Origin of the sequence: Microbacterium meiriae, assembly GCF_040685015.1 — a bacterium.
Taxonomy (GTDB): domain Bacteria; phylum Actinomycetota; class Actinomycetes; order Actinomycetales; family Microbacteriaceae; genus Microbacterium; species Microbacterium meiriae.
Genome location: NZ_JBFBHD010000002.1, coordinates 341,238 through 453,290, shown reverse-complemented (window position 1 = coordinate 453,290; position 112,053 = coordinate 341,238). Strand labels below are relative to the sequence as shown.

Annotated in this window: 105 protein-coding genes, 1 tRNA gene and 1 other RNA gene (1 of these 107 cut by a window edge); 51 read left to right on the top strand and 56 right to left on the bottom strand. The window is 69.8% G+C overall.

The genetic code is table 11. The annotated features are described in order from the left end of the window. The 4 genes from AB0N68_RS10665 to zapE form a co-directional block, all read right to left on the bottom strand. Positions 1 to 48: the beginning of an SPW repeat domain-containing protein gene (locus tag AB0N68_RS10665; protein WP_187661546.1), read on the bottom strand. 339 nt of this gene lie to the left of the window's left edge; the window shows 48 of its 387 coding nt (coding positions 1–48); it begins with the start codon at positions 46 to 48; the stop codon falls past the left edge of the window. 82 nt (positions 49 to 130) lie between these two features. Then, a complete protein-coding gene (locus AB0N68_RS10660) occupies positions 131 to 730 on the bottom strand; it encodes a type II toxin-antitoxin system PemK/MazF family toxin (protein ID WP_187661547.1) in 600 nt (199 codons plus the stop codon). A gap of 19 nt (positions 731 to 749) precedes the next feature. Further along, the gene (locus tag AB0N68_RS10655) at positions 750 to 1,988 is read right to left on the bottom strand and encodes an ammonium transporter (protein WP_025103552.1); all 1,239 of its coding nucleotides are present in this window, start codon (positions 1,986 to 1,988) and stop codon (positions 750 to 752) included. Between the two features lie 134 nt (positions 1,989 to 2,122). Then, positions 2,123 to 3,160 carry a cell division protein ZapE gene (gene zapE / locus AB0N68_RS10650; RefSeq protein ID WP_280565329.1) on the bottom strand — a complete coding sequence of 346 codons (1,038 nt, stop codon included), beginning with the start codon at positions 3,158 to 3,160 and terminating at the stop codon, positions 2,123 to 2,125. Positions 3,161 to 3,304: 144 nt separating this feature from the next. Here zapE and AB0N68_RS10645 point away from each other — a divergent pair, with 144 nt between their 5' ends. Both AB0N68_RS10645 and AB0N68_RS10640 read left to right on the top strand, forming a co-directional pair. Beyond that, positions 3,305 to 4,198: a sulfurtransferase gene (locus AB0N68_RS10645; RefSeq protein WP_187661549.1), complete on the top strand. Its 894-nt coding sequence runs from the start codon at positions 3,305 to 3,307 to the stop codon at positions 4,196 to 4,198. Between the two features lie 18 nt (positions 4,199 to 4,216). Beyond that, positions 4,217 to 4,648: a SufE family protein gene (locus AB0N68_RS10640; protein WP_187661550.1), complete on the top strand. Its 432-nt coding sequence runs from the start codon at positions 4,217 to 4,219 to the stop codon at positions 4,646 to 4,648. Here AB0N68_RS10640 and AB0N68_RS10635 read toward each other — a convergent pair. Next, the gene (locus AB0N68_RS10635; protein ID WP_187661551.1) at positions 4,632 to 5,789 is read right to left on the bottom strand and encodes an alpha/beta hydrolase family protein; all 1,158 of its coding nucleotides are present in this window, start codon (positions 5,787 to 5,789) and stop codon (positions 4,632 to 4,634) included. The two genes, AB0N68_RS10640 and AB0N68_RS10635, sit on opposite strands and share 17 nt — an antisense overlap. A 25-nt stretch (positions 5,790 to 5,814) precedes the next feature. Between AB0N68_RS10635 and AB0N68_RS10630 the strand changes: the two genes are divergently transcribed. From AB0N68_RS10630 to AB0N68_RS10615, 4 genes are all read left to right on the top strand, one after another. Then, a complete protein-coding gene (locus tag AB0N68_RS10630) occupies positions 5,815 to 6,396 on the top strand; it encodes a DUF3000 domain-containing protein (RefSeq protein ID WP_187661552.1) in 582 nt (193 codons plus the stop codon). Beyond that, positions 6,389 to 7,582, top strand: a complete 1,194-nt coding sequence (locus tag AB0N68_RS10625; RefSeq protein ID WP_268776272.1) for a ribonuclease D — start codon at positions 6,389 to 6,391, stop codon at positions 7,580 to 7,582. The genes AB0N68_RS10630 and AB0N68_RS10625 overlap by 8 nt, the downstream gene beginning before the upstream one ends. Positions 7,583 to 7,655: 73 nt before the next feature. Continuing rightward, positions 7,656 to 8,861 (top strand): thiolase family protein, encoded by a 1,206-nt coding sequence (locus AB0N68_RS10620; RefSeq protein WP_280565323.1) that lies wholly within the window; start codon positions 7,656 to 7,658, stop codon positions 8,859 to 8,861. Next, a complete protein-coding gene (locus tag AB0N68_RS10615; RefSeq protein ID WP_280565320.1) occupies positions 8,858 to 10,999 on the top strand; it encodes a 3-hydroxyacyl-CoA dehydrogenase NAD-binding domain-containing protein in 2,142 nt (713 codons plus the stop codon). Before AB0N68_RS10620 ends, AB0N68_RS10615 begins: the two co-directional genes overlap by 4 nt. Here AB0N68_RS10615 and AB0N68_RS10610 read toward each other — a convergent pair whose 3' ends face one another. From AB0N68_RS10610 to AB0N68_RS10600, 3 genes are read right to left on the bottom strand one after another with little or no spacing between them, the layout of a single operon-like run. Continuing rightward, complete coding sequence (locus AB0N68_RS10610) at positions 11,000 to 12,664, bottom strand: GMC oxidoreductase (protein WP_259954895.1); 1,665 nt, start codon at positions 12,662 to 12,664, stop codon at positions 11,000 to 11,002. It abuts the gene before it with no gap. Further along, entirely contained in the window at positions 12,654 to 13,568 is a 915-nt protein-coding gene (locus tag AB0N68_RS10605) for a YegS/Rv2252/BmrU family lipid kinase (RefSeq protein WP_280565314.1), read from the bottom strand. The genes AB0N68_RS10610 and AB0N68_RS10605 overlap by 11 nt, the downstream gene beginning before the upstream one ends. A gap of 1 nt (position 13,569) precedes the next feature. Beyond that, positions 13,570 to 15,201 (bottom strand): FAD-binding oxidoreductase, encoded by a 1,632-nt coding sequence (locus AB0N68_RS10600; RefSeq protein ID WP_280565312.1) that lies wholly within the window; start codon positions 15,199 to 15,201, stop codon positions 13,570 to 13,572. Between the two features lie 20 nt (positions 15,202 to 15,221). Here AB0N68_RS10600 and AB0N68_RS10595 point away from each other — a divergent pair, with 20 nt between their 5' ends. Together AB0N68_RS10595 and AB0N68_RS10590 are read left to right on the top strand one after the other, a co-directional pair. Next, complete coding sequence (locus AB0N68_RS10595) at positions 15,222 to 15,830, top strand: TetR/AcrR family transcriptional regulator (RefSeq protein ID WP_280565309.1); 609 nt, start codon at positions 15,222 to 15,224, stop codon at positions 15,828 to 15,830. Next, positions 15,827 to 17,284: a glycerol-3-phosphate dehydrogenase/oxidase gene (locus AB0N68_RS10590; RefSeq protein ID WP_280565306.1), complete on the top strand. Its 1,458-nt coding sequence runs from the start codon at positions 15,827 to 15,829 to the stop codon at positions 17,282 to 17,284. Before AB0N68_RS10595 ends, AB0N68_RS10590 begins: the two co-directional genes overlap by 4 nt. Positions 17,285 to 17,314: 30 nt before the next feature. On the opposite strand, the gene dxs is transcribed toward AB0N68_RS10590, so the two are convergent. From dxs to dut, 5 genes are all read right to left on the bottom strand, one after another. Further along, the gene (gene dxs / locus AB0N68_RS10585) at positions 17,315 to 19,255 is read right to left on the bottom strand and encodes a 1-deoxy-D-xylulose-5-phosphate synthase (RefSeq protein WP_187661560.1); all 1,941 of its coding nucleotides are present in this window, start codon (positions 19,253 to 19,255) and stop codon (positions 17,315 to 17,317) included. Between the two features lie 155 nt (positions 19,256 to 19,410). Then, the gene (locus AB0N68_RS10580) at positions 19,411 to 22,290 is read right to left on the bottom strand and encodes an aconitate hydratase (RefSeq protein ID WP_280565303.1); all 2,880 of its coding nucleotides are present in this window, start codon (positions 22,288 to 22,290) and stop codon (positions 19,411 to 19,413) included. Positions 22,291 to 22,398: 108 nt separating this feature from the next. After that, positions 22,399 to 23,133 (bottom strand): DUF3159 domain-containing protein, encoded by a 735-nt coding sequence (locus AB0N68_RS10575; protein WP_268776263.1) that lies wholly within the window; start codon positions 23,131 to 23,133, stop codon positions 22,399 to 22,401. Continuing rightward, the gene (locus AB0N68_RS10570) at positions 23,130 to 23,717 is read right to left on the bottom strand and encodes a DUF3710 domain-containing protein (protein WP_060921813.1); all 588 of its coding nucleotides are present in this window, start codon (positions 23,715 to 23,717) and stop codon (positions 23,130 to 23,132) included. Before AB0N68_RS10570 ends, AB0N68_RS10575 begins: the two co-directional genes overlap by 4 nt. After that, positions 23,714 to 24,184 (bottom strand): dUTP diphosphatase, encoded by a 471-nt coding sequence (dut, locus tag AB0N68_RS10565; protein ID WP_060921812.1) that lies wholly within the window; start codon positions 24,182 to 24,184, stop codon positions 23,714 to 23,716. Before dut ends, AB0N68_RS10570 begins: the two co-directional genes overlap by 4 nt. 3 nt (positions 24,185 to 24,187) lie before the next feature. Here dut and AB0N68_RS10560 point away from each other — a divergent pair, with 3 nt between their 5' ends. Further along, positions 24,188 to 24,661, top strand: a complete 474-nt coding sequence (locus AB0N68_RS10560) for a DUF3093 family protein (protein ID WP_363332669.1) — start codon at positions 24,188 to 24,190, stop codon at positions 24,659 to 24,661. A gap of 73 nt (positions 24,662 to 24,734) precedes the next feature. Here AB0N68_RS10560 and AB0N68_RS10555 read toward each other — a convergent pair whose 3' ends face one another. Continuing rightward, positions 24,735 to 25,028: a DUF4193 domain-containing protein gene (locus tag AB0N68_RS10555; RefSeq protein ID WP_060921810.1), complete on the bottom strand. Its 294-nt coding sequence runs from the start codon at positions 25,026 to 25,028 to the stop codon at positions 24,735 to 24,737. 199 nt (positions 25,029 to 25,227) lie between these two features. On the opposite strand from AB0N68_RS10555, the gene sepH reads away from it, so the two are divergent. Continuing rightward, positions 25,228 to 26,274, top strand: coding sequence for a septation protein SepH (gene sepH / locus AB0N68_RS10550; RefSeq protein ID WP_187661566.1), 1,047 nt, complete (start codon positions 25,228 to 25,230; stop codon positions 26,272 to 26,274). 16 nt (positions 26,275 to 26,290) lie between these two features. Here sepH and AB0N68_RS10545 read toward each other — a convergent pair whose 3' ends face one another. Beyond that, the gene (locus AB0N68_RS10545) at positions 26,291 to 27,412 is read right to left on the bottom strand and encodes an alkaline phosphatase family protein (protein ID WP_187661567.1); all 1,122 of its coding nucleotides are present in this window, start codon (positions 27,410 to 27,412) and stop codon (positions 26,291 to 26,293) included. A gap of 44 nt (positions 27,413 to 27,456) precedes the next feature. On the opposite strand from AB0N68_RS10545, the gene AB0N68_RS10540 reads away from it, so the two are divergent. Beyond that, positions 27,457 to 29,898 carry a DNA gyrase/topoisomerase IV subunit A gene (locus AB0N68_RS10540; RefSeq protein ID WP_280565293.1) on the top strand — a complete coding sequence of 814 codons (2,442 nt, stop codon included), beginning with the start codon at positions 27,457 to 27,459 and terminating at the stop codon, positions 29,896 to 29,898. A 60-nt stretch (positions 29,899 to 29,958) separates the two neighbouring features. Here AB0N68_RS10540 and AB0N68_RS10535 read toward each other — a convergent pair whose 3' ends face one another. Beyond that, a complete protein-coding gene (locus AB0N68_RS10535; protein ID WP_396654781.1) occupies positions 29,959 to 32,070 on the bottom strand; it encodes a DNA gyrase/topoisomerase IV subunit B in 2,112 nt (703 codons plus the stop codon). 181 nt (positions 32,071 to 32,251) lie between these two features. Here AB0N68_RS10535 and AB0N68_RS10530 point away from each other — a divergent pair, with 181 nt between their 5' ends. Further along, a complete protein-coding gene (locus AB0N68_RS10530; protein ID WP_025103577.1) occupies positions 32,252 to 32,470 on the top strand; it encodes a DUF7455 domain-containing protein in 219 nt (72 codons plus the stop codon). Between the two features lie 26 nt (positions 32,471 to 32,496). Here AB0N68_RS10530 and AB0N68_RS10525 read toward each other — a convergent pair whose 3' ends face one another. Further along, positions 32,497 to 33,534 carry an alanine racemase gene (locus AB0N68_RS10525; RefSeq protein WP_280565287.1) on the bottom strand — a complete coding sequence of 346 codons (1,038 nt, stop codon included), beginning with the start codon at positions 33,532 to 33,534 and terminating at the stop codon, positions 32,497 to 32,499. Positions 33,535 to 33,545: 11 nt separating this feature from the next. Then, positions 33,546 to 34,250: an alanine racemase gene (locus tag AB0N68_RS10520; protein ID WP_232089028.1), complete on the bottom strand. Its 705-nt coding sequence runs from the start codon at positions 34,248 to 34,250 to the stop codon at positions 33,546 to 33,548. A gap of 84 nt (positions 34,251 to 34,334) precedes the next feature. Here AB0N68_RS10520 and AB0N68_RS10515 point away from each other — a divergent pair, with 84 nt between their 5' ends. Further along, positions 34,335 to 35,351 (top strand): sugar-transfer associated ATP-grasp domain-containing protein, encoded by a 1,017-nt coding sequence (locus AB0N68_RS10515; protein WP_313362694.1) that lies wholly within the window; start codon positions 34,335 to 34,337, stop codon positions 35,349 to 35,351. Between the two features lie 151 nt (positions 35,352 to 35,502). On the opposite strand, the gene AB0N68_RS10510 is transcribed toward AB0N68_RS10515, so the two are convergent. The 3 genes from AB0N68_RS10510 to AB0N68_RS10500 all read right to left on the bottom strand — a co-directional run bounded on the left by AB0N68_RS10510 (position 35,503) and on the right by AB0N68_RS10500 (position 38,545). Next, positions 35,503 to 36,195: a coenzyme F420-0:L-glutamate ligase gene (locus AB0N68_RS10510; protein ID WP_280565282.1), complete on the bottom strand. Its 693-nt coding sequence runs from the start codon at positions 36,193 to 36,195 to the stop codon at positions 35,503 to 35,505. Then, positions 36,195 to 37,436, bottom strand: a complete 1,242-nt coding sequence (locus tag AB0N68_RS10505; RefSeq protein ID WP_187661572.1) for an RNA polymerase sigma factor — start codon at positions 37,434 to 37,436, stop codon at positions 36,195 to 36,197. The genes AB0N68_RS10510 and AB0N68_RS10505 overlap by 1 nt, the downstream gene beginning before the upstream one ends. A 167-nt stretch (positions 37,437 to 37,603) precedes the next feature. Continuing rightward, positions 37,604 to 38,545, bottom strand: a complete 942-nt coding sequence (locus AB0N68_RS10500; protein ID WP_187661573.1) for a proteasome assembly chaperone family protein — start codon at positions 38,543 to 38,545, stop codon at positions 37,604 to 37,606. Between the two features lie 114 nt (positions 38,546 to 38,659). On the opposite strand from AB0N68_RS10500, the gene AB0N68_RS10495 reads away from it, so the two are divergent. The 3 genes from AB0N68_RS10495 to sucB all read left to right on the top strand — a co-directional run bounded on the left by AB0N68_RS10495 (position 38,660) and on the right by sucB (position 43,365). Next, complete coding sequence (locus AB0N68_RS10495; RefSeq protein WP_187661574.1) at positions 38,660 to 40,138, top strand: leucyl aminopeptidase; 1,479 nt, start codon at positions 38,660 to 38,662, stop codon at positions 40,136 to 40,138. Between the two features lie 5 nt (positions 40,139 to 40,143). Beyond that, on the top strand, positions 40,144 to 41,517 hold the full coding sequence (gene lpdA / locus AB0N68_RS10490) for a dihydrolipoyl dehydrogenase (RefSeq protein WP_187661575.1): 1,374 nt from the start codon (positions 40,144 to 40,146) through the stop codon (positions 41,515 to 41,517). Positions 41,518 to 41,583: 66 nt separating this feature from the next. Then, positions 41,584 to 43,365, top strand: a complete 1,782-nt coding sequence (gene sucB, locus AB0N68_RS10485) for a 2-oxoglutarate dehydrogenase, E2 component, dihydrolipoamide succinyltransferase (protein WP_280615237.1) — start codon at positions 41,584 to 41,586, stop codon at positions 43,363 to 43,365. 13 nt (positions 43,366 to 43,378) lie between these two features. On the opposite strand, the gene AB0N68_RS10480 is transcribed toward sucB, so the two are convergent. Next, complete coding sequence (locus tag AB0N68_RS10480; protein ID WP_280565275.1) at positions 43,379 to 44,800, bottom strand: hypothetical protein; 1,422 nt, start codon at positions 44,798 to 44,800, stop codon at positions 43,379 to 43,381. 162 nt (positions 44,801 to 44,962) lie between these two features. Between AB0N68_RS10480 and AB0N68_RS10475 the strand changes: the two genes are divergently transcribed. Then, positions 44,963 to 45,673 carry a DUF4191 family protein gene (locus AB0N68_RS10475; RefSeq protein WP_187661578.1) on the top strand — a complete coding sequence of 237 codons (711 nt, stop codon included), beginning with the start codon at positions 44,963 to 44,965 and terminating at the stop codon, positions 45,671 to 45,673. A gap of 57 nt (positions 45,674 to 45,730) precedes the next feature. Here AB0N68_RS10475 and AB0N68_RS10470 read toward each other — a convergent pair whose 3' ends face one another. After that, positions 45,731 to 46,918 (bottom strand): RimK family alpha-L-glutamate ligase, encoded by a 1,188-nt coding sequence (locus AB0N68_RS10470; RefSeq protein ID WP_060923121.1) that lies wholly within the window; start codon positions 46,916 to 46,918, stop codon positions 45,731 to 45,733. An 18-nt stretch (positions 46,919 to 46,936) separates the two neighbouring features. Between AB0N68_RS10470 and AB0N68_RS10465 the strand changes: the two genes are divergently transcribed. Next, a complete protein-coding gene (locus tag AB0N68_RS10465; protein ID WP_187661579.1) occupies positions 46,937 to 47,425 on the top strand; it encodes an ATP-dependent zinc protease family protein in 489 nt (162 codons plus the stop codon). A 3-nt stretch (positions 47,426 to 47,428) separates the two neighbouring features. On the opposite strand, the gene AB0N68_RS10460 is transcribed toward AB0N68_RS10465, so the two are convergent. Continuing rightward, entirely contained in the window at positions 47,429 to 47,824 is a 396-nt protein-coding gene (locus AB0N68_RS10460) for an RDD family protein (RefSeq protein WP_232089029.1), read from the bottom strand. 147 nt (positions 47,825 to 47,971) lie between these two features. Here AB0N68_RS10460 and glnA (AB0N68_RS10455) point away from each other — a divergent pair, with 147 nt between their 5' ends. From glnA (AB0N68_RS10455) to AB0N68_RS10430, 6 genes are all read left to right on the top strand, one after another. Beyond that, positions 47,972 to 49,396 (top strand): type I glutamate--ammonia ligase, encoded by a 1,425-nt coding sequence (gene glnA / locus AB0N68_RS10455; protein WP_187661580.1) that lies wholly within the window; start codon positions 47,972 to 47,974, stop codon positions 49,394 to 49,396. 218 nt (positions 49,397 to 49,614) lie between these two features. Beyond that, on the top strand, positions 49,615 to 49,905 hold the full coding sequence (locus tag AB0N68_RS10450; protein WP_259952459.1) for a hypothetical protein: 291 nt from the start codon (positions 49,615 to 49,617) through the stop codon (positions 49,903 to 49,905). Then, positions 49,902 to 51,194, top strand: a complete 1,293-nt coding sequence (locus AB0N68_RS10445; RefSeq protein ID WP_348528104.1) for a putative T7SS-secreted protein — start codon at positions 49,902 to 49,904, stop codon at positions 51,192 to 51,194. The genes AB0N68_RS10450 and AB0N68_RS10445 overlap by 4 nt, the downstream gene beginning before the upstream one ends. Then, the gene (locus tag AB0N68_RS10440) at positions 51,191 to 51,688 is read left to right on the top strand and encodes a hypothetical protein (protein ID WP_280565266.1); all 498 of its coding nucleotides are present in this window, start codon (positions 51,191 to 51,193) and stop codon (positions 51,686 to 51,688) included. Before AB0N68_RS10445 ends, AB0N68_RS10440 begins: the two co-directional genes overlap by 4 nt. 307 nt (positions 51,689 to 51,995) lie before the next feature. Beyond that, positions 51,996 to 52,250 (top strand): hypothetical protein, encoded by a 255-nt coding sequence (locus tag AB0N68_RS10435; RefSeq protein ID WP_280571601.1) that lies wholly within the window; start codon positions 51,996 to 51,998, stop codon positions 52,248 to 52,250. Beyond that, positions 52,247 to 52,531 (top strand): WXG100 family type VII secretion target, encoded by a 285-nt coding sequence (locus tag AB0N68_RS10430; protein WP_280565262.1) that lies wholly within the window; start codon positions 52,247 to 52,249, stop codon positions 52,529 to 52,531. Before AB0N68_RS10435 ends, AB0N68_RS10430 begins: the two co-directional genes overlap by 4 nt. A 21-nt stretch (positions 52,532 to 52,552) precedes the next feature. Here the strand turns inward: AB0N68_RS10430 and AB0N68_RS10425 are convergent, their stop codons facing one another. Continuing rightward, complete coding sequence (locus tag AB0N68_RS10425; RefSeq protein WP_259952454.1) at positions 52,553 to 52,945, bottom strand: VOC family protein; 393 nt, start codon at positions 52,943 to 52,945, stop codon at positions 52,553 to 52,555. A gap of 136 nt (positions 52,946 to 53,081) precedes the next feature. On the opposite strand from AB0N68_RS10425, the gene AB0N68_RS10420 reads away from it, so the two are divergent. Then, a complete protein-coding gene (locus tag AB0N68_RS10420; RefSeq protein WP_280571603.1) occupies positions 53,082 to 54,443 on the top strand; it encodes a serine/threonine-protein kinase in 1,362 nt (453 codons plus the stop codon). Between the two features lie 103 nt (positions 54,444 to 54,546). After that, positions 54,547 to 55,695 carry an AI-2E family transporter gene (locus AB0N68_RS10415; RefSeq protein WP_280564427.1) on the top strand — a complete coding sequence of 383 codons (1,149 nt, stop codon included), beginning with the start codon at positions 54,547 to 54,549 and terminating at the stop codon, positions 55,693 to 55,695. Here AB0N68_RS10415 and AB0N68_RS10410 read toward each other — a convergent pair whose 3' ends face one another. The 4 genes from AB0N68_RS10410 to AB0N68_RS10395 are packed head-to-tail and all read right to left on the bottom strand — an operon-like array spanning position 55,696 to position 61,227. Next, positions 55,696 to 56,616 carry a diacylglycerol/lipid kinase family protein gene (locus tag AB0N68_RS10410; protein ID WP_187661590.1) on the bottom strand — a complete coding sequence of 307 codons (921 nt, stop codon included), beginning with the start codon at positions 56,614 to 56,616 and terminating at the stop codon, positions 55,696 to 55,698. A gap of 48 nt (positions 56,617 to 56,664) precedes the next feature. Continuing rightward, positions 56,665 to 59,640, bottom strand: coding sequence for a bifunctional [glutamine synthetase] adenylyltransferase/[glutamine synthetase]-adenylyl-L-tyrosine phosphorylase (locus AB0N68_RS10405; RefSeq protein ID WP_280564425.1), 2,976 nt, complete (start codon positions 59,638 to 59,640; stop codon positions 56,665 to 56,667). Between the two features lie 7 nt (positions 59,641 to 59,647). After that, positions 59,648 to 60,985, bottom strand: coding sequence for a type I glutamate--ammonia ligase (glnA, locus tag AB0N68_RS10400; RefSeq protein ID WP_071329447.1), 1,338 nt, complete (start codon positions 60,983 to 60,985; stop codon positions 59,648 to 59,650). Positions 60,986 to 60,987: 2 nt separating this feature from the next. Further along, on the bottom strand, positions 60,988 to 61,227 hold the full coding sequence (locus AB0N68_RS10395) for an SPOR domain-containing protein (protein WP_187661592.1): 240 nt from the start codon (positions 61,225 to 61,227) through the stop codon (positions 60,988 to 60,990). Between the two features lie 81 nt (positions 61,228 to 61,308). Here AB0N68_RS10395 and ppgK point away from each other — a divergent pair, with 81 nt between their 5' ends. Beyond that, positions 61,309 to 62,055, top strand: a complete 747-nt coding sequence (gene ppgK, locus AB0N68_RS10390; protein WP_025103605.1) for a polyphosphate--glucose phosphotransferase — start codon at positions 61,309 to 61,311, stop codon at positions 62,053 to 62,055. A 133-nt stretch (positions 62,056 to 62,188) separates the two neighbouring features. On the opposite strand, the gene rnpB is transcribed toward ppgK, so the two are convergent. The 4 genes from rnpB to AB0N68_RS10370 form a co-directional block, all read right to left on the bottom strand. Then, an RNA gene (rnpB, locus tag AB0N68_RS10385) (RNase P RNA component class A) lies at positions 62,189 to 62,545 on the bottom strand. A gap of 24 nt (positions 62,546 to 62,569) precedes the next feature. Then, positions 62,570 to 64,270, bottom strand: coding sequence for a bifunctional 3'-5' exonuclease/DNA polymerase (locus tag AB0N68_RS10380; RefSeq protein WP_187661593.1), 1,701 nt, complete (start codon positions 64,268 to 64,270; stop codon positions 62,570 to 62,572). 22 nt (positions 64,271 to 64,292) lie between these two features. Further along, complete coding sequence (locus AB0N68_RS10375; RefSeq protein WP_187661594.1) at positions 64,293 to 65,030, bottom strand: zinc ribbon domain-containing protein; 738 nt, start codon at positions 65,028 to 65,030, stop codon at positions 64,293 to 64,295. Between the two features lie 37 nt (positions 65,031 to 65,067). After that, on the bottom strand, positions 65,068 to 65,451 hold the full coding sequence (locus AB0N68_RS10370; RefSeq protein ID WP_280564418.1) for a YchJ family protein: 384 nt from the start codon (positions 65,449 to 65,451) through the stop codon (positions 65,068 to 65,070). A gap of 99 nt (positions 65,452 to 65,550) precedes the next feature. On the opposite strand from AB0N68_RS10370, the gene AB0N68_RS10365 reads away from it, so the two are divergent. After that, positions 65,551 to 66,390, top strand: coding sequence for an aldo/keto reductase (locus tag AB0N68_RS10365; protein WP_187661596.1), 840 nt, complete (start codon positions 65,551 to 65,553; stop codon positions 66,388 to 66,390). An 11-nt stretch (positions 66,391 to 66,401) separates the two neighbouring features. Here AB0N68_RS10365 and AB0N68_RS10360 read toward each other — a convergent pair whose 3' ends face one another. Beyond that, a complete protein-coding gene (locus AB0N68_RS10360; protein WP_187661597.1) occupies positions 66,402 to 67,238 on the bottom strand; it encodes a helix-turn-helix transcriptional regulator in 837 nt (278 codons plus the stop codon). A gap of 100 nt (positions 67,239 to 67,338) precedes the next feature. Here AB0N68_RS10360 and AB0N68_RS10355 point away from each other — a divergent pair, with 100 nt between their 5' ends. Continuing rightward, complete coding sequence (locus AB0N68_RS10355) at positions 67,339 to 68,103, top strand: SDR family oxidoreductase (RefSeq protein WP_280564413.1); 765 nt, start codon at positions 67,339 to 67,341, stop codon at positions 68,101 to 68,103. A 31-nt stretch (positions 68,104 to 68,134) separates the two neighbouring features. On the opposite strand, the gene AB0N68_RS10350 is transcribed toward AB0N68_RS10355, so the two are convergent. The 3 genes from AB0N68_RS10350 to AB0N68_RS10340 form a co-directional block, all read right to left on the bottom strand. Further along, positions 68,135 to 69,088: an L-lactate dehydrogenase gene (locus AB0N68_RS10350; RefSeq protein WP_280564412.1), complete on the bottom strand. Its 954-nt coding sequence runs from the start codon at positions 69,086 to 69,088 to the stop codon at positions 68,135 to 68,137. 64 nt (positions 69,089 to 69,152) lie between these two features. Then, positions 69,153 to 70,040 carry a TIGR01777 family oxidoreductase gene (locus AB0N68_RS10345; RefSeq protein WP_280564411.1) on the bottom strand — a complete coding sequence of 296 codons (888 nt, stop codon included), beginning with the start codon at positions 70,038 to 70,040 and terminating at the stop codon, positions 69,153 to 69,155. Between the two features lie 28 nt (positions 70,041 to 70,068). Beyond that, a tRNA-Val gene (locus AB0N68_RS10340) sits at positions 70,069 to 70,141 on the bottom strand. 153 nt (positions 70,142 to 70,294) lie between these two features. Between AB0N68_RS10340 and aceE the strand changes: the two genes are divergently transcribed. The 6 genes from aceE to AB0N68_RS10310 all read left to right on the top strand — a co-directional run bounded on the left by aceE (position 70,295) and on the right by AB0N68_RS10310 (position 77,917). Continuing rightward, positions 70,295 to 73,021, top strand: a complete 2,727-nt coding sequence (gene aceE / locus AB0N68_RS10335; protein ID WP_280564410.1) for a pyruvate dehydrogenase (acetyl-transferring), homodimeric type — start codon at positions 70,295 to 70,297, stop codon at positions 73,019 to 73,021. Positions 73,022 to 73,052: 31 nt separating this feature from the next. Next, the gene (locus AB0N68_RS10330; protein ID WP_187664166.1) at positions 73,053 to 74,249 is read left to right on the top strand and encodes a PucR family transcriptional regulator; all 1,197 of its coding nucleotides are present in this window, start codon (positions 73,053 to 73,055) and stop codon (positions 74,247 to 74,249) included. 96 nt (positions 74,250 to 74,345) lie between these two features. Further along, on the top strand, positions 74,346 to 75,266 hold the full coding sequence (locus AB0N68_RS10325) for an ACP S-malonyltransferase (RefSeq protein ID WP_280564408.1): 921 nt from the start codon (positions 74,346 to 74,348) through the stop codon (positions 75,264 to 75,266). Further along, positions 75,263 to 76,264 carry a beta-ketoacyl-ACP synthase III gene (locus AB0N68_RS10320; RefSeq protein WP_259952297.1) on the top strand — a complete coding sequence of 334 codons (1,002 nt, stop codon included), beginning with the start codon at positions 75,263 to 75,265 and terminating at the stop codon, positions 76,262 to 76,264. The genes AB0N68_RS10325 and AB0N68_RS10320 overlap by 4 nt, the downstream gene beginning before the upstream one ends. Before the next feature lie 69 nt (positions 76,265 to 76,333). After that, positions 76,334 to 76,582: an acyl carrier protein gene (locus AB0N68_RS10315; protein WP_017202249.1), complete on the top strand. Its 249-nt coding sequence runs from the start codon at positions 76,334 to 76,336 to the stop codon at positions 76,580 to 76,582. Positions 76,583 to 76,678: 96 nt separating this feature from the next. Then, positions 76,679 to 77,917 (top strand): beta-ketoacyl-[acyl-carrier-protein] synthase family protein, encoded by a 1,239-nt coding sequence (locus tag AB0N68_RS10310; protein WP_280564385.1) that lies wholly within the window; start codon positions 76,679 to 76,681, stop codon positions 77,915 to 77,917. Between the two features lie 85 nt (positions 77,918 to 78,002). Here AB0N68_RS10310 and yczE read toward each other — a convergent pair whose 3' ends face one another. Then, entirely contained in the window at positions 78,003 to 78,680 is a 678-nt protein-coding gene (gene yczE / locus AB0N68_RS10305; RefSeq protein WP_280564382.1) for a membrane protein YczE, read from the bottom strand. Between the two features lie 94 nt (positions 78,681 to 78,774). Between yczE and yczR the strand changes: the two genes are divergently transcribed. Beyond that, positions 78,775 to 80,178, top strand: coding sequence for a MocR-like transcription factor YczR (yczR, locus tag AB0N68_RS10300; protein WP_280564381.1), 1,404 nt, complete (start codon positions 78,775 to 78,777; stop codon positions 80,176 to 80,178). Positions 80,179 to 80,317: 139 nt separating this feature from the next. Here yczR and AB0N68_RS10295 read toward each other — a convergent pair whose 3' ends face one another. Continuing rightward, positions 80,318 to 80,821: a DUF3145 domain-containing protein gene (locus AB0N68_RS10295; RefSeq protein ID WP_187661607.1), complete on the bottom strand. Its 504-nt coding sequence runs from the start codon at positions 80,819 to 80,821 to the stop codon at positions 80,318 to 80,320. Between the two features lie 261 nt (positions 80,822 to 81,082). Then, positions 81,083 to 81,856 carry a hypothetical protein gene (locus tag AB0N68_RS10290; protein WP_025103622.1) on the bottom strand — a complete coding sequence of 258 codons (774 nt, stop codon included), beginning with the start codon at positions 81,854 to 81,856 and terminating at the stop codon, positions 81,083 to 81,085. A gap of 176 nt (positions 81,857 to 82,032) precedes the next feature. Here AB0N68_RS10290 and AB0N68_RS10285 point away from each other — a divergent pair, with 176 nt between their 5' ends. From AB0N68_RS10285 to AB0N68_RS10275, 3 genes are read left to right on the top strand one after another with little or no spacing between them, the layout of a single operon-like run. After that, entirely contained in the window at positions 82,033 to 84,036 is a 2,004-nt protein-coding gene (locus AB0N68_RS10285) for a DUF262 domain-containing protein (RefSeq protein WP_187661608.1), read from the top strand. Next, positions 84,033 to 85,289, top strand: a complete 1,257-nt coding sequence (locus AB0N68_RS10280; RefSeq protein WP_259952285.1) for an alpha/beta fold hydrolase — start codon at positions 84,033 to 84,035, stop codon at positions 85,287 to 85,289. Before AB0N68_RS10285 ends, AB0N68_RS10280 begins: the two co-directional genes overlap by 4 nt. 53 nt (positions 85,290 to 85,342) lie before the next feature. Beyond that, positions 85,343 to 85,627, top strand: coding sequence for a hypothetical protein (locus AB0N68_RS10275; RefSeq protein WP_187661610.1), 285 nt, complete (start codon positions 85,343 to 85,345; stop codon positions 85,625 to 85,627). Between the two features lie 65 nt (positions 85,628 to 85,692). On the opposite strand, the gene AB0N68_RS10270 is transcribed toward AB0N68_RS10275, so the two are convergent. The 3 genes from AB0N68_RS10270 to glgA all read right to left on the bottom strand — a co-directional run bounded on the left by AB0N68_RS10270 (position 85,693) and on the right by glgA (position 88,146). Next, the gene (locus AB0N68_RS10270) at positions 85,693 to 85,947 is read right to left on the bottom strand and encodes a type B 50S ribosomal protein L31 (protein WP_187661611.1); all 255 of its coding nucleotides are present in this window, start codon (positions 85,945 to 85,947) and stop codon (positions 85,693 to 85,695) included. 211 nt (positions 85,948 to 86,158) lie between these two features. Continuing rightward, a complete protein-coding gene (locus AB0N68_RS10265) occupies positions 86,159 to 86,944 on the bottom strand; it encodes an ABC transporter ATP-binding protein (RefSeq protein WP_187661612.1) in 786 nt (261 codons plus the stop codon). A gap of 17 nt (positions 86,945 to 86,961) precedes the next feature. Further along, positions 86,962 to 88,146, bottom strand: coding sequence for a glycogen synthase (glgA, locus tag AB0N68_RS10260; protein WP_187661613.1), 1,185 nt, complete (start codon positions 88,144 to 88,146; stop codon positions 86,962 to 86,964). A 69-nt stretch (positions 88,147 to 88,215) separates the two neighbouring features. On the opposite strand from glgA, the gene AB0N68_RS10255 reads away from it, so the two are divergent. From AB0N68_RS10255 to AB0N68_RS10245, 3 genes are read left to right on the top strand one after another with little or no spacing between them, the layout of a single operon-like run. Beyond that, on the top strand, positions 88,216 to 89,457 hold the full coding sequence (locus AB0N68_RS10255) for a glucose-1-phosphate adenylyltransferase (RefSeq protein ID WP_062634342.1): 1,242 nt from the start codon (positions 88,216 to 88,218) through the stop codon (positions 89,455 to 89,457). A gap of 49 nt (positions 89,458 to 89,506) precedes the next feature. Beyond that, positions 89,507 to 90,142 (top strand): phosphoserine phosphatase SerB, encoded by a 636-nt coding sequence (gene serB, locus AB0N68_RS10250; protein WP_280564373.1) that lies wholly within the window; start codon positions 89,507 to 89,509, stop codon positions 90,140 to 90,142. 38 nt (positions 90,143 to 90,180) lie between these two features. Then, entirely contained in the window at positions 90,181 to 90,876 is a 696-nt protein-coding gene (locus tag AB0N68_RS10245) for an alpha/beta fold hydrolase (protein WP_187661616.1), read from the top strand. 16 nt (positions 90,877 to 90,892) lie between these two features. Here AB0N68_RS10245 and AB0N68_RS10240 read toward each other — a convergent pair whose 3' ends face one another. After that, entirely contained in the window at positions 90,893 to 91,603 is a 711-nt protein-coding gene (locus tag AB0N68_RS10240; protein ID WP_187661617.1) for a beta-ketoacyl-ACP reductase, read from the bottom strand. A gap of 140 nt (positions 91,604 to 91,743) precedes the next feature. On the opposite strand from AB0N68_RS10240, the gene AB0N68_RS10235 reads away from it, so the two are divergent. From AB0N68_RS10235 to AB0N68_RS10220, 4 genes are read left to right on the top strand one after another with little or no spacing between them, the layout of a single operon-like run. Further along, the gene (locus tag AB0N68_RS10235) at positions 91,744 to 92,244 is read left to right on the top strand and encodes a DUF4190 domain-containing protein (RefSeq protein ID WP_280564371.1); all 501 of its coding nucleotides are present in this window, start codon (positions 91,744 to 91,746) and stop codon (positions 92,242 to 92,244) included. 52 nt (positions 92,245 to 92,296) lie between these two features. Beyond that, positions 92,297 to 92,644 (top strand): DUF3099 domain-containing protein, encoded by a 348-nt coding sequence (locus AB0N68_RS10230; protein WP_187661618.1) that lies wholly within the window; start codon positions 92,297 to 92,299, stop codon positions 92,642 to 92,644. Continuing rightward, the gene (locus AB0N68_RS10225) at positions 92,641 to 92,835 is read left to right on the top strand and encodes a hypothetical protein (RefSeq protein WP_187661619.1); all 195 of its coding nucleotides are present in this window, start codon (positions 92,641 to 92,643) and stop codon (positions 92,833 to 92,835) included. The genes AB0N68_RS10230 and AB0N68_RS10225 overlap by 4 nt, the downstream gene beginning before the upstream one ends. Then, a complete protein-coding gene (locus tag AB0N68_RS10220; protein WP_187661620.1) occupies positions 92,832 to 93,641 on the top strand; it encodes an SURF1 family cytochrome oxidase biogenesis protein in 810 nt (269 codons plus the stop codon). Before AB0N68_RS10225 ends, AB0N68_RS10220 begins: the two co-directional genes overlap by 4 nt. A 14-nt stretch (positions 93,642 to 93,655) precedes the next feature. On the opposite strand, the gene AB0N68_RS10215 is transcribed toward AB0N68_RS10220, so the two are convergent. The 3 genes from AB0N68_RS10215 to AB0N68_RS10205 form a co-directional block, all read right to left on the bottom strand. Continuing rightward, complete coding sequence (locus AB0N68_RS10215; RefSeq protein ID WP_313366742.1) at positions 93,656 to 96,808, bottom strand: InlB B-repeat-containing protein; 3,153 nt, start codon at positions 96,806 to 96,808, stop codon at positions 93,656 to 93,658. 281 nt (positions 96,809 to 97,089) lie between these two features. Next, positions 97,090 to 97,692: a pyridoxine/pyridoxamine 5'-phosphate oxidase gene (locus AB0N68_RS10210; RefSeq protein ID WP_259952267.1), complete on the bottom strand. Its 603-nt coding sequence runs from the start codon at positions 97,690 to 97,692 to the stop codon at positions 97,090 to 97,092. 22 nt (positions 97,693 to 97,714) lie between these two features. Then, positions 97,715 to 99,313 carry an ABC-F family ATP-binding cassette domain-containing protein gene (locus tag AB0N68_RS10205; RefSeq protein ID WP_210677646.1) on the bottom strand — a complete coding sequence of 533 codons (1,599 nt, stop codon included), beginning with the start codon at positions 99,311 to 99,313 and terminating at the stop codon, positions 97,715 to 97,717. Positions 99,314 to 99,441: 128 nt separating this feature from the next. On the opposite strand from AB0N68_RS10205, the gene AB0N68_RS10200 reads away from it, so the two are divergent. From AB0N68_RS10200 to AB0N68_RS10185, 4 genes are all read left to right on the top strand, one after another. Next, on the top strand, positions 99,442 to 100,095 hold the full coding sequence (locus AB0N68_RS10200) for a DedA family protein (RefSeq protein WP_232089031.1): 654 nt from the start codon (positions 99,442 to 99,444) through the stop codon (positions 100,093 to 100,095). 5 nt (positions 100,096 to 100,100) lie between these two features. Then, positions 100,101 to 101,369, top strand: coding sequence for a sensor histidine kinase (locus AB0N68_RS10195; RefSeq protein WP_268776219.1), 1,269 nt, complete (start codon positions 100,101 to 100,103; stop codon positions 101,367 to 101,369). Next, the gene (locus AB0N68_RS10190; RefSeq protein WP_062634324.1) at positions 101,366 to 102,037 is read left to right on the top strand and encodes a response regulator; all 672 of its coding nucleotides are present in this window, start codon (positions 101,366 to 101,368) and stop codon (positions 102,035 to 102,037) included. Before AB0N68_RS10195 ends, AB0N68_RS10190 begins: the two co-directional genes overlap by 4 nt. Before the next feature lie 96 nt (positions 102,038 to 102,133). Next, positions 102,134 to 103,444 (top strand): acyltransferase family protein, encoded by a 1,311-nt coding sequence (locus tag AB0N68_RS10185; RefSeq protein WP_268776218.1) that lies wholly within the window; start codon positions 102,134 to 102,136, stop codon positions 103,442 to 103,444. A gap of 3 nt (positions 103,445 to 103,447) precedes the next feature. Here AB0N68_RS10185 and AB0N68_RS10180 read toward each other — a convergent pair whose 3' ends face one another. Next, complete coding sequence (locus AB0N68_RS10180) at positions 103,448 to 104,041, bottom strand: CbiQ family ECF transporter T component (protein ID WP_259952261.1); 594 nt, start codon at positions 104,039 to 104,041, stop codon at positions 103,448 to 103,450. Beyond that, positions 104,038 to 104,754: an energy-coupling factor ABC transporter ATP-binding protein gene (locus AB0N68_RS10175; RefSeq protein WP_280564352.1), complete on the bottom strand. Its 717-nt coding sequence runs from the start codon at positions 104,752 to 104,754 to the stop codon at positions 104,038 to 104,040. Before AB0N68_RS10175 ends, AB0N68_RS10180 begins: the two co-directional genes overlap by 4 nt. Before the next feature lie 50 nt (positions 104,755 to 104,804). Here AB0N68_RS10175 and AB0N68_RS10170 point away from each other — a divergent pair, with 50 nt between their 5' ends. Next, positions 104,805 to 105,389, top strand: a complete 585-nt coding sequence (locus tag AB0N68_RS10170) for a TetR family transcriptional regulator (protein ID WP_187661628.1) — start codon at positions 104,805 to 104,807, stop codon at positions 105,387 to 105,389. Here the strand turns inward: AB0N68_RS10170 and AB0N68_RS10165 are convergent. The 7 genes from AB0N68_RS10165 to sufB form a co-directional block, all read right to left on the bottom strand. Further along, positions 105,352 to 106,722, bottom strand: coding sequence for an MFS transporter (locus AB0N68_RS10165; RefSeq protein ID WP_280564349.1), 1,371 nt, complete (start codon positions 106,720 to 106,722; stop codon positions 105,352 to 105,354). The two genes, AB0N68_RS10170 and AB0N68_RS10165, sit on opposite strands and share 38 nt — an antisense overlap. Beyond that, on the bottom strand, positions 106,719 to 107,873 hold the full coding sequence (locus AB0N68_RS10160) for a MalY/PatB family protein (protein WP_268776214.1): 1,155 nt from the start codon (positions 107,871 to 107,873) through the stop codon (positions 106,719 to 106,721). The genes AB0N68_RS10165 and AB0N68_RS10160 overlap by 4 nt, the downstream gene beginning before the upstream one ends. Positions 107,874 to 107,967: 94 nt before the next feature. Continuing rightward, on the bottom strand, positions 107,968 to 108,297 hold the full coding sequence (locus AB0N68_RS10155) for a metal-sulfur cluster assembly factor (RefSeq protein ID WP_017202280.1): 330 nt from the start codon (positions 108,295 to 108,297) through the stop codon (positions 107,968 to 107,970). 9 nt (positions 108,298 to 108,306) lie between these two features. After that, positions 108,307 to 109,077, bottom strand: coding sequence for a Fe-S cluster assembly ATPase SufC (gene sufC, locus AB0N68_RS10150; RefSeq protein WP_025103648.1), 771 nt, complete (start codon positions 109,075 to 109,077; stop codon positions 108,307 to 108,309). 3 nt (positions 109,078 to 109,080) lie between these two features. Continuing rightward, positions 109,081 to 109,407 carry a non-heme iron oxygenase ferredoxin subunit gene (locus AB0N68_RS10145; RefSeq protein ID WP_025103649.1) on the bottom strand — a complete coding sequence of 109 codons (327 nt, stop codon included), beginning with the start codon at positions 109,405 to 109,407 and terminating at the stop codon, positions 109,081 to 109,083. Then, complete coding sequence (gene sufD / locus AB0N68_RS10140) at positions 109,404 to 110,609, bottom strand: Fe-S cluster assembly protein SufD (RefSeq protein ID WP_187661631.1); 1,206 nt, start codon at positions 110,607 to 110,609, stop codon at positions 109,404 to 109,406. The genes AB0N68_RS10145 and sufD overlap by 4 nt, the downstream gene beginning before the upstream one ends. Continuing rightward, positions 110,610 to 112,028 (bottom strand): Fe-S cluster assembly protein SufB, encoded by a 1,419-nt coding sequence (gene sufB / locus AB0N68_RS10135; protein ID WP_136052486.1) that lies wholly within the window; start codon positions 112,026 to 112,028, stop codon positions 110,610 to 110,612. Positions 112,029 to 112,053: the final 25 nt, after the last annotated feature.

Sequence of the window (112,053 nt, the reverse complement as noted above, 5' to 3'; positions counted from 1 at the left end):
GACGACGTAGTCGAGAATTCCGTGGACCTTGGTCGGGATGAAACGCATGATTCCTCCTTGGGTGCCGCCGGCGGCGACTCATCAGAAGGTTCGGAGCCCTGCGCCCATCGGATGGGAGGCGGCTGCCGGGTCAGCTCTGCGCCCATCCGTACCGCCGCTGGAGCGCTGCCGCGACCCGTGCGTACCGGCCACGATCCAGGGCCGCCGCCTCACGGCGCAGACCACGCTCATGGACGCTGTAGAGCTGTTCGATGTCCACCCACGATTCGCGGCCCTGCCCGTCCCACTCGCCGCTCCCGATCGAGAGGTAGTCGCGCTCGCCGTCGTGGGGCCTGCTGGTCATCCGTACCGCGTAGACCCGCTCGGAGGACTGCCGCCCGATCACCAGCACCGGCCGGTCCTTGCCTCGGCCGTCGTTCTCCTCGTACGGCACCCAGGTCCAGACGACCTCGCCGGCGTCGGGAGCGCCGTCCCGGTGCGGCGCGTAGGCCACGCGGACGGCCGGCATACGCCCGGGGTCGAGCCGCACGGTCTCGGTACCGCGGACCTGCCCCGGCTCGACTCCGGCGTCCGGCGTTTTCGCGGATCGCCGCTCGCGCTCCTCGGCCGTCCGCAGACGCGCGTCCGGGCGCCGCGGACCGGGAGAGGTCCGCGGCGCCCGGGGGGAGCCCACTGCTCGGCGCAGCAGGTCCGCGAGTGCCTTCAGGATGCCGTTGCTGGTCGTGCCCACACGGTCACCCTAACCGTCGTCACGCGTTCGCGAGAGCGTAGCCCTCCTCGCCGTGCACGACCTGGTCGACACCGGCGATCTCGTCCTCGTTCGTGATGCGGAACCCGATCGTCTTCTGGATCACGAAGCCGATGACCCACGCGACCACGAAGGAGTAGATCAGCACGCCGGCGGCGGCGATCACCTGCACGGCGAGCTGACGGGCGTCGCCACCGACGAAGAGGCCGGTGCCGGTGGCGAAGAAGCCGAGGTACACGGTGCCGATGAGTCCGCCGACGAGGTGGATGCCGACCACGTCGAGCGAGTCGTCGAAGCCGAGGCGGAACTTCAGCTCCACCGCGAGGGCGCAGACGATGCCGGCCACCGCGCCGAGCAGGAGGGACCATCCGGGGGTGAGGTTGGCGCATGCAGGGGTGATCGCCACGAGACCCGCCACCGCGCCGGAGGCGGCGCCGACGGACGTGGGCTTGCCGTCCTTGATGCGCTCGATGAGGATCCAGCCGAGGATCGCGGCCGCGGTCGCACCGAGCGTGTTCAGGCCGATGAGGCCGACGCCGCCCATGTCCTCGGCGAGCCACTCCGCACCGGCGTTGAAGCCGAACCAGCCGAACCACAGCAGTGCGGCGCCGAGCAGCGTCAGCGGCACGTTGTGCGGCTTGAGGATGCCCTTCTGGAAGCCGATGCGCTTGCCGAGCACGAGGGCGAGGGCCAGCGCCGCGGCACCCGCGTTGATGTGCACCGCCGTGCCGCCCGCATAGTCGATCACGCCGATGCCGCTGTCCTCGCCGAACAGGGTCGTGCCGAGGTTCATGATCCAACCGCCGCCCCAGACCCAGGCCGCGACCGGGAAGTAGCCGACCGTGGCGAAGACGCCGGCGAAGATCAGCCAGCTGCCGAACTTCGCCCGATCGGCGATCGCCCCGGAAATCAGGGCGACGGTGATGATCGCGAAGGTGGCGCCGTACGCGACGCTGAGCAGGGCGACGTTCGAGCCCTCACCCGAGGCGAGGCTGGACAGCCCGATGTCCGCGAACGGGTTGCCCGCGAAGGCCGTGGGGCTGTCGACGGCGCTCATGGAGAAGCCGAAGAGAATCCACAGCACGGCGACGAGTCCGATCGAGCCGAAGCTCATCATCATCATGCTGACGACGCTCTTCGCCTTGACGAGACCGCCGTAGAAGAAGGCGACGCCGGGCGTCATGAGCAGCACCAGTGCCGTCGCGGTGATCGCCCACGAGATGTTGCCGGGAGCATCCATAGGAAAACCTCACATCCGAAGTAATTGAGAGCTTCAGTGTGACCATGGGCGATTTCGCCCATGCGTGAGGTTTGTTTCTCCGCTGTTACAGCACGGCTCCGGGTGTGAACATCGCGTTACGCAGGCCTGCAGGCTTACGCAGAATGCGTGAGCGCGTTCAGCCGGGAGATGGCGCGCAGGTACTTCTTGCGGTAGCCACCGGCGAGCATCTCGTCGGAGAACACGGCGTCGAGCCCGACACCCGTCGCGAGGATCGGGATCTGCGCGTCGTAGACCCGGTCGACGAAGGCCACGAACCGCAACGCCTCCGACTGGTCGGTGAGCTGACGCACGCCGCGCAGCCCCACGCGGTGCAGCCCGTCGATGAGCCTGATGTAGCGCGAGGGGTGCACCTGGGCGAGATGCCGGATGAGGTCGTCGAACGCATCGTCCGACACAGCGCCGTCCGCCGCGGCCGCCTCGACCGCCGCGTTGTACGCCGCGTCCTCCAGCGCCACGGCGTGACCGTCGATCGCCCGCTGCCGGAAGTCGACGCCGTCGATGCGCAGCGTCTGGAAGCTGTCCGACATCGCGTGGATCTCGCGGAGGAAGTCCTGCGCGGCGAAGCGCCCCTCGCCGAGCGCGTTCGGCGGCGTGTTCGAGGTGGCCGCGAGCCGGGTGCCGGTGGGCACGAGTTCACCCAGAAGGCGCGTCATGACCATCGTGTCGCCCGGATCGTCGAGCTCGAACTCGTCGATGCAGAGCAGATCGGCGCCCTTGAGGAGGTCCACGGTGTTCTTGTAGCCGAGTGCCCCCACCAGAGCGGTGTACTCGATGAACGAGCCGAAGTACTTCCGCCGGGCGGGCATCGCGTGGTAGATCGACGCGAGCAGGTGGGTCTTGCCCACGCCGAAGCCGCCGTCGAGGTAGACCCCGGGCTTCAGTTCCGGCTCCTTCTTCGCCCGACTGAACAGACCGCCCCGCTTGACGGGAGCACCGCGTCCGGCGAAACGCAGCAGCGTCTGCTTCGCCTCCTCCTGCGACGGGTAGGCGGGATCCGCCCGGTAGCTGTCGAACGTGGCGTCGTCGAACTGCGGCGGCGGCACCAGGCTCGCGAGCATCTCGGGTCCGCTGACCGTCGGCGTGCGCTCGGTGAGGTGGACGGTTCCGGTGCGGGTGGTCGGGTCGGTCATCACGGTCCTGAATCAGGCAAGGGCCTGTGTCGAAGTCTTACGGATCGGGTCCCGGGGGCGCGCGGAGGATCTATCGTCGAAGGGACGGATCCACACTACGCCGTCCGCACCGCCCGCTCGCCCGCTCACCGCTACGGAGACCCCATGGCCATCGAGTTCGACTCCTCCTCCCCCAAGTTCGCCGAGTACGCCGAGCCCGGCCGCCTGGTGACGACCGAGTGGCTCGCCGCCCACCTGGGAGAGCCCGGCCTCGTGGTCGTCGAGTCGGACGAGGACGTGCTCCTCTACGAGACGGGCCACATTCCCGGAGCGGTGAAGGTGGACTGGCACACGGAGCTCAACGACCCGGTCGTGCGGGACTACGTCGACGGCGAGGGCTTCGCCGAGCTGCTGAGCCGCAAGGGCATCGCCCGCGACGACACGGTCGTGATCTACGGCGACAAGAACAACTGGTGGGCGGCGTACGCGCTGTGGGTCTTCTCCCTCTTCGGTCACGAGGACGTCCGCCTCCTCGACGGCGGCCGTGATCGCTGGATCGCGGAGGGCCGCGAGCTGACCCGCGAGGCGACGAACCGTCCCGCCACGGAGTACCCGGTAGTGGAGCGGGACGACACGGCCATCCGCGCGTACAAGGAAGACGTGCTCGCGCACCTCGGCAACCCGCTCATCGACGTCCGTTCCCCGGAGGAGTACAGCGGAGAGCGGACCACCGCTCCCGCCTACCCGGAGGAGGGGACTCTACGAGCCGGCCACATCCCCACCGCGCAGAGCGTGCCGTGGGCGAAGGCGGTCGCCGAGGACGGCGGCTTCAAGAGCCGCGCCGAGCTCGACGCCATCTACCGGGACGGCGCCGGGCTGCAGGACGGTGACGACGTCGTGGCCTACTGCCGCATCGGGGAGCGCTCGAGCCACACGTGGTTCGTGCTCAAGCACCTCCTCGGCTTCGAGGACGTCCGCAACTACGACGGCTCGTGGACGGAGTGGGGCAGCGCGGTGCGCGTCCCGATCGTCACGGGCACGGAGCCCGGCACCGTCTGAGGTGGGAGAATGGCGGGGATGAACGCCTCCGCCCTGCCCGAGACCCTCGCCGAGATCCGCGACGGATTCCTGGAGACCCCGGAATCTGATCGCCTGCTGCTGCTCCTGGAGTACGCCGACGAGCTACCCGCCGTTTCCGATGAGGTCGCGGCGCATCCGGAGATGGGCGAGCGCGTCGCGGAATGCCAGTCGCCGGTCTACATCTACGTGGAAGTCCACGACGACGTCGTGACCATGCACGCCACGGCCCCTGAGGAGGCACCGACGACCCGGGGCTTCGCGAGCATCCTCGTCCAGGGCCTCACCGGGCTGACGGCGGACGAGGTGCTGGCGATCCCCGAGGACTACCCGCAGTCGATCGGGCTCACCAAGGCCGTGTCACCGCTGCGGATCGGCGGCATGACCGGCATGCTGATGCGGGCCAAGAACCAGGTCAGGCAGAAGCGCTGAGCCCCTGTGCCGCGAGCCATTCCGAGATGGCCGTGGTCCAGCCCTTCTCGTCGTAGTTCCAGAGCTTGGTGTGCCGGGCGACGGTGAAGCGCGGCATGGTGACCAGGTCCGGCCGCGCCTCCTGCAGTGCGTGCGAGGCGTCCGCCGGGACGAAGCCGTCGTCGTCGCTGTGCAGGATGAGAATCGGCGCCCGTAGCTCATCAGCCCGAGCGACCATGTCCAGACGGTCGAACAGGATGGGCTCGTCCGCACCGCTGAGCTTCGCCGTGAGCGGCAGCTGCAGCGCTCCCATCGCCAGCGCGGGCAGCGGTGCGCGCACCCGGGCGACCTGAGCCTGGAAACGGAGGACCGTGCGCCAGTCGACGACCGGCGACTCCAGGATGATGCCAGCGATGCGATCCCGATGGCCGGAGTTGACCGCAGCCTGCAAGGATACCGCCCCGCCCATGGACCAGCCCATCAGCACGATCCGCTCGGCGCCGTGACGCAGCGCATAGGCGATCCCGGCGTCGACATCGCGCCACTCGGATGCGCCGAGCGCATAGGCGCCCGCCTTGGTCCGCGGCGCCTCGCCGTCGTTGCGGTACGACACGACGAGCGTGGGCAGCCCCGCCGCGTGCATCACCGGCACGGCACGGAGGCACTCGGCGCGGGTCGTGCCGCGACCGTGCACCTGGATGACCCAGGTCGAGGAGTCCCCCGGGAAGAACCACGCGGGGCACGGCCCGGCCGGCGAGCCGATGAGCACGTTCTCCCATCGCAGGTGCAGCTCACTCGGCGACATGTAGTAGCTGCCGCTGAAGGACGCGCCTCGGTCCACCCTGGCACCGGGTTCGATCTTCGTGAGGAGCTTGCGCCGCACCGTCGTGCTGTCCGCGCTGAGAACCGCCCCGAGTTTGACGTAGCCGTACGTGCCCGTGGTGAAGAGGCCGTATCGCCCTGGCAGCTCGGTGTCGAGGGTGCGGCGGAGTTCGATGGTCTGCGCCCCAGTGTCGATCGCGAGGATCTCCGTGTCCTGGACGCGGCTTCGCAACGGGGTGACGACCCGACGCGCCACCGCGATCACGAGGATCCCGACGGTGGCGCCCAGGGCGAGGAGCGCGGGGACAACGATCGCAACGGCGTGCCTGAGACTCTTCATCGCCTTCCGACTCTAGCCTGTTGCCGTGACCGCACACCCCGAGGCCGGGACGCCCTTCGACGCCGCCGTCGCCGAACTGCGCGCGACCGCGTTCCGCGACGACATCGCGGTCCGCGAGATCCCCACGCCGCAGAACCTCGCGCCCTTCGCGATCGCGCTCTCCGCCGACGTCCGCCCGGGCGAGGACGGCGACTCGATATACGGGACCGGACGGTTCATCCTGCTGCACGATCCGGACGAGCCGGACGCCTGGGGAGGCGCCTGGCGCATCGTGATCTTCGCCCAGGCTCCGCTCGAGACCGAGATCGGCACGGATCCGCTGCTCGCCGACGTCACGTGGTCGTGGCTCGTGGACGCCCTGGACTCCCGGGAGGCGATCTACCACTCGCCGTCCGGCACGTCGACGAAGACGCTGTCGAAGGGATTCGGCGGCCTCGCCGACGAGGGAGACGGCGCACAGATAGAATTGCGGGCGTCCTGGACTCCGGAGGGCCCGTTCCGACCGCACGTCGAAGCATGGGCCGAGCTGGTCGGAATGCTGGCGGGGCTTCCGCCGGGTTCCGAGGGCATCGCCGTGATCGGCGCGCGAAAGGCTGTACGTGACTGAATACTCCGTGATCTCCGAAACCGAGGAGTTCCGTGCAGCCTGTGCTGCGCTCGCCGCCGGCACCGGCCCGGTCGCCGTCGATGTCGAGCGGGCGTCCGGCTTCCGCTACTCGCAGCGGGCCTATCTGGTGCAGGTCTTCCGGCGCGAGGCCGGGGTGTTCCTGTTCGACCCGCCCGCGATCGGCGACTTCGCCCCGCTGCAGGAGGCCATCGGCGACGTCGAGTGGGTGCTCCATGCCGCCAGCCAGGATCTGCCCTCTCTGCGCGAGTTGCACCTGGAGCCGAAGGAGATCTTCGACACCGAGCTCGCCTCCCGCCTGCTCGGTCATGACCGGGTGGGTCTGGCCGCCGTCGTCGAGGACACGCTCGGCATCACCCTGAAGAAGGAGCACTCGGCCGCCGACTGGTCGACCCGTCCGCTGCCCGACTCCTGGCTGGACTATGCCGCGCTCGACGTGCTGCATCTCGTCGACGTCCGCGACGCTCTCGTCGCCGAGCTCGAGGAACAGGGCAAGACCGCCTTCGCCGCTCAGGAGTTCGCCGCCACCCTGGCGCGCGCCCCGAAGGCCCCGCGCGAAGACCCCTGGCGGCGACTGAGCGGACTCCACCAGGTCCGTGGTGCCCGCAACCTCGCCGTCGCCCGCGCCCTGTGGGAGGCCCGCGAGATGTATGCGCAGCAGCAGGACATCTCCCCCGGGCGCCTCGTGCCCGACCGTTCCCTCGTCGCCGCGGTCCTCGCCAACCCCGCCTCCAAGCAGGCCCTCGCGGGAGTCAAGGAGTTCCAGGGCCGCGCGAGCCGCACCCAGCTCGACCGCTGGTGGCAGGCGATCGTCGACGGCCGTGCCGCGGAGACGCTGCCGCGCGAACGCGTGCCGAGCGACGCGCTCCCCCCGCCCCGCGCCTGGGGCGACCGCAACCCGGAGGCCGACGCCCGGCTGAAGGCCGCCCGTCCCGCCGTCGAGGCGGTCGCGGAGGAGCTGGGCATGCCCACCGAGAACCTCCTCACGCCCGAGTACCTGCGCCGGGTCGCGTGGGACGGCCCGGGCGCCACCGCGGAAGAGATCGGCGCCGCCCTCTCCGCACTCGGGGCGCGCCCCTGGCAGGTTGAACAGACTGCACAGAAGATCGCCGACGCCTTTGTAGAGGCGACGCAATCGCCCGACACCACGTCCGCGACCGCTTCGTAGGTTCGATCCAACCGATTCCTCGCGGTTTCCGGCCGTTCATAGACTGAGGCCACCGCACTAACTTGGAGGCAGAGTGGCCGAGATCTCGGACGTCTTCTTCGTCGATGGAGTGCGCACCCCCTTCGGGCGCGCCGGCGAAAAGGGCATGTACTGGAACACCCGCGCGGATGACCTCGCCGTCAAGGCGACCATCGGCCTGATGGAGCGCAACGCGGCCGTGCCGGCGGACCGCATCGACGATGTCGCGATCGCCGCGACGAGCCAGACCGGCGACCAGGGGCTCACCCTCGGACGGTCGGTGGCGATCCTCGCCGGACTGCCTCAGACCGTCCCCGGACTGGCGGTCGAGCGCATGTGCGCCGGCGCGATGACGAGCGTGACCACCATGGGCGCTTCGATCGGCGTGGGCATGTACGACCTCGCCCTCGCGGGCGGCGTCGAGCACATGGGCCACCACCCGATCGGCGCGAACGCCGACCCCAACCCGCGCTTCGTGGCGGAGAAGATGGTCGACCCGGGCGCTCTCAACATGGGCGTCACCGCGGAGCGCATCTTCGACCGCTTCCCGCACCTCACCAAGGAGCGCTCCGACCGCTATGGCATGCGCAGCCAGCAGAAGGTGCAGGCCGCCTACGACGCCGGCAAGATCCAGCCGGACCTCGTGTCGGTCGCGATCAAGGGCGCCGACGGCGCCTGGGGTCTGGCCACCGAGGACGAGGGCCGCCGTCCGCAGACCACGATGAAGGACCTCGCCGGCCTCAAGACGCCGTTCCGTCCGCACGGTCGCGTGACCGCAGGGACGTCCTCGCCGCTCACCGACGGCGCGACGATGTCGCTGCTCGCCGGCGGCGGCGCCGTCAAGGAGCTCGGACTCGCGCCCAAGATGCGCATGGTCTCGTTCGCCTTCGCCGGCGTGCAGCCCGAGATCATGGGCATCGGCCCGATCCCGTCGACCGAGAAGGCGCTCAAGAAGGCCGGTCTCGACATCTCCGACATCGGACTCTTCGAGCTCAACGAGGCGTTCGCCATCCAGGTCATCTCCCTGCTCGACCACTTCGGCATCGACGACGACGACCCCCGCGTGAACCCGTGGGGCGGCGCGATCGCCGTGGGCCACCCGCTGGCCGCATCCGGCGTCCGCCTCATGATCCAGCTCGCGGCGCAGTTCGCCGAGCGCCCCGACGTGCGCTACGGCCTGACGGCGATGTGCGTCGGTCTCGGTCAGGGCGGATCGGTCATCTGGGAGAACCCGCACTACGACGGAAAGAAGAAGAAGTGAGCTACGACGACGTCGACTTCTCGCCCATCCAGGCGCTCACCGAGGGAGAGGTCATCACGCACTCCCCCGTGCGTGACATCCGCCTCGCGTCGGGCAAGGTCCTCGCCCTGATCACGCTGGACAACGGTCGGGACCACACCCGCCCGAACACCCTCGGTCCGGCCACCCTCACCGAACTCGGCGCGACACTCGACGGCCTGAAGAGCCGCGCGGCGGCCGGCGAGATCCAGGCGGTCGGCATCACCGGCAAGCAGTACATCATGGCCGCCGGTGCCGACCTCTCGGACATCAGCAAGGTCGGCTCCCGGGACAACGCGCGTCTGATCGCCCAGCTCGGCCACAAGGTGCTCGGGAAGCTGAGCGAGCTCGGCGTGCCGTCGTTCGCGTTCGTGAACGGACTCGCACTGGGCGGTGGCCTGGAGATCGCGCTGAACTCCACGTACCGCACGGTCGACGCATCGGCGGCGGCCGTGGCGCTCCCCGAGGTCTTCCTCGGCATCATCCCCGGCTGGGGCGGGGCGTACCTGCTGCCGAACCTCATCGGCATCGAGAACGCCCTCGAGGTGGTCATCTCCAACCCGCTCAAGCAGAACCGCATGCTGAAGCCGCAGCAGGCCTTCGACCTCGGCATCTTCGACGCCATCTTCCCCGCTGCGAACTACCTCGAGAACTCGCTCGCCTGGGCGGACGCGGTCCTCGGCGGCAAGAAGGTCGTGCGCAAGAACGAGCCGGGCAAGATCGAGCGGCTCACCAAGTGGCCGATCGCCATCAAGATGGCGCGCGGCATGCTGGAGTCCAAGATCGGCACCGTGCCGAAGTCGCCCTACGCGGCTCTCGAGCTGCTCGACAAGGCGAAGAGCGGCACCAAGGCGGAGGGTTTCGCCCGCGAGGACGAGGCGCTGGCGGAACTGGTGACCGGGGACCAGTTCGCCGCGTCGATGTACGCCTTCGACCTCGTGCAGAAGCGTGCGAAGCGTCCGGTCGGCGCACCGGACAAGCAGCTCGCGAAGAAGGTCACCAAGGTCGGCATCATCGGCGCGGGTCTCATGGCCAGCCAGTTCGCGCTGCTGTTCGTGCGCAAGCTCCAGGTGCCGGTGCTGATCACCGACCTGGACCAGGCACGCGTGGACAAGGGCGTCGCCTACATCCACGAGGAGATCGGCAAGCTGGAGGCCAAGGGCCGCGTGGACGCGGACACCGCGAACAAGCTGCGTGGGCTCGTCACGGGCACCACCGACAAGGCTCTCTACGCGGACTGCGACTTCGTGATCGAGGCGGTCTTCGAGGAGGTCGGCGTCAAGCAGCAGGTCTTCGGTGAGATCGAGAAGATCATCGCGGAGGACGCGGTGCTCGCCACGAACACCTCGTCGCTGTCGGTCGAGGAGATCGGCGCGAAGCTCGCCCACCCCGAACGGCTCGTCGGCTTCCACTTCTTCAACCCGGTCGCGGTCATGCCGCTGATCGAGATCGTGAAGACGCCGACGACCGCGGACACCGCACTGTCCACCGCATTCGTCGTCGCCAAGAACCTGGGCAAGAACGCGGTGCTCACCGCCGACGCCCCGGGCTTCGTGGTGAACCGCCTGCTCGCGAAGGTCATGGGCGAGGCGGCGCGCGCCGTCTACGAGGGCACTCCGATCGCCGACGTCGAGAAGGCGTTCGCGCCGCTCGGCCTGCCGATGGGGCCCTTCCAGCTCATCGACCTCGTCGGCTGGAAGGTGGCCGCGCACGTGCAGGACACGATGGTGCGCGCATTCCCCGACCGGTTCTACGCCAACGAGAACTTCCACGCCCTCGCCGAGCTCGACCAGGTCGTCGAGAAGGACAAGGGCGGCCGTGTGGTCGGCTGGACGAAGCAGGCCGAGAAGGTCCTGGTGCCCGCCGTCGGCAAGAGCCCGGCATCGGCGGCCACGATCCTGCAGCGCGTGCAGGACGGGCTCGCGACCGAGATCAAGCTGATGCTCGACGAGGGCGTGGTCCCGGAGGTCGAGGACATCGACCTGTGCCTCATCCTCGGGGCAGGCTGGCCGTTCATCGACGGTGGGGCCTCGCCGTATCTCGATCGCGAGGGGGCGTCCGAGCGCGCGTTCGGCGGTTCCTTCCACACCCCGCAGATCCGCGGCATCGAAAGCCGCTGATCACGTCTCCGCAGGGGGTCGCGCCGTAGGCGTGGCCCCCTGTGTCGTCCCCGGTGCCGGACGGGCATCCGGCTCGCCGCGGCGCGGCCAGTGCGACAGGGCATGCTCCGCGAGCGCGGTGATGGTCAGGGACGGGTTCACCCCCGGATTGGCGGGCACAGCGGCCCCGTCGACGACGTGCAACCCCGGGTGTCCCCAGACGCGCTGGTACTCGTCTACGACACCCTCCTCCGGTGACCCGGAGATCACGGCTCCGCCGAGGAAGTGTGCCGTGAGCGGGATCCCGAAGACCTCCGGCCACGAACCGCGCGCCTCGGCGGGAACCCCACCCTCGCGCTCCAGACGCGCGGCGATGGCACGGGCCGCGCGATGCGCCTCGGGGAGGTGGCTGGGGTTCGGCGCGCCGTGACCCTGCGCGCTCGTCAGTCTCGTCCGTCCGAAGCGGCGCCGCAGCGACAGCGTGAGCGAGTTGTCGGCGGTCTGCATGACGAGTGCGATGATCCCGCGCTCGCTCCACCGCCGGAGGGACGCGAGGCGCAGGGCCCGGGCGGGGCGGCGCAGCACCTGGCCCACGAGCGCGACCAGGCGGCCCGGAAGCGCGCGGTCGCCCGGGACCAGCACGGTGGCGAGTGCTCCCATGAGGTTCGACCCCGGACCGTAGCGGACGTTCTCGACATGGGTGCGGTCATCCACGTGGAACGAGGTGGTGATCGCCACGCCCCGCGCGAGCTCCACCCGCTCGGGCACCCGGACGGCGACGGCGCCGTCCAGGGCCTCTGAGTTGGTGCGGGTGAGCCGGCCCACGGCGTCGGAAACGTGCGGCAGCGCGCCGGCGGCCTTCATCCGATGGAGGAGCTGCTGGGTGCCCCAGGTGCCCGCCGCCAGGACGACCTCCCGTGCCGTGACGGTCTGAGGACGCCGTCGGAGCCAGGAGCCGCTGCGGCGCGTCGTGACGGAGAATCCGCCGTTCGGGAGCTCCCGCACCTCGGTCACGGTACGCAGCGGCTCGATGACCGCTCCGCGGCGCTCGGCGAGGGCGAGGTAGTTCTTCATCAGGGTGTTCTTGGCACCGACGCGGCAGCCGACCATGCAGTTGCCGCAGAGCGTACAGCCCGTGCGCTCGGGGCCCTCACCGCCGAAGAACGGGTCAGCGACTCGCTCACCGGGTACGCCGAACCACACGCCGACGGGTGCCCGGCGGAAGGTGGCGCCCACCCCGAGGTCCTCGGCGGCACCGGCCATGATCCGCTCGACGGGTCCGTCGTGAGGATAGTGCTCCACCACGCCGAGCATGCGCTTGGCCGTGGCGTAGTGCGGGGCCAGAGCCGCGCTCCAGTCCCGGATCGACGACCACTGCGGGTCGGCGAAGAACGCCGCGCCCGGCTCGTACAGCGTGTTCGCGTAGTTGAGCGACCCGCCGCCGACGCCGGCGCCGGCGAGGATCATCACGTGCGGAAGCCGATGGATGCGCTGCACTCCGAAGCACCGGAGCGCCGGGGCCCAGAGATAGCGACGCACGTCCCAGCTCGTCTTCGCGAAGTCCTCGTCGGCGAATCGTCGCCCGGCCTCGAACACGCGGACGCGGTAGCCCTTCTCGGTGAGCCGGAGTGCGGCGACGGAGCCGCCGAACCCCGACCCGACGATCACGACGTCCTCATCGAACATGTGCGTCCCTCCTCTCCGCGTCGGTCATGACGGTCAGCGCCGCCGCGCGGACCGAGATCGTGCAGGTCTCCTCCCCCACGCGCTCGCCGTCCGCGTAGGCCACGAGACCGGGCGCGGCGACGGTGACCGTGCGCGCCCGGAGGTGATGCACCTCCGGGCGCGCGAGATGCCTCCCGCGTAAGAGCACGGGGAACAGGCGCACCAGGCGGACGCGGCCCAGGGGCCCCACGGCGACGACGTCGAGGGTGCCGTCATCCGGAACGGCGCCCACGCAGACCGGCATCCCTCCGCCGTAGCTGGCCGTGTTCCCGACCGCCACCAGAGTGCCGCGGGCGGGGATCGCCGGGCCGTCATCGGCGCGGATCGTGAAGTCGAGCGGACGCAGCCGGACGAGCTCGATGAGCAGCGCGAGGTAGTACCGCAGTGCGCCGGACGGCCAGCGGAGGCGATTGGTGCGATCGCTCACGCGGGCGTCGAACCCCAGCGCCGCCACGGTGAGGAACAGCGACGTGCCCGTCGATGTCCGCACCTCGCCGATGTCGATGGGCCGGGGCAGGCCGGTCAGGGCGAGCTCGACAGCCGCCGCCACGTCCGTGAGCGGCAGCCCGAGCGCTCGCGCCAGGTCGTTCCCGGTGCCGGCGGGGACCACCGTGACCGGGACGCCTGCGGCGCACACCACGTCGAGGATGCCCGAGAGGGTGCCGTCGCCGCCCACCAGGACGAGCCCGTCCGGTGCCGCGTCCAGCGCGAGCATCGCGAGCCGCCTCGTCTCCGCGGGCGACCCTCCGGCGTAGACGCGGACATCCGCGCCCCGCTGTCGCAGGTGATCGAGCGCCTCCTCGGTGGCCCGCTGCCCGCGGCCCTTGCCGGAGAGCGGATTCGACAGCACCGCGATGTGCCCCATCTCAGACGGTCGCCCTCGTCGGGACATCGACGAGCACGGCACCTGGATTCATGATGCCGCGAGGGTCCAGCTCCCGCTTGACGGCGGTGAGGATCCGCACGCCGGTCTCACCGATCTCCTGCGCGAGCCAGGGGGCGTGATCGCGACCCACGGCGTGATGATGGCTGATCGTCCCGCCGTTCGCGAGGATCGCGTCGTTCACCCTGCCCTTCACCTCGGCCCACGCGCCCAACGGTTCGCGTCGCAGTCCGGCGAGCACCGTGAAGTAGAGGGAGGCGCCCGTCGGATACACGTGCGAGACGTGGCACATGACGTACGAACGCGCGTCGACCGCGTCGAAACCGTCCCGCAGCGCCGCCTCGACGGCCTCCTTCAGAGTGCGCAGGTTCGACCAGGTGGTCGCCGTCTCCAGCGTCTCGCAGAACACCCCGGCGTCGAGCAGCGCATCGCGCAGGTAGGGTCCGTCGAATCGTCCCGCCGCCCACTCCTCCGCATCGCCGGTGCCCGCAGAGCGACCGCCCGCCGCGGCGAGGATCGCCGCGGTCCGGTCCCGGCGCGCCGCGGCCTCGTCGCCCTCGTACACCGTCACGACGCTCGCCCCCTTCGCGAGGGCCTTCCCGATCCGGCCGACCTGGGCGAGGCTCACGGCGGTCTCGGCCTCGTCGGAGAGACGGATGACCGTGGGACCTGCCCCCTGCTGCACGACGCGGCGGAGCGCATCGGCACCGCCGGCGAAGTCGGGGAAGGTCCACGACTCGAAGATCCGCACCGTCGGCACCGGGTGCACGCGGACCCGGACCTCGGTGATGACGCCGAGGATCCCCTCGGAGCCGAGGAAGAGGCGGAGGAGATCGGGGCCGGCCGCCGACCCCGGCGCGCGTCCGAGGTCGAGGTCTCCCGTCGGTGTCGCGACCCGGATCCCCGTCACCATCGCCTCGAACCGCCCGTTGCCCGCGGAGTTCTGTCCGGACGACCGTGCAGCCGCGAACCCTCCGATCGTGGCGTACCGGAAGCTCTGCGGGAAGTGGCCCAACTCCAAGCCGTGTGCGGAGAGCTGCGCTTCGGCATCGGGTCCGGTCGTCCCCGCCGCAAGGGTCGCCTCGCCGCTCAGCGTGTCGAGGTGGAGCAGGCCGGAGAGCCGGCGCAGATCCAGGCTGAGCACGGCGCGATGCGGGCCGGGCTCCGGGTCCAGCGCCCCCACGACGCTCGTTCCCCCGCCGAAGGGGATCACGGCGAGCCCCCGCTCCCCCGCCAGAGCGAGACACGCACGGACGGCGTCATGGTCCGCAGGAGACACGACGGCATCGGGCGCATCCTGCTCGAGAGCCCGTCGACGCAGGAGATCGGGCGTGGAACGTCCTCCCGCATGCCGGAGCCGTCCCGCGGTCGAGACGTCGACCGCATCGGCGCCCACGGAATCTTCGAGTGCAGCGACATCGTCCGCCGTCAGCCGGGAGGGCCGGATGAGCACGTCCTCCAGCGCGGGCGGCTGCGGAGGGCGCCGCACGCGGCCCAGCAGCAACGGCAGCAGCCCGCGGACGGCGAGCGGGAGAACCTTCGCCCGACTCGGGTCGCCCCACCCGTTCCAGCGCATCTCGGGTCTGTCGGCTCCGCTGCCGTTCCGCTGCTCCATGCGTTACAGTGTGACACATCATGGAAGAACGTCAATCTCCCACTCTTCCCTCGCACTCCCTCGCCCTGGCGTGGGACGCCACGCAGCGGCGCGTGCTCGACGCGGCCGATGAGCTGCTCGTCCGCGGCGGCGTGCACGGGGTGACGATCGCCGCCCTCGCGCGGCGTTCCGGCCTCAGCCGGCCCACCATCTACCGGACGTGGCGGGATGCCGACGACGTCGTCCGTTCCGCGCTCCTGCGGCGGGTCGCCGACCTCCTCGACGGGTTCCCCGAGCGAGCCACCTCGCGAGACGCTCTCGTCGAGGACGTGCTGCGGTTCACCTCGCTGTTCCGCGCCGACCCGGTGTACGCCCATCTCCTCGACGAGGAGCCCGAAGCGTTCACCCGCTACACCCTGCACCGCGTGGGGTCCAGCCAGCGACTCATCCTGCGGTGGCTGTCCGACGCTATCGCAGCCGGCCAGGCCGACGGATCGGTGCGCGAGGGCGCCCCGGGCGAGATCGCCGTCATGCTGCTCCTGATCGCCCAGTCCGCTGTGCTGTCGCACGCGACGGTGGCCGACCTCATCGACGAGCGGGCCTGGGAGCGCGAGCTCCGCGCCGCGCTGGACGGCCACCTGCGGCCATGACCCCTGCCTCGACCGCCCTCCACGCGGGCCGCCGTCGACGCGAACTCGACGCCGCGGCCGATGACATCTGCGACCTCCTCGTCGTCGGCGGAGGGATCACCGGAACGGGCGTGGCCCTGGACGCCGCATCGCGCGGGCTCCGCGTGACCCTGATCGAGGCGGAGGACCTCGCGTTCGGGACGAGCCGGTTCAGCTCGAAACTCGTCCACGGCGGGCTGCGGTATCTCGCGACGGGGGACGTGGCGACGGCACGCGAGAGCGCACGCGAACGGCATCTGCTGATGACGGTGATCGCGCCCCATCTGATCCGTCCGCTCGGACAGCTGCTCCCGTTCGCCCCCGGCGTCAGCGGCCGCCAGCGCGGGGCCGGAGCGGCGGGGATGGCCATGGGTGACCTCCTCCGCCTGCAAGCGCGCACGAGCGGGAAGGTGCTGCCGGGACCGCACGCCGTCGGGACGGCGAGGGCGCTGCGCCTGTTCCCCGCGCTCAACCCCTGGGGACTCCGTGGCGGCATGGTCACGTATGACGGCCAGCTGTCCGATGACGCCGCCCTCGTCGTGGCCGTCGCCCGGACGGCGGCCGGTCTCGGCGCGCGGATCCTGACCAGGGTGCGCGCCGAGCGGCTGCATGCCGACGGGGCCACGGCGACGGACATGCTCACCGGGGAACGCATCGAGATCCGTGCACGGGCGGTCGTCAACGCCACCGGAGTCTGGGCGGCGACTCTGGACGACGGCCTCACGGTGCGCCCGAGCCGCGGCACCCACATCGTCCTCGACGCCGCCGACCTCGGGCATCCGACCGCTGCGCTCACCATCCCGCTCGAAGGCTCCATCAGCCGCTACGTGTTCGCCCTGCCGCAGCGCGGTGGGCGTGTCATCGTCGGACTCACCGACGTGGATGCGCCCGGACCCATCCCCTCCGTCGCCGAGCCCACCGACACCGAGATCGACTTCCTCCTGGAGACACTGAACCGCCTTCTCGCGGTGCCGTTGGCGCGGGACCGCGTCCGCGGGGCGTTCGCGGGGCTGCGTCCACTGGTCGACACCGGAGCGGCCGAGACGGCGGACGTCTCCCGCCGGCATCTCGTCCGCACCTCCGAGTCCGGGGTGGTCTCCGTGCTCGGCGGCAAGCTCACGACCTACCGACGCATGGCGGAGGACGCGGTGGATCTGGCGGTGCGACAGCGCGGCCTCCGGGTCGGACCCAGCGGCACCGCGACCCTGCGACTTATCGACGATCCCGCCCCGGACAACGGCTCGCAGGACGCCGTTGCGGACGGCATCGCCCTCTCCCGACCGGTCGTCGAGCACGCTGTCCGGTCGCAGGGCGCTCTCACCGCGGCCGATGTCCTCGACCGGCGTACGCGGATCGGGCTGGTCCCCGACGAACGGGCCAGAGCCCTCCCAGCGGTGGAAAGGATCGTCGCCGAGACCCTCGTCGACATCCCCTGACCGACGGAAGCCCGCTCCAGGGAACGTCCGTCAGTGGCGCTCGTGGAGTGGGAGCTCGATCGCTCCGGTCTCCCCGGCGTGGCGGGCCTTCGGGATGCGCGTACCGAGCACCTGCGCCACGACGTCCTGAGCGATCTTCGAGGCCGTGAGACCGGCATCGGCGAGGATCTGGTCGCGCGACGCGTGGTCGATGAACTCGTCGGGAAGACCCAGCTCGTCGACGGCCGTGTCGATGCCCGCCTCGCGGAGCACCTGCCGCACGCGCGTGCCGATGCCGCCCACGCGGATGCCGTCCTCCAGCGTGATCACCAGTCGATGCTGCGCCGCGAGCTCGACGACCGACGGTTGCACGGGGATCGCCCAGCGCGGGTCGATCACGGTGGCGCCGATGCCCTGGGCGCGCAGCCGCTCAGCCACGTCGACGGCAAGGGCGGCGAAGGGACCGATCGCGACGATGAGGACGTCCTCGCCCTCGCCCCGTGCGAGCACGTCCACGCCGTCCTCGAGGCGCTCGAGCGCCGGGAGGTCGGCGGAGACATCGCCCTTCGGGAAGCGGATGACGGTCGGGGCGTCCTCCACGGCGACCGCTTCGTCCAGTGCCTCGGTCAGCCGCGCGCCGTCGCGGGGGGCGGCGATGCGGATGTGCGGGACGATCTGCAGCATCGCCAGATCCCACATGCCGTGGTGACTCGGTCCGTCCGGGCCGGTGACGCCGGCGCGATCGAGCACGAACGTGACGCCCGCCCGGTGCAACGCGACGTCCATGAGCACCTGATCGAACGCGCGTCCCATGAACGTGGCGTAGACGGCGACGACCGGGTGCAGCCCGCCGTACGCGAGTCCGGCAGCCGAGGCCACCGCGTGCTGCTCAGCGATGCCGACGTCGTAGACCCGGTCGGGGAAGCGCTCCGCGAAGGGGGCGAGGCCGGTGGGCCGGAGCATGGCGGCGGTGATGGCGATCACGTCCGAGCGTCGCTCCCCGACCTTCACGAGAGCGTCGGAGAAGACATCGGTCCACCCTCGGCCGCCTGAGGACAGGGTCTCCCCCGTCGTCGGATCGATCTTGCCGACCGCGTGGAACTGGTCGGCCTCGTCGTCACGGGCCGGCTGGTAGCCGCGACCCTTCTCGGTGATCGCGTGCACGATGACCGGCGCGCCGTAGGACTTCGCGAGTTCCAGCGTCTCCAGCAGCGCCGGCAGATCGTGACCGTCGACCGGGCCGAGGTACTTGATGTCGAGGTTGGAGTACAGCGCCTCGTTGTTCGTGAACCGCGAGAGGAAGCCGTGCGTGCCGCCGCGCACGCCGCGGAACACTGCGCGTCCCACCGGCCCGAACGCGCGGAAGAGGCGATCGGACTTGTGGTGGAGGTCCTTGTAGGCCGCGGCGGTGCGGACCCGGTTGAGGAAGCGCGACATGCCGCCGATGGTCGGCGCGTACGAGCGGCCGTTGTCGTTCACGACGATGACGAGGTTGCGGTCGTTGTCGTCGGAGATGTTGTTCAGCGCCTCCCATGTCATACCGCCGGTCAGCGCGCCGTCGCCGACGACCGCGACGACGTGTCGGTCCGCCCGGCCGGTGGCGGTGAGTGCCCGCGACACGCCGTCGGCCCAGCTCAGGGAGCTGGAGGCGTGGGACGACTCGACGACGTCGTGCGGGCTCTCCGCGCGCTGCGGGTAGCCCGCAAGCCCCTCCCGGACGCGCAGCTTCGAGAAGTCCTGGCGACCGGTGAGGATCTTGTGGACGTACGACTGGTGGCCGGTGTCGAAGATGAAGGGGTCGTCCGGAGAGGAGAACACGCGGTGCAGGGCGATCGTCAGCTCCACCACGCCGAGGTTCGGCCCGAGGTGACCGCCCGTCTGCGAGACGTTCTCGACGAGGAACGCGCGGATCTCCGAGGCGAGTTCTTCCAGTTGCTCCGGAGAGAGCCGATCAAGATCGCGCGGTCCAGAGATGCTCGGAAGAATGGGCATCTGCGCCTCCTCACAGGCCTCGACGGAGCGTCCGAACGGGTGCGGACGTCTTCCCGATCCTACCGCTCGGAGCCGGGAATCCCCCGAGGGCGGGGGACCCTTGACATGCCGAAGGGGCCCGTGTCGGTGGACACGGGCCCCTTCATCGATGCGCCTCAGACGAGCGAGCGCAGCACGTACTGCAGGATGCCGCCGTTGCGGTAGTAGTCCGCCTCACCGGGGGTGTCGATGCGGACGACCGCGTCGAACTCGACCGGCTGCTTGCCCTCGGGCGAGTGCTCGCTCGGGGTGGCGGTGACCTTGACCGTCTTCGGGGTGACGCCGTTGTTGAGCTCCTCGAGCCCCGTGATCGAGACGATCTCGGTGCCGTCGAGGCCCAGCGACTCCCAGCTCTCGCCGGCGGGGAACTGCAGCGGGACGACGCCCATGCCGATGAGGTTGGAGCGGTGGATGCGCTCGAAGCTCTCCGTGATCACGGCCTTGACGCCCAGGAGGCTGGTGCCCTTGGCCGCCCAGTCACGCGACGAGCCGGAGCCGTACTCCTTGCCGCCGAACACGACGAGCGGGGTGCCCTGCTCGGCGTAGTTCATGCACGCGTCGTAGATGTACGACTGCGGGCCGTCGGGCTGGGTGAAGTCGCGGGTGTAACCGCCCTCGACGACCTGTCCGTCGTTCACGTCCGAGACCATGAGGTTCTTCAGGCGGATGTTCGCGAAGGTCCCGCGGATCATGACCTCGTGGTTGCCGCGACGCGAGCCGAAGGAGTTGAAGTCCTTGCGGTCGACGCCGTGCTCCGTGAGGTACTGGGCCGCGGGGGTGCCCGGCTTGATGTTTCCGGCGGGCGAGATGTGGTCGGTGGTGACCGAGTCGCCGAGCGTCGCCATGACGCGCGCACCCTCGATGTCCTTCACCGGGGTGAGCTCCATCGTCATGCCGTCGAAGTACGGGGCCTTGCGCACGTAGGTCGAGTCCTCGTCCCACTGGAACGTGTCGTCGTCCGGCGTGGGCAGGTTGCGCCAGCGCTCGTCACCGTCGAACACGGTGGCGTACTGCTTGATGAACTGGTCGCGCGAGATCGACGAGTCGACGATCTCCTGCACCTCGTCCGGCGAGGGCCAGATGTCCTTGAGGAACACGTCGTTGCCGTCCGCGTCCGTGCCGAGCGCGTCGGTCTCGAAGTCGAAGTGCATCGAGCCGGCGAGGGCGTACGCGATGACCAGCGGCGGGCTCGCCAGGTAGTTCATCTTCACGTCCGGGCTGATGCGGCCCTCGAAGTTGCGGTTGCCCGAGAGGACGGCCGTCACGGCGAGGTCGTGCGAGTTGATCGCCTCGGAGACCTCTTCGATCAGCGGACCGGAGTTTCCGATGCAGATGGTGCAGCCGTAGCCGACCGTGTAGAAGCCGAGGCCCTCGAGGTCCTTGTCCAGGCCGGACTTCTCGTAGTAGTCCGTGACGACCTTCGACCCCGGGCCGAGCGTGGTCTTCACCCACGGCTTCTGCTTGAGGCCCTTCTCCCGCGCCTTGCGGGCGAGGAGACCGGCGGCGATCATGACCGACGGGTTGGACGTGTTGGTGCACGACGTGATGGCGGCCAGCGTGACGGCGCCGTTGTCGAGGGTGTACTGCTCGCCCTCGGGAGTCGTGACCGGCACGGGGTTCGACACGTTGGCCGGCGCACCGCTGCTGATGTGCACCGGACGCGTGGTCGGCTCCTCCTCCCCCGGGACCTGTCCGGGGTCGGACGCCGGGAAGGAGTGCTTGGACTCGAGGTCGACGATGTCGTCGCTGGTCGAGGCCGTGGCGTAGTTCAGGATGTCCTGCTCGAACTGCGTCTTCGCCTCGGAGAGGAGGATGCGGTCCTGCGGGCGCTTCGGACCGGCGATGGACGGGACGACCGTGCTGAGGTCGAGCTCCATGTACTCGCTGAAGACGGGCTCGTGAGAGGCGTCGTGCCAGAGCTTCTGCTCCTTGGCGTAGGCCTCGACGAGCGCGACGGCCTCGTCGCTGCGGCCGGTGAGACGCAGGTAGTCGAGGGTGACGTCGTCGATCGGGAAGATCGCGGCGGTCGAGCCGAATTCGGGCGACATGTTGCCGATCGTCGCGCGGTTCGCGAGCGGCACGGAGGCGACGCCCTCGCCGTAGAACTCGACGAACTTGCCGACGACGCCGTGCTTGCGCAGCATGTCGGTGATGGTGAGCACCACGTCGGTCGCCGTCACACCGGCGGGGATCTCACCGGAGAGCTTGAAGCCGACGACGCGCGGGATGAGCATCGACACGGGCTGGCCGAGCATCGCGGCCTCGGCCTCGATGCCGCCGACGCCCCAGCCGAGCACGCCCAGGCCGTTGACCATCGTGGTGTGCGAGTCGGTGCCGACACAGGTGTCGGGGTAGGCCTGGAGGACGCCGCCGTTGGTGCGGTCGTAAATGACCTTCGCGAGGTGCTCGATGTTCACCTGGTGGACGATGCCGGTGCCGGGGGGCACGACCTTGAAGTCCTGGAACGCGGTCTGGCCCCAGCGGAGGAACTGGTACCGCTCGCCGTTGCGCTCGTACTCGATCTCGACGTTGCGCTCGAGCGCGTTCTCGGTGCCGAACAGGTCGGCGATGACGGAGTGGTCGATGACCATCTCGGCCGGCGAGAGCGGGTTGATCTTGTTCGGGTCTCCCCCGAGCGCCGTCACGGCCTCGCGCATGGTGGCGAGGTCGACGATGCAGGGCACACCGGTGAAGTCCTGCATGACCACGCGCGCCGGCGTGAACTGGATCTCGGTGTTGGGCTCCGCGTTGGCGTCCCACGACCCGAGCGCCTCGATCTGCGCCTTCGTGACGTTCGCGCCGTCCTCGGTGCGAAGCAGGTTCTCCAGGAGGACCTTGAGGCTGAAGGGGAGCTTGTCGAAACCGGGCACCGTGTCGATGCGGAAGATCTCGTAGTCGGTGCTGCCGACCGTCAGGGTGCTCTTGGCACCGAAGCTGTTCACCGTGGACACGAATCCGTCTCCTTCTATTCGGATGGGAGCGACAGGCGCCTCCATCTTGCTCGCCGGTGCGGCCGCGCGGCTAGCAAGGGGGACCTAACCAGTCTGCTCCGCGCAGGTCACCGGCGAAAGCCCGTGATTTATCTTGATGTCGAGATAAATCTATCACGCCGCCGCGGGGTCGTCGTGCGACGACGCGCGGGGATAGAGCGCACGGACGACCAGCCAGGTCACGGCGATCAGCGGCGCGAACAACGGCAGTCCCATCACGAGCTTGAGGGTTCCGAGCGCCGTGACGTCGCCGGCCAGGTAGAGCGGGAACTGCACGATCAAACGCGCGAAGAACAGCGCGGCCCAGGCGATGCCCAGCCAGAAGAACGCCCGCCGCTTACGACGATCCGCACGCCAGGCGGTACCCTCCCCCATGAGGAAGCCGACGGCGAGTCCGATGACGGACCAGCCTATGAGAGCGGAGACGAGGATCGCCGAGCCGTATACCGCGTTCGTGATGAGGCCGGGGACGAAGTTGTCCTCGCCACGGCCTGTCCACAGGGCCAGCCCGGCGGCGGCCACGGCGGCGATCAGTCCGCCGAGGGCGGCCGACGGCGGCGACTTCTGCACCAGCCGGACGAGGGTGAACACGGCGGCCAGACCGACCGACACTCCGAGGGGCAGCAGCAGGGGTTCCGGCCGGAGGGTGAACAGGATCACGAACGCGAGGCTCGGCAGCACCGACTCCAGGATCCCGCGCCAGCCGCCCATGGCCGACCAGACGACCTTGTGCGTCTGCGCGTTCTCGGACGGATCGAGCCCAGCCTTGCGCGCCGCACCGCCGAGGGCTGCTCCGAGGATCTCCGACGCGCTCTGCGTGCGCGGCTCCTCGGGGTCCGGCGTGGTCACGCGGAGCCCGGCGTCGCCGGCATCTTCAGCGGGATGAGGTCGCGCGGCGGCATGGGCGCTCCCCCGCGCACGACGACGATCGAGCGGAACAGGTCCTCGACCTTCGCCGCGGCCTCGGGGTCGGACGCCGCCGCGCCGCCGATCACGCCGCGCAGGAACCAACGGGGACCGTCGATGCCGATGAAGCGCGCGAGACGCAGGCCGGAGCCCTCGCTTGCCGTTGCGGGGACCTCGGCGAGGAGCTCCTTGCCGAGCGGTCCTTCCCGCTCCTCGACGCGACCGCCCTGCGCCTTGACCTGGTCGCGCAGCTGGACCCGCGTCTCATCCCAGAGACCGCCGCTGCGCGGAGCCGCGAACGGCTGCACCTGGAGAGAGGACTCGGCGTAGTCGAGCCCGACCGCGACGATGCGCTTGCTCTGCTCCTCCACCTCGAGCCGCAGGTTCAGGCCCTCGCGCGGCAGGATCTTGATCCCGCCGAGGTCGATGTAGGGGCGGACGGGGTTCGCCTCGGAGTCGTCGAACGGGCCCTCGGTGGCGCGGTTCTCCGGCGCCGACTTGGAGGGGGTGTCGTTGCTGTCGGTCATTTCGCCTGTCCTGCTTCGTTCTCGGGGGTCTGTGCCTGGTAGCCGGTCGATCCGAACCCGCCGGCGCCGCGAACGCTGTCCGGCAGCTCGTCCACCGGAAGGAACCGGGCCCGAGTGACGGGCATCACGATGAGCTGCGCGATGCGATCACCGACGGCGACATCGTACGCGCTGTGGATGTCCGTGTTGATCAGGCTCACCTTGATCTCTCCCCGGTAGCCGGCGTCGACGGTGCCGGGCGAGTTCACGATCGAGATGCCGTGCTTCGCCGCGAGACCGCTGCGGGGCACCACGAAGGCCGCATAGCCGTCGGGCAGCGCGATGCGCACGCCCGTGGGCACGAGAGCCCGCTCCCCCGGCTCCAACCGCACGGCCTCGGCGGCGACGAGATCGGCTCCGGCGTCGCCCGGATGCGCATAGCCGGGGACCACTGCGGCGATAATGGGGACATCAACGGAATCGGTCACCCCATGAGGCTAATGCAGAACCCCGCAACGGACGCACGTCCCCGCTACCACGAACGACTGGCCCCCAGCCTGTGGCTGCTGGTCACGATCGCCCTGGCGGGACCGATGGTGTCCCTGATCTTCGTGCCGGTCGGCTCGACCTTCGCGCTGCTCCTCGGAGCGGCGGTCTCGGCGCTCCTCGTGGTGGCGGCCCTCGCCCTCGCTCCGGTGGTGTCGGTGCAGGACGGCGTCCTCCGAGCCGGACGCGCCCACATCGACGTGCGCTATCTCGGCGAGCCGACGGCACTGACCGGCGAGGAGGCGCGCAGCGCCAGAGGACCCGAGCTCCCGGCTCGCGGGTGGCACCTCATCCGCGGCGGCATCGACGGAGTCGTCGTGGTGCCGAACACCGATGAGGCCGACCCCGTCGTGGCCTGGACGATCTCGACCCGCACCCCCGACCGCCTCGCCGCGGCCATCCGCGCCGCACGGGACTGACCGCCCCCGCAGACGACAGCGCGCCCCTGACCGGGATGGTCGGGGGCGCGTGGGGCGTCGCTCGGAGGGCTGCTCAGGCAGCGCACTCCTTGCAGATGGGGCCGTCGGGTCCCTCGTGGTCGAGCTGCGAGCGGTGCTTCACGAGGAAGCAGCTCATGCAGGTGAACTCGTCCTGCTGCGCGGGCAGCACGACGACATCCAGCTCGAGGTCGGAGAGGTCCGCGCCAGGGAGGTCGAAGCTCGACGGGTTGTCGGAGTCCTCGTCTCCGGTCGTGCCGGACAGCTTGTCCGGCACACGCTCCTTGAGGGCTTCGATCGACTCGGAGTCGTCTTCACTCTTTCGGGGAGCGTCGTAATCGGTTGCCATGCGGTGAATCTCCACTTTCATGGTGCGAGTGGGCGGGTGCGCCGTCGGGTAATCGGCGGCCATAGTTTGCATGACCGGCGGGCGTTTCGCAAATGCCCTCCCATGCGACAGGGCAAACTCACGGCACGCCCGCCGTATTCCCTGTCCCGGCCCGTCCGGCGTGACACCATGAACGCACACCCATCAGAGGGGCATTCGCATGGAAAACGTCACCATCGTCGGCACAGAAGCAGGAGTGCTCGTCCTCGCGACCGAGGCGGGCGAGCGGTTCGCGCTGCCCATCGACGCGGTGCTGCAGCGGGAGATCCGCCGCGCGACCCGCCAGGCCGAGCCGGCCGCACAGAAACTCGCCGCGAGCCCGCGGGATATCCAGGCGCAGATCCGCGCCGGTCTCACCGCCGCGGAGGTCGCCGAGCTCCTCGGGATCAGCGTCGACGACGTCGCCCGGTTCGAGGGCCCCGTCCTCGCCGAGCGCGAGCACATCATCGGTCAGGCCCTCGCCGTGCCCGTCCTCATCGGCAGCGAGGTCGAGCCGGACGCGCAGCCCACCTTCGGAGCTGCGGTCCGCGCCAAGCTCGCCGAGGTGTCCGCATCGTCCGAGCGCTGGGCCAGCTGGAAGGAGGAGTCCGGCTGGATCATCAAGCTCGAGTTCTCCGCCAACGACGTCGAGCACGACGCGCGCTGGAGCTTCGACCCGCGACGCAGCGCCCTCTCGCCCCTGAACGCCGATGCCACGCAGCTCTCCCGCCAGGGTTCACTCCCGGAGGGACTCATCCCCCGCCTGCGCGCGGTGGAGGCCGACCGTGCCGCCTCGCCCTATAAGGACGACAGCCGTTTCGATTCGGGTGCCTTCGGTCCCCGCCTCGTGCCGACGCCCGCCGCGGAGGCGGAGGAGCCGGCGCAGCCCGAGCGTTCGGCACCGGCGGTCCAGGACGCGGCGATCAACCGCGCTCCCGACTCCGCCTCGACGAGCCCGGAGACCGCGGACCTCCTCGAGGCCCTGCGTCGTCGCCGCGGACAGCGGGAGCCGTCGCCGATCGAGCACGAGGTCGAGGAGATCCAGGAGGATTCCGACCCGATCGCCCTGTTCGCCGCGCTCGAGGAGCCGGACGACGAGCCCGAGGCTCCGGAACCCGCACCGCGTCAGCCCGGGTCGGGCGACAGCGAGGGCAGCGGACGCCGACGGCGCCGCAACGCGATGCCGTCGTGGGACGAGATCGTCTTCGGAGCGCGCACCGACGAGTGATCGTTCCGGGGCCCCGTCAGGAGGCGAAGGCCCCGAACCGCAGGAACGGTACCCGGGTCTCGTCAGGCGTGAGCGCTCCGTGCTGTCCCACCATCCCTCGGTTGCGCTGGTCCTCGGCGGTGCCGTCGTAGAGCGCGCGCACTCCGGTGGCGATGACCAGCACGTCGCCGATGCGATCGAGGACCTCATCGCGCACGACCGGACCGAAGAGGCCCGCCCGGACCGCCTCCTCTCGGGTGACGACATCGGCCGCGCCCTCGAGATCGCTGCGCAGACGCGTCGTCACCAGCGCCGCATCGGCGTCCGGCTCGCGGTAGAGGTGCAGCATGCGGGGTTCCCCACCGACATGACGGATGCCCCCGAGATGCTGCTCCTCGAGCACCACCTGCCGGTGGAACGGGACGTCGACCATGCCGTGGTCAGAGGTCACGACCACGCCGACCCGCGGGGGGACGCGAAGCGACAGCGCGCCGTCGATCCGCTCCAGCGCCGCCACCCACTCGGCCGAGGCGACACCGTGCTTGTGCCCCGCCTTGTCGACCTCGGGGAGGTAGCAGTAGACGAGCGATCCCGGATGCTCCTCGGCCAGCGTGTACGCGACCTCGACGCGTTCCTCCGGCGTCGCAGCGGGCACGAACGTCGCCCCCCTCAGCGTGGCGCGGGTGAAGCCGCTGTGCGCGTAGGTCGCGAGTCCGACCGCGAAGGTCTCCCGCCCGGCGACTGCCGCGCGCTCGAAGACGGTGGGCGCCGCCTGCCAGGTGAGCGGGTCGAGGCCGTCCGTCTCCCACCCGCTGAGCTGGTTCACGAGGACATCCCGTTTCGGGTCCCTGACCCGGTACCCGACGAGGCCGTGTTCTCCCGGCCACACGCCGGTGGTGAGGCTCGTCAGCGCGGCGGCCGTCGTCGTCGGGAAGACCGTTTGCGCGATGTCCTTCTTCGTCATCGACGCGGTCAGCGACCGCGCGTGACCGGCATGCCCGCGGAGGCTGATCGCACCGAGGCCGTCGATCACGACCAGCACCACCGCGTCGGCGCGGGGCAGCGTGGCGGATTCGCCGCGGAGAGCGGCGCACAGGTCGTCCGCCACCCCGACGACGCTCCGGGCGCCCGGCGGCGCGGACGGTAGCATGAAGGACATCCGAGCCAGTCTGACACAGGCTCCCGTACGCCCTCAGGAAGTCCATGCCGAAAACCCCGCCGCCCGAGCCTGTCGAGGAACGCATCCAGGACATCGATCTCTCCCACGAGATGCAGGGCTCCTTCCTCGAGTACGCGTATTCCGTCATCTACTCGCGTGCGCTCCCCGATGCCAGGGACGGCCTGAAGCCGGTGCAGCGCCGCATCCTCTTCCAGATGGCGGAGATGGGATTGCGACCGGACCGCGGCCACGTCAAGAGCGCCCGCGTCGTGGGCGAGGTCATGGGGAAGCTGCATCCGCACGGCGACTCCGCGATCTACGATGCCCTCGTCCGCCTCGCCCAGGAGTGGGCGCTGCGGGTGCCGCTCGTCGACGGTCACGGCAACTTCGGATCCCTGGACGACGGTCCGGCTGCCGCGCGATACACGGAGGCGCGCCTCGCCGCCCCCGCGCTGTCGCTCACCGAGAACCTCGACGAGGACGTCGTCGACTTCATCCCGAACTACGACGGACAGTTCCAGCAGCCCGCAGTGCTGCCTGCGGCCTTCCCGAACCTGCTCGTCAACGGCGCCAGCGGCATCGCCGTGGGCATGGCGACCAACATGGCGCCGCACAACCTCATCGAGGTCGTCGCCGCGGCGACCCACCTCCTCGAGCACCCGGACGCCACCACCGAGGACCTCATGGAGTACGTCCCCGGCCCCGACTTCCCGTCGGGCGGGATCCTCATGGGACTCGACGGCGTCAAGGACGCCTACACGACCGGTCGCGGCGCCCTCAAGGTCCGCGGACGCACGTCGATCGAGCCGCTGGGTCCCCGACGTACGGGCATCATCGTCTCCGAGCTCCCGTACATGGTCGGCCCGGAGCGTCTGATCGAGAAGATCCGCGACGCGGTGCAGGCGAAGAAGCTCCAGGGCATCAGCGACGTCACCGACCTCACCGACCGCAACCATGGCCTCCGCGTCGCCATCGGCATCAAGACCGGATTCGACCCCAACGCCGTCCTGGAGCAGCTCTACCGGCTCACGCCGCTGGAGGATTCCTTCAGCATCAACAACGTCGCGCTCGTCGACGGCCAGCCCCGAACGCTCGGCCTCAAGGAGATGCTCAGCGTCTACGTCGGCCACCGCATCGAGGTCATCACGCGCCGCAGCCGGTACCGTCTCGCCCGTCGGGAGGAGCGCCTGCACCTGGTGGAGGGGCTTCTCATCGCGATCCTCGACATCGACGAGGTCATCCAGGTCATCCGGTCGTCCGACGACACCGAGCAGGCACGCACCCGGCTCCGGTCCGTGTTCGACCTCAGCGAGCCGCAGGCCGAGTACATCCTCGAGCTGCGGCTGCGCCGCCTGACGAAGTTCTCGCGCATCGAGCTCGAGGCGGAGCGGGACGCCCTCCTCGCGGAGATCGCGTCGCTGCGGGAGCTGCTCGCCAGCCCGGCGCTGCTGCGTGCCGCCGTCGCCCAGGAGCTGGACGCCGTGGCCGAGGCCTACGGGACGCCGCGCCGCACCCTGCTGATGAACGCGGCCCCGCCGAAGCCCCGCGCGACGAAGGGCGCGGTGGATCTGCAGATCGCCGACGCTCCGACCACCGTGGTCCTCTCGACGACGGGACGCGCCGTGCGCGTGGACCTCGGCGAAGGACAGGAGCTCACCGCCCCTGCCCGGCGGAGCAAGCACGACGCCATCCTCGCGACCGTCGAGACGACGGTCCGCGGTGAGGTCGGTGCGCTCACGAGCACGGGACGCGTCGTCCGCTTCTCCCCCGTCGATCTGCCCTCGGTGCCCGGCACCTCCGTACAGCTCGCCGCGGGGACTCCGCTGCGCGACTACCTGGGGGTCACGACCAAGGGCGAGCGCATCGTCGGGTTCATCCGATTCGACAGCGACGCCCCGGTCGCCCTCGGCACCGCGCAGGGCATCGTCAAGCGGATCGTGCCGTCGACCCTGCCGGTGCGCCCGGACCTGGAGGTCATCGGCCTCAAGAGCGGAGACTCGGTCGTCGGTGCGGCCGACGCGGCGGACGACGCCGACCTCGTGTTCCTGACGACCGACGCCCAGCTTCTGCGGTTCTCGGCCACGGCGGTCCGCCCGCAAGGAGCACCCGCCGGCGGCATGGCGGGCATCAAGCTCGGCTCCGGCGCCGCGGTCCTCTTCTTCGGTGCCGTCAGCCCGGACACCGACGCCGTCGTCGCCACGGTCTCCGGCGCGGAGAGCATCCTGCCCGGCACCGATCCGGGCCGCGCGAAGGTCTCGGCGTTCACCGAGTACCCGTCCAAGGGCCGCGCGACCGGTGGCGTCCGCGCCCACGCCTTCCTGAAGGGCGAGGACCGCCTCACGGTCGCCTGGGTCGGCCCCCGCCCGGCTCTGGCCGTAGACCCCACCGGCGCGGTGCGCAAGCTCCCCGAGCCCGGAGCGCGCCGCGATGCCTCCGGCCAGCCGATCGACGGCGTCATCGGCAGCATCGGCCGGACCCTCGTCTGACCCGTCCGCCAAGAAAGGGGACCCGGCCTCGCCGGGTCCCCTTCTTCGTCCCCGCCGCCCTCAGGCGTCGATGGCTTCGCGCGAGAGCTGGTCCGCGGAGTCGATGATGAACTCCCGCCGCGGGGCGACCTCGTTGCCCATGAGCAGCTCGAAGACGCGGCCCGCGGCCTCGGCATCCTCCATCCGTACCCGGCGGAGCAGGCGACCGGAACGGTCCATCGTCGTGTTCGCGAGCTGCTCCGCGTCCATCTCCCCGAGACCCTTGTACCGCTGGATCGGCTCGTGCCAGCGCTTGCCGGCCTTGCGGAGCTTGGCGAGCAGGGCGTGCAGCTCCTGCTCGCTGTAGGTGTAGATGGTCTCGTTCGGCTTCGAGCCAGGGTTGATGACGATGATCCGGTGCAGCGGCGGCACGGCGGCGAACACGCGTCCATGCTCGATGAGCGGCCGCATGTAGCGGAAGAACAGCGTGAGCAGGAGCGTGCGGATGTGCGCTCCGTCGACATCGGCGTCGCTCATGAGGATGATCTTCCCGTAGCGCGCCGCGTCGATGTCGAAGGTCCGCCCGGAGCCCGCGCCGATCACCTGGATGATGGACGCGCACTCGGCGTTGGACAGCATGTCGCCGACCGACGCCTTCTGCACGTTGAGGATCTTCCCGCGGATGGGCAGCAGCGCCTGGAACTCGCTGTTGCGGGCGTTCTTGGCCGTGCCCAGCGCCGAGTCGCCCTCGACGATGAAGAGCTCGCTGCGCTCCACGTCGTTCGTCCGGCAGTCGACGAGCTTGGTCGGCAGGGTGGACGATTCGAGCGCGTTCTTGCGGCGCTGCGTCTCCTTGTGGGCGCGTGCGGACACACGCGCCTTCATCTCGGAGACGATCTTGTCGAGCAGCTGCGTGGCCTGGCTCTTGTCGTCGCGCTTGGTGGAGGTGAAACGCTGCTGGAGGTCCTTGCGCATCACCTGCGCGACGATCTGGCGGACCGCGGGCGTGCCGAGCACCTCCTTCGTCTGACCCTCGAATTGCGGCTCCGGCACGTTGACCGTGAGGACGGCGGTGAGGCCGGCGAGGACGTCGTCCTTCTCGAGCTTGTCGTTGCCGACCTTGAGCCGACGCGCGTTCTGCTCGACCTGGCTGCGGAGCACCTTCAGCAGCTCCTGCTCGAAGCCCTGCTGATGCGTGCCGCCCTTCGGCGTGGAGATGATGTTCACGAAGGAGCGGATGCGGGTGTCATAGCCGGTGCCCCAGCGCAGGGCGATGTCGACGGCGCAGACGCGCTCGACCTCGGTCGCCACCATGTGGCCGTCGGGCTGCAGGACCGGGACGGTCTCGGTGAACGTGCCCTCTCCCTGGATGCGCCAGGTGTCGGTCACCGGCGGGTCGACCGCCAGGTACTCCACGAACTCGGAGATGCCGCCCTCGTAGAGGTACGAGGTCTCCACGGGGCCGGTCGGAGTGCCGTCCTCCCCCACCATTGCGCTCGCGGCGCGCTCGTCGCGGACCACGATCTCGAGGCCGGGGACCAGGAAGGCGGTCTGCCGCGCGCGGGTCTCGAGCTCGGCGAGCTGGAAGGCGGCGTCCTTGGTGAAGATCTGACGGTCGGCCCAGTAGCGCACACGCGTACCGGTGACCCCGCGCGGCGCCTTGCCGACGACGCGCAGCTCACTGTTCTCCTCGAACGGGGTGAAGGGCGCATCGGGCCGCTTCTCCCCCGAGTCCTGGAAGATGCCGGGCTCGCCGCGGTGGAAGGACATCGCGTAGGTCTTGCCGCCGCGGTCGACCTCGACGTCGAGGCGCTCGGAGAGCGCGTTCACCACCGAGGCGCCGACGCCGTGGAGACCGCCCGACGCCGCGTAGGAGCCGCCGCCGAACTTCCCTCCGGCGTGCAGCTTGGTGTAGACGACCTCGACGCCGGTCAGACCGGTCCGGGGCTCCACGTCGACGGGGATGCCGCGACCGCGGTCGTGCACCTCGACGCTGCCGTCATCGTGGAGGATGACGTCGATGCGGGAGCCGTTGCCGGCGACCGCCTCGTCGACGGAGTTGTCGATGATCTCCCAGAGGCAGTGCATGAGCCCGGGCGAACCGTTCGAGCCGATGTACATGCCGGGGCGCTTGCGGACCGCTTCGAGTCCTTCGAGCACCTGGAGATGATGGGCGGAGTACTCGGCATTCACAATCTCCGAGTCTATTCGCGGGACGGTCCCGCCCCTCGCAGACACTCCCCGCGGCACCGCCTTCGCGCGTGTGCGCGTACGCGCTGAGCGAAACACGCCGTCGACCGGGCATGCCCCCAGGTGCAGCGTGGTTGTATTGAGCACGACCAACAAGGACGCCGACACCCGAGGAGGCCCCGAGATGAATGCAACGACCGAACGTGAGACCTCCGCTGTCGAGTACCGCCTGACTGCGATGGACCGCTGTGACTCGTGTGGAGCACAGGCCTACATCGCCGCCGAGGTCAACGGCTCCGAGCTGCTCTTCTGCGCCCACCACGGCCGCAAGTACGAAGAGAAGCTGCGCAGCGTGGCCACGAGCTGGCACGACGAGACCGCTCGTCTCATCGAGACGGTCTGATCAGCGCCTGAACCGGCCGAGCCGGTTCACTCCACGACCCTCCGCCGAATCCGCGGACCGAGGCGGGTGAGGATCTCCTCGCCCACCGTCTCGATCCGCTCGGCGAGGGTCGTCGCTGTCTCCTCCCCCTGCGTGCCCGGCCCGAAGATCGTCACCTCGTCGCCGACAGCCATCCCCGGCCAGCCCTCGACGGTCGTCGTCGCCAGGTCGACCTCGGGCGCCACGCGGGGGCCGGCCGGGGTACCGACCGTCATGCCGGCCAGCGTCGAGGGCAGGCCGTCGAGACTGCCGACGGCCACGACCGCGGCGTCGCCGTCGACCCGGATTACCGGGGCGACGAGACGTGCCGCCGGGTGCACACCGTCGAGATCCGGGCCGCCCGCCGAACGGATGCCGTAGCAGAACGCCCCGATCCGTGACACCGTGCCGCGCAGTTCCGGACGCCACCAGGATGCCGCCGACGCTGTGAGGTGCAGGGCCGCCGGCACAGCTCCGGACAGCCCGGTGTGCTGCACGGCATCGAGGAACACGGACTGGGCCTCGTCGTCCTCGGCGTCGCTCGCTTCCGCGATGTGACTCCACACGCCCACGAGTGCGAGGGTGCCCGCGCTCTCGGCCGCCCTCGCCTCGGCAACGGCCGCCGCCCAGTCCTCCGGACGCACGCCATTGCGATGGAGGCCGGTGTCGATCTTGAGGTGTACCCGGGCACGCACACCGAGCACGTCGGCCCGCGTGACGATGCGGCGCAGGTACTCGATCGTGCCGACGCCGAGCTCGATGTCCTGTAGGAGCGCCTCGTCGATCTCCTCGTCGGTCGAGGTCGCCCAGGCGAACACGGACGCGGTCCCGCCTGCGAGGCGCCGGACGTCGAGGCCCCCGCGCACGTCGTAGCTGCCGAACGTCGTCACCCCCGCCTCGAGCGCGGTCTCCACCGCCCAGCGGAGTCCGTGGCCGTACGCGTCGTCCTTGAGCACCAGCATCAACGTGGAGTCGCCCAGTCGGTCGCGCACGGCCGCGATGTTCGCGCGGAAGACGGCGCTGTGCAGGCGGAGTTCTGGTCGCATCGGCCCACCCATCATGCCTCCCATCCGCGCACGGCGTGAGCACCGGGGACGGCCACGAGCTCCGCGGGCGTCATCCCGGTGACCTCGGCCCAGCGGGCGATCGCATCGGATGCGGGGCCGGTCCCGCCGAAGAACGTCACCGTGTCTCCCACCTCGGCCGCGGCGCCCTGGAGGTCGATCACACAGACGTCCATGGCGACTCGTCCGACGATGGGACGCAGCGCGCCGGCGATCTCCACGTCGGCGTGATTGCCGAGAGAGCGGACGACACCCTGCGCGTAGCCGCCCGTCACGAGCGCGACCTCCGTGTCCGCTGCGGCCCGGAAGGTGTAGCCGTAGGAGACAGCCTCCCCCGCGCGCAGGCGCTTGGTGGACATGACCCGGCCGACCAGGCGCATGACCGGAGGTGTCGCCGGGATTCCCTCCGCGGACGGCAGCCCGTAGAGGAGGACGGGGTCGACGTCGGGCGTACCGACGGTCGTGGCGCTGATGCCTTCGAGGCGCAGGGCCTCGACTTCGCCTGGCGAGTCCACGAGGACCTCCTCGACGCCCGCGGCTGTCACCGCGTGGGCCACGGCGAGCAGTCCATGCCCCCATGCGTCGCGGCGGAGATCGGCACGGCGGCCCCCGGCCCGGATCGCCGCGGACGCGCCGGCAGCAAGGGCCGAACGCGAGATCATCGCCTGCGGAAGCGCACTCGAACTCGTGTCACACACGTCCTCCAGCCTAGCTTCCGCGCTCCCAGGAGCCTGGGGGCTCCCCGCGTAGACTGGGACGTCGATCCCTAGACCCGGAGCTCCATGTCTCGTCTTTCTCTCGCGCCCCGCATCCGCTATCTCCTCGGCCGTGCCCGCCGCATCGACGTCGGTTCGGTGTTCGAACGGGCGAAGGAGGCCTCGGCACAGCACCACCGTCCCGTTCCCACGATCGTCGCCGACATGCTCTGGTCGGCGGCCCGCCACAACGTGGGCTTCCAGGACTACATCGACTACGACTTCGCGATGCTCAACCGTGCCGAGCGCGAGACGTACATGACGCACCCGGTGTCCAACCAGCTCTCGCAGAAGTACGACCACCCCGACTTCCGCTGGATCTTCCAGGACAAGATCGAGTTCAACCGGAAGTTCTCCGCACATCTGCATCGCGAGTGGATGGTGGTCCAGGAGGGCAACGCCGACGAGGTCCGTGCCCTCACGGAGCGCCTCGGAACGATCGTCACCAAAGAGCCGGTCGGCCAGGCCGGTACCGGTGTGCACCGATATCACGCCGCCGACATCACGGACTGGACCGAGTTCCACCGCGGTCTCCTCGACCGCGGCGAGCTGCTGATCGAAGAGGTCATCCGCCAGCATGACGACCTGGCGGCCGTGTGCCCCGGGACCGTGAACACCACCCGCATCACCGCCTTCTTCGACGGGGAGAAGGCGCACATCCTCGCAATGGCGCAGAAGTTCGGCCGCGGCGCGGTGAGCGATCAGATGACCTTCGGCGGCTTCTACACGATGCTCGATGAGAACGGGCACGCCGTGGGGGCCGGCTATGACTCGCACGGGCACGTGCACGAGACCCACCCGGACTCGGGCTTCCGCATCGCCGACTTCCAGCTGCCCTACATGGACGAGGTGCGCGCCTTCATCGAACAGGTCGCGCGGGTCGTGCCGCAGGTGCAGTACGTCGGATGGGACGTCGTCGTGACCCCGGACGGCCCCGTGCTCGTCGAGGGGAACTGGGGCGCGGGCGTCTACGAGAACAAGCCCAGCGTCACCGGCATCCGTACCGGGCACAAGCCGCGCTACCGCGAGGTTATCGGCTTCTGACCTTTCGACAGCTCACCCTTCGACAGGCTCAGGGACCCCGCATGGGTCGCTGAGCCCGTCAAAGCGCCGGGCCACCCCTGTACATGCGAACCGGCCCCTTGCGTTCACACGCAAGGGGCCGGTTCGGTCGTGAAGGGGTGGGTCGAGCTGTTCAGACCGCGCGGACGATGCCGAGCGGCGTGGACTCGAGGCCCTGACCGAGCGGGTTGTCACCGAGGATCTTCACCAGCCGCAGCTCCCCCGCCTTGTCGAGCGTGGAGCCGAGGATGTTGCCGCCGAGATCATTGATGTCGACCACCGCCACCTCGGCCCGGCCTCCGATCAGCGTCTTCAGGTGCGCCGCGACGCGGTCCGGGTCCTTCGGGCCGAGCACCACAGCCTCGTTGTACGGCGGGATGGTGTGCTTCGTCGGTCCGTCGATCGCGCGGGCCTTGTCGCCCGCGATGCGGTAGAAGTCGCCCTTGCGCCCGAAGGCCTTGGTGACCGCCGAGACGGCGGCAGCGAAGAGGATGCGCGGCGTACCGCACTCCCGCAACGCCATCTCCATCGTCTCGGGCATGCCGAGACCGATGCCGTACGGCGTGCGGGTGACGTACTTCGACAGGAACAGCGCGAGCTTCCGCGGCTGGATCTCGTCCAAGCGGTACGACCGGCCCTGGGTGATCGCGACGATCTTCTCGGTCACGAAGAGCAGGTCGCCCGGCTGGACGGCATCCTTCGCGTACTCCGTGATGATGGCGTCGAGGTCGTCATCCGGCATCACGACGCGGGTGCGCAGCGGGATCCGCGCGTAGCTCTTTCCGTCGACGCTCGTCTCGAGCGCCTTGCCCTCGTTCGCCTGCATCACTCGAGGTAGTCCCGCAGCGACTGCGAGCGGCTCGGGTGGCGCAGCTTGGCCATCGTCTTGGACTCGATCTGACGGATGCGCTCGCGCGTCACGCCGAACGTGTCACCGATCTGGTCGAGCGTCTTCGGCTGACCGTCGCCCAGACCGAAGCGCATCCGGATCACGCCGGCTTCGCGCTCGGAGAGGGAGTCGAGGAGCTGCTCGAGCTGACGCTGCAGCATCGTGAAGCCCACGGCGTCGGCGGGGACCACGGCCTCGGTGTCCTCGATGAGGTCACCGAACTCGCTGTCTCCGTCTTCGCCGAGCGGGGTGTGCAGGGAGATCGGCTCGCGACCGTACTTCTGCACCTCGACGACCTTCTCCGGAGTCATGTCGAGCTCGCGGCTCAGTTCTTCCGGGGTGGGTTCGCGACCGAGGTCCTGCAGCATCTGCCGCTGCACGCGGGCGAGCTTGTTGATGACCTCGACCATGTGCACCGGGATGCGGATGGTGCGGGCCTGGTCGGCCATGGCGCGGGTGATGGCCTGACGGATCCACCAGGTCGCGTAGGTCGAGAACTTGAAGCCCTTGGTGTAGTCGAACTTCTCCACCGCGCGGATGAGACCGAGGTTGCCCTCCTGGATCAGGTCCAGGAACTGCATGCCGCGACCGGTGTAGCGCTTGGCGAGGGAGACGACGAGACGGAGGTTCGCGCCGAGGAGGTGGCTCTTCGCGCGCTGGCCGTCACGGGCGACCCACTGCAGGTCGAGTCCGAGCTGGCTCGTCTTCTCGGCGGGGGACATCGCGGAGAGCTTCTCCTCCGCGAACAGACCCGCCTCGATGCGCATCGCGAGCTCGACCTCTTCGGCCGCGTTCAGCAGCGCGACCTTTCCGATCTGCTTCAGGTAGTCCTTGACCGGGTCGGCCGTGGCACCGGTGATCTGGGTCGAGTAGACCGGGACCTCTTCGTCGTCCTTGGAGGAGATGACGATCGCGCCGGTCGGCAGCGGCTCGGTGAAGGCCGGCTTCGCGTCGTCCTCCTCCTCGTCGCCCGCGGCGTCCTCGGAGCCCTCGGCTGCGGCGGCGTCGTCTTCCTCGACGACGTCATCCGACTTCTTCTTCTTCGCGGGGGCGCGCTTGGCCGCGGCGCGCTTGGGCGCAGGAGCCGCTTCGGTCGTTTCGACGTCCTCGACCTCGGGATCCGCGGTGATCTGATCGGCCTTCTTCGTCCGCGTGTTCTTCGTCGTGGCAGGAGTCACGTTTCGCCTTTCACGGGGCCGCTGGGAGACCCCGGGACATTTCGGACACTAGTAAGACCCTTGTCAAGTCCAGTGCTCGAAAACACCGATTGACAACGGGTCGGACTCCTAGTATCGCACACGTATGGCGATGAGGACGCATTCCCGCCCGATCCGCTGCGAGAGATTCAGCCGCGTCCCGGCTTGTCCTCGTCACCCGACGGCCGAGATGCGAGGTAGCGCTCGAGCTCGGCCGCGAGTTCGTCGGCGCTGGGCAGGTCGCGTTCGCTGAATCCGCCCTCGTCGTACGAGTCGTCCTCGGGGTCACGACCGGCCATGTAGGCGTCGTACCGGCGCTCGAGGTTGTGCACCATCTGCTGCAGTTCGTCGTTCGCTGCGACCTGCTCGTCGACTCGGGCGAGGTAGTCCTCACGGCGCTCCTGCACTGCGTCGAGCATGAGCACGAGGCCGGTCGAGGCCATGAGCTTCTCCGCCGCTGCACTGACCGCCTCCGGATTCTCCGTCTCCGCGAGGTAGTGCGGCACGAGGAGCACGAAGCCGACGACGCGCTCCCCGCGCTCCGCGAACCGGTACTCGAGCAGGTGACCCGCGGTCGCCGGGACCTGCGTGCGCGGACGCCACACGGAGTGCGACACGACGAGGTCGCGCCGGTTCCCGCTCACCGTCGTCCCGATGGGGCGCGTGTGCGGCACGGGCATCGCGATCGAGTGGACCCAGTGCAGTCCCGAGGCCTCGAACTCCGCAGCGAGATCCAGGACGGTCTCCGCGAAGGCGTTCCACGCGAAGTCGGGCTCGTAGCCCGTGAGCAGCAGGAACGGGCGTCCCAGCGCGTCCGTGGCGAGGGAGAGCTCCAGACGGGGCGGGCGGAACTCGGCAAGGTGGTCCTGGTCGAAGGAGATGACCGGGCGGCGTGCGCGGTAGTCCAGGAGCACATCGTTGTCGAAGACCGCGAGCGGCTGCGGCGACGTCGTCTCCCGCAGATGATCGATGAGCCCCGACACCGCACTGCCCGCGTCGGTGAAACCGGTGAGCAGCATCACGAGAGGCAGGCCGTGGGGCACCGTGGGGGCGTTCGCGACGCGTTCGTGGATCTCTCCGGAGAAGGGCATGTCTCCATGCTACGAGCCGCACCCGGAGCCGGGCTCTGACGTGTCTCGCTGAGAGCGAACACACCCCGGCCGGCGGACCGACGACCCCGGGGCGGAGATCCTAGGATGGAGAGCATGACGCTTCCCGTGCTCTCGCACACCACCGATCAGTTCCCCGGAAGCGCTGCCGATGCCGCAGTGCTCGTCGTCCCCGATCTCTCCGAGTCGGCCGAGTCGCTGGCGGCTCACCCGGGTCTCGCCGACGCTCTGGCGGGCATCGGCTTCACCGGCGCCGCCGGTGCGTTCGCTCGGGTCTACGCCCCCGAGGTGACGCCCCTCCCGTTCGCCGTCGTCGGCGTCGGCTCCACCGTCGACGACGCCTCCGTACGGAGCGCAGCCGGCGCGGCTCTCCGCTCCCTGACCGGCTTCGACACCGTCGCGCTCGGCCTCGCCGCCGGTCTCGAGGAGCACGCCGCCGCGGCCGCGGAGGGTGCCGTCCTCGGCGGCTACCGCTTCGACGACTACCGCGCCGAGAACGGCAGGAAGAAGCGGGCGACGGCGGTCGTCGTCCACGCCCCGCTCGACGACGAGACGATCGCCCGCGCTCACGCCACGGGCGAGGCCGTCGCTCTCATCAAGGACCTCGTGAACGTGCCCGCCGAGTGGCAGAGCCCCGCGCAGCTGGCGCAGAGCGCCGCCGACAGCGTCGCGGACCTCGACGTCACCGTGGAGATCCTCGACGAGGGTGCTCTCGCGGAACAGGGTTTCGGTGGCATCCTCGGCGTCGGCCAGGGATCCGACCGGCCGCCGCGCCTCGTCCGCCTCGACTACGCGCCGGCGGACGCGCAGCGGCACATCGCCCTCGTCGGCAAGGGCATCACCTTCGACACCGGCGGACTCTCCCTGAAGCCGGCGGCTTCGATGGTCGGCATGAAGTTCGACATGGCCGGTGCCGCGACCTCCCTCGCCGCCCTCCGCGCCATCGCGGCCCTCCGCCTCCCCGTGCGCGTGACCGCCTGGCTCTGCATCACCGACAACATGCCGTCCGGTCGTGCTCTCCGCCCCGGGGACGTCATCCGCATCCTCGACGGCACCACCGTCGAGGTGCTGAACACCGACGCGGAGGGGCGCCTCGTCCTCGCCGACGGTCTGGTCGCCGCGAGCCGGGAGAACCCCGACGTCATCATCGACGTCGCGACTCTGACCGGCGCGATCGTCGCAGCCCTCGGCCACCGTCACACCGGCGTCTTCGGCGACGACGAGACGGTCGCGGAGTTCCTCGCCGCGGCCGCCCGCACGGGAGAGCCCGCGTGGCACATGCCGCTGCCCGCCTACATGGAGGAGACGCTCGACTCCCCCATCGCCGACATGATCAACGCCAACATGGGAGATCGGATGGGCGGCGCGTCCTTCGCCGGTCTCTTCCTCCGGCGCTTCGTCGGCCGCACCTCGGACGCGGACGACGCGCCGCGCATCCCCTGGGTGCACCTCGACATCGCGGGATCCGGTGAACACGCCGGCGCCCCCTACGGCTTCACAGAGAAGGGCCCCACGGGGGCGATGGTCCGATCGATCATCGCCTTCGCCGAAGCAGCATCCCACCCGGAGGCATGACACCCATGACAACCCACACCTTCGACATCGTCGTCCTGGGCGGCGGCAGCGGCGGGTACGCCGCGGCACTGCGAGCCAGCGAGCTCGGCAAGTCCGTCGCACTGATCGAGAAGGACAAGGTGGGAGGCACGTGCCTCCACCGCGGGTGCATCCCGACGAAGGCGCTGCTGCACGCCGCCGAGGTGGCGGACCACGTGCGTGACGCCGCCTCGGTCGGCGTCACGGCTTCGTTCGGCGGGATCGACCCGGCGGGCGTGCGCACGTATCGCGAGGGCATCGTCGCGAAGAAGTACAAGGGCCTCGAGGGGCTCGTCAAGGCGCGCGGGATCACGACGGTCGCCGGGCTCGGCCGCCTGAACGCGGACCGGAGCGTCACCGTCGGCGACGATGTCTATGTCGGCACCGACGTCATCCTCGCCACCGGCTCGTACAGCCGCTCCCTGCCTGGTCTGGAGATCGGCGGACGGATCCTGACCAGCGAGCAGGCACTCGCCCTGGACGTGATCCCGGAGCGGGTGCTCATCCTGGGCGGCGGCGTGATCGGCGTCGAGTTCGCGAGCGTGTGGCGCTCCTTCGGAGCCGAGGTGACGATCGTGGAGGCGCTGCCCCACCTCGTCCCGAACGAGGACATCGCGATGAGCAAGGGCCTCGAGCGTGCGTTCCGCCGCCGGGGCATCCAGTACTCCCTGGGCGTGCGCTTCCAGACCGCCACCCAGGACGACTCGTCCGTCACGGTCACGCTGGAGGACGGCAAGGAGTTCACCGCCGACTACCTCCTCGTCGCCGTCGGCCGCGGCCCCGCCACCGCCGACCTGGGATTCGAGGAAGCCGGCGTGCGCCTGGACCGCGGGTTCGTGACGGTGGACGGCGACCTCCGCACCGGCGTCCCCGGCGTGTGGGCGGTCGGCGACATCGTCCCCGGCCTCCAGCTCGCCCACCGCGGGTTCCAGCAGGGCATCGCGGTCGCCGAGCGCATCGCGGGCCTCTCCCCCGTGAACGTCCCTGACGTGCAGATCCCGAAGGTCACCTACTCGAGCCCGGAGGTCGCCTCGGTCGGTCTCACGGAGGAGGCGGCGGTCACCGCGCACGGTGCCGACGCCGTCCACTCCTACGAGTACAACCTCGCGGGGAACGGGAAGAGCGAGATCATCGGCACGGGCGGCCTCGTCAAGGTCGTCCGCCTCAAGGACGGTCCCGTCCTCGGTGTGCATCTCCTCGGCGATCGCGTCGGCGAGCTCATCACCGAGGGCCAGCTCGCGGTCGCGTGGGAGGCCCATCCCGAGGACATCGCGCCGCTCATCCATGCCCACCCGACCCAGAGCGAGGCCCTCGGCGAAGCCTTCCTCGCGCTGGCCGGAAAGCCCCTGCACGCCCTCTGAGCACCAACCGGTGCCCGAGTCACTAAGCTAGACAAGCGTCATACAACTTCTGAAGGAGACTCAGTCATGAGCACATCCGTGGTCCTCCCCGCTCTCGGTGAGAGCGTCACAGAGGGTACGGTCACCCGCTGGCTCAAGCAGGTGGGAGACACCGTCCAGGCGGACGAGGGCCTGCTCGAGATCTCGACCGACAAGGTCGACACCGAGATCCCCTCCCCCGTCACCGGCGTGATCGAGGAGATCCTCGTGGCCGAGGACGAGACCGTCGAGGTCGGTGCTCTGCTGGCCCGCATCGGCGACGGCAGCGGTACGGCACCGGCCGACGATGCCCCTGCTGCGGCTGAAGCCGCCCCGGCTGAGGCCGCCGCCCCCGCCGCTCCGGAGCCCGCCACGGCTCCCGCGGCCGAGCAGCCGGCACCAGCCGACTCCGCTCCCGCCGAGTCCGCGCCTGCGGCTCCCTCCGGCGACGCCACCGACATCGTGCTCCCCGAGCTCGGTGAGAGCGTCACCGAGGGCACGGTCACCCGCTGGCTCAAGCAGGTCGGCGACTCGGTCGAGGTCGACGAGGCGCTCCTCGAGATCTCCACCGACAAGGTCGACACCGAGATCCCGTCGCCGGTCGCCGGGGTACTGCAGGAGATCGTCGCCGGCGAGGACGAGACCGTCGAGGTCGGCGCCGTGCTGGCACGCGTCGGATCCGGTGCTGCTCCCGCAGCCCAGCCCGAGGCTCCCGCTGCTCCGCAGGCCGAAGCCCCTGCCGCTCCGCAGGCCGAGGCGCCCGCCGCTCCGGCTCCGCAGGCCGAGGCTCCGGCTGCACAGCCCGAGGCTCCCGCTGCTCCGGCGCAGCCCGCGCAGGCGGAGGCCCCCGCAGCGCCCGCGCAGGCCGCTGCTCCGGCACAGCCCGCGCAGGCGGAGGCCCCCAAGCTGTCGCTGCCGACCGAGAGCGACAACCTCTACGTGACCCCGCTCGTGCGCCGTCTGGCTGCGCAGCAGGGTGTGGACCTGGCCACGGTCAAGGGCACCGGCGTCGGAGGCCGAATCCGCAAGGAGGACGTCCTCAAGGCCGCAGAGACCGCCACCGCCGCACCGGCAGCCGCTGCAACGCCGGCTCCGGCCCCCCTGGAGGTGTCGCCGCTGCGCGGGACCACCCAGCCGATGTCGCGCCTGCGCAAGGTCCTCGCCAAGCGTGCGGTCGAGTCGATGCAGCAGACGGCCCAGCTCACCACGGTGGTCGAGGTGGACGTCACCGCTCTCGCCGAGTACCGCGACAGCGTCAAGGCGTCGTTCCTCGAGAAGACCGGCGACAAGCTGTCCTTCCTGCCGTTCTTCGCCCTCGCTGCGGCGGAGGCCCTGCAGGCCTTCCCGATCATCAACGCGACGGTCGACGGCGAGCAGATCGTCTACCCGGCGTCCGAGAACGTCTCGATCGCGGTCGACACCGAGCGCGGTCTGCTCACGCCGGTGCTCCGCGACGCTGCGTCGAAGAACATCGCCGAGATCGCCCACGAGATCGCCGATCTCGCTGCGCGCACCCGCGACAACAAGCTGAAGCCCGACGAGCTCGCCGGCGGGACGTTCACGCTGACCAACACCGGTTCGCGCGGCGCGCTGTTCGACACGCCCGTGGTGTTCCTGCCGCAGTCGGCGATCCTCGGCACGGGCACGGTCGTCAAGCGCCCCGGTCTGGTCAAGGTCGGCGGCACGGACGCGATTGCGGTCCGCTCCTACGTGTACCTGGCTCTGTCGTACGACCACCGCATCATCGACGGTGCCGACGCGGCACGCTTCCTCGGTGCGGTGAAGGCTCGCCTCGAGGCTGCGCAGTTCAGCGGCCAGCTCGGCGCCTGACCGACGGCTCGCCTCACTTCGGCTGGTCCGCGACGCGATATGCGTCGCGGACCAGCCATTTTTCATCTGCCCACACCAGCACGAGGATGGCTGCCTCCTCGGTCTTCGCCTCGCCGCTCTCGGGCGATGACGGCAGCTCCATCACGGCCATGTCTCCATAGCGATCCACGAGAACCGCATCCTTCCGACCGGCCATCTCGGCAGCGACGGGCGTGATCCCCGCGGAACCGGCCGCGACGGCAGCGGCGCACACCGCGTCGTCGCGTGCCTCGCACTCGACGATCTGCGCGAGGAGTGCCGGGAGAGCGCCTGTCGGATCGTCGGCCTTCGGCGGCGCCGCGGACGCGGACGGTGAAGGAGCAGGTGTCGGCGCAGTCCTCCTGGCAGGGCCCGCTCCCCCAGGACGGTCAGCGGACGGAGGAGTGCTCCCCGCTGCCCCGACCGCGGGATCGTCTCCGTCGCTCGGCCACAGCAGCCCCGCGAGGAGCACCGCCGCCGCGCACGCGCCGGCCACGATGAGAACCCGCCTGCGCCGGGAACCCGTCTCCCCTCCGCCCGCCGGCGGCCGTACCCTGATGGTCCGCCGATCGAGGAGAGGTCGCGCCCCGCTGACGACTCGATCGCGGAGGGCGAGCAGGCCGGCGAACGCCCGTACCGAGCCCCCTTTGACCGGACTCTCTTCCCGCATCCGACGCTCCCGCAGCCGTGCGCGGGTGACGGGTTCGGTGCGGACTCGTCGCACCGCACCGGAGACACCGGCTTCCGTGGGCGCCGCCCGGTCCTCGGCAGCCTCTTCCAGTGGTCGTGGTGCTGCGATCTCCAAGAGGTCGCTCTCTGCGTCCTCGAGCAATCGCCGGGGCACCCGGCGCTGTGCTGCGGCCGAACGAACGCGATCGCGGGTGCGGTCGAGGACCCGGGCCATCGTCTTGTCGGTGCACTCCGCGCGTAGCCGGTCCACGATCACCAGGACGGCGGTCGACGCGTCCTGACCGGACCCCAGCACGAAGACCGGCCGGCCCCCGTCGGTGAGCCACCATGTCCCGTGCATGTCCACCGCCGACGCGGGCCCCAGCTCCGCCAGTCCACGCAGAAGACTCACGACCACCGTGCTGACCTCCCCCGATGGCAACCCGCCCCGCCGGAGCCGCCGATCCACGTAGGCCTCCAGGCGCTCGGTGCACCAGGGCAGAAGGACGTCGTGTCCGTCCGCGCGGCGGATCATGTCCACCGGCGCGGCGATGTGCTGGGTGCCCGCATATCGGCAGCCCGCCCAACCAGAGAGGCTCTCGGCCTCGACGCGCACGACCGGACCGTCCGGCGAGGTGACGAGCGCACCGCGAAAGGGCCCCTCAGCAGAGTCGAGGAGTCGGATCGTACGGTGCGCCTGGGGAAGCACGGCCTGCTCGCGGGGGGCACTCTCACGCGCTGGTGTCATGCGATCCATCCCACCCGACCCGCGGGACGCTCCGTCCGAACTCGTTGCTCGGGGACGAGATCCCGTGGCGGGTCGGATTGTGCAGGAGAGATCGCGCACACGCTCTCCGCTGCACGCGAACGGCGGCATCGCACGGCCTTCGGACTCGGTAGGCTGGTCTCCATGGCAAAGCGTGCTCCTGAACCCGAGAAGCGTCCTGGGTTCTTCTCCCAGATCAAGTCCCTCTTCCGGTTCACGCGCGAGGCCTATGCCTGGCTCCCCTGGGCGCAGGCCGCGATCCTCATCGGCGGCGTGCTGCTCGGCCTCCTGGCCGGCTACCTGATTCCGCCGTTCCAGGTGTGGACGCTCGTCCTCTGGGCCATCACGGGCTTGATGCTCGGCGTCCTCGGCGCGCTGTTCCTCATGACCCGGCTGTCGACCTCGGCCATGTACACGAAGATCGACGGCATGCCCGGTGCGACCGGCCACGTGCTCAGCACAAGCCTCGGTCGCCGGTGGCAGGCCTCCGAGACCCCGGTGGGCATCAACCCGAAGACGCAGGAGGCGGTGTACCGGACGGTCGGCCGCGGCGGCATCGTCGTCGTCGGCGAGGGCGCCCGCGGACGCCTCACCCGACTCGTGAACGAGGAGCGCAGCCGTGCGCAGCGCGTCGCTCACGGCGTGCCGATCACGGTGCTCTACGTCGGGCACGGCGAAGACGAGGTGCCCATCGCCGACCTCGCGAAGACCATCAAGAAGCTCCCGAAGGCCATCGACAAGGCCACGATGGCGGCCGTCATCCGCCGCATCGACTCGGTCTCGCAGTCGCTGTCGTCGCTTCCCATCCCGAAGGGGATCGACCCGACGAAGGTGCGCGCGCAGCGTCCGCGCTGACCCGCTCCCCCGGACCGCGAAGCGCGGCCGCCCTCACCGAGGGCGGCCGCGCTTCTCTCATTCCGAGAGCGGCTGCTTGGGCAGGCGGCGCACCTTCGCGCGGCGACGACGACGCTCGGGGATCATCGAGCGCATCTCATCGAGCTTTCCGAAGCAGAACAGGCGGTCGTCGGGCTCGAGGACCACATGCTTGCGCGGGTTCGGGATGACACTGACCCCGCGGTGCAGGGTGAGCACCGTGATATCGCGCTCCCACAGGCCCGCCTCGCCCAGTGTCTTGCCGACGAGGTCGGCGGCGCCGTGGACCATGAGTTCGGCGACGCCGTAGCCGGTGGAGACGGTGAGGCGCTGCCGGACGTCGATCTCCGGGAAGGCGACCTGACCGGCGATGTAGTCGATGATCGCGCCCGCGACGTCGAGCTTGGTCGCGGTCTCGATACCCTGCAGGCCCGGGGAGGAGTTGACCTCCATCACCAGGGGTCCCTCGTCCCCCTCCAGCATGTCCACGCCGGCGACGCGGAGTCCCATGATCTGGGCCGACCGCACGGCAGCCCGCTCGTAGACCGGGTCGAGCTCGATCGCCTCGACCGAGCCGCCACGGTGCACGTTGGAACGGAACTCGTCCCCCGCTGCCGATCGGCGCATCGCGGCGACGACGCGGTCCCCGACGACGAGCGCGCGGATGTCGCGGCCCCGGCTCTCGGCGATGAACTTCTGGATGAGCACGTTCTGCTTGGTCGAGTGGAGCGTCTCGATGATGGCCTCAGCCACCTTCACCTGCGGCGCGAGGATGACGCCGATGCCCTGGGTGCCCTCGAGCAGCTTGATCACCACGGGAGCGCCGCCGACGCGCTCGATCGCCGGCCGCACGTCGGCGCGGTTGCGGACGAAGGCCGTCGGCGGCATCGCGATGTTGTGCCGGGAGAGGATCTGGTTCGCCCGGAGCTTGTCGCGCGCGCTCGAGATGCCGTTCGCCGTGTTCGGGGTGTAGACATCCATCTGCTCGAACTGTCGCACCACCGCGGTACCGAAGTACGTGATCGAGTTGCCGATGCGTGGCAGGATCGCGTCGTAGTCGCTGAGCTGCCGACCACGGTAGTGCAGGTCGGGTTCGTCGGAGGTCAGGTCGATCGCGAAGCGCAGGGTATTCAGCACCTTCACGTTGTGCCCTCGCTGCAGTGCGGCCGCGCGGAGGCGTTGGGTGGAGTACGCCTGCGGCGCACGGGACAGCACTGCGATCTTCACGGGGGATTTCCTGCCAGGATGTATCAGGTGAGTAGGTCTACCCATTCAAACACCCTTACGGGGTGGCGCGAGTGGGTGAGCCTGCCCGATCTCGGGGTCGACTGGATCAAAGCCAAGATCGACACCGGCGCCCGCACTTCATCCCTGCACGCGTTCGACATCCAGGAGTTCGAGCGCGATGACGAGCCCTGGGTGCGGTTCCGCGTGAAGCCCTGGCAGGACAGCCAGGAGGATGCCGTCGTCGTCGAGTCCCCCATCCACGACCGGCGGGCCGTCCGGAGTTCCTCCGGCCACGCGCAGGAACGTCTCGTCGTGCAGCTGATGATCCGTCTCGTCGACCGAGAGGTGCTCGCCGAGGTCACGCTGAGCAACCGGGACGAGATGGGTTTCCGGATGCTGATCGGCCGCGAAGCGTTGCGTCGCGGGTACGTCGTCGACCCCGCGCGCTCGTTCCTCGGCGGCAGAGCACCCCGCGAAGCACGCCGTCGCAACCGCGGCCGCGACTGAGCCTCAGGCGCGGATGAGGACCGTGCCCACAGCCTTGTCGTGGAGACCGCGCTGATCCGGGTCCCACACGACGGCCGGGATCACGACGAGGAGAAGCAGCGTGCGCACGATCGGGCGCCACAGACCGACCCATCCGCCGTCGAGACGGACGACGCGCATGCCGAGGATGCGGTGCCCTGGGCTGCCGCCGGCGGTCGGGATGAAGAGGATCTGCACGACGCCGAAGATGAGCAGCGTGGCGAACGGGTCGTACTGGAAGAACGCGACGGAGAGGATGACGGCTGCCGTCCAGTCGATCGCGAGGGCCCCGATCCGACGTCCAGGGCGACCGATGCTCCCCGGTCCGGACTCCGGGAGTCCGAGTCGCTCACCGGGGTACGTGTTCACAGCATCCGTCACCCCTCCAGCCTACCGAGGCTGTGGATGCCCTCCGATCCTGCTCACGCTGTAACACGGACGAAACAAAGCGGATACCGTGGAGAAATCCCCCGTCCGTACTGTGCAAAGTGGCCCCGAAGCCATCGATCCGCATCACAGGAGTCGTACATGTTCAAAGATTCGTCCGAGGTACTGGCCTACATCAAGGAGAACGACGTCAAATTCCTTGACATCCGTTTCACCGACCTCCCTGGTGTGCAGCAGCACTTCAACATCCCTGCGGCGACGGTCGACGAGGCCTTCTTCACGGACGGACAGCTGTTCGACGGCTCCTCCATCCGTGGCTTCGCCAGCATCCACGAGTCGGACATGCAGCTGATCCCGGATGTGACGACGGCGTACATCGACCCCTTCCGCGAGGCGAGCACCCTCGTGATGATCTTCGACATCTACAACCCGCGCACCGGCGAGATCTACTCGAAGGACCCGCGTCAGGTCGCGAAGAAGGCGGAGAAGTACCTCACCTCCACCGGCATCGCCGACACCGCGTTCTTCGCCCCCGAGGCCGAGTTCTACATCTTCGACGACGTGCGCTACTCCGTCACTGCCGGCGAGAGCTTCTACAAGGTCGACTCCGAGGAGGCCGCGTGGAACACCGGCCGCGAGGAGGAGGGCGGGAACCTCGCCAACAAGACCCCGTACAAGGGCGGCTACTTCCCCGTCAGCCCGGTCGACAAGACGGCCGACCTGCGCGACGACATCACCCTCAAGCTCATCGATGCGGGCTTCATCCTCGAGCGCTCCCACCATGAGGTGGGCACGGCGGGCCAGCAGGAGATCAACTACCGCTTCGACACCATGGTGCACGCGGCCGACGACATCCTGAAGTTCAAGTACATCGTCAAGAACACCGCCGAGGAGTGGGGCAAGGTCGCCACCTTCATGCCGAAGCCGCTGTACGGCGACAACGGCTCGGGTATGCACACCCACCAGTCGCTGTGGAGCGACGGCAAGCCGCTCTTCTACGACGAGGCCGGCTACGGTCAGCTCAGCGACATCGCGCGGTGGTACATCGGCGGCATCCTGGCCCACGCGCCGGCGCTGCTCGCCTTCACCAACCCGACGCTGAACAGCTACCACCGTCTGGTCAAGGGCTTCGAGGCTCCGGTCAACCTGGTCTACTCGGCCGGCAACCGCTCCGCCGCGATCCGCATCCCGATCACGGGCTCGAACCCGAAGGCCAAGCGCATCGAGTTCCGCGCGCCCGACGCCTCGGGCAACCCGTACCTTGCCTTCGCTGCGCAGCTCATGGCGGGCCTCGACGGCATCAAGAACCGCATCGAGCCGCACGAGCCCGTCGACAAGGACCTCTACGAGCTTCCGCCTGAGGAGGCCAAGAACATCCCGCAGGTGCCGAACTCCCTGCTGGACTCGCTCGAGGCGCTCCGTGCCGACCACCAGTTCCTCCTCGAGGGCGGCGTGTTCACCGAGGAGCTCATCGAGACCTGGATCTCCTACAAGTACGAGAACGAGATCCTGCCGATCGCTCAGCGCCCGCACCCGTTCGAGTACGAGCTGTACTTCGGAGTCTGAGCCGAACGCAGATCGCGAAAGAGTCCGTCCCCATCCGGGGGCGGGCTCTTTCGCTGCATGGGAACCTTGCGGCTACGGCAGCCCTACCCCCCCCCCCCCCCCCCCCACGTACTCATTTGGGGTTACTTCCTACGCATATTCAGACATTTCGCTATGCTCTGACCCTGTCTTCACCTATGCTCGATCCCGCCGCCGGGGGCTCGCAGGAAGAGGGCGGCATGTCGCAGGATTATGAGGTCGACACGGATGTGTTGCAGGCGATGGCGGCGAAGACGCGGCGCATCATCGCAGACGTCGGGGCGACCGACCTCACCCCGCCGACGAGCGCCGGCCACGAGTGGGTGGTCGCAGCCTCTGAGCGGTTCGCCGAAACCTGGTCTGCGGGCCTCGCAGCGCGGGTGACGGACTCCGACGATTTCACCGAACGTCTGGCGACGACGGCCCGGGTCTTCGATGAGGGGACGGATGCCGCGAAGGCCGAGGTCGACGCGATGATCTGGGAAGAGTGATCGAGCTCGGGCAGACCCGCTCCGCCACCGCCCTCATCCCTGGCTCACCCGGCGAGGTCAGGCAGACGGCCGAGGGGTGGAAGGCACACGGCGTGGCTGCGGCACGGGTGCACGACCAGCTCGCGTCGCTCGCCGATGAGGGCACCTGGACGGGCGAGGCCTACGACGCGTACCTGACGCGCTTCGATCGTCAGTTGCTGCACTGGTCGAACGCCGGCGACGGGCTCCGCGAGGGCGCTCACGCCCTGTTCACCTGGGCGGATGCGCTGGAGTGGGCGCAGGAGGAAGCCGCGCGCGCCATCACTCTCTGGGACGAGGCCGAGCAGCAGGCCGCCACGGCACTGGCCGCGCACCGCGCTTACGTCCGCGAGCTTCGGGTCGGGCAGGGCCTTCGGCACCCGGAGGTGGAGGTGCCATTCGTCGACCCGTCCGGTCCCGCGCATGAACAGGCCAGAGCGGTGCTGTTCAACGCCCGGGCGACGCTGGATGTCTTCGCCCGAGACTGCGCAGTCCGGTTGGACCAGGCCGCAGAGGCCGCGCGCATGCCGCTCACCGAGGCTGAGGCCGCGACCGCAGCCCAGCATGCCGTCACCGAGGCGGTGTTCACGCTCGCTGTCGTGCAGCCGTTCCAGGCCACGATGGACATGCTCGCCGCCTCCGCGCGGACGCTGTGGGAGCACCCGGACATCATCCTCGAACTCCTCGGCGGAGCCGCCCTGGTCATCGGCGGCGGGGCCATGATGGGCGGCGGCGGAGCGGTCGCCGTAACCGGCGTCGGCACCGTCCCTGGGGGTGGTCTGGCCTGGGCTGGCGCCCGCGTAGCCGCGGCCGGCCTGACCGCAGCCGGACACGCTGCCGGCAGGTGGGCGAACGAGTCCGCTCAGAATGCTCCTGAGCGCCCCGCCCCACACCCCACGCACGGCGGACGGAACGTGCTCGGCCAGTACAACGGCGACGGCCAACGCCCCTGGGTCGACACAGAAAAGATCGGACTCGATCGTGTCGCCGAGGACACCGGCAAGGACGTTATCCGCAACAAGATCCGCGCGACCATCCAGGGGTATCACCACAATCCCCAAGCGACCTCAGACCAAGCTCGCTATTGCGATGGCTTCATCGAGAACGCCGACGGGACGTACACCGGCATCGAGATCAGGGGCGGCACGGGCAGCCGCGATGCAGCCCAACGTGGCTTCGATGCCACCGTGAGCCCCGAACGACCAGCGACCGCCACCCTGAATGGGGAGAGAATCACAATCACTCGAGTAATTCTGGAGACCGTGAAATGAGTCAACCGACACATATCCGTCAGATCAATGACGATACTCGCGGCGCACTGGTCGATTACTTCCGGCCGTACCAGGAACAGATCCAGTTCTCGCTGCGTCAGCTCAACGGGTCCTCAACATGGGCATGGAGCCTGTGGCGCGCCCCGGAGGGCGCGGACCTTCTGGACAGCATCCCCTTCAGCGAGGAGTACATCCAGTGTGCCGGGACAGCGGAAGCCCTTGTGATCGAGGTCCGCTATGTCGACCCGGACGGCACCGCGCATCAGTATGTCGTCGGGCGTCCGGGCGCGGACATGTCCGGCGAGCCCACCGAGGTCATCCACTGGGATGACGGACGCCATTCCACCACCGTGTATCCCAACGAGGTGTTCACGGCCAACGAAGCAGCGGTGATCTTCTACACCTACTTCCTCACCGATAAAGTCGCCCAGCCCTACACGCTCCGCGAGATTGACATGAGCGTCCCCGACCCCACGGAGGACGACGCGACATGAGAGCCGCGGTCCGTCACGACGCGATCGCCGACACCGTCGCGCAGCTCGCTGCGTTCTCAAGGAGAGGGGAGATACCGCGGTGACCTCAAGCAGGACGCACGGCCAGCAGTTCACAACGGGTCAGATGGGGTGGATCTCAGAGACTAAACGCCCCGTCGAAGATCACTTGCGCCTGATGATTGGCCGCTTGGACGGCGTGAGCGAGCTCACGTATAGCATCTGGCGTGGCGCGGATCCGTCAAGCATCATCGGATTCCAGCAGCCTCTGACCGACTCCTTCATCCAGGCGGCGGGTTCAGCCGATCAAATGACCGTGGAAGTGCGCCTCCCCGCGCCTGACGGCGAGCCCCACCTGTACACGGTCGGTCGTCCCGAGCCTGCCGACGGGACGACGCTGATCCCGATCAGTCAGACGCGTGCGGTGCGCGTGTTCTCGAACGAGGTGTTCACCGCTGACGAAGCCGCGGTCATCTTCTACACGTACTACCTCACCGACGCCGTCGCTCAGCCGTACGTCCTCCGCGAGCTCGACCTCAGCCAGGAGCTGTCGGAGCAACGATGAGAGTCGCGGTCCGTCACGACGCCATCGCCGACACGATCGCGCGTCTCGCCCTCACCGTCCGGCAGTTCCAGGAGCAGCTCGACACCCTCGACGCGGAGGCCGCTCGACTTCGATCCTCATGGTCCGGTGAGGCGCAGGCGGCATACGACCGCGCCCACCACGACTGGGACACCGCCATCCGCCGCATGAAGGCCGCCCTCGCCGAAGCCAACCGCCGACTCATCACCGCCAACGCCATCTCCATGGAGACCGCCAGCACCGCCGCCCGCCTCTGGCGGTAACGGCGCTGGGCATGGCCCGCGTCAGAACTCGTCGGCGACGATCTCGGCCTTGAACCCCGCGGAGTTCTCCAGCCATCCGGCGTAGTGATCGGGCCCACCGGCGTGCGGGTAGCGCTCCGCGTACAAAGGCCGCCAGCCGTGCTCGGGTGCCGCCGCGATGATCGCGTCCACTCGGCTCGGCGGGCCCGCAGCGAAGGCGAGATGGTTCACGCCAGGGGCGCGACGATCGTGTGCGCTGCCGCTGAGGTTCGGGGATATCGTGAGGGTGACATACGCGCCACCCGCCTCCCAGGACTCGCCCTCGGGCCATGCGCCGGCCCGGACGAAACCCACCGCACCGAACAGCCACCCCCACTCCGCTCGCGACGACGCGAGGTCGGCGACCCAGATCTCCACGTGGTGAATCCCTGCCATCCGTTCAGTCTCCCAGCTCCCCATGGATCCCCCGTTGCAGGTGTCGGCCTCCACGTCAACCCCAACGCAGCGTTTTCCCTGCGCGGATACGGTGAAGACATCGTCGGGATACCCGGTCCCGCCAGTGGAGGACGCCGTGATCACCCAGGAAGCCCCGCCGACCGCCGCGCTTCTGGACGGCCGCTACCGTCTGGCAGAGGCCGTCGGTATGGGCGGGATGGCGACCGTGTACCGCGCGGAGGACATCGCCCTCGAACGCACCGTCGCGGTGAAGATGTTCCGCGAGTCCGACGACGCCGTCGTGCCGGTGGAGCGGGTGCACTCAGAGAAGGCGCTCCTCGCGGGTCTCAACCACCCTGGCCTGGTCACCCTCCTCGACGCGCACCTCGAGCCCGGACGACCGAAGTACCTCGTGATGGAGTACGTGCCCGGACCGACTCTGAGCAAGCGCATGGCACGCGCGACGGTCCCAGCGCGCGAGATCGCCACGATCGGGGCGGACATCGCCTCCGCCCTCCACGCCGTGCACAGCGCCGGCATCGTGCACCGCGACATCAAGCCCTCGAACGTCCTGCTCACCCCGCCTCTCGACACGAACGGCCGGTGGAGCGCGAAACTCGCCGACTTCGGGATCGCCTGCGCCATCGACATGTCCCGTGTCACCACTCCCGGCATCGTCCTCGGGACGCTGACCTACATGGCACCGGAGCAGTTGCGCAACGGCGAAATCCGTCCCGCGGTCGACGTCTACGCGCTCGGGCTCGTCCTGTTGGAGGCGCTCACCGGTAAGCCCGGCTTCGCGCCCACCCTCAGCGTCGAATCCGCCCTCGCCCGCCTCCACATCGCCCCCGAGATCCCCGCGGAGCTGGGGTCGGAGTGGGTCGGGCTGCTCACCGCGATGACCGCGATCGAGCCCGAAGCACGGCCGCATGCTCTGGAGGTCGAGGGCGAGCTGCGCCGATTGCTCGATTTCCCCGTTACCGAAGAGGTGGCAACGGATGTCACCGTGCCGCTTCCGGCGCCGGCGGCAGGCGCCCTCCCCCTCCCCCGCACCCGCGCCGAGGCCCGCGCCCGTCGTCGCGTCGCGTCGGCGCACCCCGCGGCGTCCCCGGCCCGGCGCACGCGCCGTCGTCGCGAGTCTCTCCTCATCGCCGCGGTGGTCGTGCTCGGCGCGGTGACCACCGCCTCCGCAGCACTGGTCGGGCACGGCGAGCAGGCCCTCGCCAGCTCGGGTGCCGTCTCCGACGGCGCGTCGAGGATCGTCGAGGACCTCGTGCCTATCGAACAGGCTCCCACCGACACCGCCCCCGACCCGGCGCCGGCAGAGACTGTCGCGGTGGAGCCGGTGGCCGCGACCCCGGTGGCACCGGCGTCATCGGTCACCGAGTCGGCGCCGGATACGAGCCTGCCCGAGAACGCCGCACCTCAGGCGCAGGAGAACCGAGGCAAGAGCCCTGGCCGCGACGGCAACAACGGCAAGGGCAACAGCAGCCACTGACCCGACGCCCCCGACGCCCGCCGAGCCGGCGGGTGTCGCTGAGCAGCGCACGGGACCTGGTGGAGGAAGATCGAGTGTCGACTATCGACAGAGGGAGGGGACCATGCGTCGCAGGAAGTTGATCGCACCGCCGGATCCGGCACCCAGCGTGTCCGCACAGCGACGGTCGCCGTCGAGCGTGGTCGCCGGCGCCAGGGCGAACCCGTTCATGTTCGGTCTCCTCGGCGCCCTCGGGGTGCTCGTCGCGCTCATGATCGGCGGCATCGTCGGCCAGCTCGCCACCGTGCTGGTCTACATCGGCGTCGCCCTGTTCCTCGCGCTCGGCCTCGATCCGATCGTGCGGTTCATCGAACGCAAGCTCCCGCGCCCGGCGGCGGTCGCCGTGGTCGTGATCGGCGTGCTCCTCGCCTTCGCCGGGATCATCCTCGCCATCGTCCCCACTCTCGTGGAGCAGATCGGGAACCTCATCAAAGACGGTCCGGAGATGATCAAGGAGTTCACGAAGAGCGCCTGGTTCCAGGACGTCAGCGGACAGTTCGGCAGCACGATCCAGGATGCGGTCGACGGCGTGCTCGGCTTCGTGCAGAACCCGGACAACTTCCTCGACATCGGTGGCGGCGTCTTCGCCGTCGGCGCAGGGATCGCCGGCGGCCTGACGGGCGTCACGATCGTGCTCATCCTCACCCTCTACTTCATGGCATCGCTGCGCAGCATGAAGCGGGTGGCCGCGCGGTTCGTCCCCGCCTACCAGCGCGACACCTTCAGCGAGCTCCTGGAGGACGTCTCCAGTGCTGTCGGGCGCTACGTCATCGGTCAGGCGAGCCTCGCGCTCACCAACGGCGTCCTGAGCCTCATCTTCCTCACCATCATCGGAGCGCCGGTGCCGGCGCTGCTCGCACTGATCGCGTTCATCGGCTCGATGATCCCGCTCGTCGGAACGCTCTCGGCATCGATCATCATCTCGCTCATCTGCCTGTTCGTCTCGCCGACGACCGCGCTGATCGCGATCATCTACTACCTGATCTACATGCAGATCGAGGCGTACGTGCTCTCCCCGCGGATCATGAACAAGGCCGTCGACGTCCCCGGCGCACTGGTGGTCATCGCCGCGGTGGCCGGTGGAGCGCTCGGCGGAATCCTCGGCGCTCTCGTCGCCATCCCGGTGGCCGCGAGCATCATCATCATCGTGCAGAAGGTCGTCTTCCCCAATCAGGACAGGAAGAGAACGCCGCCGGCGGTGACCGTCGCCTGATCAGCGGACCAGGACGGCGCCCGGCTGCACCCGCACGGTGAACGCGTCGATCTCGCCGATCTCCTCGCCGTCGATCTCGAACATCTGCGGCGCGGAGAGCTGCACGCGGATCCGCTCCGCTGAGACGTGGGTGGTGGAGTCCGTGCTGACCGCCTGATCGACGTTCCCGATCATGCGACGGATGCCGTTGTCCCAGACGACCGAGCGGACGGTGTCGAGCCACTGCAGCGCGCCGTCGGAGCTGATGAGCAACATGTCGAGGAGCCCGTCGTCGAGGACGGCATCGGGCAGCAGACGGATGCCACCCTGGAGCATGCCGCAGTTGCCGACGAGCAGCGTGTGACCGCGCACCTCCTCCGGCTCGTGGTCGTCGAGCTGCAGCGTGATGTCCGTCATCTCGGTACCGGCCAGTGCGCGCCCCATCGCCTCGACGTAGGCGAGCCAGCCGGCGCGATCCTTGAGGTCGTCGTTGGTCTCCACGAGCATCTGCGCGTCGACCCCGAAGCCGACCATGACGGAGAAGGCATGCTCCTCGCCGTCGAACTCCACCCAGCCGAGGTCGATGCGGTGCGGCTCGGAATCGCGGATGTGCTCGAGCGCCGGCAGCACGCCCTCGAGCGGCACGCCGAGGTTGCGCGCGAGCAGATTGCCTGTGCCCTGCGGGACGATCCCGAGAGCGACATCGGTGCCGACCAGAGCCTCCGCGACCGCGCGGATCGTGCCGTCACCGCCGACCGCGATGACGAGGGCACAGCCCTCCTCCACCGCTTTCGCCGCGACGCCACGGCCGGGGTCATCCGGAGTCGTCTCGCCCCAGCGCACGTCGGCTTCCTCACCGAAGGCGATGGTGACGGCCTCGCCGAGGACATCCCGGTCGGACTTCGTCGGGTTCCAGATCACGCCGATGCGAGGAGAGGTCATACGCTCACTCTGAGCGACGGACGACGATCGTGCAACTCGACCGGCCGTCTAGCCGTAGAAGAGCTGCTCGAAGGTTCTCCGGGCACGCCGGGTGACGGCGAGATAGTCCTCTTCGAGCGGTGTCGCCGACCGGGGTGGATAGCCGAGCAGACGGGCCAGGGCATCCAGCTGACGGCGGTCAGCGGGCAGGACGTCGCTCGTCTGACCCGTGAGCAACGTGATGCCTGAACGGAGTCGGCTCGACAGCAGCCACGCCGCCCGGAGGCGCTCCGCGTCGTCCTCCTCGACGAGCCCGGCGCCGACCGCGGCGTCGAGTACCTGCAGGGTCGACGTGGTGCGCAGGCCGGGGACATCGGTCGCGTGCTGCAGCTGGAGAAGCTGCACGAGCCACTCCACGTCGCTGAGAGTCCCCGGTCCGAGCTTGAGATGACGACGCGGGTCGGTCCCCTGCGGCAGCCGCTCCCCCTCGACCCTGGCCTTGATCCGCTTGATCTCCCGGAGCCCCTGGAGATCGACCGCCTCCGGGTACCGGATGCTGTCCGCGAGTTCCATGAACCGCCCGATGAGCTTCGCGCTGCCGGCGACACCGCGAGCCCGCAGCAGCGCCTGAGCCTCCCACGACAGCGACCAGCGACGGTAGTAGGCCGCGTAGGCGTCGATGGACCGCACGATCGGACCGTTGCGCCCCTCCGGCCGCAGACCCGCATCCAGGTCGAGCGGGAGGCGATGGTCGGTCAGATGCTCGCGGAGCCCCGCCACGATCCTCGTCGCCAGCTTCTCCGCCCTGCCCGAGTCGACACCGTTCGCGTCGTACACGTACAGGACGTCCGCGTCGGACCCGAAGCCGAGCTCCGCACCGCCGAACCTCCCCATGCCGATGACGGCGAAGTCGAGCGCTGCGTCCTCCGGCGGGACGACCTCTCGGAGAACGGCGCGGAGGCCGGCCTGGATCGTCGCATCCGTGATGTCGGTGAGCGCGGTGGCCACCTCCTCGATGGTGACGACGTCGAGCACCGCGGCCATGGCGGTGCGCAGGAGCTCGCGACGCCGCAGGGCGCGGACGGCCCGCAGCGCGTCGGCGACCGTCTCGTGACGCGTCTGGATCGCCCGCGCCTCCTCGTCCAGCGCCTGCGCGCTCCGCGGACGCAGCCGCTCGGCGCTGTCCAGCCAGGCCACCGACTCCGGGATCCACTCCAGCAGCTCGCCGATGTAGCGCGACGACGACAGCAGCCGGGTGAGGCTCTCTGCGGCGCCGGACGAATCCCGCAGCATGCGCAGGAACCACGATGTGTCGCCCAGCCGCTCGCTGATGCGGCGGAAGGCCAGGAGACCGTAGTCGGGGTCGCTGCCATCGGCGAACCAGCGCACCATCACGGGCATCAGGTGTCGCTGGATCGTCGCCTTGCGACTGATCCCGCGCGTCAGTGCCCCGATGTGCCGGAGGGCTCCGGCGGGATCGCGGAAGCCGATGGCCGCGAGCCGGTCATGGGCCTGCTCCGCGGAAAGGGTGCGCTCTTCCTCGGGCAGCCCGGCCACCGCGCTCAGCAGCGGGCGGTAGAAGAGGCGGGTGTGGATGTCGCGCACCTCGCGCCGGACACTCTCCCACCGGGCCCAGACGCCCTCCCCCGTGTCCGCCAGCTTCGTGCTGCGCGCCAGGATGCGCAGACCAGCGGGCGTCTTCGGCATGAGGTGGGTGCGGCTGAGATCACGCAGCTGGAGACGGTGTTCCATGAGCCGCAGCACGCGGTAGTCGTGCGCGAAGGCGCCCGCATCCGCACGGCCGATGTAGCCGCCCGCGACCAGCGCGTCCAGGCTCTCGAGTGTGCCGCGGGTGCGGAGGGAGGCATCGGTGAGACCGTGCACGAGCTGCAGGAGCTGCACCGTGAACTCGATGTCGCGCAGCCCGCCCGCCCCGAGCTTGAGCTGATACGGGGCGTCCTCCGGGTCGATGTGCTCCATGACCCGCTCGCGCATCCGCTGGACGCTCTCGACGAACTCCTCCCTGGCGGCGCTCGACCACACGCGCGGCTGCACGGCATCGATGTAGGCGGCGCCCAGTGCAGGATCGCCGGCGAGGGGACGAGCCTTCAGCAGCGCCTGGAACTCCCAGCTCTTCGCCCATCGGTCGTAGTACGCGACGTGGGAGGCGAGGGAGCGCACGAGCGCTCCCTGCTTGCCCTCGGGGCGCAGTGCCGCGTCGACCTCCCAGAGTGGCGGTTCGACCTCGATGGCGCTCAGGAAGCGCATGGTGTCCCTGGCCAGACGCGTCGCGATGTCGATCGCCTGCGGCTCGGACAGCGTCTCCTCGTCGGACGTGCCCCCGACGAAGATGACATCGACATCGCTGACGTAGTTGAGCTCCCTGGCACCCGCCTTGCCCATGCCGATCACAGCCAGCTGTGTCGTGGCGACGGCATCGCGACCCGCCGACGGCGCCTGGCGCGTGCGGGCGATCGCGAGCGACGTCTCGAGGGCGGCGCCGGCGAGGTCCGCAAGGGATGCGGCGACCTCGGCGACGACGTCTTCGGGTCGCGGGTGGCCGAGGTCGAACGCCGCGATCTCCGCGAGGTTCCGCCGATACGCGACGCGGAGGGCCACGATCGTCTCGTCCTCCGCGGATTCGGCGAAGCCGTCCTCGGCCCCGACGGCGGCGAGCAGCCGACCGCGCCAGACGTCCGCGGCGGGCAGCGCGTCGACGGGCGCCGCAAGCACGTCGAGCTCCTCAGGATGGCGCAGGAAGAACTCGGCCAGCCCCACGGAGGCACCGAAGACGCGCCAGACACGTTGGCGCGTCTCCTCGTCGGTGACAAGGGCCCGCAGCGGGGACGGGTCGCGTCGTGCCACCCGCAACATCCCACGGACAGCCGCGTCGGGATCTGCAGCGACAGACGCCTCGAGCAGCATCGTCCGCGGTACGTCGAGCAGGCTCTCGAGCTCTGCCAGTGACGCCGCGGCCTCGCTCAGCTCGGCGAATCCGAGTCGAGCGAGGGCCGAAAGGGAGACGGAGGCGTCGGGGCGAGCCATGCCGTGCTCAGAGGAGCTCGAGGTTGTTCTTCAGCTCCAGCGGCGTGACCTGACCGCGATACGCCTCCCACTCCTTGCGCTTGTTGAGGAGCACGTAGTTGAAGACCTGTTCCCCGAGCGTCTCCGCGACCAGCTCGGAGGCCTCCATGTACTCCAGGGCGTGGTCGAGGCTGGCCGGAAGCGCCGAGTATCCCAGCGCCCGACGCTCGGCGTCGCTCAGCGCCCAGACATTGTCCTCCGCCTCCGGCGGAAGCTCGTAGCCCTCCTCGATGCCCTTGAGGCCGGCGGCGAGCATGAGCGCGTAAGCGAGGTACGGATTCGCCGCGGAGTCGAGGGCGCGGTACTCGACGCGCGAGGACTGGCCCTTGTTGGGCTTGTACATCGGGACGCGGACGAGCGCGGAGCGGTTGTTGTGGCCCCAGGTGATGAAGCTCGGGGCCTCGTCGCCGCCCCAGAGCCGCTTGTAGGAGTTGACGAACTGGTTCGTCACCGCGGAGATCTCATTGGCGTGCTTGAGCAGACCCGCGATGAAGTGCCGACCGGTCTTGGAGAGCTGGTACTTCGCACCCTCCTCGTAGAAGGCGTTCTGGTCGCCCTCGAACAGCGACATATGCGTGTGCATGCCGCTGCCGGGCTGACCGCTGAGCGGCTTCGGCATGAACGTGGCGTACACGCCTTGCTCGATCGCGACCTCCTTGATGACCGTCCGGAAGGTCATCACGTTGTCCGCGGTGGTGAGGGCGTCGGCGTAGCGCAGGTCGATCTCGTTCTGGCCGGGGCCGCCTTCGTGGTGGCTGAACTCCACGGAGATGCCGAGGTCCTCCAGCATGCGGACGGAGCGCCGACGGAAGTCGTGCGCGGTGCCACCGGGGACGTTGTCGAAGTAGCCCGCGGAGTCGACGGGCACGGGCCCCTCGGGGCCGAAAGACGACGACTTGAGCAGGTAGAACTCGATCTCCGGGTGCGTGTAGAACGTGAAGCCCGCATCGGCGGCCTTCGCGAGCGTGCGCTTCAGCACGTGACGGGGGTCGGCCACCGCGGGCTGCCCGTCGGGCGTGGTGAGGTCGCAGAACATGCGGGCGGTCGGGTCGATCTCCCCCCGCCACGGCAGCGTCTGGAAGGTCGTCGGGTCGGGCTGGGCGAGCAGATCGGACTCGTAGGTGCGTGTCAGCCCCTCGATGGCGGAGCCGTCGAAACCGATGCCCTCGGCGAAGGCGCCCTCGACCTCGGCCGGCGCGATGGCGACGGACTTGAGCGTGCCGATCACGTCGGTGAACCACAGGCGCACGAACTTGACGCCGCGCTCCTCGATCGTCCGGAGGACGAAGTCCCTCTGCTTGTCCATGGCTACTCTGCGCCCTGGCCCTTCTCCGCACCGAAGCCGCTGGTGGGCTTCGCGTCCCAGCCCTGCTCCGCGGCCTCTTCCTCGGCCCAGGCGCGCGACCGCTCCTTGAGCACCTCGGGGGCGCGGTGCGCCTCGGCCTCCGTGTCGAACGGACCGATGCGGTCGATGGACGGCGAGAGCATGCCGAACTCGACCTCGCCCGTGGCGGAGTTGTACCAGTACTTGTGATCGCCGTCGGTCATGGCTGCTCCTTCTTCCCGCGAGCGGTTGGGGTGATGTCATCGATCCTACTGGCGTGCACCGTGGTCGCTAAGCTATCGGCCATGGCAAAAGCGATCGGCGTCGACATCGGCGGCACGGGCATCAAAGCGGGAATCGTCGACCTCGAACACGGCACCATGGCCTCGGATCGGGTACGTGTGCCCACTCCGGCCGGCGCGGCACCGGAAGACGTCCTGGTCGCGGTGCAGACCGTCCTGAAGACGCTCGACGTGCACGAGTCGACCCTGCCGCTCGGCGTGGCGTTCCCCGCGATCGTCAAGCGCGGGAAGACGCTGTCCGCCGCCAACGTCTCGAAGGAGTGGATCGACTTCGATGCCGAGCGCTTCTTCCGCGACGGCCTCGGCCGGAACATCGTCTTCGTGAACGACGCCGACGCCGCCGGCGTCGCGGAGGCCCGCCACGGCGCGGCGCGCGACGTGCTCGGCTTCACGCTGCTGACCACGCTCGGCACCGGGATCGGCTCCGCGTTCCTGTACGACGGCGTCCTGCTGCCGAACACGGAGCTCGGACACCTGAACTTCCGCGAGTACGAGTCCGTCGAGACGTATGCGGCCACCTCGGCGCGCGAGCGCGAGGGGCTGAGCTGGGAGGAGTGGGCCGAGCGCCTGCAGGCGTTCTACTCCCACATCGAATTCCTGTTCAGCCCCGACCTGTTCGTGGTCGGCGGCGGCGTGTCGAAGAACGCGGGCGACTTCCTGCCGCTGCTCGACCTGAAGACGCCGATCGTCCCCGCGATCCACCGCAACAACTCCGGCATCATCGGCGCGGCCTCGCTCGCCGGCGACTGACCCTTCGACGGCCTCAGGGCCCTTCGACGGGCTCAGGGACCCAACGAGACGCTCAGGGCCCTTCGACGGGCTCAGGGACCCAACGAGAGAAGGCCCCGATGACGGTAGTCATCGGGGCCTTCTGCGTTCGGGGCGAATGGGCCGACCTGTACGCCGGGTTCTGTTCCGGGGTTCTTCGCCCCTTCGACGGCCATCTCTCTCGGCGACACGTTGCCGTGCCGCTCCAGCGGTCTACCCGAGGACTCGGCGAGCCGCGTCATCATCCTCTGTCTGACCTTGCTCCGGGCGAGGTTTACCTGGCGGGCCGTGTCACCACGGTCCCCGGTGGTCTCTTACACCACCCTTTCACCCTTACCCCTCGCGGGGCGGTCTGCTCTCTGTGGCACTATCTCGCGGATCACTCCGGGTGGGTGTTACCCACCGCCCTGCCCTGTGGAGCCCGGACGTTCCTCGGTGCGGTTGCCCGCCACGCGACCGTCCAGTCGACCCATTCGCCCCTCCAGTCTACGGGGCCTCACTTCTCCGCGGAGTCCGCGATGCGCAGGTCGAGGGGCACGTCGATCGGAAAGGTGCCGAACAGGCGGGTCGTCGCGACGGCGGCGGCCTCGCGGACGGCGTCGGCCGCGGCCTCCGCGTGCTCCTGCGGCGTGTGCAGGATGACCTCGTCGTGCAGGAAGAACGCCAGGTGCGGTTCCCGGGCGAACGGCCCTGACGCCTCCGCGGCGCCGAAGACCTCGGGGAGCTGCGCCAGGCGGTGGCGGATCTCCGCGAGCCAGATGAGCGACCACTCGGCCGCGGTGCCCTGGACGATGAAGTTCCGGGTGAAGCGCCCCCACTCCCGCGCGCGGCGGCGGGCGAGGGAGACCACGGCGGGGTCGGCATCGGCGCCGGTGGCGTCGGCCTGCAGCCGCATCCACTCCGTGGACGGACGCGGCGAGGAGCGACCGAGCCAGGTCGAGACGATGCCGCCGTCCTCCCCCACGCGCGCCGCGTCGTCGACGAGCGCCATCGCGCGCGGGTACACCTTCCGCAGCCGGGGAACGAGTCGCCCGCTGTCGCCGCTGGTGGCGCCGTACATCGCTCCCAGCACCGCGTACTTCGCCTCCTCGCGCGTCGCGACGGCACCGGACGCGACGACGCCGGCGTAGAGGTCGCCGCCACGCGCCGCGTCCGCCATCGCCTCGTCGGACGCCATGGCCGCGAGCATCCGCGGCTCGAGCTGGGCGACGTCCGCGACGACGAGTGCCCAGCCCGGATCCGCGCGTACGGCGGGGCGGAGGTTGCGCGGCAGCTGCAGCGCACCGCCGCCGGCCGATGCCCACCGTCCGGTGACGACGCCCCCGGGGATGTACACCGGACGGAAGCGGCCGTCCTGGACCCATTCCGACAACCAGGTCCAGCCGTTCGCGCTGAGCAGGCGAGACAGCTTCTTGTAGGCGAGGAGCGGTTCGATCACCGGGTGCTCGTGGGCGGACAGCTCCCACTTGCTCGTGGACTCCACCGACACGCCGACACGGTGCAGGGCCCGCAGCAGCTTCGGCTGACTGTCCAGATGCAGCGTGGGGTCGTCGAGCAGGGCCCGCACCTCGTCGCCGCGTTCCACCATCCGTCGGGGCAGCCCGCCCGCTGCCGGACGCGCACCCAGCGTCTCGGTGAGGATCGCGTCATGCACCCCCGCGTCCCAGGGCAGCCCCGCGACGCGCATCTCCTCGGCGATCAGCCCGCCGGCCGACTCCGCAGCGCAGAGCAACGTCAGGCGGCCGTCCGTTGCCTCCGCCATCACGTTCCGCTGCGCGCGGTACTGCTCGAGCGCCGCCGTGATCGCGTCTTCGCCCGACTCCTCATCGAGGACGTCGAACAGGGAGGGGGTGGTGTCGACCGGGTCGCGACGCTCCCAGCCCGCGGCCGGGGGCAGCGGGGTGTTCACCATGGCGGTGTCGCGCAGGATCGCATGGCAGAGGACGAGGTCGTGGCTGCGCGTGATCCGGACCCCGGCGTTCAGCAGCAGCGCGTAGATCTCCGCCGCACTGCGGATGATCCATCGCGGCGTGTCGGCGGCTTCGACCTCAGCCACCCAGCCGGCGAGTTCGGACGCGGGGAGGAGGGTGCGCTGCTGCTCCTCGTCATGCTCGTCCAGCTCGATCGCGGCGTACTCCCCCGCACCGAGGCCGATCAGCGCGAGACGTCGCTCCGGGCCCGACGCCGGCACCGTCACGGGCGGTGCGCGCCGGATGCGCTCACGACGAGAGTCCCGACTCCTCAGCGCGCACGAGGATGCAGCCGCACTCGGGGCACGAGACCACCTCGTCCTCTGGCGCGCGACGGATGTCGTTGAGATCGGTGCCGGGGAGCATCATCCGGCACCCCTCGCAAGTACCGCGGGTGAGGAGCGCGGCTCCGGCGCTGTTCACGGCGCGGCGATCATACTCCGCGAGCAGGGGCGCGGGAACCGTGGCGGCGACGGCCTCCCGGTCGCGCGCGAGCTGGGCGCCGAGCTCGGTCGCCGCAGCGACGTCGGCCTTGCCCTGGGCGGTGAGAGCGCTGCCCTCCGCGGTCGTCGCGTCCAACAGGGCCTGCTGCGCGGCCACGGCGGCGTCGGCCTCCTCGACCCGGCCCATGATGTCGAGCTCGGCATCCTCGAGGTCGCTCAGGCGCTTGGCGAGGCTGGCGAGCTCGTGCTCCAGGGCCTGCGCCTCCTTCGGATTGGTGGCTGCCGCGAGGCGCTGGGCATCGCGGTCGCGGCGCTGCTCGGCGAGCGCGACATCGGACTCCAGCCGCGAAAGCTCCGTGCGGGCGTCATCCCTGGCACCGGTCAGAACCGTGAGCTCACGGAGCTGCTCCTGCCGGATGGCGACGAGTTCGGCGATCCGGCCCGCCTGGCTCGGCCGGGTGCGGGCTCGTTCCGCCTGCGCGATGCGCCGGTCGAGGTCCGCGATGTCGAGCAGGGTGCGCTGGTTCTCCGGGGTGGCGTTCACGCTCTCAAATCTAGTCGCTGCCGGGCCGAGCGCCGCATCACCGGATGTCGCCGTCCACGTAGAACCACGTCCGGTCCTCGCGGACGAAGCGGCTGCGCTCGTGCAGCGATCCGCGCGTGCCGCCCTGACGCCAGAAGGCCTCGAACTCGACCACGCCCACAGTGCCGAAAGGGCCGCCCGCCGCGCGATCCACGATCACCAGCCGCCGCCATTCCAGGGCCGCCTCGAAGGTGATCGCCTCCGGACGCGTATCCGGGTGCCAGGTGCGGAGCAGGTACGGCCCGTCCTCCCGTACGAACGCCGTGTACCGCGAGCGCATCAGCCGCTCGGCGGTCGGCGCCGGGGCACCGTCGAGGAGGGGTCCGCAACAGGCGGCGAAGGTGTCGCCGGAGGCACAGGGGCAGCGGGCGGACTCCGTCATGAGAGCGCGACGATCAGGGTCATGCCTGCCAGCATCGCGCGGAGGGCCGCGACCCGCCAACTCGCTCTACGCTGGAGGCACGCCAACGGAGGAGCAACGATGACCACTGTCCCCACCTTCCGCGCCCACAACGGCTTCACCCTGCCGGCTCTCGGCCTCGGGACGTACCGCCTGAACGGCGACGCCGGAGCGGATGCCGTCGCCCAGGCCCTCCGTGCCGGATACCGGCTCGTTGACTCGGCCTTCAACTACGAGAACGAGGGCTCTGTCGGGCGCGGCGTCGCATCCGCAGGCATCCCCCGCTCCGAGGTCATCGTGACGACGAAGCTCCCCGGACGGCACCACGCCCGCGCGACGGCGACAGCCAGCATCGAGGAGAGCCGCTCACGCCTCGGCCTCGATGCGACCGACCTGCACCTCATCCACTGGCCGAACCCGAGCCAGGACGAGTACGTCGAGGCATGGACGGCTCTCGTGGACGCTCAGGCGCGCGGCGTCGTCCGCCAGATCGGCGTCTCGAACTTCCTCCCTGAGCATCTCGAGCGCATCGAGCGGGAGACAGGGGTCCGACCGGTCGTGAACCAGATCGAGGTGCACCCGTACTTCCCGCAGGAGGAGCAGCTGGCGTATCACAGCGAACGCGGCATCCTCACCGAGGCCTGGAGCCCGCTGGGTCGCGCGCAGGCTCTCCTCGACGAGGATGTCGTCCGCGAGGTGGCCGCCGCTCACGACATCACCCCGGCGCAGGCCGTCCTCGCCTGGCACGTGGCCAGAGAGACCGTCGCGATTCCAAAGGCATCCTCCGCGGCGCATCAGGCCGCGAACCTCGCCGCGGCCGCCGTGGTGCTCGATGACGCGGAGGTCGCTGCGATCACGGCGCTCGGACGCGCAGACGGGCGCCTGTTCGACGGTGACCCCGCGGTGCACGAAGAATCCTGAGTCACGACCGCTCAGACGCTCTGCGTGCCGAGGACGCGCAGGAACTCCAGCTTTCCGGCGGCCTCGCTGCCCGGCTGCGCCGTCAGGACGATGAGCGCCTGTGACTCGTCCTCCGTGAACAGCGCCTGACAGTCCACCTCGATCTCCCCCAGCTCCGGGTGGACGATCACCTTGTGCTGCTCGAAGCGACGGGCGACCTCGTGGGCCGCCCAGAGCTGCACGAACTCGGGGCTGCGCTCCGACAGGTCGGCCACGATCTCCCCGGCCCGCGACCGCGCGCCCATCGTTCCGTACGCCGCGCGCAGCGCCGCCACCAGTGCCCGGGACTGCCGGGGGTGATCGACCTCCCGGTACCGGCGTCGCTCCTCGTCCGGTCGCGCGAACCAGCGATGGATGCCGCTCCGGTCAAGGCCGGTCAGGGCGCTCGCGTCACCGATCAACGCCCGCGAGGCGTCGTTCTGCACCAGCACCTCGTCGAGAGGCGAGACCACGAACGCCGGGGTGTCGTGCAGACGATCGAGCACGCGGAGGATGCCGGGGCGGACGTAGTCGGTGACCACCGTCCGATCGGGTGCGCTGAGCCCGCTCAGTCGATACAGGTAGTCGCGCTCGTCGGATGACAGACGCAGGGCACGAGCGAGGGCGGCGAGGATCTGCGCGCTCGGCTGCGGGCCCCGACGCTGCTCGAGACGTGTGTAGTAGTCCGTCGACATGGTCGCCAGCTGCGCGACCTCCTCCCGCCGCAGTCCCGCCGTCCGCCGACGCGGCCCCTCAGGCAGCCCCACATCGGCGGGACGGAGCGCCTCCCGACGGCGCAGGAGGAAGTCGGCCAGGGCATCGCGATCCATCCGTGCAGTATCCCCCGGACACCGGACGGGATCCAGGGACCGCCGATCCCCCGATCAGCCGTCTCTGGAACGGCGCCGGTGCAGCGCCGAGGCTGAGGTCATGGACATCACCGGAAACACCATCTTCATCCCCGGCGCGACGAGCGGGATCGGTCTGGCGCTGGCACTCCGACTGCAGGAGCGCGGCAACACCGTGATCGTGGGAGGGCGACGAGAGGACCGGCTGGCCGCGATCGCCGCCGAACATCCCGGGCTCCGCACCGTCCGCATCGACACCACGGACCCGGGAAGCATCGACGAGGCCGCGGCCGCGGTCCTCGTCGCGCACCCGACGCTGAACGTGCTCATCACGATGGCGGGCATCATGCGCGCGGAGGACTGGACTACGCCGGCCGGCTTCCTGTCCACCGCCGAGGAGACCGTCACGACGAACATCCTCGGCCCGATCCGTCTCATCGCCGCCTTCATCGAGCACCTGCGAGCCCAGCCCGCGGCGACCATCATGACCGTCTCCTCCGGTCTCGCCTTCGCGCCCCTGAAGGTCACGCCCACGTACAACGCGAGCAAGGCGGCGATCCACATGCTCAGCGAGTCGCTCCGGCTCCAGCTCGCGGGGACGACCGTCGCGGTGCAGGAGCTCGAACCGCCGGCGGTGCGCACGGATCTCATGCCCGGGCACGCGGAGAACGATGCTGCTCTCCCCCTCGACGCGTTCGTCGACGAGGTCATGTCCCTCATCGAGACCCAGCCCGACGCGACCGAGATCCAGGTCGAGCGGGTGAAGTTCCTCCGCTACGGCGAGGCTCGTGGCGACTACGACGAGGTCGTCGCGGTGCTCAACCGCACAGATCCGCACGGTCGATGAGCGCGGTGGATGGCCGGCCGCCCCACCGCCGTCACGCCTGCAGGGACGCGGCGACCGCGGTGAGCGCGTCGGCGGACTGCCGCAGCAGTCCGAGCTCCCGATCCGAGAACGCGGTCGTGCGGATCGGCACCGCGCCCGCGGCGCTGACGATGGACGGAACGGACAGGGCGACCCCGTCGATCCCGTGGAAGTCGTGGAGCACCGTGCTCACCGGCATCACCGCATGCTCGTCCCGGAGGATCGCCTCCACGATGCGCGCGCTGGAGAGTCCGATCGCATAGTTCGTGGCGCCCTTCCCCTGGATCACCTTGTAGGCGGCGTCGCGGACGTCGATGGCGATCTCGTCCAGCTCCTCCAGGGTGAAGCGCGGGTGGTCCGGGGTCTCCCAGTCGAGGATCGGGACCGTGCCGATCGTCGCCCGCGACCAGAGCGGGAACTCGGTGTCGCCGTGCTCTCCGATGATGTGGGCGTGCACGCTCGCCGTGGACACTCCCGCCCGCTCCCCCAGCTTCCAGCGCAGCCGAGACGTGTCGAGCACGGTGCCCGACGCGAAGATGCGCTCCGGCGGCAGTCCGGTCTCCTGCTGCGCGATGACCGTGAGCACGTCGCACGGGTTCGTGACGATGACGTAGACGGCGTTCGGCGCGACGGCGAGCAGCTCCGGCATCATGCGCCGGATGATGCCGGCGTTCACCCCGGCGAGCTCGGTGCGCGTCTGTCCAGGGTTCTGTTTCGCTCCCGCGGTGATGACCACGACATGGGAACCCGCGGCCACGGAGATGTCACTTCCGCCGATGATGTCGCTGCTGCCCGTGAACTGCGTGCCGTGCGCGAGGTCCAGTACCTCGGCCTCGACCTTCTCGGTCGCGATGTCGTACAGGGCGACGTGGCGTGCCGAGCCACGGATGAGCGCGGCGTAGGCGACGCTGGACCCCACGCTTCCCGCGCCGACGACGGTGAGCTTCGAGTTCTCGATGATCTCCATGCGCCCATCCTGACAGCGCGGGCGCTGTGACGGCAGGGGTCTCGCCGGGAGAATCGCAGCGTCATCACACCGCCGCGGCGACCGCCTCTGCTGCGGTCCGATGGGTGAACCGGAAGCCGGACTGCTCCAGCACTTCCGGCCGCACATCGGCGTCGGGGAGCAGCAACGACTCGGCGGCATCGCCGAGGGCGAGGCGCAACGCCCACCGGGGAGCGGGCAGCCAGAACGGCCGGTGCATCCGCTGCGCGAGCGCGCGGCCGATCTCATTGGCTGATGCCCTCGTGGGTCCGGCGAGGTTGACGGGCCCCGCGAGCTTCTCATCGAGGACATGGCGGATGCCGCGCACCTCGTCCTCCAAGGAGATCCACGGCCAGATCTGCGTGCCCGTCCCCAGAGGGCCGGCGACGCCGAGCTTCGTGAGCGTGATCATCGGACGGAGCACACCCCGGCGATGGATCACCGGTGCCGTCCGCAGCAGGGCGACCCGCGTGTGGTCCTCGGCGCGCCGCGCCGCGGTCTCCCACCGCACGGTGAGGTCGGCGAGGAAGGTGCTGCCGGGTCCGGAGTGCTCGGTGAGCACCTCGCCCGGCGCCGATCCGTAGTAGCCCACGGCCGAGGCGGAGACGAAGGCAGGCGCGTCGGTGCGCAGGGCGCGCAGCGCGGTGGTGAGCGTGTTCGTCGCGTCGAGCCGCGATTCGACGAGTTGACGTCGATACCGGCGCGTCCACGGCAGGCGTCCGACGCTCGCACCGCCGAGGGCCACGACGGCCTCCGCGCCGGCGAGAACATCAGGGTCGAGGGCGGCGTCGCCCGGCGCCCACTCGACCTCGCCCTCCGCCTGCGGGGCCCGTCGCACCAAGGTGCTCACGTCGATCCCGTCGGCGCGGAGCGCGTCGGTGAGCGCGGATCCGATGAGGCCCGATGCCCCACTGATGACGATGCGTCGCTCCATTGCCGCTCCCCGCTGCAAACGATACGGGTGGGCCCTGCCGGGATCGAACCGACGACATCCACGGTGTAAACGTGGCGCTCTACCAGCTGAGCTAAAGGCCCTGGTGCGCTCAGTCTATCCGGGCGCGGATGCGCACCCGTGTCGTGGAAGAGGGCTAGGCTGAGGTCGGCGCGCGTTGTGCACGGCCGACAAGGCTGCCCGTGTCGCTTCCCGTTTCCTTGGCATGACCTGCCAGCTTGACGAAAGGTTCCCCCGTGACCGTCCACGACCAGGATCCGTACTCTCAGGGCCCCCTCGACAGCGATCCGGAAGAGACCGGTGAGTGGCAGCAGTCGCTCGACGAGCTGGTGGACGCCAAGGGCCACGGCCGCGGGCGCGAGATCATGCTCAGCCTGCTCAAGCGCTCCAAGGAACTGCACCTGAACGTGCCGATGGTTCCGACCACCGACTACATCAACACCATCGCCCCGGAGAACGAGCCCGAGTTCCCCGGCGACGAGGAGATCGAGCGCCGCTACCGCGCCTGGATCCGCTGGAACGCCGCCATCACGGTGCACCGCGCCCAGCGCCCCGGCATCGGCGTCGGCGGTCACATCTCGACCTACGCGTCCTCCGCGGCGCTGTACGAAGTGGGCTTCAACCACTTCTTCAAGGGCGCGGACCACCCCGGTGGTGCCGACCAGATCTTCATCCAGGGCCACGCCTCCCCCGGCACCTATGCCCGCTCGTTCCTCGAGGGTCGCCTGACCGAGGACCAGCTCGACGGCTTCCGCCAGGAGAAGTCGCACGCGCCGAACGGCATCCCTTCGTACCCGCACCCGCGCCTCATGCCGGAGTACTGGCAGTTCCCGACGGTGTCGATGGGTCTCGGCCCGATCAACGCCATCTACCAGGCGATGTCGAACAAGTACCTCGAGAACCGCGGCATCAAGGACACCTCGCAGTCGCACGTCTGGGCCTTCCTCGGCGACGGCGAGATGGACGAGGTCGAGAGCCGGGGTCAGCTCCAGGTCGCCGCGAACGAGGGTCTCGACAACCTCACATTCGTCGTCAACTGCAACCTGCAGCGCCTCGACGGCCCGGTGCGCGGCAACGGCAAGATCGTCCAGGAGCTCGAGTCGTTCTTCCGCGGCGCGGGCTGGAACGTCATCAAGGTCGTCTGGGGCCGGGAGTGGGACGACCTGCTCGCCCGCGACACCGAGGGCGCGCTGCTCAACCTCATGAACGTCACCCCCGACGGGGACTACCAGACGTACAAGGCCGAGTCCGGCGCCTACATCCGTGAGCACTTCTTCGGCCGCGACGAGCGCACCGCCGCCCTGGTCAAGGACTACTCCGACGACGACATCTGGAACCTGAAGCGCGGTGGCCACGACTACCGCAAGGTCTACGCCGCCTTCAAGGCCGCGACCGAGCACAAGGGCAAGCCGACCGTCATCCTCGCGAAGACCGTCAAGGGCTACGGGCTCGGCCCGCAGTTCGAGGGCCGCAACGCGACCCACCAGATGAAGAAGATGACGCTGGACAACCTCAAGACGTTCCGCGACGCGATGCACATCCCGATCACGGACGCGCAGCTCGAGGAGAACCCCTACCTGCCCCCGTACTACAACCCGGGACCGCAGGACGAGACGATCCAGTACATGCTCGAGCGCCGCAAGGCCCTCGGCGGCTTCCTCCCGGAGCGCCGTTCGACCCACGTGGGCCTCTCCCTGCCCGAGGACAACGCCTACGCGCTGCCGAAGAAGGGCTCCGGCACGCAGGAGATCGCCACGACCATGGCGTTCGTCCGCCTGCTGAAGGACCTGCTGCGTTCGAAGGAGTTCGGCCACCGGATCGTGCCGATCATCCCCGACGAGGCGCGCACGTTCGGCATGGACGCGTACTTCCCGACCGCGAAGATCTACAACCCCAACGGCCAGCACTACACGTCGGTCGACCGGGAGCTGCTGCTCGCCTACAAGGAGAGCCCGCAGGGCCAGATCGTCCACGTCGGCATCAACGAGGCCGGCGCCGTCGCGGCGTTCACCGCGGCGGGCACCTCGTACGCCACGCACGGCGAGCCGCTGATCCCGATCTACATCTTCTACTCGATGTTCGGTTTCCAGCGCACCGGCGACGCCCAGTGGGCAGCCGGCGACCAGATGGCCCGCGGCTTCATCATCGGCGCCACCGCCGGACGCACGACCCTGACGGGTGAGGGCCTCCAGCACGCCGACGGCCACTCGCACCTGCTCTCCTCCACCAACCCGGCGACGGTGTCCTACGACCCCGCGTACGGCTACGAGATCGCGCACATCATGCGCGCCGGTCTCGAGCGGATGTACGGCGGGCAGCACGAGGACCCGAACGTCATGTACTACCTCACCGTGTACAACGAGCCGATGGTGCAGCCCGCCGAGCCGGCCGACGTGGACGTGGACGGCATCGTCCGCGGTATCCACCGCGTCTCCGTCGGCGAGGGCGACGGCCCCCGCGCGCAGCTCTTCGCCTCCGGCGTCGGTCTGCCGTGGGCGCTCGAGGCGCAGGAGCTGCTGAAGAAGGACTGGGGCGTCGTCGCCGACGTGTGGTCGGTCACCTCGTGGACCGAGCTGCGCCGTGACGGCCTCGCCGCCGACGAGCACAACTTCCTCCACCCGGAGCAGGAGCCGCGCACCGCGTACCTCACGCAGAAGCTCCAGGGCGCCGAGGGTCCCGTCGTCGCGGTCAGCGACTTCATGCACGCCGTGCAGGACCAGATCCGCCCGTGGGTTCCGAACCGCTTCGCCACGCTCGGCGCCGACGGCTTCGGGTTCTCGGACACCCGTGCCGCGGCACGCCGCTTCTTCAAGATCGACGGACCGTCGATCGTCGTGCGCACGCTGCAGGCACTGGCCGAGGAGGGCAAGGTCGACCGCGGCCTCTCCGCTCAGGCCATCGAGAAGTACCGCCTGCACGACGTGAACGCCGGCACGAGCGGCAACGCAGGCGGCGAAAGCTGAGCCCTCGGTGACAGCTGCCTCCGCCGCCGGCATGGACAAGGCCGCCACGCTCACCTGGCTCCGCCGGATCTCCGGTGACATCGCCACGGTGACGATCAAGCGGCTGGAGGACACCCTCCCCTGGTACGCCGACATGCCACCGGCCCGCCGCTCCGCGGTCGGGCTGGTGGCGCAGGCGGGCATCACGTCGTTCATCCAGTGGTACGACGACCCCACGTCCACCCCATGGATCGCCGCGGACATCTTCGCCGCCGCTCCCCGTGAACTGCTGCGGAGTGTGAGTCTGCAGCAGACGCTCCAGCTCATCCGCGTCACCGTCGAGGTGACCGAGGAGCGGGTCGCGGGCAAGGGCGCGGATCTCCGAGAGGCCATCCTGCTCTACTCGCGGGATGTGGCGTTCGCGGCGGCCGACGTCTACGCCCGCGCCGCCGAGGCCCGCGGGCTCTGGGACGCACGGCTCGAAGCGCTCGTCGTCGACTCGATCCTCACCGGCGAGGCCGACGAGGAGCTGCCCAGCCGGATCGCCGCGCTCGGGTGGCACGGTCACGGGGAGGTCGCTGTCCTCGTCGGGACCACGCCCCCGCAGTTCGACGTCGATCTCGTGCGCCGCACCGCGCGCAAGCTCGCGGTCGACGTGCTCATCGGGGTACAGGGCTCGCGACTCGTCCTCGTGCTCGGACGCGCGCGCGTCGAGGGTCAGGAGGGCGAGGACGAGGAGCTCGGGTTCCAGGAGATCGCCACGCGTCTGGAGCCCTCGTTCGGCCCGGGCTTCGTCGTGCTGGGCCCGGCGGTCGCCGCCCTCGTCGACGCCAGCCAGAGTGCTCGTGCGGCCCTGGCCGGATTCGCCGTCGCCCGGGCGTGGCGCGGCGCACCGCGGCCCGTCGAGGCCGACGACCTGCTCCCCGAGCGCGCCCTCGCCGGCGATCCGCTCGCGAAGCAGACCCTCATCGAGCGCATCTACCGCCCGTTGCAGGCGCACTCGACCGACCTCGTCACGACGCTCTGGAGCTACCTGGACAACGGCCGGTCCCTCGAGGCGACGGCCCGCGAGCTCTTCGTGCATCCCAATACCGTGCGCTACCGCCTCAAGCGGGTGAGCGAGGTCATCGGGTGGGACGCGACCGGGCCCCGCGAGGCGCTCATCCTGCAGACCGCGCTCATCCTCGGCTCCATCGGAGCCGCGGAGCAGGTCCGGCGCCGTTCGCCTCTGCGTCGCCCTCCGCGCTGACCGAGACGGCGAACCTGTGCGCCACACACAAGGGTTCCGCGCAATCTTGTGATGGATCATCCACCGTTCTGCCGCGATCGTTGGCAGACTGGGTGGGTGATTGTCGTCGTCTGCCCTGGACAGGGCTCGCAGACCCCCGGATTCCTCGCCCCCTGGCTCGAGCTCGACGGAGTGGAGGAGCGTCTCGCCGCCTACTCCGAGGCCGCGCAGGTCGATCTCCGCGCGCACGGCACCGAGTCGGACGCGGACACCATCCGCGACACCCGCGTCGCCCAGCCGCTGATCGTGGCCGCCTCCCTCGTCGCCGGTGACGCTCTCGTGGCCGCAGCCGGTCGCCGCGCCGACGGCATCGCCGGGCACTCCGTCGGGGAGATCGCCGCTCTCGTCGGCAGCGGTGTCCTGGACGCCACGACCGGGATGCGCCTCGTCGGCATCCGTGGGCGGGCGATGGCGGATGCCGCGGCCCAGACCCCGACCGGGATGAGCGCGGTCCTCGGCGGTGACGAGGAGACGCTCCTCGCCCGACTCGCAGAGCTCGGCCTCGCGCCGGCGAACTTCAACGGCGGCGGGCAGATCGTCGTCGCCGGCCCTCTTCCAGCCCTGGCGGCCCTCGCCGAGGAGCCGGTCAAGGGCACGCGCGTGGTGTCGCTCCAGGTCGCCGGCGCGTTCCACACCGACTACATGTCCTCCGCCGTCTCGGTTCTCCGCGACGCTGTGGCCGACGTCCAGCCGGCCGACCCCGAGATCACGCTCTGGACCAACCGCGACGGCTCCGTCGTGACCGACGGAGCGACGGCGCTGGACTACCTCGTCGATCAGGTCTCCTCCCCCGTGCGGTGGGACCTCTGCATGACCTCCTTCGCCGACGCCGGCGTGACCGGCGTCATCGAGCTCGCCCCCGCGGGCGCCCTGGTCGGTCTCGCCAAGCGCGGCCTGCGCGGCGTGCCGACGGTCGCCGTGAAGACCCCCGAAGACCTCGAAGCCGCCGTCGCGCTGCTGAACGGAGAAGCCGCATGACCGCCTCCCTCGCCCAGATCGCCGGGCCCGCCTACACCCGCATCTACGCCTTCGGCGCGGCTCGCGGCGAGAACGCGGTGCCCAACGAAGACCTCATCGGGCCCATCGACTCGAGTGACGAGTGGATCCGGCAGCGCACCGGCATCATCACGCGCGTCCGGGCCGACAAGGGGACGGACGCCATCGACCTCGCCACGGAGGCGGCGGCCGAGGCCATCGAGAAGTCGGGTGTGCCGGCCGACCAGGTCGACCTCGTCATCGTCGCGACGATCAGCAACCCGAAGCAGACGCCGTCGGTCTCCGCGATCGTGGCGGACCGCGTCGGGGCCAATCCGGCTGCGGCGTACGACATCAACGCGGCCTGCGCCGGCTACGCGTACGCGGTCGCGCAGGCCGACGCGCTCATCAAGGCCGGTGCCGCCCGCCACGCGCTCGTGATCGGCACGGAGAAGCTGTCCGACGTCGTCGACCCCACGGACCGCAGCATCTCGTTCCTCCTCGGCGACGGCGCCGGCGCCGCTCTCATCGGCCCCAGCGACACGCCGGGCATCGCCCCCGCCGTCTGGGGCAGCGACGGCTCCAAGGCCGACGCCGTCGGCATGAACGGCACCCTCACCGACTTCCGCGACGGCGTGGTGCCGTGGCCGACGCTCCGCCAGGAAGGTCCGACGGTCTTCCGTTGGGCGGTCTGGGAGATGGCGAAGGTCGCCCGCGAGGCGCTGGAGAAGGCCGGGATCGAGGCCTCCGACCTCGCCGCCTTCATCCCGCACCAGGCGAACATGCGCATCATCGACGAGTTCGCCAAGCAGCTCGGCCTTCCGGAGACCACCGTCATCGCCCGTGACATCGAGACCACCGGCAACACGTCGGCCGCCTCGATCCCCCTCGCCAGCCACCGCCTCATGGCCGAGCACCCGGAGCTCTCCGGCGGCCTCGCCCTGCAGATCGGCTTCGGCGCCGGCCTCGTCTTCGCGGCCCAGGTCGTCGTCCTCCCCTGAAGACGCGCCGACCTTCCCTAGACTGTTCCACGGTTCCGAATACAACCCGTAAGAAAGAGGAAGACCACCATGGCTTTCACCAACGATGAGGTCCTCGCCGGCCTCGCAGAGCTGATCACCGACGAGACCGGCATCAACGCCAGCGAGGTCGCCCTGGAGAAGTCGTTCACGGACGACCTCGACATCGACTCGATCTCGATGATGACGATCGTCGTCAACGCCGAGGAGAAGTTCGGCGTCACCATCCCCGACGACGAGGTCAAGAACCTGAAGACCGTCGGCGACGCCGTCAACTTCATCGTCGCGGGCCAGGAGTAATCCCGGCAGGATGCCACCCTCGCCCCGCGCGGGGCGTGGCATCCTCCGGCCCTGCCCATCCCCGCACGAACTCGTTTCGACAAGGAACCACACCTCATGACCAAGCGCATCGTCGTCACCGGCATCGGCGCCACCTCCGCCATCGGCGGGACGGCCCCGGAGAACTGGGACAACCTCCTCGCCGGTGCCTCCGGCGCCCGCACGATCGAGCACGACTGGGTGCAGGAGTACGACCTCCCCGTCACGTTCGCCGCCTCTGCGAGCGTCCGTCCGGAAGAGGTGCTGCCCCGCCACGAGGCGAAGCGTCTCGACCCGTCTTCGCAGTTCGCCCTCATCGCGGCCCGCGAGGCCTGGGAGGACGCGGGCTCGCCAGAGGTCGCTCCCGAGCGCCTCGGCGTCGACTTCGCGACGGGCATCGGCGGCCTGTGGACGCTGCTGGACGCCTGGGACACGTTGCGTGAGAAGGGCCCGCGCCGGGTCATGCCGCTGACCGTGCCGATGCTGATGCCGAACGCGGCCGCCGGCAACCTGTCGCTGCAGTTCGAAGCCCGGGCCTACGCGCAGACCGTGGTCAGTGCCTGCGCCTCCAGCACCGAGTCGATCATCCACGCGTTCCACCACCTTCAGGAGGGCCTGGCCGACGTCGTCATCGCCGGTGGCACCGAGTCGGCGATCCACCCGATCACGATGGCCGCCTTCGCCTCCGCGCAGGCGCTGTCGCGTCGTAACGACGACCCGGCCCACGCCTCGCGACCCGGCGCGATCGACCGCGACGGCTTCGTGATGGGCGAGGGTGCCGCCGCCCTCATCCTCGAGACCGAGGAGCACGCCAAGGCCCGCGGCGCGAAGATCTACGGCTACATCCTCGGAGGCGGTGTGACCGCCGACGCCTACCACATCACCGGCAACGACCCCGAGGGCAAGGGTGCGGCGCGTGCCGTCGTCCAGGCACTCGAGGAGGCCGGCATCACCCCCGACCAGGTGACGCACATCAACGCCCACGCGACCTCGACCCCGGTCGGGGACCCCAACGAGTACGTCGCGCTGAAGAACGTCTTCGGCGACCGGATCGACGAGATCCCGGTGTCGGCCACCAAGGCGTCGACCGGACACCTGCTGGGCGGCACAGGAGCGCTGGAGGCGATCTTCTCCCTCCTCGCGCTGCGGGACCGCGTGGCCCCGCCGACGATCAACATGACCGAGCCGGACCCGGAGGTCCCCTTCCGTCTGTCCGGAGAGGCGGCTCCGCTCGGCGACGGCCCGCAGATCGCCATCAGCAACTCGTTCGGCTTCGGCGGACACAACGCCGTGCTCGTGCTGGGCGGCGCCGACTGACCGCTTCCGCATGCACGACGAAGGCCCCCGGGATGTGAACCGGGGGCCTTCGTCGTGCGCGGTCCGCTCTGGCCCGTCGACAGGCTCAGGGACCCAGGGGCGCGCTCGCCCGGACGGCAAGGCGCTGCGAACGCTCCCGACGTCGGCGCTCGATGCGTGGGAGGAACCAGCCGATCAGCGGACCGACGCCGAATGCGAACAGCACGGTGCCGACGCCGACGGGGCCGCCGAGCAGGAAGCCGACCAGCAGCACGGAGCCCTCGATGACCGTCCGGGCCAGCCAGACCGGCCACCTGGTCACTCGCACGAGGCCGGTCATGAGTCCGTCGCGCGGTCCGGGACCGAAGTCGGCCGCGATGTAGAGACCGGTGGCGAACGCCAGCAGTACGAGTCCGAACACGAACATGGGGGCCCCGACCCACACGGACGGCGGAGCAGGCAGCACGAGGAGCGTGAGATCCGCGAACGGGCCGATGAGCAACGCGTTGAGCAGGGTGCCGAGGCCCACCCGCTGACGGAGCGGGATCCACAGCAGCAGGACGACGATCGAGATGAGCACCGTGACGACCCCGTACCCGAGTCCCGTCCAGCCCGCGACGCCCAGCGACAGGACGTCCCAGGGCGCGACGCCGATGCCGCCCCGCACCATGAAGCCGAGGGCGACGCCGTAGAGGAAGAGCCCGCCCACGAGCTGCGCGAACCGCTCGACCAGGTCCCGACGGCTGGTCGCGGTGAAAGGCAGGAAGACGGCACGGAAGAGCATCTCTCCATCGTGGCCCGTGCGAAGACCTCCGAGGACGACCACTGAGCGAAAAGTGGCCTGCACATGGAAGGCCACTTTGCGGCAGTCTGGAGGCATGGCATCCCGTCTCGTCACGCAGCTCGGCATCCAGGACCTCGACGACGCCTCGGCGTCCGGTCTCGCCGACCGCATCAGAGCGCTCATCCTCGACGGTCGCCTCACCGTCGGCGAGCGACTGCCGAGCGAGCGCGCCCTCGCCCTCGAGCTGCGACGGTCCCGGTCGACCATCACCCGCGCGTACGGCGTGCTGGAGGCCGCCGGCTACGTGTCCCGGCATCACGGCGGCAGCACCCGCGTCGCGCTCCCGCACGGCCCGTCGACAGCCACCCCGGGCCGGGACGACGAGGCGATCGACCTCTCGATCGCCTCCATGGACTCGACCCCCGGTCTGTACGACGCCACCGTGCGCTCCCTCCCCCGACTCGCGGCTCTGCGCGGTACGAGCGGCTACTCGCTGCAGGGTCTTCCCGAGCTGCGTGAGGCCGTGGCCCGCCGGTTCACCGAACGCGGCGCGGTCACCACGCCGGACGAGATCATGATCACCTCCGGCGCCCTGAACGCCGTCAACCTCATCCTCACGGCGATCGGCCGCCGGGGCGAACGCGCCCTCGTGGAGCAGCCGACCTTTCCGCACGCGCTCGAGGCGCTGCACCGCCACGGCTACCGTCTGGTCCCCACACCGGTCGACACCGACGGCTGGGACACCCGGCACCTCACCGACACGCTGCTGACCGCTCGGCCGCACGTCGCCTACCTCATCCCGGACTTCCACAACCCCACCGGCGCGACGCTGCCGCAGGAGGAGCGGTCCCGGATCGCCACGACGGCCCGGAATACCGGCACCCATCTGATCGTGGACGAGACGACGGCGGAACTCGACATCGACCGCGGATGGGCTCCGGTGCCCATGGCGGCCGAGGGGCCGAACGTCATCACGGTCGGGTCGATGTCGAAGATCGCCTGGGGAGGCATGCGCATCGGCTGGGTGCGCGCCGAGCGCTCGGTCATCGCCCGACTGCTGGCCGTGCGTCCCTCGTTCGAACTCGGCACAGCGCTCCTGGAGCAGTGCATCGCCGTGGAGCTTCTCGACGACGTCCCGGCGCTCATTCATCATGTCCGACGCCGCCTCACGGCGGGGCGGGACGCGGTGGCTGCGGGGATCGCGGATATCCCGGGGATGCGCATGCCGGAGACGCCCGGCGGCCTCTCCGCCTGGATCGACCTCGGTGCCCCCTTGTCGACCACGCTCTCCCTCGCCGCACGGGAACGGGATCTCATCCTCCCACCCGGGCCGCGCTTCACGACCGGCGGCGTGCTGGAGCGCCGCCTCCGGGTCCCGATCACGCTTCCCCCCGAGCGGACGGCGGAGGCGATGACGCGCCTGGCGCAGGCTTGGGCGGACGTGCGCGGCGGTGGAGTGGACGCCACCGCCGACCTTGCTCACGCCGCAGTGATCTGACCGGTACAGACGAAGACCCCGCCCGGTCACCCGGGGCGGGGTCCTCGTCGAGCGGAGCGGGGATTCGTCTTCTCAGCGTCCGGGATCACTCACCGGCATCCGATACTCACGCCTCCGCGCTCCTGGTCTCAGCGGCCGGTCAGCCGACCTTGTGGAGCCAGACGACGCGCGCGTCGTCGCTGGCGTGACGGAAGGGTTCCAGCTCCTCGTCCCAGGCGGAGCCCAGGGCGACGTCGAGCTCGCGCTGCAGCTCGACGGCGTTTCCCGCGGCGATCTCCATCGCGTAGCGGATGCGGTCCTCGCCGATGACGATGTTGCCGGCGGCGTCGGTCTGGGCGTAGTGGATCCCGAGGTCGGGGGTGTGCAGCCACCGACCGCCGTCACTGCGCGGAGTGGGATCCTCGGTCACTTCGAACCGGAGGTGCTCCCAGCCGCGGATCGCGGTCGCGAGGGCAGCGCCGGTGCCGACGGGACCGTCCCAGTAGAACTCGGCGCGGCGGGCGCCGGTCAGCACGGGCTGCTCGGTCCAATCGAAGTTCACCGCACGCCCGATAGCGCGACCCACCGCCCATTCCAGGTGCGGGCAGAGCGCGCGAGGCGCCGAGTGGATGAACACCACTCCGCGTGCGTAAGCCGTCGCCATGATCTCTCCGTTTCATCAGGTGCGTCTTCCCCTACGACCTGAACCACGAAGTGGCGAGAGTATGCGGTTGTGCGCCCATTCTCGCCGAGTTCCCGCGAAATCACAAGCGTGTGATTCGACGACGAAGGCCCCGGTCCGCGGACCGGGGCCTTCGGGCGCTTCGACGAGCTCAGCGACCCACCGTGGGGACGCTCAGCGACCCACCGTGGGGACGCTCAGCGACCCACCGTGGGGACGCTCAGCGACCCACCGTGCGGAGGCTCAGGCCTCGCTCATGGCCTGCTTGACCTGCTGGCCCTTGGCGGCGTAGTAGGCCGCGCGGGCGGCGTCCTTGCGGGCCTGCTCGGCATAGCCGAACTCGAGCACGTCCTGCGGAACCTCGACGTTCGGGACGTCGTCGGTGCCGTGGTACTTCTCGATGTACGCGTCGAGCTCGGGACCGGACGTCCACGAGGTGATGAGGCAGTAGCGCGGGTCGGTGCCGTTGTGCGTGGCCGCGTGCCACAGACGCTGGGTGTCGACGATGAGCTGCGCACCGGCCGGCAGGGCGATGCGGTACTCGATGCTGGGGTCCGTGCGGTTCTCGCGCAGGACGAAGTAGCTGTCCTTGTCGTCGGTCAGGTTGAAGAACCCGCGCACGACCCAGCCGGTGCCGTCCGGGTTCAGACGGTTGTTGTCGTCCTGGTGCAGGTTGTAGAGGCAGTCGCCGTACGGGGTCGGCTGCAGCTCGATGACGCGGCAGCGACCGACGTTCGCGCCCGGCTCCTGCGCGCGACGCGTGAGGTTCGGGGCCTTGGCGGTCTGCTCGTCGATCCAGACGCCGTCCTTGTCGGTGCGCGGCGGCTTGTGGTTCCAGAAGCCGTTGCACTCGATGTCACCGAAGGCGCTGGCGAGGGGCGCGAACCGGGTGTCGCCCGACGACTTCCAGTCGACGTACTCGATGTCGAGCCACTCCTTGGGGTCGGCCTCCTGGTCGTAGCTGTCGAGGACGACGAAGCCCTTCTCCTCCAGCGCTGCGGACTTGATGTATCCCATGATCGAGTCATGTTCCTTTCATCGGGGGCCAGCACGTTTTAACAGGCCCTGATAAGGCAAGGCTAACAGCGGGACCTGGCCCTCCCCCGGAGGGTCACCGTGGATAAGCGAATAGACTGGGCGGGGCACCCGGCGCGTCCGTGGCGCCTGTCGCTACGGGAGGACGAGACACCAGCATGAGCACCGCGACCAACGTCGAGGCGACGGCAGTCAACACGATCGAATGGCTCGCGGCGGGACGCACGACCATCGTCGTCCCCGTCTACCAGCGGCAGTACCGCTGGGACATCGGCGGCTGCGAGCGGCTCCTCTCCGACGTCAGGGCGGTGGCCGCGGAAGACGACGCGCATCGCCACTTCATCGGCTCGATCCTCTCCGCCGAGGACGGCTCCGGCCCGGACGCCGACCTCATCCTCATCGACGGGCAGCAGCGCCTCACCACTCTCATGCTCCTCGTCGCCGCGCTGCATCACTCGGTGCGCGACCGGGACCCGGAGCTCGCCGCCGACCTCGCCCGCGTGCTGGTGCGCACCGACGACCCGGAGCGCACGAAGCTTCGGCCGCACGACGCCTGGGCCGATCTCTACGAGTCGGTCGTGCTCGACCGCCGTGACGACCTCGATCGCGAGTCGCGCTTCGACGACAACTACGCCTTCTTCCGCAGCCAGATCCATGCCGACGAGGTGCCGCTCATCTGGCAGGGGCTGCAGCGACTGGAGCACGTCTCGATCACGCTCGGTGCGCAGGCCAACGCGCAGCAGATCTTCGAGAGCCTGAACTCCACCGGCGAACCGCTGCGGGACCATGAGCTGATCCACAACTACATCCTCATGGGCCTGAACCACGCCGAGCAGATGGACGTGGAGGCGCGGTTCTGGCTACCGATCGAGCAGCACACGGGCGAGGCGATCGGAGCGTTCTGGCGCCACTACCTCGTGCTCGTGACGGGGCGAGAGGTGGCGGCGAACGGGGAGCACGGGGTGTACAGCGCGTTCCGCCAGTCGTTCCCGCGCGTCGACGTCGCGCACCTCCAGGCCGACGCCGAGACCTGGCGGCACTACGCGGAGATCTACGGCCTCCTCCTCGATCCGACGAAGGAACCGGACCCCGAGATCGCGCGTCAGCTGCGGCACGTGAACACGTTCGGACGTTCCTCGTACCCGCTCGTCATGAGCGCGTACAGCGATCATGCACGCGGGCTCATCGACCGGGCCCAGCTCCTCGAGACGCTCGAGTGGCTGCAGGCGATGTTCCTTCGTCGCGCGCTCGTGAACCTTCCCGCCGAGCGGCTCATCGCCCGTCTCTGCCGTGCGCGTCGCGACGGACACGACGCCCTCGCCCGCGCCATCGCGCGCATCACCCCGTCGGACGAACGGGTCAGTGCGGTGCTCAAGTACAGCGAGCTGCCGTATCCGGCCTACGTGCTCGGCCGGCTCGAAGGCGTCGATGACGTGGACGGCTACGACGTCGAGCACATCGTGCCCGCCGTGCCCGGCGACGCCTGGTCCGGCGACGGCGTGCGCCCGTGGAGCGAGTATTCGGAAGACGAGCAGAACAGCCACCGCGCCCTCGCGCCGACCCTCGGCAACCTCACACTGCTGGAGCAGGGGCTCACGGAGCGGGTGTTCGGCGCCTCGTTCCCGGTCAAGCGCGATGAGGCCTATGCACGCAGCGCGGTGCCGGCCACTCGCGCTCTGGCCGCGCAGGAGTCCTGGGGCACGGCGGCCATCACCGCACGCACGGTGGGCCTGACAGCCGACCTCGTCCGCGTGTGGGCACGACCCGCGCTGCCCGAGATCGACGACGACGGACTCACCCCGATCCTCGACGCGGTCCGACGCCGCGGCTGGCCGGCGGGGTGGGAGCGCGAGTTCGACTACGTCGAGTACCGCGGCGAGCGATGGGAGGTCTACGACGTCAAGCATCTGTTCAACCGCGTGTTCCGCCGCGCCTGGACGGACACCACCGAGGCCGCTCTCGCCTACTGCGCGACCCACGGCGGCCCGATCTACCGCGACAAGGCGTGGAAGGGGCACTGGGATGACCTCGACGACACGCACTACCTCTACATGGGCTGGGACTCGAACTACATGATGACGGCCGTCCAGGGGGTCCTCGATGAGTCCGGCATCGCCGCCGAGGTCTTCGTGAAGTACTCCTACATCGGGAATGTGATGTGACCATGACCACTGTCATCCGCCGCCGCCTGCTCGACCTCGCCGTCGAGGAGCACACGCTCACGGTTCCCCTCGTCTGGGGCGACCCGGCAGACACCCGTACGATCGACGTGTTCGCCCGCGTGGTGACACGCGACGGGGGCGAGACGCTCCCCTATCTGGTGTTCCTGCAGGGCGGGCCCGGCTACGAAGCCCCGCGTCCCTTCCACTCCTCCACAGCGCCCGCGTGGCTGGACCAGGCCCTCGCGCACTACCGACTCGTCCTCCTGGACCAGCGCGGCACCGGCCTCTCCTCCCCGGTCGGCGACGGCGACCTCGTGCGGGGCGCCGAAGCCGTCGCCGAGCATCTGACCCACCTGCGCGCCGATGCCATCGTGCGCGACTGCGAGGCGCTGCGGGAGCACCTGGGGGTGCCGACGTGGAGCGTCCTCGGGCAGTCCTTCGGCGGGTTCACGACGCTGGCCTACCTGTCGACCCACGCGGATTCGCTCGACGACGTCTTCATCACCGGAGGCCTCAGCACGGTCGAGCGCGACCCGGACGAGGTCTACGCCCTCTGCTACGACAAGATGCGCACGGCGTCCGAGCGGTACTACCGGCGCTTCCCGGAGCACCGCGACGTCATGCGACGCCTGATCGATCTCGCGGACGCCGGTGAACTCGTCCTCCCCGACGGCGAGGTCGTATCGCGTTCCCGCCTCCGCTCGGTGGGCTCCGCTCTCGGCACCGACGACGGTTGGCAGACGCTCTGGTCCCTCCTCGAGCGCGATCCCTCTTCCAACGCCTTCCGCTACGACCTCCAGCACGCCATGCCCTTCGGCGCACGCAATCCGCTGTACTACGCGTTCCACGAGTCGAGCTACGCGAGCGGACACACGACGCGGTGGTCGGCGGAGCGCGTCGAGCCTGACGACTTCCGCGACGACCCCACGCTGTTCACGGGCGAGCACATCCGTCGCGAGTGGGCGGACACCGTCCCCGGGCTGCAGCCGTGGCGCGAGGTCACGTCGATCCTGGCGGAGCACCCCTGGCCGCGGATCTACGACACCGTCGCTCTCGCCGACTCCGGAGCCACGGGAGCGGCCGCGGTGTACGTGAACGACCTGTACGTGCCGCTGGAGTTCTCGCTGGAGACCGCCCGCCTGCTCCCAGGTGTGACGCCGTGGGTGACGAGTGAGCACGAGCACAACGGCCTGCGGAGCGGTCCTGTGCTGGCGCGCCTGATCGACCTGGCCCACGGACGCCGCGTCCGCTGACATCCGCCGCGCGACGGATACCGTCGACATGGTCGGCGATCTATCCTGGGCGCATGGAGCATCTGCTCGGATGGACCACGATCGCCCTCGTACTCGGTGCGGGGCCGGTGCTCTTCTTCGTCGGCATCCGGCACTCCCTCTCCCGTCGCCCGGTGGAGGAGAAGTACGAGCAGGCCGGATCCGGAGGGCTCGTCGGCGTCTTCGATGCCGTGTGGTCCCCCACGGCGCACGAGGCGGGACAGGAGCGCGACCGGCAGACCCGGCGCACCGCCCCGGCGCCGAGCCCCGGCGACCCGCCGGGCCGCATCCAGCACGGACGCATCGTCATCGACGTGTGAGCCCCCCACCGGGCATGACGAAGGCCCCGTGCTCCGAGGAGCGCGGGGCCTTCGTGAAGCGGTCCTTACTTGGAGCCGCCGAAGCCCTTGAAGCGCTGGTTGAACTTCTCGACGCGACCGGCCGAGTCCATGATGCGCTGCTTGCCCGTGTAGAAGGGGTGCGAGGCCGAGGAGATCTCGACGTCGATCACCGGGTACTCCACGCCGTCCAGCTCGATCGTCTTGTCGCTCGTGACGGTGGAGCGGGTGAGGAAGGTCTCGCCCGAACCCAGGTCGCGGAACACGACAGCCTTGTACTCGGGGTGAATGTCAGTCTTCATGGGATTCCTTTGTTGCTGCCCTGGATTGTGCCAGGGACGAGGGAAGTCTGTGGTACGAACGCACCAAGGATCGATTCTACCAGTACTTCGACGAGCTCAGTAACCCATCGGAACCGAGCTCAGTAACCCATAGGAACCGAGCTCAGTAACCCATAGGAACCGAGCTCAGTAACCCATACGGGCCGAGCTCAGTAACCCATCGGAACCGAGCTCAGGAGGCGGCGCGGGCGGAGTAGCGTCCGTCCTCGCTGCTGAGCGCGATCGGCATGCCGAAGGTCTCGCCGAGGGCATCGGCGGTGAGCGTCTCGGCGATCGGGCCCGCCGCCACCACGGCCCCGTCGCGGATCAGCAGCACGTGCGTGAACCCGACCGGGATCTCCTCGACGTGATGGGTCACCATGAGCATCGCGGGCGTCGTCGGAGCGGAGGCGTAGCCGCCCAGCAGCGCCAGCAGCTCCTCACGCGACCCGAGATCGAGCGAGGCCGTCGGCTCGTCGAGCAGCAGCAGCTCGGGGTCGGTCATGACCGCGCGGGCGATCTGCACGCGCTTCTGCTCGCCGTCGCTCAGCGTGCCGAACGTGCGGTCGGCGAGGTGCGCGAGACGCCAGTCCCCCAGCACCCGCAGTGCGCGCCGCTCATCGATGTCCTCGTAGCTCTCGTTCCAGCGGCCGAGCACGGAGTACGCCGCCGTGAGGACCGTGTTGAGAACCGTCTCGTCGCGCGGGATGCGCTTGGCCATGGCCGTCGAGGCGAACCCGATCCGGGGTCGGATCTCGAAGACGTCCGCGCGTCCGAGCGTCTCGCCGAGGACGGTGACGGTGCCAGAGGTGGGATGCATCAAGGTGTCGGCGAGCTGCAGCAGGGTCGTCTTGCCCGCCCCGTTCGGCCCGAGGATCACCCATCGCTGATCGTCCGAGACCTGCCAGGTCACGTGATCGATGATGTTGCGCCCCTCTCGGCGCACGACGACGTCGGTGAACTCCAGAGCGATCGGCATACCGAAAGCCTATCGGCTCAGGCGGACAGCTCTGCGTAGAGCGCGCGGGTCTCGTCGGCGATCGCACCCCAGCTGAACTGCGCGCGGGCACGCTCCCGACCGGCCTCCCCGTACTCCTGAGCCCGCGCCGGATCCGAGGTGACCTCGGTCAGGACCGCCGCGAGATCGGCGACGAAGCGGTCGGGATCGGTGGGTGTGCCCGTGCCGTCCTGTACCTGCTCGATCGGGACCAGCCGGCCCGTCACGCCGTCGTCGACGACCTCCGGGATTCCGCCGGTCGCGGTCCCCACGACGGCCGCTCCACAGGCCATCGCCTCGAGGTTCACGATCCCGAGGGGCTCGTAGACGGACGGGCAGACGAACGTGGTCGCCGCGGCCAGGATCGCCGACAGCTCATCGCGCGGCAGCATCCGCTCGATCCACACCACACCCTCGCGGGTCTGCTGCAGCAGCCGCACCCCCTCCTGCACCTCCGCCATGATCTCCGGGGTGTCCGGCGCTCCGGCGCACAGGATCAGCTGGACCTCCGGAGGCAGCAACCGCGCTGCCTGCAGGAGGTACGGCAGCCCCTTCTGCCGCGTGATGCGGCCGACGAAGACCACCGAGGGACGGTCAGGGTCCATGCCGATCGAGGAGAGGAAGGCGGGGTCGTGCACAGGACGCCACCGCTCCACGTCGATGCCGTTGTGGATCACGCGGACCCGTGCGGGGTCGACCTGCGGGTAGCTGCGCAGGATGTCGGCGCGCATGCCGGCGCTCACCGCGATCACCGCGGCGGCGTTCTCGTAGGCGAGCTTCTCGATCCCGCTCGACACGGCATAGCCGCCACCGAGCTGTTCGGCCTTCCACGGCCGGAGCGGCTCGAGGCTGTGCGCCGTGAGCACGTGCGGGATGCCGTGGAGCTGGGAGGCGAGATGGCCGGCGAAGTTGGCGTACCAGGTGTGGCTGTGCACGACGTCGGCGCCCGCGATGGCCGACACGATCTCCAGGTCCGTGCCGAGGGTCTGCAGAGCCGGGTTGGCGGCGGCGAGGCTCTCCGGGGCGCGGTAGGCGAAGGTGCCGTCCTCATCGCGCGGCGCGCCGAAGGCGCGCACCGTCACGTCGATGTCACGACGCAGCGCGGAGACGAGCTCGGCGACGTGTACACCCGCGCCTCCGTAGATCTCCGGCGGATACTCCTTGGTGATCATCTCGACTCGCATGCCTAGACGCTATCGAGCGGGTTGTCCAGATGCTAGTTCCCCGCGCCGAACCGCATCTATGGTGGAGCCATGTCCGCTCCAAAGAAGGTCTTCGGGATCATCCTCGCCGGCGGCGAGGGCAAGCGACTCATGCCGCTGACGGCCGACCGCGCGAAACCTGCCGTCCCGTTCGGCGGGCAGTACCGCCTGATCGACTTCGCCATCTCGAACCTCATCAACTCCGGGCTGAGACAGATCGTCGTGCTGACCCAGTACAAGTCGCACAGTCTCGACCGGCACATCTCGCAGACGTGGCGGATGTCGGCCCTCCTCGACTCCTACGTCGCGTCCGTCCCCGCCCAGCAGCGCCTCGGCAAGCGGTGGTTCTCCGGCTCCGCCGACGCGATCCTGCAGAGCATGAACCTCATCAACGACGAGAAGCCGGACATCGTCGTCGTCATCGGCGCCGACCACGTCTATCGGATGGACTTCCGTCAGATGCTCGAGGCGCACATCGAGTCCGGCGCGAAGGCGACGGTGGCGGGCATCCGCCAGCCCCTCGCCCTGGCGTCGCAGTTCGGGGTCATCGACGCCGACCCGGAGTCCGGGCGCATCCGGCAGTTCCTGGAGAAGCCGACCGACGCCACGGGTCTTGCGGACTCCCCGCACGAAGTCCTGGCCTCCATGGGCAACTACATCTTCGACACGGACGCCCTCATCGCGGCGGTCGAGGCGGATGGAGAGCTGCCGACGTCGAGCCACGACATGGGTGGCGACATCGTCCCGTACTTCGTCGACCGCGGCGAGGCCGGCTACTACGACATGAAGCAGAACGAGGTCCCTGGCTCGTCGCCACGCGACCGCTCCTACTGGCGCGACGTGGGAACGATCGACTCGTTCTTCGACGCGCACCGGGACCTGATCTCGACCCTCCCGATCTTCAACCTCTACAACATGGAGTGGCCGATCCACTCGCAGGCGGTCAACTCCCCGCCGGCGAAGTTCGTCCGCGACTCCGTGGGACGGATCGGGAACGCGATCGACTCGATCGTGTCGCTGGGGTCGGTGCTCTCCGGCACGCACCTCGAGCGCAGCGTCGTGGGCCCGTGGACGCTCGCCGGCGGCGGGTCGACCATCACGGACTCCGTGGTGTTCGATCACGTCCACGTCGGCCAGGGCGCACGCGTGCATCGGGCGATCCTCGACAAGAACGTCGTCCTCGCCGACGGGGCGACGGTCGGGGTCGACCGCGAACGGGACCTCGCCCGCGGGTTCACGGTCACGGAATCGGGGATCACGGTCGTCGGCAAGGGCGTGTTCATCGAGCGCTGAGGCGTCGAGCGGTGCCGAGCCCCGGACTCCGGTCGCTAGGCTCGATGGCGTGACCACCGCGCGATTCCTCGTCGTCCTCGATGCCGATTCCACGCTCATCCGGAACGAGGTGATCGAGCTCCTCGCGGAGGAAGCGGGTCGCCGCGCCGAGGTGCAGGCGGCCACCGAAGCCGCGATGCGCGGTGAGATCGACTTCGCGACCAGTCTCCGCTCCCGAGTGGCGGCTCTCGCGGGCGTACCCGTCGAGGCGTTCGCCCGGGTCCGCGCCCGCGTCGAGCCCACCCCCGGTGTCCGCGAGCTCACCGCCGCCGTCCACGCCCGAGGCGGGGTGGTCGGCGTGGTCTCGGGCGGGTTCCACGAGATCCTCGACGACGTCGCGCCGGGGCTCGGTGTCGACCGCTGGCGTGCCAACCGTCTGTCCGTGGCCGACGGTGCACTGACGGGCGAGGTGGACGGCGACATCGTCGACGGGGCGGCCAAGGCCTTCTGGCTGCGCACCTGGGCGGAGGAGATCGGCGTGGCACGGCACGCGACCATCGCGATCGGCGATGGCGCCAACGACCTCCCGATGATGGCGGTCGCCGGCCTGGGGCTCGCGTTCAACGCCAAGCCCGCCGTCCGGGAATCGGCGAGCCTGGTCATCGGCCCTGTCGACCTCGGAACGGTCATCCCTCTGCTCCCCTGACCCTCGACGATGTCCGTGGCCGGGTCTACCGTCGGGTCATGGACATCATCCTCATCCCCGGTCTCTGGCTCGACGCATCGAGCTGGGACGACGTCGTGCCCGCTCTCGAGAAGGCGGGACACCGCGCGCACCCACTGACCTTGCCCGGACTCGACGCCACCGCGGAGGCGGCAGCAGGCATCGGGATCGATGACTGGGTGGCGTTCGCGGTCGCCGCCGTGGACGCCACGGAGGGCGACGTCGTGGTCGTCGGACACAGTGGCGGAGGCAATGTCGCCTGGGGCGTCGCCGACGCACGCCCGGACCGCGTGGCACGGGTCGTCTTCGTCGACACCGTCCCGCCGCCCCCGGGCTCCGGCATCAGCGAGTTCCCGGTGCAGGACGGCGTCGTCGCCTTCCCCGGCTGGGGCTTCTTCCCCGACGAGGACGTGCATGACCTGGACGACGAGACCAGGGCGCGGACGAGCCTCCTCACACACAGCATCCCCGCTCGGGTCCCGACTGACGAACTCGCGCTGCGCAACCCCGCTCGGCATGGGATCCCGGTCTCCCTGCTGATGGGAGGACTGGACCAGACGTCGTTCGACGAGGTGATCAGCCAGTGGGGCCCGTACGCGACGGAGTACCGGGCGATCGACGATGCCGAGGTCGTCCGGATCGGGTCCGGACACTGGCCGCAGTTCTCCGCGCCGGAACGTCTCGGCGAGCTCCTCGTGCGTGCGATCGACCGCTGACCGCGAGGGCCCGGGGTCAGTGCCCCATGCCGAGACCGCCGTCGACCGGGATGACAGCGCCGGAGATGTAGCCGGCGTCGTCGCTCGCCAGCCAGGTCACGACGCCCGCGACCTCGTCCGGCGTCGCGAACCGGCCGGCAGGGATGTTCGCCTTGTACTGCTTCTGCGTCTCCTCGGGGAGCTCTGCGGTCATGTCGGTCTCGATGAACCCGGGCGCCACGACGTTGGCCGTGATTCCGCGTCCGCCGAGCTCGCGCGTGAGGGATCGGGCGAAGCCGACGAGCGCGCTCTTCGAAGCGGCATAGTTCGTCTGCCCCGCGGAGCCATAGAGGCCCACGACGCTGGAGATGAGGATCACCCGTCCGAACCGCGCGCGCAGCATGCCCTTCGAGGCACGCTTGACGACCCGGAACGTGCCGCCGAGGTTGGTCGCGATGACGCTGTCGAAGTCATCCTCGCTCATGCGCATGAGCAGGGTGTCCTTGGTGATGCCGGCGTTGGCGACGACGATCTCCACCGGGCCGAGCTGCTGCTCCACCTCGGTGAAAGCCGCGTCGAGTGCGGCGGCGTCCGTGACATCCGCGCGCACCGTGAGGGTGCCCTCCGGCCCCTCTCCGCTCCGGGCGGTGACCGCCACCCGGTATCCCTCCCTCACGAAGCGCTCGGCGATGGCGCGGCCGATGCCGCGGTTGCCTCCGGTGACGAGGACGACGCGCTCCGCGCTCATGGGACACTCCTGGGTCTGAGGTCGAGGCTCGGGATTCCGAGCCGTCATCGATCCTAGCGACGTTGCCGTGCCGGGTTCACGAGGGCCGTTTGACAGACGCAGACCGTCCTGGAAGCCTGAGGGCGACGAAAGGCAGCAGCGTGAGCGATCCCCGTATCCCCGGTCCGTCGGGTGAGCCGCCGGCCATCCCGCCGGCTCCCGGCTCCTCCCCTGCGTATCCGGGATTCCCGCCGGCACCGCCGACCAACGTCGCACCGCAGCAGTACTCGCCACCTCAGCAGTACTCGGCCCCGCAGCAGTACTCGGCCCCGCAGCAGTTCACCACCCCGCAGCCGTACGGGGCGCCGCCCGCACGGCCGTCCAGCGGGCTCGCGATCACCTCGCTCGTCTGCGGCATCGCCGGTGTCGTGCTGTTCTGGGCGATCGTGCCGATGCTCGCCTCAATCGCGGCCGTGATCACCGGCCACATGGCACTGGGGCAGATCCGGCGCACTCCCGGTCTCGGCGGACGCGGCATGGCGATCGCCGGACTCATCCTCGGCTACCTGATGATCGGCGTGCTCGTCTTCACGATCGTCTCGACGCTCATCAGCCTCGTGGTGTTCGGCGCCTTCACGCTGCCCTTCGTCTTCGCGAACTGAGGCTCCTCGCGGGCATGCCGATGTCGCTGCGGCGGCGTAGGCTGGAACCATCGTGAAGAACGCACGTCGAGTACCGGCCGTCACCTCACTGCCGCAGTCCCCGCGGGATGAGGGTGACCACCGTGTGCGTCGATACGCCCTGACGATGACGATCCGCATCGTGTGCTTCGGGTTGATGTTCTTCGTGCAGCCGTTCGGCTGGTGGACATGGGTGTTCGCGCTCGCCGCCGCGGTCCTGCCTTACATCGCCGTGGTCTTCGCCAACGCCGGCAGCGACAGCACGGAGACGGCAGCCGAGTCGCCGATGCGCGAGATCGACGCACCGGCGCCCGCTCCGGCGCCCGCTCCGGAGATCGCCCCTGACGTCATCACCATCCGCGAAGGCCGCACGGACCGATGAGCGAACTCATCTGCTCGCGCGCCGGATGCCGGAGCGCGGCCACGAGGCAGGTCGTCTGGCGCAATCCGCGCATCCACACCGCCGACCGCGAGAAGATCTGGCTGGCGTGCGATGAGCACGTCGACTTCCTCCATGACTACCTGGCCGCGCGGGACTTCCCGGTGACGGTGCGAGACGGGGTGCCCTCATGAGCAACCGCCTGACCCGCTGGGGTGTGTACGTCCTCATCGCCATCGGCTTCGCGATCGCGTGCGTCTTCCTGTCGAACTGGCAGTTCGAGCGGAACGAGTCCCGGGCCGAGCAGATCGCGCTCGTGGAGCAGAACTACGATGCGCCCGCCGTCCCGCTCGCGGACGTCGTCGCCGAGGACGACCTCGACCCCGCAGACGAATGGCGGCCGGTCACCCTGCAGGGCGAGTACCTCGCCGACGAGCAGCTCCTGGTTCGCAACCGCCCGCACGGAGGCACGAGTGCGTTCGAGGTTCTGGTCCCCTTCCGGGACGCGGACGGCCGTGTGCTCATCGTCGACCGCGGCTGGGTGCCCCCGGGCGAGGGCGAGCTCCCGGACACGGTTCCCTCTCCGCCTTCTGGTGAGGTCACGGTGACCGTCCGGCTCCGCCCGGGCGAGCCGCTTCCCGCATCCGGGCGAGGGGCTCCGGAGGGCCAGGTGCCCACCATCCACCTCCCCTCCATCGGGGACCTCGTCGGAGACGACGTCATCACCGGCGCCTACGGGCGCCTGGTCGAGGAGCAGCCCGCCGCGGATGCGGCGCTGGGCGGTTTCGAGTCCCCGACCGACGACCCGGGGCCGCACCTGTCCTATGCGATCCAGTGGATCCTGTTCGCCATCATGGGCTTCATCTTCATCGGGTACATCATCCGGACCGAGATCGTGAAGCACCGCGAAGACGTCGAGGGGAAACCGGCACCGGTGAAGGTCACGAAGCGGCGCGACCGCGACGCGGACGTCGAGGACGAACTTCTCGACGCCCGCTGACCTCGCCTGCGTTGTCAGCCCCGATGCCTCCGGCGCCGGGCCGTCATCGCCACGATCCCCGTGGCGAACAGGAGGGCTCCGAGGAGCAACGTGCCCCATGGGTCCCCTCCGGTGCGGGGAAGATGACCGCCACCGGGCTCCGTTCCGGAGCCGCTCGAGGGCGGCGTCGGCGACGGCGGCGCGGGGGCATCCTCCCAGACGGCGTAAAGGACGAGGTCGCCGGTGAGCGCAGAGATGCTGAGCCGGTCGAACGCCGGATCGGCGACCGTCGCGTCCGCGGACGTCGACCATCCGAGGAACGTGGTCCCGGGTCCTCTGAAGAGCAGGTCGAATGCTCCGGGATAGGTGATCGATGCCTCCGGAGGCCCTTCCCAGGTGACGGTGCCGTCGGCCCCGCCGTTCTCACGGAAGGTCACGGCGAACGAGGGAGACGGATCGGCGTACACGGCGGTGAGCGTGATGTCCCGTCCGGCGAAGCGCACCGTGCGTCCGGCCTGGAAGAGTCCGTCGGCCGCTACGGGGCTCGTGATGATGCGCGCCACCGCGATCGTCGCGATACGCCAGCCGACGAAGACCTCGTCGTCCCGGGTCAGTCCCGCTCCGTCCACGACGATCGCGCTCGATCCGGCGTCGTAGCCGAGAGGATCCGTCGGTACGGTGCCGCCGGTGTTGCCGTCCCCGTCATAGCGGAGGGTGAAGGGAGCGGCCTCCGGCTGCTGCCACCGGGCGTAGAGATCGAGGTCGGCGCCGACCGGCGTGTCGAAGTCATACGGTACGAAGAAGCCTGCTGTCGTCCGCTGGTACCAGCCGAGGAACGTCTGGCCGTCCGGTAGCGGGGGCAACGGATCCGGAGTGGTCGCCATCCCCTGGTCCTCCACCGTCTGCGTCAGATCGTCGATGGGCTCCGGGCTGGACGGGTGGTCGTAGAACCGGACGGTGTGCGGATCCGTCAGCCACCGCGCGTAGAGCACGAGGTTGCTGGCGGGCATCGTCGCTCCGTCGAACGTGAACGGCACGTTGAACTGGGAGTCGGTGTACCAGCCGAGGAAGACATCGCGACCACGGGTCGGGTCGGCGGGTGCCGAGGGCTCGAGCGCGGTCTCGAAGGGGATGCCTGTGACGGCGGGGATGGCTGTGCCCCCTCCGGTCACGAAGCTGAGCGTGTAGGTGTTGCGGCTGTAGAACTGGTAGCGGTACCGGTCGTTGACGTTCCCGCTGTTGTTGAGCTGATACAGATGACCCGACGCCTGGTCGAGCTGGAAGTAGTTGCCCTGCGTGTTCGTCCCCGCGCCATAGCCCACGTACGACGTGAAGCCGTCGATGACGCTGGCGACCTGCCGATCGCCGTTCGAGGCCCAGTACCACGCGCTGCGGTACTGACCGAAGACCTGATGGCCGGAGGGCACGGAGGCACGGACAGCGGTCTTGTTGTTGGCGTACAGCGTCTCCACCCGCAACGGATCGTTCGGTACGCCGTCCGGCCCGAGCACGGCGTCCGGAGCGGGCTGCCCCTGGTCCAGCTCTTCCGCGTACTCGAATCGTTGCGTGAGGTTCTGGGTGCGCGCGGCAGCCATCTTCCCGGTCATCGTCGTCGTGCGGTTCGCGAGATCGACGGAACCGGTGTCCGCCCCGGCACCGGTGTAGACCGCGGTGAAGATCAGAGGGGTGAACTGCTGCGGCCCCCAGCCGCGGAGGACGCAGCTCTGGTTCTCGGTCCCGGCGTCGTAGGCGGTGATCAGGCCGGAGCCGTCCGTCTGCGACAACGGCACCGGCGCCACGCCCGCGGCCTGCATGTCGAAACCGATCTTCTCGCGGACCGAGAGCGTGCCGAGGAGCTGCGCGCCACCGGACACCGTCGAGGCGAAGTACGTGGCGCCGCCGACGTCCATGGTGATGTCGTAGGTGCCTGCCGCGGCGCACGCCGCGGGCACGTTCGCCGAGCTTCCCGGGGCGATGAGTCGGAAGTCCGTCCGCCACAGCGACCGCGTCAGGTAGACGTTCACCACCGTCGATCCGTCTCCCTGCACAGTGACATCCTGTTGGCTCACCGCCAGGTCGGCGAATGTCAGCGGATCCGACTGCACGACGGCGGGGTCGAGCTGCGCGCGCACGAGCTCCTTGATGGGCGTCGGGAGGTCGTCCTTCACGGTCGGGCCCCCGACGGTGGAACCCGCGGTCGCTGTCGACGCGATGTCGTCGAGGAAGAGGAAGTTCGCCGGGTCCGCCAACTGCGCGTCGCTGAGCCTCCCGTCCGCGTCGGTCCACGCGGGCGGCGTCGCTCCCGCGGCCGTGAACACCGGCGCCGGGTAGGACTCCGGGACGACGTTCGGCTTCTCGAGCCAGTAGCTGACGTGGTACTCGACGTCCTCCCCCTGCCAGCCGGCGTAGAGCGTCGCGGTATCCGTCAGCGGGAGGTCGACGGGTTGCGTGCGCGCGGCATCCGCCCACCACTGGGTGAACGTGTATCCGGTCCTCGTCGGCGCCGGGATGGCCGCGAGATCCGCCGCGGTGAAGGTCGTATCGGGCTCGACGACGAACTCGGGGGCCACGGAAGTGCCGTCCGTCACGAACGACACCGCGAATCCGGAGACGAGGATCGGCACCAGCCGGAAGTTCTCCGTGACAGGAGCAGCGAAATCGTAGGGCGTCCGGGTCGGGTCGTCCTCCCGGTACCACTCCCCCGTGAACACCTGCCCGTCCGGGACCTCGGCGACATCCGGTGCGATCTCCCCCAATGGCTCGCCGTCTCGCACCTCGTCGGCATCGATGATGCGCTCGGCGTCCTCTCCCGCGGGTCCGGCGAGGAACTGCACGATCCGCGTGTCGGCGAAGGTCGCTCGCACGGTCAGGTCCGTGGTGATGACGGTGCTCTCGAACCGGAACGGCTCCTCGGCGCCGGGAGGTCCCGTGACCCAGCCGTCGAACGGTCCCTCCTCGGAGGTGGGCGCCGGCTGCCGAGGCGCCAGTCCTCCGGAGACGACGGCGACCTCAGCCACCGTGTTGCCGAGGGACTCGAATGTGACGGTGTGATACCCCCAGATGCCCGGGGTCGTCGGCCCGCCGACCGGGGCGGCCGCGAGAGCCGGAGCCGCCGTGACGACGGCGCCCCCGACTCCGAGGAGGACTGCCAGCGTGGCCGCGAGAGCCCGTCGTGGTGCCATGCGCATGTGTCGTCCCCCTCCGACGAGCAGATCGCTACAGTGTGCCACTCCGTTCCGCCCGGTTCCAGCCCCTCTCACCCCCGCCCTCACCCCGCCCCCTCCCCCGGCGAAGCTCGAAAACGCTCCTCCCCGCACGCTTCCAGGCACCTTTCCGATCCCGCACGGGTGTCCCCGCTGCTACGGGATCGAAAACGGGCGTTCGTAAGCAACCGGAGGCGCGTTTTCGATCCCGCGCGAGACGACGGTGCGGGATCGAAAACGTGCCGTCCGAGTGATGGGGCGGAGCGTTATCGATCGCTGGAGCTGGGATCGGCGCCGGTGGCGGTGTGCTGCCATCGGCCCTCGACGCGGCGGTAGACGATCCGGGTGTGGTTTCGATCCGGGGAGCCCTGCCAGAACTCGACTCGCGTCGGCACGACACGCCACAGCACCCAGTCCCCCGGCTGGAGACCGGCGCGTGCGTCCTCGGAGCGGGCAGCGAGGTCGGCGTCGCTCTCCGCCGGGGACGCCTCCTCCACGGTTCCCCGCACCCGCACCGCGCGTCGCTGCGGCTGCCACCACAGATTCAGGGCCGCGGCCGGACGCGCCTCGAGCTGCGTGGCCTTCCGTGAGGACCGTGCTCCGGCGAACGCCCAGCCACGCGCGTCCACATCCTTGAGGATCAGCGTGCGCGCGTCCGGCAGGCCGTCCGCGTCGACGGTCGCGAGGGTCGCGGCGTGCGGTTCCGGAACGCCGTCTGCGGCCGCCGTGCGGAGCCAGTCGCGGAAGAGCGGCACCGGATCGTCGGGGAGATCAGCGAGGCGCAGCGGTGGAGCCGTGCCGGTGAGGGCCGGCTGCGCGCGCAACCATACCGCGAGCTCCGAGGGAGGAAGGATCGACTGCTCGGCCATCCTCCGACTATGCCACGACCGGCTACGCGAGCTCGATGAGGTCCTGGTACTCCTGGCTCCAGATGTCCTCGACGCCGTCGGGCAGGATGAGGACGCGCTCCGGGTTCAGCGACTGCACCGCGCCGGGGTCGTGCGACACGAGCACCACGGCACCCTCGTAGTGGGCCAGAGCCCCGAGGATCTCCTCGCGCGAGGCCGGGTCGAGATTGTTCGTGGGCTCGTCGAGCAGCAACAGGTTCGCGGACGACACGACGAGGGTCGCCAACGACAGTCGCGTCTTCTCACCGCCGGAGAGCACGCCGGCCGGCTTGAGGACGTCGTCGCCGGTGAACAGGAACGAGCCGAGGACCTTGCGCGCCTCGGTCTCGGTGATGTGCGGGGCCGCCGACACCATGTTCTCCAGCACCGAGCGGCTGACGTCGAGGTTCTCGTGCTCCTGCGCGTAGTACCCGACCTTGAGGCCGTGGCCGGGCTCGAGCTGGCCGGTGTCCGGCTGGTCGACGCCCGCGAGCATGCGCAGCAACGTCGTCTTTCCCGCACCGTTGAGTCCGAGCACGACGACCTTGGAGCCACGGTCGATCGCGAGGTCGACGTCGGTGAAGATCTCCAGCGAGCCGTACGACTTCGACAGTCCGGACGCCATCAGCGGGGTCTTGCCACAGGGCGCCGGCTTCGGGAACCGCAGCTTCGCGACGCGGTCCTCCTGACGCACGTCTTCCAGCCCCGACAGGAGCTTCTCCGCGCGGGCGAGCATCTGGTGCGCGGCCGCCGCCTTGGACGCCTTGGCTCCGAAGCGCGCCGCCTGCTGCTGGAGAGTGGTCGCCTTCTTCTCCGCGTTGGCCCGCTCCTTCTTGCGGCGCTCCTCATCCGCGGCGCGCTGACGCAGGTAGTTCTTCCAGTTCATGTTGTAGATGTCGATGACCTGGCGGTTGGCGTCGAGGTAGAAGACGCGGTTGACGGTCTCGCCGACGAGCTCGACGTCGTGGCTGATGACGATCAACCCGCCCTTGTAGTTCTTGAGGAACTCCCGCAGCCACACGACGCTGTCCGCGTCGAGGTGGTTGGTCGGCTCGTCGAGGATCATCGTCTGGGCGTCGGAGAAGAGGATGCGCGCGAGCTCGATTCGACGGCGCTGTCCACCGGAGAGGGTCGACAGCGGCTGGTCGAGGATGCGGTCCGGCAGCGAGAGGTTGTGCGCGATCGACGCCGCCTCGGCCTCGGCCGCGTAGCCGCCCTGCGCCTCGAACTTCTCGGTGAGCGCCCCGTAGCGCTTCATCGCCTTCGCCGCGACCGCGGGGTCGTCCGAGCCCATCGCGAGCGAGGCCTCGGTCATGCCGAGGTTGAGCTGGCCGAGGCCGCGGGCGTCGAGGATGCGGGTACGGGCGAGATCCTCCGGGTTGCCCGAACGCGGGTCCTGCGGCAGGTAGCCGAGTTCGCCGGAGCGGGTGACGGTACCACCGGAGGGCAGCACGTCGCCGGCGAGCACCTTGGTGAGTGTCGTCTTGCCCGCACCGTTGCGTCCGACGAGGCCGATCTTGTCGCCGTCGGACACACGGAACGAGACGTTCTCCATCAGCAGGCGCGCGCCAACGCGGATCTCGAGGTCGTGCACGGCAAGCACAGCGGACGTCCGTTCGTTCGGGAGGAGGGTGATGGCCGAGCGGCCAGCCTCCCAGTATATGCCGCTGCGACGGCGCTGATCGCCGACAAGATCCCTCTGCAGGGTGACCGAGGCGATACCGGGGAGTGATGACCCGCCCCGCACCCGCTGCCTACGGTGCTGGAGTGGACATCCTCAACGACCTCATCCTGCAGGCGATCGCCTCCCCGTGGCTGTACGCGGTGCTCTTCGCGGTGACCGTGATCGACGGGTTCTTCCCTCCGGTCCCGAGCGAGACGGTCCTCGTCGCCGCGGCGGCCGTCGCCGCGTCCACCGGCGACGGCAACATCCTGCTGCTCGGGGCGGTCGCCGCCCTGGGCGCCGCGATCGGCGACAACATCGCGTTCCTCATCGGTCGCCGGCTCGGCACCACGAGGTTCGCGTGGATGCGCCGCCCTCGCGTCGCTGCCGCGTTCGCCTACGCGCAGCATGCTCTCGACCGCCGCAGCGCGACGCTGATCCTCGGCGCGCGATACATCCCGATCGGTCGCGTGGCCGTGAACATGTCCGCCGGAGCGCTCGGGTTCCCCTGGCGGCGGTTCCTCCCGCTGAGCCTCATCGCCGGTGTCAGCTGGAGCGTGTTCAGCCTCGCGATCGGGTTGCTCGCCGGTGCCTGGCTGCACGACCAGCCCGTGCTCAGCGCCGCCATCGGCGTCGTCATCGCCCTGATCGTCGGCATCGTCATCGACCGGATCGCCGCGCTCCGCCGCCGCCGTACGGCGGTCCCGCACCTGGCAGGATGAGACGCATGGCACGCCGCCGAGAGCGCACCCCGCGCCCGTCACGGATCAGCCGTCGCACCGGCGCCCTCGTGGCGCTGACCACGGCGGTCGTCGTGCTGTACGCGCTCCTCGTCCCGCTCCAGACGGTGCTCTCGGGCACGCCGCTGCCGCTGTCTTTCCTGCTCGGTGCCGCCGTGTGCGGGCCTCCCCTGCTCGTCCCCTCCCGTCCGCGGACCGCGATCGTCGTGTTCGCCGCCGGCGCCTTCCTGCTCCCTCTCCTCGTCGAGCCGGCGCGGGCGATCCAGTCCCCGTGGCCGTGGTCGGTACCGGCACTGCTCGCGTTCGTCCTCTTCGTGGGCGTGATGTCCTTCGTGCAGGGAGCCCGACTCGGCGCCCTCACCCTCGTGATCGGCGCACTCACCTCCCTGACGGCGCCCCTGCTGCGGCCGGACATGGTCGCGACACCGGCGAGCTCCGGGAGCGTCACCGCCAACCTGATCGTGACGACCTCGGTCGCCGCCGCGATGTTCCTCATCGCCGTCCTCGTCGCCGGCCGCGTGCGGGTGGCGGCCGAGCTGACCAGGGAGAAGGAGCACAGCGCCCTGGAGGAGTCGCGGCGCGCCCTCGTGGAGGAGCGCACCCGTATCGCCAGGGAGCTGCACGACGTCGTGGCGCACAGCATGTCGGTGATCCAGGTGCAGGCGTCGACCGCACGCTACCGGATCGCGGACCTCGATGCCGACGCGGCGGCCGAGTTCGACGACATCGCCGCCACCGCTCGCTCCTCGCTCACCGAGATGCGGCGCATGCTGGGGGTGCTCCGCACGGAGGACCAGCATGCCGAGCTCGCACCGCAGCAGGGACTGGACGACGTGCCGGCCCTCGTCGACACCATCCGACGCGCCGGCGTGGAGGTCGGTCTCGTGCTGGAGGGGATCGAGGCGGCCTCGGCCGCCGGACCCGGTGTGCAGATCGCCGCCTTCCGCATCGTGCAGGAGGCACTGAGCAACGCCGTCCGCCATGCCCCCGGAGCACGGGTCACCGTCCGCCTTCACGCCGATGCCGGCAGCCTGCACATCCGGGTGCGCAACGCGGCGCCGCCGCAGCCGGTCGAGAACCCCACCGGGGGCTACGGCCTCCGGGGAATGCGCGAGCGCGCAGAGCTGCTGGGCGGGAGCCTCGCGGCCGGCCCGTCCGACGACGGGGGCTGGACGGTCGACGCCACCCTGCCCCTGTCCCCCGCGGCATCAGCGGCCGCCCCGACCGCCCCGGCGGAAGACAAGGAGAACTCGTGACGATCAGCGTGCTCATCGCCGACGATCAGGCGATGGTCCGCGCCGGCTTCGCCGCCCTGCTGGACGCCCATGAGGGCATCCGCGTGGTGGGTCAGGCCGCGGACGGCGCAGAAGCCGTCACGCTCGCCGCGCGGCTCGACCCCGACGTCATCCTCATGGACGTCCGCATGCCGGAGCTCGACGGCATCGAGGCCACCCGGCGCATCCTGGGCCCGTCGTACCCGGCCGCGCACGTGCCGCGGATCCTCATGCTCACCACGTTCGACATCGACGACTACGTCTACGACGCCCTCGCCGCCGGCGCCAGCGGCTTCCTCCTCAAGGACGCCCTCCCGGAGGAGCTCGTGCATGCCGTCCGCGTGGTGGCGGGGGGCGATGCGCTCCTCGCCCCGAGCGTGACGCGGCGGATGATCGAACAGTTCGCCGGACGGCGGCCGGCATCACGCAGGTCAGCGACCGCCCTCGCCGATCTCACCGACCGGGAGCGCGAGGTGCTCGTCCTCATCGGCAAGGGCCGCTCCAACACGGAGATCGCGGGCGACCTGTTCATCGCCGAGCAGACCGTGAAGACCCACGTCGGCAAAGTGCTCGCGAAACTCGGTCTCCGCGACCGCGTGCACGCCGTCATCCTCGCCTACGACACCGGTCTGGTCGAACCCTCCGCCTGAGTCACCCCTGCGTAGGGGTCAGGACGGCACCACGGGGTGATGTCGTGCCGACCACCGCGTCCATAGCCTCCGAGGACACCGTTCCCAGGAGGACTCATGGTCATCGCCGCGGCTCCACGCCTCAGCACCCCCGCCCCCGCCGTATCCGCCCCCACCGGCCACCGCGACACCGGCATCGACGTCGTCCGGGCACTGTGCGTGCTCGGCGTCGTCCTGCTGCACGCCGTCATGGTGGGGGTCACGGTGTCCGAGTCCGGGCCGGTGTTCGAGAACGCGAGCGACGGCACGGGCTGGATCGCGCCGCTGAGCTGGCTGCTGCAGGTGATGCCGCTCTTCTTCGTGATCGGAGGGTTCTCCGGACTCCTCGCCTACCGCCGCCTCCGCGACCGCGGCGGGAGCGCCACCGCCTTCGTGGCCGGTCGGGTGCACCGGCTCCTGCGTCCGGCCCTGTTCACCATCGCCGCGGTCGGCATCGCTCTCGCCGTGCTCACCGTCGTCGGGGTCTCCCCGGATCTCATCGCGGTCGCGGGTTTCCGGTACGGGCAGCCCCTGTGGTTCCTCGGGGTCTTCCTGCTGTGCCAGGCCCTCCTCCCCGCCTTCGTCGCGCTGCACGACCGCGCGCCGCTGCGGACCATCGCTCTCCTCGCCGCTGCGGCCGTCGCGGTCGACGTGCTGCGCGCCACGACCGGGAACGACGCCCTGGGTTTCCTCAACCTCGCCTTCGTCTGGCTGACGATGCAGCAGCTCGGGTTCTTCCTCGCCGACGGACGCATGGATGCACTGCGGCCCGGAGTCCGCGTGGCGATCGGCACCGGCTCCCTCGGGCTCCTCGTCGCACTCTTCCTCGGGGGCGTGTACTCCCCCGACCTCATCGCCAACATCAACCCGCCGACAGCCGCCCTCCTGCTGGTCGGGCTCATCCACACGACCCTGTTCTCCCTGTACCGCGACCGGATCGGACGCTTCAGCCGGCACACCCCGGTGGCCGCGTTCACCGCGTTCGTGACCCGGCGCACGATGACCATCTACCTCTGGCACATGCCGGTGCTGTTGGTGATGGCCGGAGCGACAGCGCTGGCAGCGATCGTCGGGGGGCTCAGCCTGCCCGCACTCGACAGCGTGGAATGGTGGGCAGCCCGCCCGCTGTGGCTGGTGACGGCACTCGTCCTCACCGCCCTGGTCGCCGTGCGCGTCGATCGCTTCGAGAACCACCCCTCGCCGATGGCGACGGACTCGCGCCGCCGCCTGGTGCTGGGGACCGCCGTGGGACTCACGGGGGTGGTGCTGCTCCTCGTCCTCGGTACGACGGTCTCCACTGCGGCGCTCGCCGTGCTGCTGCTCGTGGCTGCGCTGCGGCTCGCCGGCCGCTCCGGGAGCGCCGTCCCCGCCCCCGCCGTCGTGGCGTGACCGTCAGCCGACCCCGCGGGCGGCGAGGGCATCACCGACCTGGTCCGCGTGGCGGAGCGTCATGACGAGCAGGGGCACCACGCCACGCACACCCAGTCTCACACCGCGGGCGCGCTCCGCATCGCGCACCCGCTGTGCGAAGCCCGCGACGACGGGCACCATCGTCAGGGTGAGCGACACCGCCATCGACACCGCCTCGGGGTCCACCCCGACACGGCGCAGCGGCCGCAGGAGGCGCTGCAGCACCTCCAGGAGGTCGGACATGCGCGTGGTCAGGGTGAGGAGCGCGGCGAGCAGCAGCAATGCGGCGACCCGCCCGGTGCTCATCCAGGCGGCCACGGGAGACACGAAGACGGCGAGGGCGATCGCGAGCACGAGCAGGACCGCACGCAGCCGCCACAGCTCGATCAGGGCGGCGGAGAGCGGCACACCTCCGATCGGGTAGAGCGCGAACACGGCCGCGAGGCAGACGGCGATGCTGACCGGCCCGTGCGGGAACAGGGTCATCGCGAGCGCCGCGAGGGCGAGGCCCGCCAGCTTCGGTCCGGCCGGCACCCTCGACAGGCGCCCCGGCACGAGCGGCCGGGACGGGATCACGCGCACAACCGGCGATAGCGCGCGATGACCGACTCGGGATCTCCCTGCTCGACGACGCGCCCGCCGTCGAAGAGGACGGCCGTGTCGCAGCGCGCGGCGAGCTCGAGATCGTGGGTGACGATGAGCACCTGCGCGTCCTGTTCCAGGAGGAGGTCTCCGATCCGCCGCGCGTTGCGCAGGTCGAGGAGCGTGGTCGGTTCGTCCGCCACGATCAGTGCCGGCTCGGAGAGGAGCACCGCGGCGAGGGCCAGCATCTGCTTCTGGCCTCCCGAGAGCGACGACGCCGGGATGTCGGCGTGGGCGCCGAGACCGTGCCGATCCAGCGTCTCCTGCACGCGGGCGGCGATGTCCCCACGGGGCCGCCCTCGGAGGGACAGCGCGAGATCCTCGGCCGGGGTCGGCATCAGGATCTGGGCATCCGGATCGGTGAAGACGAAGCCCACCCGGCGGCGGACGGCGGTCCGCTCTCGGAGCGCGTCGAGGCCGTGGACGGTGACCGTTCCCGTGGTCGGCGTCATGAGGCCGTTCAGCAATCGGGCGAACGTCGACTTCCCGGAGCCGTTCTCACCGATCACGGCGATGCGCGGCGCGGTGAGTTCCAGCGTCACGTCGTCGAGCAGAACGCGGCCGTCGACCGTCACGCCCACGCCGTCGAGACGCACCGTTCCCGGCTCCGCGAGCGTCGCGGTCGTCCCCGGCTGCCGCCTGCGCATTCATCCTCCTGAACACCGTTCACCTGAACGCCGTTCACTATAGTGGGGGCATGAGTCCCGACACGAATCCCGCCCGTCACGACCGGGACAGCGTCTCGCGGACGGCCCTCTCCCTCCTCGACGAGGTGGGGCTGGCCGACCTCTCCATGCGCCGCATCGCGGCTCGGCTCGACGTGCAGCCCAGCGCTCTCTACTGGCACGTGGCGAACAAGCAGGAGCTCCTCGCCGACCTCGCCGACCGGATCACCGCCGGGGTTCCCGCCGGAGACGGCGGGGTCCTCACGACTGCCCGCGCGCTCCGCGACGCCCTCTTCGCCTACCGCGACGGCGCGGAGCTCGTGCTCAGCACGTACGCGCTCCAGCTGGGCTCGGCCCACGCCCGCGAGGCTCTGGTCGCGGCCCTCCGCGCGGAGGGAGCTCAGGACGCCGAGGACCGCGGCGCCGCGATCCTGCATTTCGTGCTCGGTCATGCGACCCTCGTCCAGCAGCGGATGCACGCCGACAGTCACGGCGCCCTCCCGTCCTCCAGCGAGGTCGACGTCACGGCGGGTCTGGACCGGGTGTTCGACCTCGGTGTGATCGCCCTCGCCGGTGAGCTCAGCGCACCGAAGACTCCGCGGCGTGCCCGAGCCTGAGCCCGGGGATCACCGCGAGCAGCACCAGCCCGACGCCGAGGACGAACACGACCGCGAACGCATCCGCCCGGCCACCCAGAGTGGCGACGGCGAGCCCCGCCAGCGCGATCGCGACCGCCGAACCCGTCGCGTCCGAGATCGAGAGCGCCGAGGAGTTGAATCCCTGGTTCGTCTCATCCGAGTAGGCGAGGGTCAGCACGGTGAGCCGCGGGTACAGCAGCCCCATGCCGCCCCCGGCGAACGCCCACCCGACGATCACGAAGATCGGGGAGGCGTCGAACGCCGCGGCGGCCAGCACGCAGAGCATCGCCGCGAGCAACGCTCCCAGGCTGAGAGCCGTGATGCGGTGGTTGCCCAGCCGCTCACCGTAGCGACCCTGCGCGGCGGACGCACCGGCCCACGCGAAGGCGGCCAGCATGAGGGCGACCCCGGCCCAGGTGGCGGAGAAGTCGAACTTCCGCATGAGCAGGTACGGGATGTAGGCCTCCGCGGCGAAGAACGCGCCGGCCGCCACGCCGCGCATGAGCACGACACTGGGAAGGCCGGCGCCGGCGCGCAGCGTGCGTCGCGGCAGAAGGGGCAGCACGGCGACACCGATCGCGAGCACGGCTCCCAGCGCGACCGGCCAGCCGATCGCCGGATCGAGCTCGGCGGACAGTCCGATCACCACCGCGAGCACCGCGACGACGATGGCGAGCGAGAGGCGCGTGAGCAGCGCCCGCCGGTCCTGCGGCTCCCCGCGGCCGAGGTCGACACCGCGCAAGCGGATCGCGACCATGGAGAACGCGATCGCGGTCAGCACCGCCACGCCCAGGAACGCCCATCGCCAATCGAGGTACTCCGCCACCGCTCCCGCGAGGAAGGGCCCGATCATCGACGGCACCACCCAGGCGGCCGCGAATGCCGCGAACACCCGCCCGTGCAGGTACGGCGGATACAGCCGCGCGACGACGACGTACAGAGCGACGGTCTGGCCACCGGCACCGAGCCCCTGCACCAGTCGTCCGATCAGGAACTGGGGCATCGTCGCCGCGAACCCGGAGATCAGCAGGCCGAGGATGAAGAGGGTGACGGCGGCGTACAGCGCGCCGCGCGGACCGCGCGCGTCCGACCAGGAACCGGCCGCGACCATCCCGATCACGCTGGTCGCGAGCGTGCCCGCGAAGGCGACGGCGTACAGCGACTGGCCGTCTAGGGCATCGCTGACGATCGGCATGACCGTCGTCACCGCGAGGGCCTCGATCGCGGCGAGGAAGATCAGGGCGACAGCGCCCAGAGTCACCCAGACCCGGCTGCGGTCCCAGATCGTGGCGGTCGGCTTCGCAGCCGTCATCGCTCGACGAGCGCGGCGATGCGCTCGATCGCCTCGGTGAGGATCTCGGGGCTGGTGCCGAAGTTGAGCCGCACGTGTCCGGCCCCTTCCTCCCCGAAGGCCGGGCCGAAGTGCAGCGCGACCTTCGCCTCGCGGAGGATCTGCCGGGCGGGATTGTCGCCCCAGCCGAGTGCCGAGAGGTCGATCCACGCGAGGTACCCCGCGTCCGGAATGCGGTAGCGGGCGGCGGGCAGGTGACGGGCGAGGAGATCTTCCAGCAGCACGCGGTTCTCGTCGAGGGTGCGCAGGAGGCCGTCGAGCCAGGCGTCGCTCTCCTCCGAGAATGCGGCGACGGCCGCGAGCAGACCGAACTGTCCCGTCCGCCACTCCACCTCGACCGGCAGGTCGCGAACGACCGCGGACGTCTCTTCCGCGGCGGTCACCATGAGCGCGCACTTCAGTCCCGCGAGATTGAACGCCTTGCTCGCGCTGACGACGGCATAGCCGACCCGGGCTGCCGCGTCGCTCGTGGCGAGGAAGGGCGTGAAGCCCGCGCCGGGCTGCGCGAGCGGTGCATGGATCTCGTCCGAGACGACCGTCGCGCCGAACTCCTCGGCCAGGTCAGCCAGCGCGGCCAGCGTCTCCCGATCGTGCACGGTGCCCGTCGGGTTGTGCGGGTTGCAGAGGAGGATGGCCGTCGCGCCGTCCTCGAACGCGGCGCGGATCCCGTCGAGGTCGAGCTCCCACCGCGTCCCCGTGTCGCGCAGCGGCACCCGCTGCACCTCGGCTCCCGCCTCGGCCACGAGGTCGTAGAAGGGCGGGTAGACCGGAGGCGTCACGACGACGCGCTCCCCCGGCTGCGTGACGCGGCGGAGGATCTCGACGATGCCCATGCTCACGTCCGCCGTGCTGCGCATCCGTGCGGGGTCGGGACGCCAGCCGAAGCGGCGCTCCGCGAAACCCGCGTAGGCCTCCGCGAGCGGTGTCCGCGAGGCGATGTACCCGGTGTCCCCGAGGTCCAGCGCCCGCTGCAGAGCGGCGGTGATGGGCGGAGCGAGCGGGAAGTCCATCTCCGCGACGAAGAGGGGCAGCACGTCCTCGGGATACTCCCGCCACTTCTCGCTGGTGCGCTCGCGCAGCTCCGACAGCGGCAGGGCCTTGACCGACAGCATTCGTCCTCCGATTTCTCTCCGCGCCGATGCGGAGACGTCGAAGCGGGCGTGCCCGGCACGCCCGCTTCGTCTGGTGGTCAGGTGACCGGAACGCTCAGATCGCGAAGCCGAGAGCACGCATCATGTCGCGTCCGTCGTCCGTGATCCGCTCGGGTCCCCACGGCGGCATCCACACCCAGTTGATGCGGAAGCGGTCCACGACGTTGTCCAGGGCCTGCGCCGTCTGGTCTTCGAGGACATCCGTGAGCGGGCAGCCCGCACTGGTCAGCGTCATGTGGATGACGAGAGCGTCGTTCTCGTCATCCCAGGCGAGGTCGTAGATGAGCCCGAGGTCGACGACGTTGATCCCGAGCTCAGGATCCATCACGTCCTTGAGGGCCTCGGTGACCGCGTCGTACTTCTCGTCCGTCAGGGTCGCTGTCATGCGATCAGCCTACGCCTCGATGGGAGCGGAGGGGTCGAGGAACCGGTCGTAGCCCTCGTTCTCCAGACGGTCGGCGAGCTCGGGTCCGCCCTCCTCGACGATCTTGCCCGCGACGACCACGTGGACGTAGTCCGGGCGGATGTAGCGGAGGATCCGGGTGTAGTGCGTGATGAGCAGCACACCGAGACCGGTGGACTCCTTCGCGCGGTTGACACCCTCGGAGACGATCTTCAGCGCGTCCACGTCGAGGCCGGAGTCGGTCTCGTCGAGCACGGCGAACTTCGGCTTGAGCACCTCGAGCTGGAGGATCTCGTGGCGCTTCTTCTCGCCACCCGAGAAGCCCTCGTTGACGTTGCGCTGCGCGAACTTCGGGTCCATGCGGAGGTTGGCCATGGACTCCTTGACGTCCTTGGTCCACTGCCGGATCGAGGGCGCCTCGCCGTCGAGCGCGGTCTTCGCGGTGCGCAGGAAGTTCGTCACGGTCACGCCGGGGATCTCGACCGGGTACTGCATGGCGAGGAACAGGCCGGCGCGGGCGCGCTCGTCGACGCTCATCGCCAGGACGTCCTCACCGTCGAAGGTGATGGAGCCAGAGGTGACCGTGTACTTCGGGTGGCCGGCGATCGTGTAGGCCAGGGTGGACTTGCCGGAGCCGTTGGGGCCCATGATGGCGTGGGTCTCACCGGTGTTCATGGTGAGGGTGATTCCGTTGAGGATCGGGGTGGTCCCCGCCTCGGTCTCGACCGTCACATGCAGGTCGCGGATCTCGAGAACAGACATTCTTCAGACTTCCTTCGTCACAGCGGGATCGATGAGCACGTCGTCGCCGTCGATCTCGACGACGTAGACCGGAACGGGCTCATATGCGGGGAGATTCTGGGGCTTGCCGGTGATCAGGGAGAACGCCGAGCCATGAGCCCAGCACTCCACCGTGTCGCCTTCCACGAAGCCCTCGGACAGCGAGATATCGCCGTGGGTGCAGGTGTCGCCGATGGCGTGGATGACGCCCTCGCCGTCCTTGATGACCGTGATCGGCACACCGTCCGGCTCGACGCGCAGCGGCGTGTCCTGCTCCAGCTCGGAGACGCCGCAGACGCGCTGCGCGGTCACGCGTTCACCTCGGCGAGCTCGGCCTCGATGGCGGCCAGCAGCTCCGACTCCAGGTCGGGGATGCCGAGGCGCAGCACGATGTCGGTGAGGAAGCCGAGAACCACCAGGCGGCGGGCCTCGTCCTCCGGGATGCCGCGAGCCTGGAGATAGAAGAGCTGCTCGTCGTCGAAGCGGCCGGTGGCACTCGCATGCCCGGCGCCGACGATGTCGCCCGTCTCGATCTCGAGGTTCGGGATGGAGTCGGCGCGCGCGCCCTCCGTGAGCACCAGGTTGCGGTTGGCCTCGTACGAGTCGGTGCCGGTGGCATCCGCACCGATCAGCACGTCGCCGATCCACACGCTGTGGGCGCTCTCGCCCTGCAGCGCGCCCTTGTAGAGCACGTCGCCGGTCGTGTGCGGGCCCTTGTGGTGCAGGTACACCTGGCTCTCCAGGTGCTGGCCGGAGTCGGCGTAGGACAGCCCGTACAGGTAGCCCTCGGAGCCGGCACCGGCGAGCTCGACGCTCGGGTTCACGCGCACCACGCCGCCGCCGAAGCTCACGACGAAGTGCTTGAGGGTGGCGTCGGCCGCGACTCGCGCCTGGTGGGCGGCCGCGTGCACGGCGTCATCGTCCCACTGCTGCACGGAGACGACCGTGAGCTTCGCCCCGTCACGGACGATGATCTCGACGTTCTGGGCGTACTGCGCCGAGCCCTTGTGCTGCAGCACCACCGTGGCGGAGCTGTGCTCGAGGGCCTCGATCACGATGTGGGCATCCGCCCGGCGGTCGGCTCCGGTGCCCGTGAGCGACACGAAGATCGGCGCCGCGACCTCCTCCTCGCGCGGGATGCGGATGTGCAGCGCCTCGGAGGCGCCCTGCCACGCGACGGCGGCGGTGATGTCCTCGGCGAGGAAGACCTCGCCACGCGGAGCGGTTCCCGCCGTGAGCGGTGCGGCGACGTACTGCTCGCCGGACGTGAAGGAGTACTGCACGCCCTCCTCGCCCTCCGCGGTGCGGAACAGCGGCGTGAGTGCGGCCACCGGCGTGTGCTTCCAGTTCACCTCGCGACCGGTCGGCGTGCCGAAGTCGTCCGGGTCGAACGAGTGCGGGCGCTCGGAGCGGGTCTGCACCGGGACGAATCCCGCGTCCGCCACCTGGGCGGCCGGGTCGATGTGCGCGTTCGTGTGCTGCGCCTCGCTGGGCGCTGTCGTCGAGGCCGCCATTTAGCCGACCGATCCTTCCATGCCCATCTCGATGAGCTTGTTCAGTTCCATCGCGTACTCCATGGGCAGCTCGCGCGCGATCGGCTCGATGAAGCCGCGCACGATCATCGCCATCGCCTCGTCCTCGGGCATGCCGCGGGACTGCAGGTAGAAGAGCTGCTCCTCGCTGACCTTCGAGACCGTGGCCTCGTGCCCGAGCTGCACGTCGTCGACACGGATGTCGATCGCCGGGTAGGTGTCGGAGCGCGACTTCGTGTCCACGAGCAGCGCGTCGCAGCGGACGGTGTTGGCGGAGTGGTGCGCAGCGGCGTCGACACGGACCTCGCCGCGGTAGCCGGCACGGCCACCGCCACGCGCGATCGACTTCGAGACGATCGACGACTGCGTGTACGGCGCCATGTGGATCATCTTCGCGCCGGCGTCCTGGTGCTGGCCGGGACCGGCGAACGCGACGGAGAGGGTCTCGCCCTTGGCGTGCTCGCCCATCAGGTAGATCGACGGGTACTTCATCGTCACCTTGGAGCCGATGTTCCCGTCGACCCACTCCATGGTCGCGCCCTCGTGCGCCACGGCGCGCTTGGTGACCAGGTTGTAGACGTTGTTCGACCAGTTCTGGATCGTCGTGTAGCGCACGCGGGCGTTCTTCTTCACGATGATCTCGACGACGGCCGAGTGCAGGGAGTCCGACTTGTAGATCGGGGCCGTGCAGCCCTCGATGTAGTGGACGTAGCTGTCCTCGTCGGCGATGATCAGGGTCCGCTCGAACTGGCCCATGTTCTCGGTGTTGATGCGGAAGTAGGCCTGCAGCGGGATCTCGACGTGCACGCCCTTGGGGACGTAGACGAACGATCCGCCCGACCAGACGGCGGTGTTCAGCGCGGCGAACTTGTTGTCGCCCGCCGGGATGACGGTGCCGAAGTACTCCTCGAAGAACTCGGGGTGCTCGCGCAGGGCGGTGTCGGTGTCCATGAAGATGACGCCCTGCTGCTCCAGGTCCTCGCGGATCTGGTGGTACACGACCTCGGACTCGTACTGCGCGGCGACGCCGGCGACGAGACGCTGACGCTCGGCCTCGGGGATGCCCAGGCGCTCGTACGTCTCGCGGATCTCCTCGGGGAGGTCTTCCCAGCTCTGCGCCTGCTTCTCGGTGGAGCGGACGAAGTACTTGATGTTGTCGAAGTCGATGTCGCTGAGGTCGGCGCCCCACGTCGGCATCGGCTTGCGGCCGAAGAGCTGATAGCCCTTGAGGCGGGTCTTCAGCATCCACTCCGGCTCGTTCTTGAGGGCCGAGATCCCGCGGACGACCTCTTCGGAGATCCCGCGTTTGGCGACGGCACCCGCGGCATCCTCATCGTGCCAGCCGAATTCGTACACCCCCAGACCATCGAGCTCCGGGCGGTCGATCAGCACATCCGACATGCAACACTCTCCTCACAGGTCCCAA

Bases quoted from the DNA above. Each gene is read 5' to 3' on its own strand.
- AB0N68_RS10655 (WP_025103552.1), bottom strand. From the start codon at position 1,988: ATGGATGCTCCCGGCAACATCTCGTGGGCGATCACCGCGACGGCACTG.
- zapE (WP_280565329.1), bottom strand. From the start codon at position 3,160: ATGACCGACCCGACCACCCGCACCGGAACCGTCCACCTCACCGAGCGC.
- AB0N68_RS10645 (WP_187661549.1), top strand. From the start codon at position 3,305: ATGGCCATCGAGTTCGACTCCTCCTCCCCCAAGTTCGCCGAGTACGCC.
- AB0N68_RS10640 (WP_187661550.1), top strand. From the start codon at position 4,217: ATGAACGCCTCCGCCCTGCCCGAGACCCTCGCCGAGATCCGCGACGGA.
- AB0N68_RS10635 (WP_187661551.1), bottom strand. From the start codon at position 5,789: ATGAAGAGTCTCAGGCACGCCGTTGCGATCGTTGTCCCCGCGCTCCTC.
- AB0N68_RS10610 (WP_259954895.1), bottom strand. From the start codon at position 12,664: ATGTTCGATGAGGACGTCGTGATCGTCGGGTCGGGGTTCGGCGGCTCC.
- AB0N68_RS10605 (WP_280565314.1), bottom strand. From the start codon at position 13,568: ATGGGGCACATCGCGGTGCTGTCGAATCCGCTCTCCGGCAAGGGCCGC.
- AB0N68_RS10600 (WP_280565312.1), bottom strand. From the start codon at position 15,201: ATGGAGCAGCGGAACGGCAGCGGAGCCGACAGACCCGAGATGCGCTGG.
- AB0N68_RS10595 (WP_280565309.1), top strand. From the start codon at position 15,222: ATGGAAGAACGTCAATCTCCCACTCTTCCCTCGCACTCCCTCGCCCTG.
- AB0N68_RS10590 (WP_280565306.1), top strand. From the start codon at position 15,827: ATGACCCCTGCCTCGACCGCCCTCCACGCGGGCCGCCGTCGACGCGAA.
- dxs (WP_187661560.1), bottom strand. From the start codon at position 19,255: ATGCCCATTCTTCCGAGCATCTCTGGACCGCGCGATCTTGATCGGCTC.
- AB0N68_RS10580 (WP_280565303.1), bottom strand. From the start codon at position 22,290: ATGGAGGCGCCTGTCGCTCCCATCCGAATAGAAGGAGACGGATTCGTG.
- AB0N68_RS10570 (WP_060921813.1), bottom strand. From the start codon at position 23,717: ATGACCGACAGCAACGACACCCCCTCCAAGTCGGCGCCGGAGAACCGC.
- AB0N68_RS10560 (WP_363332669.1), top strand. From the start codon at position 24,188: ATGAGGCTAATGCAGAACCCCGCAACGGACGCACGTCCCCGCTACCAC.
- AB0N68_RS10555 (WP_060921810.1), bottom strand. From the start codon at position 25,028: ATGGCAACCGATTACGACGCTCCCCGAAAGAGTGAAGACGACTCCGAG.
- sepH (WP_187661566.1), top strand. From the start codon at position 25,228: ATGGAAAACGTCACCATCGTCGGCACAGAAGCAGGAGTGCTCGTCCTC.
- AB0N68_RS10545 (WP_187661567.1), bottom strand. From the start codon at position 27,412: ATGTCCTTCATGCTACCGTCCGCGCCGCCGGGCGCCCGGAGCGTCGTC.
- AB0N68_RS10540 (WP_280565293.1), top strand. From the start codon at position 27,457: ATGCCGAAAACCCCGCCGCCCGAGCCTGTCGAGGAACGCATCCAGGAC.
- AB0N68_RS10530 (WP_025103577.1), top strand. From the start codon at position 32,252: ATGAATGCAACGACCGAACGTGAGACCTCCGCTGTCGAGTACCGCCTG.
- AB0N68_RS10525 (WP_280565287.1), bottom strand. From the start codon at position 33,534: ATGCGACCAGAACTCCGCCTGCACAGCGCCGTCTTCCGCGCGAACATC.
- AB0N68_RS10515 (WP_313362694.1), top strand. From the start codon at position 34,335: ATGTCTCGTCTTTCTCTCGCGCCCCGCATCCGCTATCTCCTCGGCCGT.
- AB0N68_RS10510 (WP_280565282.1), bottom strand. From the start codon at position 36,195: ATGCAGGCGAACGAGGGCAAGGCGCTCGAGACGAGCGTCGACGGAAAG.
- AB0N68_RS10500 (WP_187661573.1), bottom strand. From the start codon at position 38,545: ATGCCCTTCTCCGGAGAGATCCACGAACGCGTCGCGAACGCCCCCACG.
- AB0N68_RS10495 (WP_187661574.1), top strand. From the start codon at position 38,660: ATGACGCTTCCCGTGCTCTCGCACACCACCGATCAGTTCCCCGGAAGC.
- lpdA (WP_187661575.1), top strand. From the start codon at position 40,144: ATGACAACCCACACCTTCGACATCGTCGTCCTGGGCGGCGGCAGCGGC.
- sucB (WP_280615237.1), top strand. From the start codon at position 41,584: ATGAGCACATCCGTGGTCCTCCCCGCTCTCGGTGAGAGCGTCACAGAG.
- AB0N68_RS10480 (WP_280565275.1), bottom strand. From the start codon at position 44,800: ATGACACCAGCGCGTGAGAGTGCCCCCCGCGAGCAGGCCGTGCTTCCC.
- AB0N68_RS10475 (WP_187661578.1), top strand. From the start codon at position 44,963: ATGGCAAAGCGTGCTCCTGAACCCGAGAAGCGTCCTGGGTTCTTCTCC.
- AB0N68_RS10465 (WP_187661579.1), top strand. From the start codon at position 46,937: ATGTATCAGGTGAGTAGGTCTACCCATTCAAACACCCTTACGGGGTGG.
- glnA (WP_187661580.1), top strand. From the start codon at position 47,972: ATGTTCAAAGATTCGTCCGAGGTACTGGCCTACATCAAGGAGAACGAC.
- AB0N68_RS10450 (WP_259952459.1), top strand. From the start codon at position 49,615: ATGTCGCAGGATTATGAGGTCGACACGGATGTGTTGCAGGCGATGGCG.
- AB0N68_RS10440 (WP_280565266.1), top strand. From the start codon at position 51,191: ATGAGTCAACCGACACATATCCGTCAGATCAATGACGATACTCGCGGC.
- AB0N68_RS10435 (WP_280571601.1), top strand. From the start codon at position 51,996: ATGACCGTGGAAGTGCGCCTCCCCGCGCCTGACGGCGAGCCCCACCTG.
- AB0N68_RS10430 (WP_280565262.1), top strand. From the start codon at position 52,247: ATGAGAGTCGCGGTCCGTCACGACGCCATCGCCGACACGATCGCGCGT.
- AB0N68_RS10425 (WP_259952454.1), bottom strand. From the start codon at position 52,945: ATGGCAGGGATTCACCACGTGGAGATCTGGGTCGCCGACCTCGCGTCG.
- AB0N68_RS10415 (WP_280564427.1), top strand. From the start codon at position 54,547: ATGCGTCGCAGGAAGTTGATCGCACCGCCGGATCCGGCACCCAGCGTG.
- AB0N68_RS10410 (WP_187661590.1), bottom strand. From the start codon at position 56,616: ATGACCTCTCCTCGCATCGGCGTGATCTGGAACCCGACGAAGTCCGAC.
- AB0N68_RS10405 (WP_280564425.1), bottom strand. From the start codon at position 59,640: ATGGCTCGCCCCGACGCCTCCGTCTCCCTTTCGGCCCTCGCTCGACTC.
- glnA (WP_071329447.1), bottom strand. From the start codon at position 60,985: ATGGACAAGCAGAGGGACTTCGTCCTCCGGACGATCGAGGAGCGCGGC.
- AB0N68_RS10395 (WP_187661592.1), bottom strand. From the start codon at position 61,227: ATGACCGACGGCGATCACAAGTACTGGTACAACTCCGCCACGGGCGAG.
- ppgK (WP_025103605.1), top strand. From the start codon at position 61,309: ATGGCAAAAGCGATCGGCGTCGACATCGGCGGCACGGGCATCAAAGCG.
- AB0N68_RS10370 (WP_280564418.1), bottom strand. From the start codon at position 65,451: ATGACGGAGTCCGCCCGCTGCCCCTGTGCCTCCGGCGACACCTTCGCC.
- AB0N68_RS10365 (WP_187661596.1), top strand. From the start codon at position 65,551: ATGACCACTGTCCCCACCTTCCGCGCCCACAACGGCTTCACCCTGCCG.
- AB0N68_RS10360 (WP_187661597.1), bottom strand. From the start codon at position 67,238: ATGGATCGCGATGCCCTGGCCGACTTCCTCCTGCGCCGTCGGGAGGCG.
- AB0N68_RS10355 (WP_280564413.1), top strand. From the start codon at position 67,339: ATGGACATCACCGGAAACACCATCTTCATCCCCGGCGCGACGAGCGGG.
- AB0N68_RS10350 (WP_280564412.1), bottom strand. From the start codon at position 69,088: ATGGAGATCATCGAGAACTCGAAGCTCACCGTCGTCGGCGCGGGAAGC.
- AB0N68_RS10345 (WP_280564411.1), bottom strand. From the start codon at position 70,040: ATGGAGCGACGCATCGTCATCAGTGGGGCATCGGGCCTCATCGGATCC.
- AB0N68_RS10330 (WP_187664166.1), top strand. From the start codon at position 73,053: ATGGACAAGGCCGCCACGCTCACCTGGCTCCGCCGGATCTCCGGTGAC.
- AB0N68_RS10320 (WP_259952297.1), top strand. From the start codon at position 75,263: ATGACCGCCTCCCTCGCCCAGATCGCCGGGCCCGCCTACACCCGCATC.
- AB0N68_RS10315 (WP_017202249.1), top strand. From the start codon at position 76,334: ATGGCTTTCACCAACGATGAGGTCCTCGCCGGCCTCGCAGAGCTGATC.
- AB0N68_RS10310 (WP_280564385.1), top strand. From the start codon at position 76,679: ATGACCAAGCGCATCGTCGTCACCGGCATCGGCGCCACCTCCGCCATC.
- yczE (WP_280564382.1), bottom strand. From the start codon at position 78,680: ATGCTCTTCCGTGCCGTCTTCCTGCCTTTCACCGCGACCAGCCGTCGG.
- yczR (WP_280564381.1), top strand. From the start codon at position 78,775: ATGGCATCCCGTCTCGTCACGCAGCTCGGCATCCAGGACCTCGACGAC.
- AB0N68_RS10295 (WP_187661607.1), bottom strand. From the start codon at position 80,821: ATGGCGACGGCTTACGCACGCGGAGTGGTGTTCATCCACTCGGCGCCT.
- AB0N68_RS10290 (WP_025103622.1), bottom strand. From the start codon at position 81,856: ATGGGATACATCAAGTCCGCAGCGCTGGAGGAGAAGGGCTTCGTCGTC.
- AB0N68_RS10285 (WP_187661608.1), top strand. From the start codon at position 82,033: ATGAGCACCGCGACCAACGTCGAGGCGACGGCAGTCAACACGATCGAA.
- AB0N68_RS10275 (WP_187661610.1), top strand. From the start codon at position 85,343: ATGGAGCATCTGCTCGGATGGACCACGATCGCCCTCGTACTCGGTGCG.
- AB0N68_RS10270 (WP_187661611.1), bottom strand. From the start codon at position 85,947: ATGAAGACTGACATTCACCCCGAGTACAAGGCTGTCGTGTTCCGCGAC.
- AB0N68_RS10265 (WP_187661612.1), bottom strand. From the start codon at position 86,944: ATGCCGATCGCTCTGGAGTTCACCGACGTCGTCGTGCGCCGAGAGGGG.
- glgA (WP_187661613.1), bottom strand. From the start codon at position 88,146: ATGCGAGTCGAGATGATCACCAAGGAGTATCCGCCGGAGATCTACGGA.
- AB0N68_RS10255 (WP_062634342.1), top strand. From the start codon at position 88,216: ATGTCCGCTCCAAAGAAGGTCTTCGGGATCATCCTCGCCGGCGGCGAG.
- AB0N68_RS10245 (WP_187661616.1), top strand. From the start codon at position 90,181: ATGGACATCATCCTCATCCCCGGTCTCTGGCTCGACGCATCGAGCTGG.
- AB0N68_RS10240 (WP_187661617.1), bottom strand. From the start codon at position 91,603: ATGAGCGCGGAGCGCGTCGTCCTCGTCACCGGAGGCAACCGCGGCATC.
- AB0N68_RS10225 (WP_187661619.1), top strand. From the start codon at position 92,641: ATGAGCGAACTCATCTGCTCGCGCGCCGGATGCCGGAGCGCGGCCACG.
- AB0N68_RS10220 (WP_187661620.1), top strand. From the start codon at position 92,832: ATGAGCAACCGCCTGACCCGCTGGGGTGTGTACGTCCTCATCGCCATC.
- AB0N68_RS10215 (WP_313366742.1), bottom strand. From the start codon at position 96,808: ATGCGCATGGCACCACGACGGGCTCTCGCGGCCACGCTGGCAGTCCTC.
- AB0N68_RS10210 (WP_259952267.1), bottom strand. From the start codon at position 97,692: ATGGCCGAGCAGTCGATCCTTCCTCCCTCGGAGCTCGCGGTATGGTTG.
- AB0N68_RS10200 (WP_232089031.1), top strand. From the start codon at position 99,442: ATGACCCGCCCCGCACCCGCTGCCTACGGTGCTGGAGTGGACATCCTC.
- AB0N68_RS10195 (WP_268776219.1), top strand. From the start codon at position 100,101: ATGGCACGCCGCCGAGAGCGCACCCCGCGCCCGTCACGGATCAGCCGT.
- AB0N68_RS10185 (WP_268776218.1), top strand. From the start codon at position 102,134: ATGGTCATCGCCGCGGCTCCACGCCTCAGCACCCCCGCCCCCGCCGTA.
- AB0N68_RS10175 (WP_280564352.1), bottom strand. From the start codon at position 104,754: ATGCGCAGGCGGCAGCCGGGGACGACCGCGACGCTCGCGGAGCCGGGA.
- AB0N68_RS10170 (WP_187661628.1), top strand. From the start codon at position 104,805: ATGAGTCCCGACACGAATCCCGCCCGTCACGACCGGGACAGCGTCTCG.
- AB0N68_RS10165 (WP_280564349.1), bottom strand. From the start codon at position 106,722: ATGACGGCTGCGAAGCCGACCGCCACGATCTGGGACCGCAGCCGGGTC.
- AB0N68_RS10160 (WP_268776214.1), bottom strand. From the start codon at position 107,873: ATGCTGTCGGTCAAGGCCCTGCCGCTGTCGGAGCTGCGCGAGCGCACC.
- AB0N68_RS10155 (WP_017202280.1), bottom strand. From the start codon at position 108,297: ATGACAGCGACCCTGACGGACGAGAAGTACGACGCGGTCACCGAGGCC.
- sufC (WP_025103648.1), bottom strand. From the start codon at position 109,077: ATGTCTGTTCTCGAGATCCGCGACCTGCATGTGACGGTCGAGACCGAG.
- sufD (WP_187661631.1), bottom strand. From the start codon at position 110,609: ATGGCGGCCTCGACGACAGCGCCCAGCGAGGCGCAGCACACGAACGCG.
- sufB (WP_136052486.1), bottom strand. From the start codon at position 112,028: ATGTCGGATGTGCTGATCGACCGCCCGGAGCTCGATGGTCTGGGGGTG.